A 114,207-nucleotide genomic window follows, 5' to 3' on the forward strand; every position below is an offset into this window, starting at 1 on the left:
GGCGGCCATCCAGAGCGCGCGCCACGTCATGTTGCTGCAGCCCGTGGCCGGCCAGCTGCCGCAAAAGCCGGAGCCGGTGGCGGCCGAGCCCGTGATCCGCAAGAAAGGCCGCAAATGAAGGTCTGCAGCAAGCTGGGCAGGCAGCCCGAAGGCGGAGGACGAGCATGATCATGCCGCGTGGGCAGCAGCTGCTGCTGCCCGTCAACCCGGTGTTCATCGGCGCCAGCCTGGTGGCTGCGCTGGCCTTCAACATGCTGCCGCTCGGGCGCGTGGCCTGGACGCCGGACGTGCTGGTGCTGCTGCTCGCGTTCTGGGGCGTTCACCAGCCCTTGCGCGTGGGCATGGGCCTGGCGTTTGCGCTGGGGCTGTGCATGGACGTGCAGCAATCGGCCCTGCTCGGCCAGCACGCGCTGGCCTACACCGTGCTGATGTATGGCACGCGCATGACGCACCGGCGCGTGCTTTGGTTCCGGCCGTGGTCGCAGGCGCTGCAGATGATCGGGCTGTTCGCGCTCGCCCACGCGGTGCAGGTGGTGATCGGCCTGTTCTCGGGGGGCGGGCTGCCGGGGCTCGGCGTGGTCGTGGCACCGCTGCTGGAGGCCCTGCTCTGGCCGCTGGCCAGCTGGGTGCTGTTGGCGCCGCAGCGGCGCGCGCCCGACCACAACGAGAACCGCCCCTGATGGGCTGGCTGCCATGACCGAATTGCGCAATGTCGAGGCCGATGCGCGGCGCTTCCGCGTGCGGATCGTCGTCGTCGGCGCCGTGGTGTTCCTCGCGTTCGCCCTGTTGCTGGCGCGCCTGGTCTTCCTGCAGGTCCTGCGGCACGAGGACCTGGCCGAGCAGGCCGAGAGCAACCGCACGGCCGTCGTGCCCATCGTGCCCAACCGTGGGCTCATCCTGGACCGCAACGGCGTGGTGCTGGCCACGAACTATGCCGCCTACACGCTGGAGATCACGCCCTCCAAGGTGGACAGCCTGGAGGAAACCATCGAGGCGCTGGCGCAGGTGGTGGACATCCAGCAGCGCGACCGGCGCCGCTTCAAGCGCCTCATGGACGAGTCGCGCGGCTTCGCCTCGCTGCCCATCCGCACGCGGCTGACGGACCAGGAGGTGGCCCGCTTCACCGCGCAGCGCTTCCGTTTCCCCGGCGTGGAGGTGAAGGCGCGGTTGTTCCGCAACTATCCGCTGGGCGAGACGGCCAGCCACGCCATCGGCTACATCGGGCGCATCAACCAGGCCGAGAAGGCGCGCATCCAGGACTCGGAGGACGAGGCCAACTACCGCGGCACCGAATACATCGGCAAGCTCGGCATTGAGCAGAGCTTCGAGGCGCAGCTCCACGGCATCACGGGCGTCGAGCAGATGGAGACGTCCGCCGGCGGGCGCGCCGTGCGCCGGCTCGACAGCTTCCCGGCCACGCCGGGGCAGACGGTGATGCTGACGCTGGACATCAAGCTGCAGAAGCTCATCGAGGAGCTGTACGGCGAGCGGCGCGGCGCGCTCGTGGCGCTCGATCCGCGCAATGGCCAGGTGCTGGCGCTGGTGAGCAAGCCCACGTTCGACCCCAACCTGTTCGTCGAGGGCATCGATGTCGAGAACTGGACGGCGCTCAACGAGTCGCTCGACAAGCCGCTGCTGAATCGGGCATTGCGCGGCACCTATCCTCCGGGCTCGACCTACAAGCCTTTCATGGGCCTGGGCGCGCTGGAAACCGGCAAGCGCACGCCCCAGTCCATCACGCAGGACAACGGTTCCTGGACCTTCGGCGGCCACACCTTCCGCAGCCATGGCGACCATGGCCTGGGCGCGGTGGACATGCACCGCAGCATCGTGCAGTCGAGCAACGTCTACTACTACCAGCTGGCCAACGACATGGGCGTGGATGCCATGCACGATTTCATGAAACCGCTGGGCTTTGGCCAGATCACGGGCATCGACCTCAACGGCGAGGTGCGTGGCGTGCTGCCCAGCCAGGCCTGGAAGCGCAATGCCTACCGCCGCCCCGAGCAGAAGAAGTGGTATGCGGGCGAAACCATTTCGCTGGGCATCGGCCAGGGCTACAACAACTTCACCATGCTGCAACTGGCGCAGGCCACGGCCACGCTGGCCAATGGCGGGGTGCAGCACCGCCCGCACCTGGGCATGGCCACGATCGACGCGGTGACGCGGGAGCCGCATCCGCTGGAGCCGGCGCCTGCCGTGGATCTGGGCTTCAAGCCCTCCAATGTCGAGGTGATCAAGCGCGCCATGGTGGCCGTCACACAGGGCGGCACCTCGACGCGCGTCTTCGCCGGAGCCCGCTACCTGTCGGGCGGCAAGACGGGCACGGCCCAGGCCGTGACCATCGGGCAGAAGGACAAGTACAACGCGGCCAAGATGGAAGAGCACCAGCGCGACCACGCGCTCTACATCGCCTTCGCGCCCGCCGATGCGCCGCGCATCGCCATCGCGGCCATCGTCGAGAACGCCGGCTTCGGCGCGGCCCATGCGGCACCCATCGTGCGGCGCGTGTTCGATTACTGGCTGCTGGGTGAATACCCCAGCGAGGAAGACATCGCAGCCGTGCGCAAGGGCCAGGCCGCCGCGCCCATCGGCAAGCCGCGCCCGGTGGACGAGGTGCCGCTGGCCCTGCCTTGAACCGTGGGCCTCGGGGGGCGGCTCAGTCGGATGCGCCGACGCCGGCCGCTGGCTGGACCTGGCTGAACACCAGGGCGGCGATCACCAGGCTGGCGCCCGTGAGGCCGGCCCAGCCCAGGCTTTCGCCGAGCAGGAACCAGGCGGTCAGCGCGGCGAATACCGGTTCCAGTCCGAAGATGATGGCGCTGCGCATGGCATCGACCCGCTGCTGTCCCCAGGCCTGCAGTGTCACCACAACCACGCTGGCCAGCAACCCCAGGTAGAGCAGCGCGGCCCAGGCCGGACTGCCCAGCGCACCCATGGACTGCATCCAGGACATGCCGCTGTCGCGTGTCAGCAGCAGCAGCGTGGAGGCCAGGCACATCATGGCGGCCTGCGCCGCCGCCATGCGCGTTGCGCGCAGCGGCGCCGCCTGGTTGCGGCGCGTGCATTCTTCCAGGGCGAGGATGTAGATGGCGTAGAACACCGTGCTGGCCAGCGTCAGCGTATCGCCGAGGTTCCAGGGCTCGTTCTCGTGGAACATCAGCGCCATGCCGGCGCAGGCCAGGGCGCAGGCAGCCCACAGCCGCCAGCCGTAACGCCGCCCGAGCGCCAGCATGGCGATCAGGGGCACCACCAGCACGTTGAGCCCGGTGACGAAGGCGTTGCGGTTGCTGCTGGTGCGTGCCAGCCCTTCGATCTGCAGCCAGAACGCCAGGAACAGCAGCAGCCCGAGCGCGCAGCCCCAGAGCCGTTCGCCACGGCGCATGCCCCACCACAGCGGGCCCAGCACCAGCAGGGCGATGGCGAAGCGCAGCCAGATGATCTGCAGGGCATCGAGCTGCACCGACAGCAGTTTCATGGCGGGAAACGTGGTCCCCCACACCATGGTGACCACCAGCAGGGCCAGCAGGCCGAAACGTTCAGGACGCATCAAAGAAAAAAGCCGACCGGTTTCCCGGTCAGCTTGGGTTGGCGATCCGGGGAGGGGATCAGTTGAAGATGTAACGGGCCTGGAGGTTCAGGCGCGTCATGTTGCCCTTGTCGCCGCCAAAGGTGACGCGGCGGCCGCCCAGCAGTTCGCCGCCGAGTTCGACGTTCTTGATGGGCGTGTAGTACAGGCCGGCGTGCCATTGGAACAGCTTGAGGTTGCCGTTGGCGCCGTAGGCGTTCACGTAGTCGTCACCCAGCGTGTTGCGCGAACGCACCCAGGCCATGGACAGGGTGCCGCGCAGCTTTTCGCTGAACACGTTGCCCAGGCCCAGCACCACGCCTTGGGCACGGTCCAGGCGCAGGCGGGTGCCATCGACCACGGGGTAGTTGGCGCCCACGAGGTAGGCGCCGTCGTTGTCGCCATCCACCAGGGTGTATTGCGCCATCAGGGTGGTGGTGCCGGTGATCTTGTAGGCGCCCGACAGGCCGAAGCCCATGCCACGCTTGCTCACGCCGCCCATGCGCTGCTCGTGCGACAGGGCGCGGACGCTCAGGCTGCCCCAGTCGTAGGCCTTGTCGATGCGGGCCACGAGGTTGGGCGAGTGCGCGCCGTCCGAGGGGTCTTCCACGGCGAACTGGAACTTCGCCAGGTTGGGGTTGTTGTAGGTGTAGCGCGCTTGCACGGGGCGGCGGAAGGTGGCGCCGGGCGGGCCGTTGAAGTCCACCGTCTCGGGCAGGTTGTCGATGTCCATGAAGGTCGACCAGGTCTGGCCGATCAGCCAGCCGGCGTACTCGCCGTAGGCGTGGCGCAGGCGCAGGCGGTTGCGGTTGCATTCGGAGCCGCAGTAGCCGTAGAAGTCGGCCTCGATCTTGGTGTTGAACGCGCCGTTGGCCAGCGGGGTGGAGGTCTCGAAGCCGAAGCGCGAGGTCTGGCCCGTCAGCACGGTCTTGCCATGGTCGCTGCTGCCCAGGGGCTGTTCGGCCAGGTTGGAGAAGTTGTCGCCGGGGGCCGTGCCCTTGAAGTCCTTGATGAGGTTGGCTTCGGCGAAGCCGTACACGCGGATCGAGGTCTCGCTGCCGGGCAGGCGGAAGCTTCCAGGGATGTCGCCCAGCACCACGGCGTCCTTCTGCTTGAGCTCCACGGCGTCGATGCGGTCGTTCCAGGCCGAGGCCGATGCGGCGGGGGCCTGGGCCTGCTGTGCCTTGAGCTGGGTGAGTTCGGCACGCAAGGCCTTGAGCTCGTTGCGCAGTTCTTCAAAATCCTTGGCGGACTGGGCCAGGGCGCCCGGGGGCAGGCTGCACAGGCCGGCGGCCAGCAGGGTCACGAATGCGGGGGTCAGTTTCATGGTCACTCCGTTGGTTTTTTGGGGGTGTTGCGGAAGATGGGCTCTGGATCTCAGGCGCCCATGCGGCCAATGAAGGCCCGGATACGGTCGTTGCCCGGGTTGTTGAAGAAAGACTCGGGGGGCGCGTCGTGCGCGATGCGGCCCTGGTCGAAGAACATCACGCGGTCCGCCACCTCGCGGGCGAAGCCCATTTCGTGCGTCACCACGATCATGGTCATGCCGCCGCGCGCCAGCTCGCGCATCACGTCCAGCACTTCCTGGACCATTTCGGGGTCCAGCGCCGAGGTGGGCTCGTCGAACAGCATCACCTTGGGCTGCATGGCCAGCGCCCGCGCGATGGCCACGCGCTGCTGCTGGCCGCCCGAGAGCTGCCAGGGGTATTTGTGCGCGTGCTCGTGCAGGCCCACGCGGCGCAGCAGCGCCATGGCCTGCTCGTTGGCCTCGGCGCGCGGCGTGTGGCGGATGCGCCGGGGCGCCAGCGTGATGTTGTCGAGCACGCTCAGGTGGCCGAACAGGTTGAACTGCTGGAACACCATGCCGACCTCGCTGCGCTGCAGTTGCAGCGTTTTCGGGTCGTCCGTGACGGGCACGCCGTCGATGGTGATGGTGCCGCTGTCGTGGGGTTCGAGCCGGTTGATGGCGCGCAGCAGCGTGCTCTTGCCCGAGCCGGAGGCGCCGATGATGACCGTGACCTCGCCGCTGTTGAACTGCGTCGAGACCTCGCGCAGCACCTGGTGCGTGCCGAACGACTTGCAGACCTGCTGGGCAACGATGTAGGGAATCTGGACGGCCTGCTTCATTGCGCGCGCCCCTCGACGTCCACGCGGTATTCGATGGCGTTGGAAATCTGCGTCACCAGCGTGGTCAGCAGCAGGTAGGTGATGGCCACGGTGGAGAGCGTGGCGATGGGCTGGAAGGTGGCCGACTGGATGCGGTTGCCCACGTTGGTCAGTTCCACCACGCCGATGGCATAGGCCAGGGAGGAGTCCTTGAGCAGCGCGACGAAGTTGCTCACCAGCGGCGGCAGCGAGATCTTGAAGGCCTGGGGGAAGACCACGTCGAAGAACACATGAGCACGGCCCAGGCCCAGGGCGCGCGCGGCTTCCGTCTGCCCGCGCGGCACGGCCAGCAGGCCGGCGCGGATGGCCTCGGCGTTGTAGGCGCCCACGTTCAGCGCCAGGGCCAGCACGGCGGCGGCGAAGTCGGGCAGGTTCAGCCCCGGCACGAGCACCGGCAGGGCGAAGTAGACGAACAGGATCTGCACCAGCAGCGGCGTACCGCGGATGACCCAGATGTAGAAGCTGGCCATCCAGCGCAGCCAGGCCCAGCGCGCCGTGCGCGCCAGGGCCGCGCAGGTGCCCAGCGCCAGCCCCAGGCTGCCGCTGATCAGGGTCAGCCACAGCGTGGTGCGGGCACCTTCGGAAAAGGCCTGCGCGTTCGGGCCGATGGGCTCGGGCAGGAAGGAAAGAATCTGGCCCAGGAGGGCCAGCGCGAGCACCATCAGGACCAGGGCACTGACCAGCGTGGCATTGCTGCGCTGCTGGCGGCTCCAGTGGTGCGGCCAAAGGGCGATGAGCATGAAAATCCGTCAGGGGTGGGCGAATGCCCGCGCTTTTAGTTGCAGCGCACGTCTTCGTTGAAGTACTTCTTGGACAGGGCGGCGTAGCTGCCGTCGGCCATGGTGTCGGCCAGGGCCTTGGACCAGCCCTCGGCGAGCGACTGGTTGCCCTTGGCCACGGCGGCGGCGATGCGCTCGATGAACAGCATCTCGCCGAGCTTGAAGCCGGCGTTGGGGTTCTTCTCGGCCACGGCCTTGGCCACGAAGCGGTCGGTCACCCAGACGTCGACACGGCGCGAATTGAGCGCGCTGCGCGCATCCACGTCGGTCGGGAAGTTCTTCATCTCCTTGATGGAAGAGACCTTCTTCACGTTCTCCAGGTAGCTGGTGCCGGTCTGCACCGCGACGACCTTGCCCGTCAGGTCCTTGGCGGAGCGGATGGCCGGGTCCATGGCGATGATCATGCCGCCCGAGCAGTAGTGCGGCTGGGTGAAGGTGACGGCCTTGGCGCGCTCTTCGGTGATGCCGTGCGAGGCGATCACGAGGTCCCAGCGGTCCTGGCGCAGGCCGGTGAGCAGGGCGTCGAAGCCCAGCGTCTTCCACTGGATGGTCACGCCCATCTTCTTGGCCACGAGTTCGGCCAGGTCCACCTCGAAGCCGGTCAGGGTGGTGCCGTTGAAGAAGTTGAAGGGCGCGAACTGGCCTTCGGTGGCGATGAGGATCTTGCCGTCTTTCTTGATTTCGTCGAACGTGCGGGCCTGGGCGGCAAACACGGCGCACAGCGCCACGGCGGAGGCAACAACCTTGAGCAACTTCATTGCGTGTCCTGTCAGGGGTGGTTCAGGTACAAAAAATCCGGCCTGCGGATAGCGCAGCCGGAGCCAGGAAACATGCATGCCCGCATGGGGTAGCCAGGCGGGCATGTCATCAAACTGACGCAATTATAGGCGGGGGCTATTTGCATATGCCTATTGCGGAGAACCCTATGGATGTCCTGCGCGGATCGCCGCGCCGTGCGTGTCTGCGGTCGCGGGCGGCCCGCCGCGTTGTAAATGCACCCACGGGCTGTGGCTGTGCACATTTGCCGCCCGATCCGCGCGGAGCGTCCGAGGCGGGTCAGCGCAGGAAGGCGTCGTAGCCGGTCTTGAGGATCAGGGCGCCGACAACAAAGATGAAGATCCAGCGCACGAAGCCGGCGCCGTGCTTGAGCGCCATGTGCGTGCCCAGCAGGCTGCCCGCCACGTTGGCCACGGCCAGGGGCAAGGCGAAATGCCACCAGACATGGCCCTTGGCGGTGAACAGGATGAGGGCCGCGATGTTCGTGGCGACATTCAGCAGCTTGGCCGACGCGGAGGCGTTGAGAAAGTCGTAGCCCAGCAGGCGCACGAACAGGAAAACGAAGAAGCTGCCCGTGCCCGGGCCGAAGAAGCCGTCATAGAAGCCCACGGTCAGGCCGATCAGGCTGGCCGCCAGCCACTCGGCCTTTTCCGCGAAGCGCGGCACGTGGTGGCGCCCGAGGTCTTTCTTGGCCAGCGTGTAGAGCAGCACCGCGAGCAGCACGGCGGGCAGCAGGCGGCGCAGGAAATCGGGAGAGATCACGGTCACCGCCCAGGCGCCCGCGAAGGCGCCCGCGAAGCCGGCCAGCGCGGCCGGCAGCATGGCGCGCCAGCGGATTTGCACGCGGCGGCTGTATTGCCAGGTGGCCATGGAGGTGCCCCAGACCGAGGCGCTCTTGTTGGTGCCCAGCAGCGTGGCGGGCGGTGCGCTGGGGAAGGTGGCGAACAGCGCGGGCAACAGGATCAGCCCCCCGCCGCCCACGATCGCATCGACAAACCCCGCCAGCAGCGAGGCCAGCGTCACCACAATCCATTCCATCGCTGGATTGTCGCACCCGAGGTGCTATCGCTTTGCAAGCGTAGTGCTTACCCCGGAGCTTGGCAGGGGGCATTGCGGGAAGAGCGGGCGAAAAAAAACGCCGGCAGTGCCGGCGCTCTGAAAAACAGCGCACCTCATCGGGTGCTTGAGCAATGTGGTTGTGGCTGTAGGTTGTCTCCTCGGCCCCCCGTTCGGCGCACCGGGGTGCGCTTTCGAGTGGTGGTACTTTAGCGGCACAAGCCCCGATGGTGCATAGGGGATTTCCCGCCCCGGGAAAACGCGGCCGGCGCTCAGGCCGCGCTGGCTTCCTTGATCCAGGCGGCCGCCTTCTCGGCCATCATCAGCGTGGGCGCGTTGGTGTTGCCGCTGGTGATCAGCGGCATGGCGCCCGCGTCCACCACGCGCAGCCCGGCAATGCCGCGCACGCACAGGCGTGCATCCAGCACGGCCATCGGATCGTCGTCGCGGCCCATCTTGGTGGTGCCCACGGGGTGGAAGATGGTGGTGGCGATGTCGCCGGCCAGGCGCGCCAGTTCCTCGTCGGTCTGGTACTGCGCGCCGGGCTTGAACTCTTCGGGCTTGTAGCGTGCCAGCGCGGGTTGCGAGACGATGCGGCGCGTCACGCGCAGGCTGTCGGCGGCCACCTGGCGGTCCTCGGCGGTGCTCAGGTAATTGGGCGTGATGGCGGGTGCCTCGTCGAAGCGCGCGCTCTTGATCCGCACCGTGCCCCGGCTGGTCGGGTTGAGGTTGCAGACGCTGGCCGTGAACGCCGGGAAGTCGTGCAGCGGTTCGCCGAAGGCGTCGAGCGAGAGCGGTTGCACGTGGTATTCGATGTTGGGCCAGGGCTGGTCGGCGCTGCTGCGCGTGAAGGCGCCGAGCTGCGAGGGCGCCATGCTCATCGGGCCGCTGCGCTTGAGCGCGTATTCCAGGCCGATCGCGGCCTTGCCCATGAGCGAGCTGGCCAGGGTGTTGAGCGTCTTGACGCCCTGTACCTTGTAGACCGAGCGGATCTGCAGGTGGTCCTGCAGGTTGGCGCCCACGCCAGGCAGATCGTGCACCACGTCGATGCCGTGCTGGCGCAGGAGCTGTGCCGGGCCGATGCCCGAGAGCTGCAGCAGCTGCGGCGAATTGACGGCGCCCGCGCACAGCACCACCTCGCGCGTGGCGTGGGCGGTGACCATCTCGTGCCCGTCCCACACCTGCACGCCGGTGCAGCGCTGGCTGCCGTCGGCCTGCGGCTCGACGATGAGCTTGGCGGCGTGCGCGCTGGTCCACATCTCGAAGTTGGGGCGGCCGTAGCAGGTGGGGCGCAGGAAGGCCTTGGCTGTGTTCCAGCGCCAGCCGTTCTTCTGGTTCACCTCGAAGTAGCCCACGCCCTCGTTGTTGCCGCCGTTGAAATCGTCGGTGGCCGGAATGCCGGCCTGCTGTGCGGCATGGGAGAAGGCGTCGAGCACGTCCCAGCGCAGGCGCTGCTTCTCCACGCGCCACTCGCCGGAGCTGCCCGTGGCCTTGCTGCCGTGCAGGCGCTTGAAGTTCTCGTCCGCGCCGTTCGGCAGGTCCAGGCGCCAGTGGTCCTCGTGGCGGCGGAAGTCGGGCAGCACGTTGTCCCAGCGCCAGGCGTCATTGCCCGTGAGCTGGGCCCACTGGTCGTAGTCGCGCGCCTGGCCGCGCATGTAGATCATGCCGTTGATGCTGCTGCAGCCGCCCAGCGTCTTGCCGCGCGGATAGCGCAGCTGGCGGCCGTTGAGGCCGGCGTCGGGCTCGGTGTTGTAGAGCCAGTCGGTGCGCGGGTTGCCGATGCAGTAGAGGTAGCCCACGGGGATGTGGATCCAGTGGTAGTCGTCCTTGCGACCCGCTTCGATGAGCAGCACGCGCCGCTTGCTGTTGGCGCTGAGGCGGTTGCACAGCAGGGCGCCGGCCGTGCCGCCGCCGATGATGATGTAGTCGAAAGTGGTGTCGCTCATGGTGTCTCTGGGTTGGAATCGGCAGCCGTCTGCGCGGCCTGTGGCGCCTATTGTGCGGTGCGGGCGGTGGGGAGCGTTGTCATGGCGCGTCATTTGCTATCAAATAAATAGCGCATAGCGCAAACCAGCATTGAGCTGTGTGACATTTTTAATGATACTCTGCCCCGCGGGCATGCAACCCTCTCTCCTGCCGCACGTGGACGGCAGGGCAGCCGCTACCATGTGCGGTTTGCAGCCGCCGGCCCCTTCCGCACCGATACCTGCCCGCCATGTCCGACAGTTCGCCCCGCATCGACCGCGCCGACACGCCCGAAGGGCCGTGCGCCCTGCCGCGCGGGCGCTGGGGCGCGGCCGAGCTGGGCACGCGGGCGCAATGGCGGGCGCTCGCCAGCCAGCTCGCCGACCTGCCACCGGATGCGCGCCTGGGCTGGGACCTGCGCGGTCTGCAGTGGCTCGACCATGTGGGCGCGCAGTTGCTGTGGAACCACTGGGGCCAGGCCTGGCCCCAGCGCCTGGCGCTGAGCGACGGCCAGCGCGCCATGCTCGAACGCATCGCATCCCTCACCACCCCGGCGCCGTCCACCGAGCCCTGGCGCCTGGCCGACCAGGTGGACCGCCTGGGCGTGCTGGTGCTGCACGGCGTGGACCATGCCCGTCACCTGCTGCTGCTGGTGGGACAACTGCTGCTCGACAGTGTCCGCCTCGTGCGCGCGCCGCGCCGCGCGCCCTGGCGCGATGTCTCGGGCCACCTCTACCGCATGGGCGCCACGGCGCTGCCCATCACGGCGCTGGTGGGCTTCCTCATCGGCGTGGTGCTGGCCTACCTCATGTCGCTGCAGCTGCGCCAGTTCGGCGCCGAGGCCTTCATCGTCAACATCCTGGGCATCTCGCTGATCCGTGAACTCGGACCCATGCTCGGCGCCATCCTCGTGGCCGGGCGCTCGGGCTCGGCCATCACGGCGCAGATCGGCGTGATGCGCGTGACCGAGGAGCTCGACGCCATGCGCGTCATGGGCATCCCGCACGGCTTCCGCCTAGTGCTGCCGCGCGCGCTGGCGCTGGCGCTGGCCATGCCGCTCATCAGCGTCTGGACCACCCTGGCCGCGCTGGCGGGCGGCATGCTCGCGGCCGACCTGGCCATGGGCATCTCGCCGGCCTATTTCTTCCACGCGCTGCCCGCCGCCGTGGGCTTTGGCAACCTCACGCTGGCGTTGTCCAAGTCGGTGGTGTTCGGCACGCTGATCGCGCTCATCGGCTGCCACTGGGGCCTGCGCGTCAAGCCCAACACCCAGAGCCTGGGCGAGGGCACGACGGCCTCGGTGGTGACCTCGATCACCATGGTCATCATCGTCGACGCGCTGTTCGCCGTCGCCTTCAAGAACGTCGGGTTTTCATGACAGCCGAGACAACGCCCGCACCGGAAGTCGTGCGCATCGAGGGCCTGTGGTCCGTCTTCGGCAAGGGCAGCGAGTCCTTCGCCGTGCACCAGGACCTGGACCTCACGGTGCGCAAGGGCGAGATGCTCGCGCTCGTGGGGGGCTCGGGCACGGGCAAGACGGTGCTGCTGCGCCAGATGCTGGGCCTGATGCACCCGGCGCGCGGCAGCGTCACGGTGCTGGGCCGGCCGGCCGAGCTGATGGGCGGCGAGGGCGCGGCCAGCCGCGTGGGCATGCTGTTCCAGCACGGCGCGCTGTTCTCGGCCTTCAACGTGCTCGACAACATCGCCTTCGCGCTCAGCGAGCTGGGAACGCTGCCGCCCGACCTGGTGCGCGACGCCGCCATGGTCAAGCTGCGCATGGTGGGCCTCAAGCCCGAGCACGCCACGCGCATGCCCGCCGACCTCTCGGGCGGCATGATCAAGCGCGTGGCGCTGGCGCGCGCGCTCATCATGGACCCGCCGCTCTTGCTGCTCGACGAGCCGACCGCAGGCCTCGACCCCAACGGCGCCGACGAATTCTGCGCCCTGGTGCACGAACTGCATGCCGCTCTGGGCCTGACCATGGTGATGGTCACGCACGACCTCGACACCCTTTTCGCCCTGGCCACGCGCGTGGCCGTGCTGGCCGACAAGAAGGTCATCGTCACCGACGTGCCCGCCCGCGTGGCGCAATTCGACCACCCCTTCGTGCATGATTTCTTCCAGGGAGAGCGTGGCCGCCGTGCCATGGCCGACCTGCCCACCGCCGCCGAGGAACACTGATGGAAAACAAGTCGCATGCCTTTGCCGCGGGCATTTTCGTGCTGGTCGTCACCGCCCTGGTGATCGGCCTGGGCGTCTGGCTCACGCGCGACCGGGGCAACTACAACACCTACGAGCTCTCCAGCCGCGAGGGCGTCAGCGGCCTGCAGCCCCAGGCTGCGGTGCGCTACAAGGGCGTGTCGGTGGGCAAGGTCACGCACATCGGCTTCGACAGCCAGGCCAATGGCAATGTGCTGATCCGCATCGCCGTGAGCGTGGACGCGCCCCTCTCCCCCACCACCTTCGCGGTGCTGGGTTACCAGGGCGTGACCGGCCTGGCCTATGTGCTGCTCGACGACGCCGGCGAGAAGTACCCTCCCCTGCCGCCGGGCCCGAGCGGCCTGCCGCGCCTGCCGCTGCGCACCTCGCCCTTCAGCCAGCTCTCCGAACAGGGGCCGGCCATCCTGAACCAGGTGCAAGAGGCCACCAAGCGCATCAACCAACTGCTGGCCGAGGACAACCAGCGTCTGCTGAGCGAGGCCCTGGGCAACATCGGACAGGCGGCCGGCAGCGTCCACATCCTGAGCCAGCGGCTCGATGCCACCGTGCAGCAGCGCCTGGACCCGGCCCTGGCGGCGCTGCCGCCGCTGGCGCAGGACGCGCGCCAGACCCTGCAGACGCTGCAGCAGGCGGGCGCCCAGGTCGCGGCCACGGCGGCGGAATTTGGCCAGACGGCGCAGCGCCTCAACGCCCCGGGCGGCACCATCGAACAGGCCACGCGCAGCGCCCAGACCCTGGCCCAGGCGGTGGAGCGCTTCGGCACCAGCACCCTGCCGCGCATGGAGCGCGCCGCCGACGAAACCGCCCGCGCGGCGCGCCTGACGGGGCGTGCCGCCACCAGCCTCAACGACAACCCGCAGGGCCTGATCTACGGCCCGGGCCGGGGCCTGCCCGGGCCTGGCGAACCCGGTTTCACCCCTCCGCAGCCTGCGGGAGTTCAACCATGAATGCTATCAATAAAATAGCTAATAGCGCTTTATTTAAGGGCGTTGCAGCCGTCTTTGGCTTGATGGCCCTGGCGGGCTGCGCGGCCCTGCCCGAGCCGCCGGCGCGCCCGGTGCTGTACGACTTCGGCCCCGGCCAGCAGGCCCCGGCCGGCGCCCAGGCACCGCTGCCGCCGCTGGCGCTGGAAACCGTGGACCATGCCAGCCTGCCCGATGGCGTGTCCGCCGTGTACTACCGCCTGGCCTATGCCGATGCGCAGCAGCTGCGCCCCTACCAGGCGGCGCGCTGGAGCCAGCCGCCCCAGCAGCTCATGCGCGAGAGCCTGCAGGCCCGCCTGGGCCAGCGCCGCGCCATCATCGGCACCAGCGGCGCCATGGCCACGGCGCGCGCGCAGGGGCAGCCGCCGGCCGTGCTGCGCGTGGAGCTGGAGGAGTTCAGCCATGTCTTCGCCAGCCCGGCGCAGAGCGCGGGCCTGGTGCGCCTGCGCGCCACGCTGACGCGGCCGTCGGCCCAGGGCGAGAACCTGCTCGCGCAGCGCCTGTTCATCGCCCAGCAACCCGCCGCCAGCCAGGACGCCGCCGGCGGCACCCGCGCCATCGCCCAGGCCGCCGAGCAGGTGGCGCAGGACGTGGCGCAGTGGCTGGAGTCTTCCGGGTACTGACGCCCCTTTCGCGCGGAAGCCCTGGCGCGTGGCGTATGGCGCTCGAACCGGCGCTGCCCAGACCAGCGGCCGCCGTGCAAGGGCCGCCCCGCCGCACGGGCGGCGTCCCCCTTCCCGGCGCAGCCGAGAGAAGGGGGAAGGCGCGCAGCGCCACAGGGGGGGCCCTCTATTCGCGCATCAGCGCTTCGATCTCGTCGGGTTGCACCGGCACGCCGCGCGTCATCAGTTCGCAGCCGTGCGCCTGCACCACGGCGTCGTCCTCGATGCGGATGCCCAGGTGGTGGAAGGCCTCGGGCACGCCGGGCGCCGGGCGCACGTAGAGGCCCGGCTCGATGGTCAGCACCATGCCGGGGCGCAGGACGCGGCTCGGGCGGTCCTGGATGCGCTCGCCCGAGAGCGGGTCGCGGCGCTCGCTCACCTGCCCCACTTCGGACGGCTCCACGTAGCTGCCGCAGTCGTGCACATCCATGCCCAGCCAGTGGCCGGTGCGGTGCATGTAGAACGGGAAGTAGGCGCGCTGCGCGATCACGTCCTGCACGTTGCCCACCTTGTTCCGGTCGAGCAGGCCCAGGTCCAGCAGGCCTTGCGAGAGCACGGCCACGGTGGCGTCGTGCGGCTCGGTGAAGCGCGCGCCCGCCTTGGTGGCGGCCACGGCAGCCTCCTGGCTGGCCAGCACCAGGTCGTACAGCGCGCGCTGCGGGCCGGTGAAGCGCCCGTTGGCGGGGAAGGTGCGCGTGATGTCGCTGGCGTAGCCGTCGTATTCGCAGCCCGCGTCGATCAGCACCAGGTCGCCGCCCTGCACCGGTGCCCGGTCGGCGCGGTAGTGCAGCACGCAGGCATTGGCGCCCGCCGCGACGATGGAGTTGTAGGCCGGGGCCTGCGCGCCGTGCTCGCGGAATTCGTGCAGCAGCTCGGCGTCGAGGTGGTATTCGCGCACCTCCCGGCCCTCCCGCAGCATGCGCGCGCAGCGCTGCATGGCGCGCACATGGGCGCGCGCGCTGATCTGGGCGGCGTGGCGCATCAGCGCCAGCTCGTGCACGTCCTTCACCAGGCGCATCTCGTCGAGCAGCAGGCACAGGTCGGCCTGCCGTGTGGGGCACAGCGCGCCGTAGCGCGCGCGGGCGCGCACGGGGCCGAGCCAGCCTTCCACGCGCGCGGCCAGGCCGGCGTGCGTGGCGAACGGGTACCAGACGCAGGCGCGGTTCTCCAGCAGGCGCGGCAGGCGCTGGTCCAGCTCGGCGGCGGCGAAGGCCTCGTCCAGGCCCAGCGCGGCCACGGCGGCCTCGGGGCCGAGGCGGTAGCCGTCCCAGATCTCACGCTCGGGGTCCTTGGGGTTGCAGAACAGCGTGCCGTGGCCGTCGGCCGTCAGCACCAGGCAGGCATTCGGTTCGGTGAAGCCCGTGAGGTAGTAGAAGTAGCTGTCGTGGCGGTAGAGGAAGTCGCTGTCGCGGTTGCGCAGGTGCTCGGGCGCGGTGGGGATGATGGCGATGCCATCGGGGCCCAGCTGCGCGGCCAGGCGCGCGCGGCGTTCGGCGTAGAGGGAGGGCGGCACGTTCAGGGTCATGGCAAAGGGGCGGTTGCGTTGAGTTCGGCCAGGCGTTCGGGCGTGCCCACATCGGTCCAGCGGCCGGTGTAGAGCGCGGCGCTCACCCGGCCATTGTCCATGGCCCGGCGCAGCAGCGGCGCCAGGGGGGCCGCGATGCCCCGGGGGTTGCCGGGGGGAATGTCGCACCAGGGCGGCGCGAACAGTTCGGCGCGCAAGAGCGCGATGGTGCTGTAGGTGTGGCGCGGGCCGGGGTGCTCCGGCGGCAGGTTCAGCGCCAGGCCCTCGGGCGAGAGCCCGAAGTCGCCGCGCGGGTGGTGCGCGGGGTTGGGCACCAGCCACAGGTGGGCCAGCATGCCGCTGGCGGCGAAGGCCTGCGCGGCCGCCGCCTCGAAGCGGAAGTCGGGCGCGAACACATCGCCAGCGGCGAGCCAGAAGACATCGCCCAGCAGCGGTAGCGCGCGCGCGATGCCGCCCGCCGTTTCCAGCGCGCCGCCGAAGTCGCGGCCTTCGTGCGAGTATGAAATCAATAGCTGCTCACGCTTATCTGGTGCGCCTTGCGGGGCAAAAGCATCTGAAAACCGTGCGCTGATCTGTTCGCCCAGCCAGGCCGTGTTGATGACCGCGCGGTACACGCCGGCGGCCTGCAGGGCTTGCAAATGCCACTGCAGCAGCGGCTGGCCCCGCACCGCCAGCAGCGGCTTGGGCGTGTGGTCGGTCAGCGGCCGCATGCGCTCGCCCCGGCCTGCGGCCAGCAGCAGGGCGGGGGGCTGTTGCAACGGGGTTGGGGGCGAGGTCGGGCCGTTCATGGCGGCACTGTAGTGCATCGCCATGGGCCTTGAACCAGGGGGCGGACAGCGCCCGCCGGGGCGGGCCGTTAAAATCACGGGTTTTCCCTCCTCTCCCTGACCGGAACCGCCCCACATGGCCAATTCTCAACAGATGGCGAATGCGATCCGCGCACTCGCAATGGATGCCGTTCAACAAGCCAATTCCGGCCACCCCGGTGCCCCCATGGGCATGGCCGACATGGCCGTGGCGCTGTGGGGCCGGCACCTGCAGCACAACCCGGCCAACCCGCAGTGGGCCAACCGCGACCGCTTCGTGCTGTCCAACGGCCACGGTTCCATGCTGATCTACGCGCTGCTGCACCTCACGGGCTACGACCTGCCCCTGCAGGAGCTGAAGAACTTCCGCCAGCTGCACAGCAAGACCGCCGGCCACCCCGAGGTGGGCATCACCCCCGGCGTGGAGACCACCACCGGCCCGCTGGGCCAGGGCATCACCAATGCCGTGGGCATGGCGCTGGCCGAGAAGCTGCTGGCCGCCGAGTTCAACCGTGACGGCCACGCCATCGTGGACCACCACACCTACACCTTCCTGGGCGATGGCTGCCTGATGGAGGGCATCAGCCACGAGGCCGTGGCCCTGGCCGGCGCCTGGAAGCTGAACAAGCTGATCGCGCTGTACGACGACAACGGCATCAGCATCGACGGCCAGGTTCAGCCCTGGTTCATCGACAACACCGCGCTGCGTTTCGTGGCCTGCGGCTGGAACGTGATCGGCCCGGTGGACGGCCACGACGCCGAGAAGGTGGACGCCGCCATCGCCGAGGCCCGCAAGCAGGCCGAGCGCCCCTCGCTCATCATCTGCAAGACGCACATCGGCAAGGGCTCGCCCAACCGCGTCAACACCGCCAAGGCCCACGGCGAGCCGCTGGGCGCCGAGGAAATCGCGCTCACGCGCGAAGCCCTGGGCTGGAGCCACGCGCCCTTCGTGCTGCCCGACGAGGTCTATGCCGACTGGAACGCGCGCGCCACGGGCCTGGCTGCCGAGCAGGCCTGGAACGAGCGCTTCGCCGCCTACGCCGCCGCCTTCCCCGAGCTGGCCGCCGAATTCACGCGCCGCATGGCCGGCGACCTGCCCAAGCACTTCGCCCAGGTGGCCGTGGACACCGTGGTCGGCACCCACACCAAGGCCGAGACCGTGGCCAGCCGCAAGGCCAGCCAGATGGCGCTCGAAGCCTTCACCGCCGCGTTGCCCGAGCTGCTGGGCGGCTCGGCCGACCTCACGGGCTCGAACCTCACCAACACCAAGAGCACGCCCAACCTGCGCTTCGACATGCAGGGCAAGGTCGTGAAGAACGAGGCCGGCGTCGGTGGCCGCCACATCAACTACGGCGTGCGCGAGTTCGGCATGGCCGCCATCATGAATGGCGTGGCGCTGCACGGCGGTTTCATCCCCTACGGCGGCACCTTCCTCACCTTCAGCGACTACAGCCGCAACGCCATCCGCATGGCCGCGCTGATGAAGCAGCGCGTGATCCACGTCTTCACGCACGACTCCATCGGCCTGGGCGAGGACGGCCCCACGCACCAGTCGATCGAACACGCCGCGAGCCTGCGCCTGATCCCGGGCCTGGACGTCTGGCGCCCGGCCGACACGGCCGAGACCGCTGTGGCCTGGAGCGTGGCCCTGTCCAACCGCAACAAGCCCACGGCGCTGCTGCTGTCGCGCCAGAACCTGCCCTACGCGCCCAAGCGCGATCTGGGCGACATCTCGCGCGGTGCCTACGTGCTGTCCGAGCCCCAGGACGTGGGCCTGAAGAAGAAGGCCCAGGCCGTCATCATCGCCACCGGCTCCGAGGTGCAGCTCGCGCTGGCCGCGCAGAAGCAGCTGGCCGAGAAGAAGATCGCCGTGCGCGTGGTCTCCATGCCCAGCACCACGACCTTCGACCGCGAGGACGTGAAGTACAAGAAGTCCGTGCTGCCCGCAGGCACCCCGCGCATCGCCGTGGAAATGGGCGTGACCGATTTCTGGTGGAAATACGGCGTGTCGGCCGTCGTTGGCATCGACAGCTACGGTGAATCGGCCCCTGCGCCGGTGCTGTTCAAGCACTTCGGCTTCACGGCCGAGAACGTGGCTGCCACGGTGCGCGCCGTGCTCGCCGGCAAGAAGTGATCGGGTTGTTTTAACTTTTCAAGGAAGAGACTGACATGGCTATCAAGGTTGGTATCAATGGCTTCGGCCGCATCGGCCGCATGGTGTTCCGCGCCGCGGTGCAAAACTTCTCGGACATCGAGGTCGTGGGCATCAACGACCTGCTGGAACCCGATTACCTGGCCTACATGCTCAAGTACGACAGCGTGCACGGCCGCTTCAAGGGCGAAGTCTCGGTCGAGGGCAACACCCTGGTCGTGAACGGCAAGAAGATCCGCCTGACGCAAGAGCGCGATCCCGCCAACCTGAAGTGGAACGAAGTCGGCGCCGACGTGGTCATCGAAGCTACCGGCCTGTTCCTCGACAAGGCCAGCGCCGAGAAGCACCTGGCCGCCGGTGCCAAGAAGGTGCTGATGTCCGCGCCCTCCAAGGACGACACGCCCATGTTCGTGTTCGGCGTGAACCACGAGAAGTACGCTGGCCAGACCATCGTCTCCAACGCCTCGTGCACCACCAACTGCCTGGCCCCCGTGGCCAAGGTGCTGAACGACAACTGGGGCATCAAGCGCGGCCTGATGACCACCGTGCACGCCGCCACCGCCACGCAGAAGACCGTGGACGGCCCGAGCAACAAGGATTGGCGCGGCGGCCGCGGCATCCTGGAAAACATCATCCCCAGCTCCACCGGCGCCGCCAAGGCCGTGGGCGTGGTGATCCCCGAGCTGAACAAGAAGCTCACCGGCATGTCGTTCCGCGTGCCCACCTCCGACGTGTCGGTGGTGGACCTGACCGTCGAGCTGGAAAAGGAAGCCGACTACAAGGAAATCTGCGCCGCCATGAAGGCCGCCTCGCAAGGCGCCATGAAGGGCGTGCTGGGCTACACCGAAGACAAGGTCGTGGCCACCGATTTCCGTGGCGAGCCCTGCACCTCGGTGTTCGACGCCGAGGCCGGCATCGCGCTGGACAAGACCTTCATCAAGGTCGTGAGCTGGTACGACAACGAGTGGGGCTACTCGAACAAGTGCCTGGAAATGGTGCGCGTGATCTCCAAGTGATCTGAATCCCTCCGCTCAGGGACTGGCCGGCCGACCCGCAAGGGCGGCCGGTTTTTTTATGCCGCGATCCATGGAGCTTGCACCATCCACGGCCCATGAAGTGGGCGTGCCCCAGGCCAGCGGCCACCGCGCAAGAGCCGCCCCGCCGCGCTGGTGGCGTCCCCCGTCCGCATCGCGCAGCAACGCCAGAGAAGGGGGAAGACGCGCAGCGCCACAGGGGGTTGTTCCTCAGTAGTGCGGAGGGATCTCGTCGCGCAGGTTGCGCGGCGCGGCGCCGCCGGGCTCGGGCATCTGCTGGCGCAGGTGGGCGATCTCCTGCACCAGGCGGTCGATCTGCTGCTGCTGGCGGTACACGGTCAGGTTCAGCTGCTCAAGCAAGTCCTCCTGGTAGCTGACCTTGATCTCCAGCTCGGTCAGGCGCTCGTCGGCGGGGTTTGGGTGGTCCATGGAAAATTTTCAATGAAAAAGAGCTGCAAGCCTTGCTGTACAAGCGCTGGCAGCTCTTAAAAAAGGAGTGAAACCCCGGTGTGGCCGGGGCCCGGGCTCACTCCGCCGTGCGGATGGTTTCGCGGCCGTGGTCCTTGGCGCGGCCCAGGTCGTGGTCCAGCGCGCGCACCAGCTTGTCGGCGGCGCCGGTGAAGGCGTCGGCCAGCTTGTCGGCGTCGGCGGTCACGGTGACGGGCTGGCGGCCGGCGGGGCGGGCCTCCAGGCGGCAGCGCTTGTCGTTGTTGCCGGACTTGCCGGCGTCCTCGTCGGTGAGGAACACCTCGACGCGCGTGACCTGGTCACGGAAGCGCGCGAGGCGGGACACGGTTTCCTGCTGGATCCACTGGGCCAGCGATTCGCCGCCCTGGATCTTGTCGTCGGTGTGCACTTGAACTTGCATGGATTCTCCTTTGGCATGGTCCGGCGCGCTGGCCGGGGAAAAACAGGTCAACCGTCCCCCCATCATGCCTGCAATGGAAGGCGTGGCCTTGAGTCGCGTCAATTTCCGGGTGGACGGGCGGGCTACAGCTTGTCCAGCGCCACGGCCGGCAACCAGGGCGCGCCGGGCGGCAGGGCGCGGGCGTCCCGGATGCGCTCGCGCAGACGCTCGGCCGCCAGGTCGCCGGGCAGGCGCGCGAGCAGCGCTTGCAGGTGTGCGTCGGCCGCGTCCCAGGCGCGCGCATGGAAGGCCTGCAGCGCCGCCTGCGAGAGCCGGCAGGCCTCGGCGTCGTCGCAGGGCGTGTACACGCGCACGGGCTCGGTCTTGCCCTTGACGACCACGTCGTCGAGCGCGCGCAGAGCGATGCCGGCCGGCAGCCGCGCCGCAGTGGCACCCGAGAGCAGGATGCCGGTGCCGAAGGCCTTGTTGGCACCTTCCAGGCGCGCCGCCAGGTTCACCGCGTCGCCGATGGCGGTGTACGAGAAGCGCTGTTCCGAGCCCACGTTGCCCACCACCACGCGGCCCGTGTGCAGCCCGATGCGCATGTGGATGCCCGGCAGGCCGCGCGCGCGCAGGCCCGCCACCAGCGGCTCCATGGCCTGCTGCATGGCGATGGCGGCGCGCACCGCGTGCTCGGCGTGCCGGTCATCGGGCAGCGGTGCGCCCCAGAAGGCCATCACCGCGTCGCCGATGAACTTGTCCACCGTGCCGTCCGTGGCGTGGATGAGCGGGGTCATGGCGTTGAAATAGCCCGTGAGCACCTCCACGGTCTGCTCGGCGCTGAGCTGCTCGGACAGCGTGGTGAAGCTGGCCAGGTCGGTGAACATGAGCGTGACCTCGCGCGCCTCGCCGCCCAGGCGCAGCAGTTCGGGCTGGGCCACCAGGCGTGCCACCACCTCGGGCGGCACGTACTGGGCGAACATCGCGCGTGTCTGGCGCGCGCGCCGGCGGGCCGTGGCATAGGCCACCAGGGCCGTGGCGCCGTAGATGGCGAGCACGCCGGCCAGCGGCAGCAGCGGCGGCAGCCAGAGCCCGGCGCCGCTGAACAGCGCCCACGACAGCAGCAGCGTACCGCCCGAGAGCGCCGCCGCGAGCGCGGCCACGGCGCCGGGGTGCCAGAGCAGGCTGGCGGGCACCAGCAGCGCCAGCGCCAGCAGCACCAGCGCGGCGCTCCAGCCCTCGGGCACGGGACGCAGGCGGTCGCCCTGCAGGTGGTTGTCGAGCAGCGTCGCCTGCAGCTCCACGCCGGGGAACAGGCGTTCGCCGCCCAGGGCGGCAAAGGGTGAATTGAACAGGTCGGCCTGCGCATGCTGCAATTCACTGGCGGTGAGCGCCGAGCGGCCCACCAGCACGGTCTTGCCCCGGAAGAAGCCAGGGGGCAGCAGGCCGCTCTCCAGCGCCTGGTAGTACGAGCGCGTGTCGTAGGTGCCGCGCGGCCCCCGGTAGGCGATGAGCCCGGGCGGGCCCTCGGGCACCGGGCGGCCGCTCAGGCCCTCGGCCAGCACGGCGGCAAAGCGCCCGGGGCCGGATGGCATCTGGCGCACCACGAAGTCGTCGTCGGGCTGCACGCCGGCGTCGCCATGGCGGGCGCCCGCGTCCAGCAAGGGCTGCAGCGGCAGCACCTCGGTCCAGAGCGTGGCGCTGGCGCTGTCCACCTTCTCGCGGCTGGACGCCAGCACCACCGGGATGCCCGCCGCCACCGCGCGCGCCACGGCTTGGGCCAGGGCCGCGTCCTGCGCCGGGTCGGCAGCCGGATCGGCGAACACCATGTCCAGGCCGATGGCGGCGGCGCCGTCCTCGCGCAGCCGGTCGATCAGGCGCGCATGCAAGCCGCGCGGAAAGGGCCAGCCTTGCCCGAGCTGCTGGAAGCTCGGCTCGTCGATGGCCAGCACGGCCACAGGCGTTGGGCCGCGCCCCGGCGCGGCCAGCGTGGTCCACAGGTCGAAACTCTTGAATTCCAGCGCATGCCAGGGGCGGCTGTGCGCCGCCGCCCAGACCAGCAGCAGGGCCAAGAGCGCCGCGCCCAGCGGCTTAGAAACGGTAGCGCGCATCCAGCACGTAGCGGGTTTTCTGCAGCGCCGACTTCGGCGCCAGCAGGTTGAGCGCCGCCACGCCGATCACCCAGCGCTTGTCCTGCGACTCCCAGAAGCCCATGAGGTCCAGGCCCCAGCCCGGCGGACGGCGCGTGAGGTTTTCCTTGTCCTCGAAGCGTTCCGAGCGGTAGACCAGGCGGCCGCTGAGGTACACGCGCGCGCCGCTGGCCCAGGTGGCGCCGAGCACCGCGGTGTGGCGCGGGATGAAGGGAATCATGCGGCCCGTGACGAGCAGGCTGCCGTCGAGGTATTCGCTGCGGCCGTGCTGGTAGAGGTACTTGCCGTAGCCCGACCAGTTGCGGCTGAACATGTGGTTCACGCCGGCGCCCAGGCTGCTCAGCCGGCCGCCGTCGAAGCTGGGCGTGTCCTCCAGCACGTCGGAGGTGGACAGGTTGGCGAGCTGGGCGTTGCGCATCTCTTCCAGGAAGGGCAGGCTGGGCGTGCGCAGGTCCACGCCAATGGTGCCCGGGTTGGCGATGCGCATGTGGTCGGCGCGCAGGGTCAGGAAGGTGTCGTGGCCCAGTTCTTGGCCCCATTGCGCCACGGTGCGCTTGTGGCGGCCGCCGGCCTCGAGCAGGCGGTCTTCCACGGCGATGCCGGCGGTGTCCACGCGCGTCAGGGTGCCGGTGCTCAGTGGCCGCATCCAGTCTTGGTAGGCCAGGCGCAGGGTGCTGCCCGGGGCCGGCTGGAACACCATGCCCAGGCGCGGGCTGACCACGCGCTCGGTGTCGTTGCGGGTGGCGACATCGCCGCCGACGGCGTCCAGATTCACCAGCCCGATGGCGCTAATCCCCCGCACCCGGTGGCGGATCTGCTGGACGCCCAGCGCGCCGTCCAGCCGCACGGCCGGGTTCACTTGCCGCTGGCCGTCCAGCGTCAGGGCGGTGTAGCGCCGGTCGATGTCGTTGTTGGCCGCGAAGACCATGATGTCGGAGAGGTTCTGACCGTTCCCGAGTGGCCCCTCGATGATGCCGGTCGCCTCGGTTCTGCTGGCCTGCTTCTCCCGCACATGCTCCAGGGCCACGCTCCAGCGCGTGCCCGGTTCGGGGTCCACGGTGTGGCGTAGCTGCAGGTCGGAGAAGGCCTTGCGCGGCGCGCCTGACAGCCCCAGGATGCCGGATAGCGGGTCGAAGAAGAACAGCGTGGGGTAGTTCTCGAAGCGCATGCTTTCCAGGCTGCGCCCGGCCTTGAACCAGGTCTGCACGGTCGGACTCCAGCGGTAGGACAGGCCCAGCACACCCTGTTGTGCGGTGTTGTCCAGCGCGGTGCCGAAACGGTTGCTGGCACGCAGGCTCAGGTCGAAGTGGTTGGCGTAGGCGAACAGGCTCAGGCGCTCGCTGGGCTGCAGACCCAGGCCCAGCGTGAGCGCGTCGGCTCCGCCGTGGGCCGTGCCGGTGGGGTCCTGGAACGCGGGGATGTTCGCCACCCCGACATTGATCGGGAAGTCGCGCGCCGCCGCGTGCTGCGCCTTGAGGAACCACGACACTGGCACCTTGCTGTTGTCCATGCCGTTGAGCGTGACCGAGGGCGCCGTCATGCGGAAGAATTCCTGGTCGTACGTCAGGCCCACGGCGCCGTGGCTGCCGGGCTGCTGCAGCAGCGAGGAGTGGCGCTGGCTCGCGCCGAAGGCCATGGGATCGGTCAGGAAGCCCTGGAACAGTGCCGAGTTCTTGTTGAATTCGCCCGGGTAGCGGTCGGCCAGGAACAGGTGGCTGCCGCCCCAGTAGGGCGTGAAGCTCTGCTGCGCGAGTTCGAGCGCCCAGTCTTCCATGCCGAAGAAGGCCAGCGCGGCGCCCAGGTTGGCGCTGCCCTTCTGGTCGTTGGCGACCTGGTTGAGCGACTTGAGGTAGGGCATGCGCCGCAGGGCGGCACGCGCCGCATCCACGGCCGCGCCGGGCTCGAACCGGTCGGTGTGGATCTGCGCCAGCAGCATGTGGGGCAGTGGGTCTTTGTCGTCGAGCGCGGCCGCCTGTTCCAGCGTGGTGATGGCGTCCTGGTGGCGGCCGAGCTGGTAGTAGGCCACGGCGGTCCAGGTCTTGGCGCGGGCGTAGCGCGGCTCCATCACGCCGGCGCGCAGGAAAGCGTCGAGCCCGGCCTGGGGCAGACCCTGCTTGAGGCGCAGCAGCCCCTGCCCGGTGAGCGCCACGTAGTCGGCCGGGTTGTCGGCCAGCGCGATGGCGAACGCCGCCTCGGCCTCGACGAAGCTGTTGGCAAAGGTTTCCAGCGTGCCGCGCTCGCCCTGTGCGCCGGCCGCGTGCGGGTCGATCTGCAAGGCCTGCAGCAGATGGCGGCGCGCCGGGGCGGTGTCTTCGCGCTCGGTCTGCGCACTGCCCAGGCCCTGCCAGCCGCGGGCGTCCTGGGGCGCGTGCTGTGTGGCCTCGGTGTAGGCCGCCAGCGTGGCGGGCGCGTCGCCCTGGCGCCGCGCCAGCGCGGCGCGCGCCAGCGCCAGGTCGGCGCTGGGGGTGTCTGGCGCCGCCGCCAGCGTGGTGCGGGCGTCGTCCACGCGGTCGGTCAGCAGCTGCACGCGGGCCTGCTGCGCCAGCAGCGCGGGGTGCGCCGGCCAGCGCGCGAGCGCGCCGCGCAGCGTCTGCAGGGCGGCATCGCCCTCGCCTTCCATGAGCTGCAGGTCGGACTGCATCAGCCACGCGGCCAGCGGCGCCGTGCCGGCGGCCACTTGGCGCGCCAGCTGCGCGCGCGCGCCGGGCAGGTCGGCCGATTGCAGGGCGATGGCGGCCTCCAGCGCGGCCGTCCAGGGTGCCAGGGCGCTGGCCCGAACCTGGGCCAGCGCCGCGCGGGCGGCCTCGGGCTGGCGCGCGGCGAGCGCCGCCACGACCGGCTGCAGTGCATCGGGCGGGGCGTCGGCGCGCAGGTGCGGCAGCGGGTCGGCCTGCAGCGCGTTGACCCACTGCACGCGGTCGCGCGGCTGGGCCAGCAGCATCTTCACCGGAGCCTTGCCCACTTCCGCGTAGGCGGCCTCGTTCGGTCCCACGCTCACCTGCCCTTGCGCGTTGCCGAATTCCACCGTGCCCGAGAGCACGGTCAGCAGCGTGCGGCCGTCGGGCTCGACGCTGATGTCCCAGTCGGTGCCCCGGATCGCGGCGGTGGCGGCCGGGGTTTCGAGCTGCAGCGGGCTGCCCGGCGGGCGGCGCGTCTGCGTCCAGGCGCGGCCGGCATCGAGCCGCAGCGTGGTGGTGTTCTGCCCCGGCGCGGCCACGGCCTTGACCTGCAGCACGGTGTTCTGGTGCAGGCGCAGCTGGGTCTCGTCGGCGAAGACCAGGGCCATGCGCGCCGCCTCGCGCGTGCGCACGAAGTCACCTGCCGCCAGCGCTTGCGCCGGGCGGGCAGGTTGCCAGTCGGTGGCGCTGGCCGAGCGCTGGTCGCCCGCGCCCTGCAGGGTCAGGATCTCGGCGGCGGCGCCGGGCGGCAGGGCCGCCTGGGCTGTCAGCGGAAAGGCCAGGGCGACGAGGGCCGCCAGGGAGGTGCGTCGGAGAAGGGGGTGCATGGGCGCTTCCTTGCAGGTTCAAGTGCTGGGCTGGCGGAGACGGGCCGCGCAACCCGACATGGTGCCAGCCGCGCCGGGAATTGTGTGACGCCGCCGATACATCTGGTCGCGCATTCGTGCTGAAAGCCACAGCCCAGGGGCATTCCAGCCGTCCATGGGTGCATGCGTCACGCGCAGGTGCGAGCACTCGCGCGGCCCAGGTCAACGGCCACCGCGCAAGGGCCGCCCCGCAGCGAGGCGAGAGAAGGGGGAAGGCGCGCAGCGCCACAGGGGGTTGTTCCTTACTTCAGGCAGACCAGTCGCACCTGCTTGAGGTCGGTGAGGCCCTGCAGCGCCTTCTCGATGCCGTCCATCATCAGCGTGCGCATGCCCTCTTCCAGGCAGGCGCCGAGCAGATCCGAGACGCGCGAGCGCGACTGGATGTGGCGCTTGATGGCGTCGTCGGCCACCAGCAGCTCGTGCAGGCCCACGCGGCCCTTGTAGCCGCCGCCCTGGCATTTGTCGCAGCCCACGGGGCGGTACAGGCGCAACTGGCCCTGGTCGTCACCGAAGCGCTCGCGCCAGCTCTGCAGCACGGCCTGGCGCTGGCCCTGCGCGTCCTGCTGCCAGGCGGCGGTCTGGCGCAAGGGCTGGGTGTAGTCGTCCAGGCACTGCTGCAGCTCGTCGTCGGCGGGCACGTAGGCTTCGCGGCAGGCGCAGAGCTTCTTGGCCAGGCGCTGCGCCAGCACGCCCAGCAGGGCGTCGGCGAAGTTGAACGGGTCCATGCCCATGTCGAGCAGGCGCACGATGGATTCGGGCGCCGAATTGGTGTGCAGGGTGGAGAGCACCAGGTGGCCGGTGAGCGAGGCCTCGATGCCCATGCTCACGGTCTCCAGGTCGCGCGACTCGCCCACCATGATGATGTCCGGGTCCAGGCGCAGGAAGGCGCGCATCACCATGGCGAAGTCGATGCCGGCCTTCTTGTTCACCTGCACCTGGCGCAGCCCCTTCTGGGTGATTTCCACCGGGTCCTCGGCGGTCCAGATCTTGGTGTCGGGCGTGTTGAGCTGGCGCAGGATGGAGTGCAGCGTGGTCGTCTTGCCCGAGCCCGTGGGGCCGCAGACGTAGAACAGCCCGTAGGGCTTGGAAATGGTGGGCAGCAGCCGCTGCAGGTTGTGCGCGCTCAGGCCGAGCTGCTCCAGCGGCAGCGGCTCGCCGCCCTTGAGCAGGCGCAGCACCACGTCCTCCACGCCGCCCACCGAGGCCACGGTGGCCACGCGCAGCTCGATGTCGAGCGGGCCGAAGCGGCGGAACTGGATCTTGCCGTCCTGCGGCTTGCGGCGCTCGGAAATGTCGAGGTCGCACATGATCTTGATGCGCGTGACCAGGGGCGCGCGGTAGGCCGCCGGGATCTCGATGTAGGGCTGCAGGCTGCCGTCGATGCGGAAGCGGATGGCCGTCTTGCCCTTGCCCGGCTGGGGCTCGATGTGGATGTCCGAGGCGCCCTGCTGGTAGGCGTCGATCACGATCTTGTTGACCAGCTTGACGAGCTCGTTGTCGGTGGCGGCCGAGACCAGCGAGGCCTCGCTGCCGTCCTCCTCGGGCGCGGCATCGGCCAGGTCGGCCAGCATGCGGTCCACGCTCTCCTCGCCGCCCAGGCCGCCATAGATCTGGTCCACCGTCTGCGCGAAATCGTGCTGCGTGGCCACGAGGTACTGGATGTGGCGGACGCGCGGAAACACATGGCGCACCATGCGCGAGGCCTGCACGGCTTCCGGGTCCAGGCACATCACCTGCAGGCCGGCGGGCGTGTCCTCCAGCGGCAGCCAGCCCTGGGCCAGCACGAAATCGCGCTTGAGCACGCCGTGCAGCGCCTCGATGCGCAGGCGGTCGTTCTGGAAGCCCGCGTAGGAAACGCCGAAGAAGGCCGCCAGGCTGGCACCCAGGTCGGCGGGGCGCAGGCCCTGCTGGAGCAGCAGATCCTCGCCGCCGAGGCCCTGCTGGCGGGCCTGGTCGAGGCAGCGCGCCAGCGTGGGAAGGTCCACCAGGCCCTGCTCCACCAGCCATTGGTAGCGCGCGCCGCCGGGCAGGTGCGTCGTGGCCGGCGCGGGCGCTGGTTCGGCCGGGGCCTCCAGCGGCTGGCGGTGGCGCTTGAACGCGATGGCGAGGGTGTGGCACAGCTCCCGCACGCCCTGCTCGGCCAGCGGCCCGAAGGGCTGGCCGCCCTGCGTGTTGACGAGCTGCAGCACGCCGTAGAGCGTTCCATCGAGCAGTACCGGCGCGGTGAGCAACTGGTGCGTGCGGTAGCCCGAGCGCTGGTCCACCTCCTTCTGGAACTTCAGGCCCGGCGCGATGGCCTGCAGCGCGGCCGCATCGTGCGCGTCGGGCACGTTGACCAGTTCGCGCCGCAGGGCCACGTAGCCGGCCACGCTCGTGGCCTTGATCGGCAGCCGCAGGTTGCACAGGGTCTTGAGCCCCGTCTTGAAGCGCGACAGGATGTGGTGCCCGTCGTCGGACACGGTGTAGAGCGTCATCCGATCGGCCTGGAACAGCGCGCAGATGTCCGGCTCCAGGTCCACCATGATCTGCTCCGCGCGCTCGGTGCCGTGGATGCGGTTGCTCAGCGATTGCAGGTCGCGGAAGAAGGGGCCTTCGTCCAGGCCGGGGTTCGGGGTGCTTTGCATGTCAGTGTCGCGCCTTGATGCTGCTGCCGGGATGGTCAATAAATGTATCCAATCCCTGCAGCGCCAGGGCCGAAGCCGGGCGCCCCCGGCAGGCGGCGCCGTTGCGCAGTAGCATCCAAGACCGGAAAAACACCGCCCTACCCGCCCCCACTGCAAGGATAGCCATGCTGAATTTCGAGTTCCAGAACCCCACCCGCATCGTCTTCGGCCAAGGCAAGGTGGCCGACCTGGCGCGCCTCGTGCCCCCAGAGGCGCGCGTGCTCGTGCTCTATGGCGGCGCCAGCGCGCGCAAGACCGGCACGCTCGACGAGGTGCTGGCCGCGCTGACGGGCCGCACCGTGACCGAGTTCGGCGGCATCGAGCCCAACCCCACCTACGAGACGCTGATGCGCGCCGTGGAGCAGGTGCGCGCCGAGAAGATCGATTTCCTGCTCGCCGTGGGCGGCGGCTCGGTGATCGACGGCACCAAGTTCGTGGCCGCGGCCGCCGGCTTCGACGGCGAGCCCTGGGACATCCTGCTGCAGCGTGGCCGCAACGTGCAGCGCGCCGTGCCCATGGGCGCCGTGCTCACGCTGCCCGCCACCGGCTCGGAGATGAACAACGGCGGCGTGGTCACGCGCAAGGCCACGCAGGCCAAGCTGTCGTTCTCCAGCCCGCACTGCTTCCCGCTGTTCTCCATCCTCGACCCCACCAAGACCTACACCCTGCCGCGCGAGCAGATCGCCAACGGCATCGCCGACGCCTTCGTACATACCATGGAGCAGTACCTCACCTACCCCGTGCAAGCGCTGGCGCAGGACCGCTTCGCCGAAGGTCTGCTGCAGACGCTGGTGGAGATCGCTCCCGGCGCGCTGGCCGAGACGCCCGACTACGACAACCGCGCCAACCTCATGTGGACCGCCACGCTCGCGCTCAACGGCCTCATCGGCGCCGGCGTGCCGCAGGACTGGGCCACGCACATGATCGGCCATGAACTCACCGCGCTCTACGGCATCGACCATGCGCGCACGCTGGCCATCGTGCTGCCCTCGCTGATGGATTCGCAGCGCGAGGCCAAGCGCGAGAAGCTGTTGCAGTACGCCGAGCGCGTCTGGCGCATCACCGAGGGCAGCGAGGCCGAGCGCATCGACGCGGCCATCGAGCGCACGCGCGGCTTCTTCGAGAGCCTGGGCATCCGCACCCGCCTGTCGGGCTACGGCCTGGGCGCCGAGGCGGTGGACGCCGTGGTGGCGCAGCTCACCGCGCACGGCATGCTCAAGCTGGGCGAACGCCGCGCCATCACGCCCGAGGTCAGCCACGCCATCCTCACCGCCGCGCTCTGACGCGGCGCGCCGTTGTGGTGCGGCGGGCGTTCTGCTAAGGTGAAATCCGGTCCGGGGCGCCGCCCCGGCCGTTCTGCAGGAGACCGCCATGTACCAACGCATTCTCGTGCCGGTGGACGGCAGCCCGACTTCCCTCAAGGGGTTGGCCGAGGCCATCCGGCTGGCGCGGCTGACCGGTGGGCAGATCCGCCTGTTGCACATGGTGGACGCGCTCTCCGCCGCCATGGCCGTGGGGGCCTATGCCATCAGCGCCGACGTGATCGACCAGCTGCGCGCCGACGGCGAACAGATGCTGCAGCAGGCCCGTGCCCAGGCCGTGGCCGGTGGGGTGGCCGCCGATTCCGTGCTGGACGAAGGCGTGCGCGGCCGCCTGGCCGATTGGGTGGTGGAGCAGGCGCGCGCCTGGCCCGCGGACCTGGTGGTGCTGGGCACGCACGGCCGGCGCGGCGTGGGCCGCCTGCTGCTGGGCAGCGACGCCGAACAGGTGCTGCGCGCGGCCCCCGTGCCGGTGCTGCTGGTGCGCAATCCGGACGGCGACTGACCCTGGCGCGCCCGCCCGGGCCCGCCATGCTCCGGGGCGAAGCAGACACCATGTTCCAGGACCGCGCCGATGCCGCCCGCCGCCTCGCGCGGCGCCTCCAGGCCTTCCAGGGCCAGCACCCGCTGGTGCTGGCCATTCCGCGCGGCGCCGTGCCCATGGGGCGCGTGATCGCGCGGCAGCTCGGTGGCGAACTGGACGTGGTGCTGGCGCGCAAGCTGCACGCGCCCTTCCAGCCCGAGGTGGCCGTGGGCGCGGTCGATGAGAGCGGCTGGGTCTACGCCGCGCCGCACGCCGAGCGGCTGGGCGCCGATGCGCAGTATCTGGCCGAGGAAACACGCACCCAGCAGGAGGCCCTGCGCGAGCGCCGTGCGCGCTACACGCCGGTGCGCCCGCTCATCGATCCGGCCGGGCGCACCGTGATCGTGGTCGATGACGGCCTGGCCACCGGCGCCACCATGGTGGCGGCGCTGCACGGCCTGCGTGCGCGGCACCCGAAGCGGCTGGTCTGCGCCGTGCCCGTGGCCTCGCCCGAGGCGCTGGACCGGGTCCGGCCCCTGGCCGACGAGGTGGTGTGCCTGGAAGCGCCGGAGGACTTCGAGGCCGTGGGGCAGTACTACCGCGATTTCACGCAGGTCGAAGACGACGAGGTCATCCGCCTGTTGGCGGGCTGACCCGTGCGCGCTGCGTGTGGGGCGCCCGTGGTCAGCATGGGCGCGGCCCAGGCCAGCGACCGCCGCGCAAGGGCCGCCCCGCCGCGCTGAGCAAGGTCCCCCTTCCCGCATTGCGTAGCAAGGCGAGAGAAGGGGGAAGGCGCAAAGCGCCTCAGGGGGATGTCAGTGATGGTGCCCGTGCGCGCCATGCACATGGCGGTGCGCGATCTCCTCGGCCGATGCGGCACGCACCGCCGTCACCTTGCAGGAAAAGCGCAGCGCCTGGCCGGCCAGCGGGTGGTTGCCATCGAGGTGCACCTCGGGGCCCTTGATCTTCACCACGTTGAACACCTGGGGCTGGCCGTCGGCGCCCGCGCCCTGCAGTTGGCCGCCCACCTTCACGCCGGGCGGGAATTCGCTCTTGGGGATGGTGCGCACGAGGGATTCATCGCGCGCGCCGAAGGCGTCTTCCACGGCCAGGTCCAGCGTGGTGGCGAAGCCGGCGGCCTGGCCTTCGAGCGCGGCCTCCACCTTGGGGAAGATGTTCTCGTAGCCGCCGTGCAGGTAGGCCAGGTTGCCCGCGTCGAGCGGCTTGCCCTGGGGCGTGGTCACCTGGTAGCTGATGGTGACGGCGGTGTCTTTGCTGATGTTCATGCTGCGCTTTCTGTAGGAACCGGTTCGGGGGCAAAGACGGGATTTTCCCTCACGGCAGGCTTTCGGTCGCCTCGCCGGGATAGCGCGCGAAGCGCCGCTTCTGGCCGCCATGCACCGGCGCGCTGTCCGCCCAGGGCCAGCCGCCGAACTGCGTGCGCCGGTAGTCCTGCATCGCCTGCAGGATCTCCTGCTGCGTGTTCATGACGAACGGGCCGTATTGCGCCACCGGTTCGCCAATGGGGCGGCCCTGCAGCAGCAGGCATTCCACGGGCGTGTCGCCGGTGTTCTCCAGCATCCAGTCCTGGTCCGCCACCAATTCCAGGGCGGCGTGCTCGGCCACGGTCTGCGGGCCCACGCGCAGGCCCGCGCCCACGAGGTAGTACAGCATGCGCCGCGTGCCCTGGCCGCGCGCGGCGGGCAGCACCCAGCGGGCGCCCGGCTCCAGGTGCAGCGTCCAGATGGCCACGTCGGCGTCCGGCTGCGCGGCCCAGGATTCGGGCGGCGGCGCCAGCGGAGCGCCCGCGCCGGGCAGCGCGCCGGCCACCACGGTGACGGTGGTCAGGCGCCCGGCCTCGTCGCGGTGCGCCAGGCGCGGAATACGCTCGTTCCAGAACATGGTGAAGTGTGGCGCCGCCATCTTCTGGCGCGCGGGCAGGTTCAGCCACACCTGGAACAGCTCCAGCGGATTCGGGCCGTCGGTGCGCAGCAAGGGGAACATCTCGGAATGCTGGATGCCCCGCCCCGCCGTCACCCACTGCACATCGCCGCCGCCAAAGCGCGCGGCCGCGCCCAGCGAGTCGGCATGGTCGATCAGGCCCTTGCGCACCAGCGTCACCGTCTCGAACCCCCGGTGCGGATGCGCCGGAAAGCCCGGCACCGTCTCACCGTGGTACATGCTCCAGCCGTCCTGGCGGCTGAAGTCGCTGCCGATCTGCCGGCCTTCTAGCAGCTGGGTTGCCGGGCCGTAGGCGCCGTCGCCCGCCGGGTAGGCGTCGTCGTGGTGGGCGCAGAACAGGAAGGGGTCCAGCGTGGGCCACAACGGGCCAAGGGGCTGGGTGGTCAGGATGGGCGAGGAAGTGGTCATGGCAATGCTCCTGTGTGTATTGGAGCGGCATTGCGCCCGCACGAAAAGCCCCCGGCGCTGCAACACTGCGTTCCATCGGCGCGCCTGAAGCGGACTACGCCCCCCGCGTCACGCGGGCGGCCGCCCAGTCGCTGTGGCGGACTCACAGGCCCGCACATCTTGCAATCTGCGCCAACCGGGCCTTGACGGTGGGCTCACGATCGGGATCGCTCAGCAAGCCGGGTAGGGCATTGTGGAAGGCGGGCATTTGCAGCAGCGCGGCTGCCGAACGCGCGACATGCTGGCGCACGGGTGTGCTGGCGGCGGCCACTTCTTGTGCTGTGGCTGCACGGCCCTCCAATACTGTCATGATGTCTTCGAGGTCATGGCTCAGGTACACATCGTTCTCGCCACGGTCTTTGAATGCCTCGAACTTGGTGGCCAGAAAGTGCGGCGCTGACAGGTGCCGCACCACCAGCCCCGCAGCCAGCTCTGCCGACAAGGCCTCTTCAAAGCCCACCCGGTACCACGGGTTGGCAAAACCCATCACCTTTTCATCCAACGGCACCAGGTCCAGTTGCATGCGGCCCCAGAACCAACGGAACGGTGGTGTGTTGTCCGCCATGGTCTGGGTAAAGCCGCGCTGCATCAACTGTTCTGCCAAACGGTGGTACGCGCCCAAAGACGCCACCTCCACGATGGCGTCCACATCTTCGGTGGGGCGCACGTCCATCAAGCCCGCATCGTCCACCAGCAGGCCTGTGGCACAACCGCCCACAAACACCACCTGCTCGCACAGCGGCCCCATGGCACGCGCCATGCCCAGCAACAACTCCAGGTTGGGGTTAGCCATGCAAGGGACCCTTGGCTTTCTTCGGTGAATCGGGATCGATCAGCGCTTGCAGGCGCTCCAGCGCCATGCCCCGTTCGCGTGCCTTGCCCACGCGCAGGGCGTCAAACAGCGCCAGCAGCTCATACAGCCGGGCATCTTGCATGGCCGCAAAGGGCACGGCAGGATGCAGCGGCTCTATGCCCACCCCGCGCACCGCGCCATTGGGGTGCGGCCACACAAAATCGGTGCTGCCCGGCGCAAACACGCCGGCAAAGGCGGGCGCGCTGTGGCTGGTGGGCACCCCAACCACGAGCGGCAGCTTGACGGCAGGAAAGGCGTACTTGGCCCCATGCAAGGCAAACTCCGCCAGGTTGTGGGCATGGGGGCGCACCGGGTTGTCGGCTGCGGCCGTTCCATCCGGCAAGGCCGCGCGGCGTACCCGTTTGCGCGTGATGCGGTAGATGCCCATGGCCTCTTGCGCCGCCAAATCATTCAGCGCCTCAGGGCCGCCCGCTCCTGCAGCCGGGGGCAGTGGCTCGCGGTTGGGTAGCAACAGCCCCGCCAGCAACCCGCGCTTGACGCAGGCATGCGCCTCCGACACGCTGATGCCCAACTCCTGCGCCAGCCGCGCATACGTCCAGCGCTGATCACCCCAGGCCACGAGCTTGAGGGCGACCAGGAAGTCTTGGGGTTTGAGTTGCATGGTCATTCAATATTCGTAAATCGCGAATATTGAATATAAGGTGATTGGATGACAAAGGCAAGTATTTGGATGAAATTGGCCTCTAGCGCTTATTCATAAAGCGCCAGACGCTATTAAATCGGTAGCAAAAGCTCTACTATGCCGCTTGCGCTTCTTGCAGCTCTTTCAGCGTGCGCCCGTTGGCGTCTTTCCAGCTCAGCCGCCCGTTGGTGCAACCGCCCAGCACAATGTCGGACGCCGCAGAAGGGGCCGAGAACACATAGTCCTGGGTGAACTTCAGCACGTCGCCCTCGGTAGTCAGGACGCCGCTCTTGAGCAAGTCAGCCCGCAGTTCACTCGGGCCTGCCATCTTGGCAAAACTCGGCGTCACGGTGGCAGCAGCCTGCGAACCCTCACGCACTACAAAGCCCTGACTGGACTCGTAGCCCGTGGCCTGCACGCCCTTGCCCTTGCAGCTGAGCACCGGGCCGGCCTTGGCGGCAGGGGCCTTGGGTGCCTGCTCGAACGCATGCACCCCCAGCACCGGCAGCATGCCCAGCATGTGGCCCAAAAAGACTTCCATGTCGGCACGGTCCGCCTCGCTCAAGCTGGGCTCGGTGGGCTGGTTGGCGTTGTCCAGCGGCATGCGCTTGGCGGCGCGGGCCAGGGCAATCAGGCGCGACTCCAAAAACTGCACATGCGCCTTGTTCAGTTGCCCGGCCGTAGCGGTAGTAAAGCCGATGGCGCGGGTCCAAAAGTCCTTCTTGGCCTGGTGCTCTTGCAGGCGTGGAAGGATGGGATCCCCCTCGCCCACATAGACCATGTCGCCCTCGCCGTCTGGGCGCGGCCCCAGCAGCAAATACACCCCGGTCTGCGCCAGTTCGGGTCGGGCCTTGACCTGCGGAAGCAGCGCGCGCGGGAACAGCAGCGCTTTGCCGATCCAGTTGGACTTGTCGACGATGCGCAGGCCATCGGGGTCGCCGTCGGCGACGAAGATGCGGAGGGAGAAAGGGGTGGCATTCAAGACAATAAACTCCACTACTTCACTGGCGCGATTGCCTTCATCTTCAAAATTTCCGATAACCGAGGGCAAGTCAGCGCGGACGTAGTGATTATGATTTCTGGTGCGATCCCGAACTTTCCCTTAAGTCCGGCACGAACTCTTTTGAGCATTTTTTTCCCATGCCTCAGCTCTGGTGGTAATGGAATGGCCTTTCCCAACAATTTGAGAGTGTCCGGACAGTCTTTAGGATTGCTTCGGTACAAGGCAGACTTCACTTCATCGCGCTTCCTCGTGAATGAATGCTGTAGCTCGGTATGCTCCGTTAAGGCAATTTCATCCAGCCAAGAACGAATCAATGACAGATCAACTCCGATGAGGTTGCTGAGGTGTTCTGGATTCAAGAAGTAGGCTTCAACGTCACAGCCGCTAGTAATGAATGGAATCGCACCGCAAGACAGAATACTCGCCGAAACATTATCGGCTTCCGCTTGGGTCATGAAATCTCGATCCCGATGGATTATGACCTGAGTCAATGGTGCACTGTCTCGAATAAAGTCAGTTAAGAGCTTGGCTGCCTCGATGTTCGTCGAAGTCTTGTAGCTATAAATTAGGCACTTTGCAAGGTCGAATCCATTTGCCGAAAGTAATACTTCAAGCATCTTCCGATCACGGTCTTCAGTCAAAAACACCCTGTCGTAGGCTCCCCCCTTCAGCTTATCAAAAGTATCCAATGCACCCAGCTCAAGCAATATGGGGAGTTTGCTAAGCCCTACTCCCTGTTCGTGGACCTTCCCGTCCTTAAGCCAAATAAAATTGGCGTCGTCGTGCAACGAATCAACCATATACCGACTGTGTGTTGAAACGATGACCTGGGTTGATGTTGCATTGACGGCCTCTTGCAGGGCGGCAGCCAAAAGACCTTGGTTGTCGGGGTGCAAATGCGAGTCCGGCTCATCGAGCAGAAGCAGGCGCGGCTCAAACAATGTGACATATGAAAAGATTTGAAGAGCCTGCTGCACACCCGTTCCAGCCAACTCCAACGGGCAGCGCCGCCCAGTTGGCCCAGTGGTCGAAACATCAACATCAATATAGATGTCATTTACAGCATCGAAGGAAATCCAGATCTCGAACTTAGGAAACAGACTCCTCATACGTTCGGTAAGTTCAGATATCTTCCCTTTCTGCTTGATTAACCAGAGTACGTTGCGAAGATACAGATTAGCATCACCGCTCGCCACCCCTCTGCGAACAACACTCTCTGAATGATGTTGCTCGAACTGCGACACACCAGCCAAGCCTGGTACATAAATGCTGAATAACTGCTCACGACTTGTCACCATCTGCCCAAGACGAGGTGAACCAGATCGCTGACAACCGACGTTACCCTCGTTTCGTCCTCGATAGATACGTACCGTGTATTGATGAGGCTTCTCATCGTCAGGTGTCTCAGCGACAAGTCGCAAATGGCCAAAAAGGGACTGATTGGTATATGCCGACCCATGTCGGAGTGATTCAAACGATCTTGACGGGCAATACAACAGAGATTCCTGCGTAAAGGTGTCGCGACCAGCTTGCCTAGATGCGATGGAAGCAATCACAGAGAAGTGAACGCCTTGGAGGACACTACTCTTTCCCGCGTTATTTCCACCTACAAGAACATTAAGCCCTTGCAGGTCAATTTCCACCTTATCGACCTTTTTGAATTTTTCAAGCGTAAGCTTGGTGAGCTTCATTTAGGTTTATCCCTCTTCTATATTTTTAATCTAAAACCTGCCCTTCGTGAGGAAAGCAAGTGACTTTGAAAGAGTGGAAACGTCTGTGGATGCGTGGATATTGGCGTCCGCCATGTCGCAAACGTGCCAACCGGCGGCATTTAGCAGCGCGTCAATGCTGACTCTGGCTTTTTGCTCTGGCGTCATGGGATATCCCTGCGGAGCATTCTAGTGAACAAGCAAAAATGGCCTGCAGAGCCCATATGTTGTGCGCAAACAGCTACGTTTTTTATAGCAAGGGGCCTGATGTCACAGCCGCCAACTCCTACAACCCCTGCGGCACCGCCTCCGCCAGGAAGTCATACACCGCGCGGATGCGCGCGCTGGTGCGGATCTCGCGGTGCACCGTCAGCCAGATGGGCAGCGATGGCAGCGCGAGCTGGGGCAGCACCGGCTGCACCTCGGGGTCGGTGCGCGCCATGTAGTGCGCCACGAAGCCGATGCCCAGGCCCGCGCGCACCGCTTGCCAGTAGGCGATTAGGTCGTCGCTGCGGAACGCGAACTGCTCCCGCCCCACCGGGTGCCCCAGGGCGGCGAAGCCGCGCAGGATGTCCTCGTTGCGGTCGTTGCCCACCAGCTCGTGCGCCAGCAGGTCGGTGGGCTGGCGCGGCGTGCCCCGGCGGCGCAGGTAGTCGCGGTGCGCATACGCGCCCAGGGCCACGGTGCCGATGCGCCGCGCCACCAGGCTGGACTGGTTGGGCCGCACCATGCGCAGGGCGATGTCGGCCTCGCGGCGCAGCAGGTTGCTGACTTCGTTGCTCGCCACCAGCTCCACCTGTACCTCGGGCAGTTGCTGGCGCATGCGTGCCAGCAGCGGGGGCAGCAGCAGGCAGGCCACGGGCTGGCTGGCGCTGATGCGCACCGTGCCGCTGGCGCCCGCCTGCGCGCCCGAGACGCCACGTGCCAGCGCGTGTGCGCCGGCCTCCATGGCGCGCGCCGCCTCGGCCAGCCGCAGCGCCGTGGCCGTGGGCTGCAGGCCGCGGCCGGTGCGCTCGAACAGCACCGTGCCCAGTTGCGCCTCCAGCTCGGCGATGTGGCGGCCCATGGTGGGCTGGCTGGACTGCAGCGCGCGCGCCGCGCCCAGCAGGCTGCCATGCTCCAGCACGGCCAGGAAGGAGCGCACCAAATTCCAGTCGAACGGGGTATTCATGAATGAAATCCTGCTATGGATGTTCATGCAATTGTGTAACGGCACAAGGCTTCCCACAATCGACCCCATCACAGAGCACATGGAGATGGACATGGCCAAGACGGTATGGGTGCTGGGCGCCAACGGGCGCCTGGGGCGGGCGGTGGCGCAGGCCTTTGTGGCGGCGGGCTGGCGGGTGCGTGCGCCCTGGCGGCATGGCGCTGTGGCGCAGGCCCCGGCGCTGCCCGGCTTGCAATGGCTGGCGCCGGGCGCGGCCCTGCAGGCGGCGCTGGACGAGGGTGCCGACGCGGTGGTCCACGCCATGAACCCCGCGCGCTACACCGCCAGCGCCTGGCGCGCCGAGGCCCCGGCGCTGCTGCACCAGGCCATCGGCATGGCGCTGGCGCTGCGCGCGGTGCTGCTGTTCCCCGGCAATGTGTACAACTTCGGCGCGGGCATGCCCGCCGTGCTGGATGCCCACACGCCCCAGCGCCCCACCACGCCGTTGGGCCAGGTGCGCGTGGCGCTGGAGCAGCAGCTTGCCCAGGCTGTGGCCACCCAGGGGCTGCGCGCGGTTATCGTGCGCGCGGGCGACTTCTTTGGCGCGGGCCAGGGCACTTGGCTGGACTTGGTGATCGCGCGCAAGCTGCGCCAGGGCGTGATGGCTTGGCCCGGCCCGCTGGACGTGCCGCACACCTGGGCCTATCTGCCCGACCTGGCCCAGGCCTTCGTGCGCGTGGCCGCTGCGCCCGCCCCCGCGCCGGGGCAGTTGCCGTGCCTGCCCTTCGCCGGCCACACCGCCACCGGGCAGGACTGGCAGGCCGTGCTGGCCGAATGGGCGCAGGAGCAAGGCTGGCTGCGCGGCGGCGCCTTGCGCGTGCAGTCCCTGCCCTGGGGCTGGATGCGCCTGGCCAGCCCGGTGGTGCCCATGCTGCGCTCGTTGCAGGCCATGCGCTACCTCTGGCAGGTGCCGCATGCACTCGATGGCACGGCGCTGTCCCGGTATGCAGGCCCCGTGCCCCACACGCCGCTGCGCGAGGCGCTGCGTGCCAGCCTGGCCTTGCTGGACGGCGCCGCGCAGCCCTCCAGCACACCCATCACCCCGCCCATCGCCACAGGAGCCTGAGCATGCAGCGCCGCCCCTTTCTCCGCGTGCTTGGCGGTGCCGCCGTGCTCGCCGCGACGCCCGCGCTGCCGGGCTGCTCGTCCGCCCTGCCCGCCGAGGCGCTGGCCGCGTGGCAGCCGCCCGCGCCCGTGCCGCCCGGGGGCGATGTGCGCCGCTGGCTGCTGGCGCACGCCATCCTCGCGCCGCATTCGCACAACCTGCAATCGTGGCTGGTGGACTTGCACACGCCGGGCGAAATCTGGCTCTACTGCGACCACACCCGCCTGCTGCCCGAGACCGACCCGCACTCGCGCCAGATCCTCATGAGCCAGGGCACCTTCCTCGAACTGCTGCATCTGGCCGCGCTGCAGCAAGGCCTGCGTGCCGAGATGGAGCTGTTTCCGCACGGCGTGTTCGACCCGCGCACACCGCCCGCGCCGCCGCACACCCACCACGCCACGGCCCGCGTGCGGCTGCTGCCCGACGCCAGCGCGCGGCCCGACCCGCTGTTCGCGCAGATCTTCCGGCGCCACACCAACCGCTCGGCCTACGAGCAGCGCGCGCCCGAGCCACCAGCGGTGCAGGCCATCGCGGCGGCCTGCGCGGCACCCGGCCTGCGCGTGGACTTTGCCCTGCCTGGCAACGCACGCCTGCCCGAGCACCGCGCCATCGCGCGCGATGCTTGGCGCGTGGAGCTGGTCACGCCGCGCACCATGCTCGAATCGCTGAAGGTGCTGCGCGTGGGCCCGCGCGAGATCGCCGCGCACCGCGACGGCCTGAGCGTGAACGAACCGCTGCCGCGCCTGCTGGCAGCTTTAGGCCTGTTCGACCGCAGCCGCGCCCCCGGCCCCGACGACATGGCGGTGACCCAGCAGGTGCAGGACTTCAACGCCAAGATCGAGGCCACGCCCGCCTTCTTCGCGATGGTGACCGAGACCAACGACCGCGCCACCCAGGTGCGGGCCGGACGCGCCTACGCGCGTGCGCAGCTCGCCGCCACGGCGCACGGCCTGTCCATGCACCCGCTGCAGCAGGCCTTGCAGGAATACCCCGAGCAGGCGCTCCACCACGCCGCCATCCACGCGCTGCTGGGCGCGGGGGGCGGGCGCGGCACGGTGCAGATGTGGGCGCGCCTGGGCTACGCGCCGCCTGTGGGGCCCGCGCCGCGCCGGGGCGTGCAGGCGCATGTGCTGGGTTGAAGAAGCAGGCCCAGCGCCGTTGGTTTGAATGAAATTGGCCTCTAGAGCCCGTGGATAAAGCACTAGTAGCTATTGAAAAGCTAGCAAAAGCGGCTCAGCGCCCCACCACCGACCAGCCCGCCTGCTGGTTGTTCTTGTCGTTTTCGTATTCCCAGGCCGTGCCGCAACGATCGCACTGGTAGCGGGTGATGGTGACGGTGCCGGTCTCGCGCTCTTCCTTGCGGTTGCCGCGCTGCACCAGCTCGGCATGGCCGGGCGCGCGGCGCCAGTTGCGCTGGATGCCCTTGCAGGGCTCGCACAGTTCCATCGGGTTCAGTTCGCGCTGTCGGGCCAGTTCTTTGCTCATGGGAGGGGTGCCTTGGTGTGTGCAGGGGCGCTACTGTACGCCACACAGGCCGCCCAGGCGCTGGTGCAGTGCATCCCCGGGGTCCACGGGCCGCTGGTTCTTGGCCTGCAGGTAGTGGTGGGTGAAAACGTCGAGGTAGGCCTCCATCACCTGGGCGGCCCGCGCCTCGCCCGCCAGCGCCAAGCACAGCGCCGCCACCTCCAGCGTGCACAGGTGGGCCGCGTCGGCCGACTGGCGCAGCCGGTAGCGCGACGACTGTTCGGGCCGCAGGCTGAGCACCGGCAGGGCGTCCAGGTAGGGGCTCTTGCGGAACATGCGGCGCGCCTCGGCCCAGGTGGCGTCGAGGAGCACGAACAGCGGCTTGCGGTCGGGCGCTTCACCCGAGGGTGCCGGGGGCGCCACCTCGGCCACCACGCGCTGCGGTTCGGCATAGTCGCCTGGAAACACCAGGTACGGCTGCCACTGCGGATCGGCCAGCAGGGCGAGCAGGCCGGGGGGCACCTCGGTGCGCGTCCAGCCGAAGGCAAAGGTGTCGGCCACCACATCGGCCACCAGCCAGCCGGTGTTGCTGGGCTTGAGCGCTTCGGTGTCGGCCATCAGCAGGCAGACGCCCGCGCGCGTGGGCACCTGCGGCCGCAGGGCGCACAGGCAGTGGCTGGGCCGCAGGCGGCAGCCCGGGCAGCGCTCGCCGCTGGGGCCGCCCCGGGCCAGGAAGGGCTTGCTGCTGCGCGCCAGGCGCTCGGCGCGCAGGCGCGCCACGGCATGGGGCGGGGGGACGGGTGTCACGGCGGTCCCGCGTGCTCCAGCGCGAACAGCGGCACCTCGGCGCGCTGGCTCAGCCAGACGCCGCCGCCCACCTCGGTGAAGCCCTCGGCCAGCGTGCGGCGGTACATCTGCGCGCGGTGGCGGAACTGGCGCGCATCGGTGAGCGACTTGTCCACGATGTCCTGCTCCCAGTCCTCGCGCGTCACGGCCTCCAGGTACAGCGCGCCCTGGCACAGCCGGGCGAGGTTGCGCATGGCCGCCTGCGCGTCGGCCGCGTTCAGGTAGGGCAGCACGCCCTGGCAGATCACCAGGTCAAACGGCTCGCTGGAACGGTAGTCGAGCACCGAGCCGCGCTCCCAGCCAAAGCGCTCGCACAGGTAGGCGCTGTACTCCACGCCATGGAAGCTGGCGTGCGGAAAGTGCCGCGCCACCACATCGCGCCACAGCCCGATGCCGCAGCCCACGTCGAGCACGCGCCGCACCGGCACGCGCAGGTACTGCAGGTAGCTGCACACGAAGGCGCCCAGCCGCTCGATGTGCTGCGGGTCGGCCACGCTGGTCTTGGGGTCGAAGTAGAAGCGCTGGTAGTAGGCCTCGTCAAAGGCCACGGTGGGTGCGGGGTGGGCTGTGGGGTTGGGGTGCACGTCAGGTTCCGGAGGGGCAGGCTCCGAGTATCGCCGCGCCGGCAGAATGGCACCATGAAGCCCGCCCATTTCACCCCCGTTCCGCTCGACAAGGCCTACCGCCTGCTCAATCACGGCCCCACGGTGCTCGTCTCGGCCCGCCACGCGGGCGAGGACAACGTGATGGCCGCCGCCTGGGCCTGCGCGCTCGACTTCGCGCCGCCCAAGGTCACGGTGGTGCTCGACAAGGCCACGCGCACGCGCGCCCTGGTGGAGGCCAGCGGCCAGTTCGCCCTGCAATTGCCCACCCGTGCGCAGGCCGCCCTCACCCTGGCCCTGGGCACCGAGAGCGCCAACGACCACCCCGACAAGCTGCGGCGCCATGGCGTGGAGCGGTTCCAGGCCCCCGGCCACGAGGTGCCGCTGGTGCACGGCTGCGCTGCCTGGCTCGTCTGCCGCGTCATCGCCGAGCCGCACAACCAGCAGGCCTACGACCTGTTCATCGCCGAGGTGGTCGCCGCCTGGGCCGACGAGCGTGTGTTCCGGGGCGGCCACTGGGAATTCGACAGCGCGCCCGACGCGCTGCGCACGCTGCACTATGTGGCGGGCGGGCAGTTCTATGCCACGGGTGCATCGGTGCGGGGGTGAACCATCCCCGAGGGGCATCAGGGCGTCTGCAAATACCGCCCCGCCAGCTCCTTCCGCGCCGCTGCGTCCACCCCCAGCACCTCCTCCAGGTAGGGCGTGACCCCGCCGTACTGCGTGTCCACCAGGTGCAGCGCGGCATCGAGGAAGTCCTCCTGCACGCCCCACAGCACGCGCAGCACCTCCTGCGGTGCCGGGCCGGCCAGGCCGGCGGGCGGGCGATAGTAGGTGTTGGTGAGCAGGTAGTCGTGCATCACCACGTCGCGTGGCACGCCCAGGGCGAGCAGGATGAGCGCGGCGGCGAAGCCGGTGCGGTCCTTGCCGGCGGTGCAGTGGAAGACGAGCGGCGCGTCGCTCTCCAGCAGCAGGCGGAACAGCGCGGCGAAGCGCGGGGCGTTGGCGCCCACGAAATCGCGGTAGGTGTCCTGCATCAGGCCCACGGCGTCCTGCGCGGTGAGCTGGCGGCCCATGCGCAGCAGCTCCTGGGCGCGTTGCACCACGGTGGGCTCGATGGTGAGCGGGTGCTGGGCCAGGCCGGGCCACTGGTAGGCCAGCGCGGCGCGCTCGGCCTCGCCCCGGAAGTCCACGGCGCGCTGCACGCCCAGGGCCTGGAGCTGTGCCAGGTCCTGCGGCGTGAGCGCGGCCAGGTGGTCGGAGCGGAAGATGCGGCGCCAGCGCAGCGGCCGGCCGCCGTGGCCCCGGTAGCCGCCGAGGTCGCGGAAGTTGCTGGCGCCGGCCAGGCCCAGGGCGCGGGGTGGTTCTTGCATGGCGGCTCGGGGGTTGAGGGAAATCAAGGGTAGCGCAGGTAGTGGGTCCGAAGTGTCGCATGGGGGTCCTGCTTACCAGGGTGACCCCTAGCGGAGAAAGGCGACCCGGCCTCCATAATCTTGCGCACCTGTCGCCATCCCACACACCATGACCTACCTCACCCCCCTGGCGCGGAGCCTGCGCGCGGCCGCCCACGACGACGCGCAGGTGCGGGACGAAGTGGCGATGGAGAACCTGCGCCGCCTGCGGCTCGGGGCGCTGCTGGCGCTGCCGGTGTTTGGCGGGGCCAGCCTGTGGATGCTCCAGGGCGCGCTGGGCGGCGACGCCCTGGGGCCCTGGCAACGCGCCGTGGGCATGACGCACCTGTCGGCCATGGGCCTGGCGCTGCTGCTGGGCTGCCTGGGCCATGTGGCGCTGCAGCGCGCGCCCACGGGCCGGCTGGGCCGCGCGCTGCCGGTGCTGGCGGCACTGCTCATGCTGCTGCTGGGCATTGCGCTGACGGCGTTCTACCAGTGGGTCACGCCCAAGTTCACGCCGCTGGTGCTGACGGCGGTGGGGGTGGCCCTGGTGTTCTACCTGCGCCCGCCGGTCAGCGCGGCGCTGTTCGCGGTGGCGGCCTTGGCGGGCTTCGTGGCGCTGCCGCTTACCCAGCCCGACCCCGCCCTGCTGACCAGCGGCCGCGTGAGCGTGCTGGTCATTCCGCTCATGAGCCTGGTGTTCTCGGTGCTGTCATGGCGCAAGAACACGGTCAACATCCTGCTCAGCCGCTCGCTGGCGCAGGCCAACGCCACGCTGGCGGCCAAACAGGTGGAGCTGGAGCGCCTGGCCAGCCACGACGGTCTGACGGGCCTGTGCAACCGGGGCGAGTTCATGCGCCGGGCCGACCACGAGCTGCTGCGCGCGCTGCGCCACAAGTATTCCACCGCCTTCATCCTGCTCGACCTGGACCATTTCAAGCGTGTGAACGACCACTATGGCCACCCCACGGGCGACGCGGTGCTGCGCCATGTGTCGGCGCTGCTGGCCAGCGGGGTGCGCGCCTCGGACGTGGTGGCGCGCCTGGGGGGCGAGGAGTTCGTCGTGCTGCTGCCGCACACCGACCTCGAATCGGCCTTGCGCTGCGCCGAGAAGCTGCGCCTGCGCGTGCAGGCCCACCCGCTGATCACCGACGCCGGGCCGTTGCCCAGCACCGTGAGCATGGGCGTGGTGGAGGTGCCGCCGCGCTCGCGCGCCGACGTGGCCGCCGCCTATGCCGCGATCGACCGCGCGCTCTACCGCGCCAAGTCGGCCGGCCGCAACCGCGTGAAGGCCGGCACGCTGGATGAGGACTGCGGCCCCACCGAGCCGGCCCGCCTGGCGGCGTGAACCGAACGGCCATCCACCGGGTTGCCGTCACCCCGCGAAGCACGGCGGCGGCCATCGCTCACTGTGGGAGGGCCTTGGCGGCAGGGCGTCCGTAGCGTGCCGTGAGAGTGGCCTTGCCCAGGCTGTGAGCGTGGACCATGTACCCGGCCAGCGCGGCGGTGGCGTCGGCGGGCAGGTCCAGGCGCGGCACCTTGAGCGCATGCACGGTGAAGATGTAGCGATGCGGCGCGTCGCCCTCGGGCGGGCAGGTGCCGCCCCACGCGGCCACGCCGTAGTCGATGCGCACCTGGCTGGCGCCTGCGGGCAACAGGGCGTTGCCGGCGGCGCCTGCGCCGGGGGGCAGCGCGGTCACGCTGGCGGGGATGTTGACTACCGTCCAGTGCCACCAGCCCGAGCCCGTGGGCGCGTCGGGGTCGTAAACGGTGACGGCGTAGCTTTGCGTGCCGGCGGGCGCGCCGCTCCAGCGCAGGGCGGGCGATTGGTTGTCGCCGGCGCAGCCAAAGCCCTTGAACTCGAAGCGCTGGGGCAGTGTGCTGCCCTCGGAAAAGTCGGGGCTGCCGAGCGTGAAAGCCTGAGCCTGCGCGGCCGAGGCGGCGAAGGCGCTGGCGGCCAGTGCGAGGCCCAGGGTGGCGATGGTGGACAGAACGCCGTGGTGGTGGGAGTGCGGTTGTGGCATCAGGAAGGCTCCTTGCGGTGTGGTGAATGAAACAAGGCCTTGATGGTGCGCGGCGCGGCGCAAGGGCGCTGGCCCGGCCGCGTCAATGGTTGTGCGCGGCGCGTCAGCCGCGGGGTCAGGGGCGCAGCTGCGAGGGCGGGAAGCCGAAGCGTTCGCGGAACGCAGCGCTGAAGCGGCTGTGCGATTCATAGCCGCAGCGGGCCGCGATCTCGGACACCTGCAGCGTGGAGCTTTGCAGCAGCGCCAGGCCTGTTTCCAGCCGCACGTCGCGCAGGCACTGGCGCACGGTCTCGCCCTCTTGCGCCAGGCGGCGCTGCAGGGTGCTGGCACTGGTGGCAAAGGCGGCGGCGATGCGCTCCACCGTCCAGTCGGCCTGGGGGCTGGGGCCGACGAGGCGGCGTACGCGCTCGGCCCAGCCCAGCTCGCCGGGTGGGGCGAAGACGATGCCGGCCTCGGCCAGCACCAGCAGCACCTCCAGCGCGCGGTGCTCGCGCAGCGCCTGCGAGCTGTCCTCGTTCTCCAGCACTGCCACGGCGCGCATGTAGCTGTCTTCCAACGTGGCGTCCAACGCCAGGCCAGCGCAGCCCTGCACCGGGGGCACGGCCGCGAACTGGCCGAACTGGCGGTGGAACTGCTCCACCAGCTCGGGTGCGAAACACAGCAGCCGCGCCACATAGCGGCCCTGCGGCGCCGGGTCGTTGACGATTTCCCACTGGGCGCCGCGCGGCAGCACAAACACCCGCCCGCTGGGGTAGCGGTGGCCGCTGCCGGGCGTGAGCAGGTGCTTGGTGCCAGATACCACCCAGCCCACCGAATCCATGCGCACCGTGGCGGTGTGGATGCGGTGGTGCACTGTGGTCGCGATCTGCAGCGACAGCGCGGGGGGCGGCAAGGCCATGGCGTCAGAACCGGCGGGTGGGTCCGTTCACACCACCTCAATCATTCCAAGTGCTGGCCCAAAATTCCCGCCAGCTCGAACATGCCCGCGCTGTCCTTGCCGAACACGGCGCGCAGCTTGGCGTCGGCCACGATGGTCCGCTTGTCCTTGGGGTCCTGCAGGTTGTGGGCCTTGATGTACTCCCACATCTTCTTGACGGCCTCGGGGCGGGCCACGGGGTCGGTACCGATCACGGCGGCCAGCTCGGCGCTGGGCGCCTTGCCGGCGGCGGCCTTGCGCGGCGCCTTGGGCGCGGCGGTTTTCTTGGCGGCAGCGGGTTTTGCGGCTTTTTTGGCTGCGGCGCCCGTGGTCTTTGCGCCAGTAGCTCCTGTTTTGCTAGCAAATTTGCCGGCTGTCTTGCGCGGCGGGTACTTGCTGTCGCGCTGCTCGAACTCGAAGTTGACCTTGCCGGCTTCCTTGTCCCAGGCCAGGAAGGCCTTGAACGCGCGGCGCGTGCGCATGCTCACGAACTTGTCGAGCAGGTCGGTCTTGCCGGTGGCGAGCAGCTTTTCCATCTGCGCGCGTTCCACGGGCTGCTGCAGGATGACCTTGCCGCTCTTGAAGGTGCAGGAGGGCGTGGGCTGCGCCGCCGTGGGCACGGCCTTGCTGCAGACGTAGTTGCTGCCATGCTCGTGCACGGCCGAGCCGCAGATGGGGCAGGCCCCCAGGGAGGCGTCGGCGAATTCCACCAGCTCGCCGGTGTCCTCGGCGTTCTTGTCGTCGCCGAAGTCGAATTCGAGCTTGTAGTTGTTCGCCTCTTCGTCGAAGCTCAGCGTGATCTCGGCCGTGAACGGCCAGCCCGCCTTGGAGCGGAAGCCCTCCAGCGGGCCGATGCGCTTGTGCGCCAGCAGCTGCTCGGCTTCCTGGGTTTCAAACGTGCGGCCCGCGGGCGACTTGCCGAACGAGAAGCCGCAGCCCTGGCCGTTGCCGCCCGCGCCGGTGCAGGCGTAGCGGCGGTAGTTCTCCTTCACCACGCCACCGCAGTTGGGGCAAGGGGCGGAGAGCTGGGCGTAGTCGCCGGGGATGGTGTCGCGGTCGTATTCCTTGGCCTTCTTCACCATGCGCTCGGTCATGGCGGCGATTTCCTGCATGAAGGCTTCGCGGCTCAGAAGGCCCTTTTCCATTTGCGCGAGCTTGTATTCCCACTCGCCCGTGAGGTCGGCGCGGCACAGCTCCTCGACTTCCAGGCCGCGCAGCAGCGTCATGAGCTGGAAGGCCTTGGCCGTGGGGATGAGCTCGCGGCCCTCGCGCAGCATGTACTTTTCGGTCAGCAGGCCTTCGATGATGGCCGCGCGCGTGGCAGGCGTGCCCAGGCCCTTCTCCTGCATGGCCTCGCGCAGCTCGTCGTCGTCGATCTGCTTGCCGGCGCTTTCCATGGCGCCGAGCAGCGTGGCTTCGGAGTAGCGCGCGGGCGGCTTGGTCTTGAGGCCCTTGGGGTCGGCCTGTTCCGTGCGCACCACCTCGCCGGGCTTCACGGGCACCAGGTTCTGGCCCTTGTCGCCGGCCTGGCCGCCTTCCACCTCGTCGGCCGCTTCCTTGCCATAGATGGCGAGCCAGCCCGGCTTGACCAGCACCTTGCCCTCGGTCTTGAAACTGTGGCCGGCGGCCGTGCTGATGCGCGTGGTGACGGTGTATTCGGCGCTCGGGAAGAACACCGCCATGAAGCGGCGCACCACCAGGTCGTACAGCTTCTGCTCGGCTTCAGAGAGGCCGCTGGGCGCCTGCAGCGTGGGGATGATGGCGAAGTGGTCGCTCACCTTGCTGTTGTCGAAGATGCGCTTGGACGGGCGCACGTAGTTGCCGGCCAGCGCCGTGGCGGCGTGCGGCGCCAGGTGGCGCATGCCGCTGTCGGCCAGCATCTCGAAGGTCTGCTTGGCCACGGGCAGGTAGTCCTCGGGCAGCGCGCGCGAGTCGGTACGCGGGTAGGTCAGGGCCTTGTGGCGCTCGTACAGGCTTTGCGCCAGCGCCAGCGTGGTCTTGGCGCTGAAACCGAACTTGCCGTTGGCCTCGCGCTGCAGGCTGGTCAGGTCGAACAGCAGGGGCGAGGCCTGGGTGGTGGGCTTGCTCTCCTCGGTCACGGTGGCCGGCTGGCCGCGCACGGCGTCGGCGATCTGCTGGGCCTGCTGCGCGTTCCACACACGGTCGGCGCGCATTTCCGGGTCTTCGCCCTTCTTCCACTTCGGGTCAAACCACTTGCCGGGGTAGTCGCCCGCCTCGGCGCCGAAGCTGGCGTGGATTTCCCAGTAGTCGCGGCTGATGAACTTGCGGATCTTCTCCTCGCGCTCGACCACCAGCGAGAGCGTGGGCGTCTGCACCCGGCCCACGGTGGTGAGGAAGAAGCCGCCGTCGCGCGAGTTGAAGGCGGTCATGGCGCGCGTGCCGTTGATGCCCACCAGCCAGTCGGCTTCGCTGCGGCTGCGCGCGGCGCTGGCCAGGCCGGCCATCTGCTGCTCGCTGCGCAGGCTCTCGAAGCCGTCGCGGATGGCCTGCGGCGTCATGCTCTGCAGCCACAAGCGCTTGACCGGCTTGCCCAGGGGCTTGGCGCCGCCGGCGTACTGTTCGATCAGGCGGAAGATCAGCTCGCCCTCGCGGCCCGCGTCGCAGGCGTTGATGAGTTCGGAGACGTCCTTGCGCTTGGCCTGCTTGACCACGGCGTTCAGGCGCGTCTTGGTCTTGTCCACGGGCTTGAGGTCGAAGTACGGCGGGATCACCGGCAGGTGCGCGAAGCTCCACTTGCCGCGCTTGACGTCGAATTCCTCGGGTGCCTGGATCTCGACCAGGTGGCCCACGGCGCTGGTGACGATGTAGCGCTCGTTCTCGAAATGTTCCTCGTGCTTGTCGAACTTGCCCGCCACGGGCGTGAGGGCGCGCACGATGTCCTGCGCCACCGAGGGTTTTTCTGCAATTACCAGGGTCTTCGTCATTTTTTTGGGTCTCGCCATGCGGGCCGTGCCCGGAGGAGGCTCCGGGCGCTTCTACAATCCGTCCCACACGCGCGTGCACGCGCACGCGCATGTGTGCACTATCAAGTTAACAGAGTTTTGCCATGCCCCGCACCGCCCCCGTTGCCATCGCCGGCCGCCGCATCCAGACCCGCCGCTCGGGCGTGCACGGCCGGGGCGTGTTCGCCGTGCAGGATATCGCCGAGGGCGAGGTGCTGATCGAGTACACCGGCGAGGTCATCACCTGGCAGGAGGCGCAGGACCGCCATCCGCACGACCCTTCGCAGCCCAACCACACGTTCTACTTCCATGTGGACGAAGACCGCGTGATCGACGCCAAGTTCGGCGGCAACTCCGCGCGCTGGATCAACCACAGCTGCGATCCCAACTGCTTCGCCGACGAGCGCGATGGCCGCATCTTCATCACGGCGCTGCGCAACATCGCGGCGGGCGAAGAGCTGAATTACGACTACGGCCTCATCATCGACGAGCGCTACACCCCCAAGCTCAAGGCCGAGTACCCCTGCTGGTGCGGCGCCCAGAACTGCCGTGGCACCCTGCTGGCGCCCAAGCGCGGCTGGGCCGCTCCGCAGCCGAAGAAGGCGGGCAAGTCCGCCGGCAAGCGGGGCCGCGCGGCATGAGCACGCCGCTGCGCTGGCCCGCCGAGGCCCTGTGGGAAGCGGTGGCGCCGCTGCTGCCCGGTTTTACCGTCGAGGTACTGCCCAGCGTGGATTCCACCAACACCGAGCTCATGCGCCGCGCGCGCGCCGGCCGCGCGGAGCCGATCCTGCTCGTGGCCGAGCAGCAGACGGCGGGGCGCGGACGCCTGGGCCGCGCCTGGCAGAGCAGCGCGGGTGATTCGCTGACCTTCTCGCTCGGCCTGCCGCTGGCGCCACGGGATTGGTCCGGCCTGTCGCTCGCCGTGGGCGTGAGCGTGGCCGAGAGTCTGCAGCCCGTGCTGCCGCCCGAGGGCGGCGCCGTGCCGCGCGTGGGCCTGAAGTGGCCCAATGACCTGTGGCTGGGCGGCGCGGGCGGCGACCGCAAGCTCGGCGGCATCCTGGTGGAGACCGCCAGCTTTGTCGCGCCGCAGGGCCCCGGGCCCGGCCCGAACGCCGTGCCAGCCCGCTATGTGGTGGTGGGCATCGGCCTGAACGTGCGTCCCCAGCCGGGCGAGGGCATGTCGCTGCCGCCGGGCAGCCTGCAGGACGTGGAGGCCGGGCTCGACGCGCCCACCGCGCTGCTGCGCGTGGTGCCGCCGCTGGTGGACATGCTGCAGTCGTTCGCCGCCTACGGCTTCGCGCCCATGCAGCCGCGCTTCGCGCTGCGCGACGTGCTGCAGGGCCGCAGCGTGCAGCTGAGCGACGGCACCAGCGGCATGGCCCATGGCGTGGGCGAGGATGGCGCCCTGCTCGTGCATACTGCGGGCGGCATGCTGCCCGTCACCAGCTCCGACATCAGCGTGCGGCCCGTTCCCGCGACCACGCCCTGAACCCATTCCCCATGCTGCGCATCCTCGTGCTTGTCCTGCTGTTGGCCAATGCCGGCTACTACGCCTGGGCGCAGGGGCTGCTGCGCGACTGGGGACTGGCTCCGGCGCAGCAGGCCGAGCCCCAGCGCCTGGCCCAGCAGATCCAGCCCGAGGCGCTGCGCCTGCCGCGCGCCCGGAATGCCGCGCCCGCCGCCCCGGCATCGGTCGCGGCGCCGGCCCCTGCGCAGGCGCCAGCCTCGGCCGCCTCCGAGCCCGTGGCCGCGGCGGCCACGCCCGTGGCGACCGAATGCCTGCAGGCCGGGGTGTTCGACGAGGAGCAGGCCGACGCCGTGCGCCGTGCCGCCGCCGCGCTGCCGCAGGGCAGTTGGAGCCTGCAGCGCACCACCATCGCGGGGCGCTGGATGGTCTACATGGGCCGCTTCGCCGACGCCGATGCGCTGGCGCGCAAGCGCGCCGAGCTGCGCGAACTGGGCGTGTCGTTCGACAAGCCCAACAACCCCTCGCTGGAGCCCGGCCTGGCGCTGGGGCGTTTTTCCACCGAGGAAGCCGCCCAGCGCGGCCTGGGCAACCTGGTCGCCAAGGGCGTGCGCACCGCCCGCGTGGTGCAGGAGCGCCCCGACGCGCCGGGCTACCAGTTGCGCCTGCCCGCGGTGAACGACGGGCTGCGCGCCCAGCTCGATGCCCTGCGCCCGGCGCTGGGCAACAAGACGCTGCGCACCTGCGCCTGATCCGGCGCCCGCGCGCCGGCGCTCACGGCGCCGCCATGCCCGCGCGCGTGGCGAACTCCTTCAGCATTTTCAGGGCGCCCTGGAAGTCATAGTCCTCCACTGCCGCCGCGAACGGTTCGAACTGGCCGTCCAGCGCGGCGCGCAGGGCGGGCTCGTGCTCGCGCAGGGTCGTGCTGCTGGCGAAATCGTCGGCTTCGAGCTGGCGGGCCAGCTGGGCGCAGAGCGCTTGCAGCACATCCGGGGCCATGGGCGCGTGCGCGGGCGGCGCGGAGATCCGGGCCGGGATGCGGGCCTGGATGGCCGTGGTGATTTCCGCCAGGCGCGGAGCGATGCCCGCCAGGGCGTCCTGCAGCGCGGCCGGCGCGGCGCGGTGTTGCACGGCGTCCTCCAACTGCGCCGCGCGCATGCGCAGCTCCGAGGCGCCGATCTGCGCGGCCACGCCCTTGAGTGTGTGGGCCAGGCGCTCGGCGGTGGGCCAGTCGGCGGCGGACAGCGCGGCCTGCATGCGTGGCACGAAGTCGGCCTGACCCGCCGCGAACCGCGCCAGCAGGGAGCGGTACAGGCCCTCGCGGCCCATGGCGTGCTGCAGGCCGGCGGCCATGTCCAGGCCGGGAAGGGCCGGCAGGCGTGGGGTGCCGACGGCCGCTGGTGCCGGCGCCGTGGCGGGTGGCGCGCCGGCCGAACGCGGCCGGACCCAGCGGCGCAGCTTGCGCCACAGGTCTTCCGGGTCCAGCGGCTTGGCCACATGGTCGTCCATGCCGGCTTCCTGGCAGCGTTCGCGGTCGCCGGCCATGGTGTTGGCGGTCATGGCGAGGATCGGCAGCCCGGCGCACCGGGGCAGGGCGCGGATCGCGCGGGTGGCGGCGAGGCCGTCCATGACCGGCATCTGCATGTCCATGAGAACGATGTCGTAGCCGTCCGGATCGGCCTGCACCTTGTCCAGGGCGATGGCGCCGTTCTCCGCCAACTCGACCACGAAGCCGGCGTCCTGCAGCAGCTCGGTGGCCACTTCCTGGTTGAGATCGTTGTCCTCCACCAGCAGGATGCGCGCGCCCGCGATGGCGGAGAGGTCGGTGGCCGGCCTGGCGGACTCGGGCGCCCGCACGGGCTCGGCCGGAGCGCCGCCGAGCACGCGCATCAGCGTGTCGAACAGCAGCGAGGCCGTCACCGGCTTGATCAGCACCTCCTCGATGCCGACCCCGGCGGCGGAATGCATCACCTCGTCGCGCCCGTTGGCGGTGACCATGACCATGTGCGGCGGGCCGCCGGGCAGGACGCGCTGGATTTCCTGCGCGGTGGCCAGGCCGTCCATGCGGGGCATCTGCCAGTCGATGCACACGAGTTCATAGGGCTCGCCGGCCGCTGCGGCGCGGGCCACTTCGGCGATGGCCTCCGGGCCGCCGGGGGCCGAGGTCACGGTGAAGGTCATGCCCTGCAGCATGTCGCACAGCACCTCGCGGGCATGGGGGTTGTCGTCCACCACCAGGGCCCGACGGCCGCGCAGGTCGGGCGCGGGCATGAGCACGCGGGCCAGCCCCGCGCCGCGCCCCAGGCGCGCGGTGAACCAGAAGGTGGAGCCCTGGCCCAGCGTGCTCTCCACGCCCACCTCGCCGCCCATCATGCTGGCGAGCTGGCGCGAGATCGCCAGGCCCAGACCGGTGCCGCCGAACTTGCGCGTGGTCGAGGTATCGGCCTGCGCGAAGCTCTGGAACAGGCGGACGCGCTGCTCCTCGTCCAGGCCGATGCCGGTGTCGGTGACTGCGAAGTGCAGCAGCACGTCGTCCGGGGTGGCCTCGGCCACGCGGGCGTGGATGGAGACATGCCCCTGCGCCGTGAACTTGACGGCGTTGTTGGCGTAGTTGATGAGCACCTGGCCCAGGCGCAGCGGGTCGCCCACCAGGCTGCGCGGGACGTCGGCGTGGACGTCGATGACCAGCTCCAGCCCCTTCGCGGCGGCCTTCTCGGCGGTCAGGCTGGCCACGGTTTCGAGCACGCGGTCGAGTTCGAACTCGATGTGCTCGACCACCATCTTGCCGGCCTCGATCTTGGACAGGTCGAGGATGTCGTTGATGATGCCCAGCAGGTGCTGGCTGGAGCCCTGGATCTTCTGCAGGTAGTCGCGCTGGCGCGGCGTCAGCTCGGTCTTCATGGCCAGGTGCGACATGCCGATGATGGCGTTCATGGGCGTGCGGATCTCGTGGCTCATGTTGGCCAGGAAGTCGGACTTCATGCGCGCGGCGGCCTCGGCCAGGGTCTTGGCGCTGCTCATCTGGGTGATGGCGGCGCGCTCGACCGTGATGTCCTCGATGACCCATACCGAGCCCTTGGAGCGGTCGTCCACGTCCACCGCCTTGCCCATGAGGCGGGCCCAGAAGCGGCTGCCGTCGCGGCGCATCAGCTCCTGGTCGCGGCAGTGCACCTCGCCGCGCCAGATCTGGTCGTAGGCCTTGCCCGCCTCCTGGTTGGTGGCCTCGTCGGCGTACCAGATGGCGGTGGGCTTGCCGATCATCTCGCCCACGGGCCAGCCGAACATCTCGTGCAGCCTGCGGTTGCCGCGCACGATGCGGCGCTCCTTGAACAGGGCGATGCCCGAGTTGGCGGTGTCGAAGATGGCCTGCTGTTCCTCGTTGGCCTGGCGCAGCGCATCCGCGGCCGCGCGCTCGGCGGTGATGTCCTCGAAGATGACCACCAAGCCCTGGGACAGGTCCGAGGGATCGACGGCGCGGCTGGACGTGCGGACGCGGAAGAGGCTGCCGTCCTTGCGCCGGTAGTCCTGCTCGCGGACGTCGATCTCGCCGTCGGCCACCTTGGGGTAGACCTCCTGCCCGGTGGCCTCGAAGGCGGCGTCGCTGTCGTACCAGATGCGCGTCTTGTGCCCGATCTGCTCGCCTTCGCCGTAGCCGAACATCTCGTCCATGCGCTGGTTGCAGCGCACGATGGTGCGGTCCTTGAGCATCACGATGCCGACGGTGGCCGTGTTGAACAAGGCCTCCTGCTCGCGCAGCGTCGTGTTCAGCGCCGCCGTGCGGCTTTCCACGAGCTGTTCCAGGTGGACACGGTAGCGCTCCAGCTCGTCGCCCATGCGCTTCTTGTCGGTGATGTCCTCCTTGATGGCCAGGTAGTGCGTGATCTGGCCGTCGGGCTGGCGGATGGGCGCGATGTTGACGAGTTCCACGTACTCGCTGCCGTCCTTGCGCCGGTTGATGAGTTCGCCGCGCCAGGGCTCGCCCTGGGACAGCGTGTCCCACATGGCGCGGTAGGTTTCGGGCGGGGTCTTGCCGGACTGCAGGATGCGCGGGTTGCACCCCAGCGCCTCGGCGCGGCTGTAGCCCGTGATGCGCTCGAAGGCCGCGTTGACGTACTCGATGCGCGCGTCCAGCCCCGTGATGACCACGCTCTCGGGGCTTTGCGCGATGGCCAGCTGGAGCTTGTGGATTTCCGCCATCGCCGTCTTCTCGACGGTCACGTCCTTCCACATGCAGACCAGGTAGTCCTGGCCCTTCTGGCGGATGGCGCGCAGGCTGACCCGCGCATCGATCACCTGGCCGTCCTTGCGCCGGTAGCGGGTCTCGAACTGGGTGCCGCCGGCCGGCAGGTCGCGCGCCATGGCCAGCAGATCGGCACGGGTCAGGGTGGTCTGGATCTGGTCCAGCGCCATGCCGGTCAGTTCCTCGCGGCTGTAGCCCAGCAGGCGGCGGCTGGTGGCGTTGGCCTCGACGAAGCGCAGGTTGCCGGCGTCGAGCAGATCGATGGCGTCGGGCGCGTCGGCGATGACGGCATCGAGCAGGGCCTGGCGGTCACGCTCCATGGCATCGATGCGGCGCCGCTCGATGGCGGCCGAGAGGTGGTTGCCGATGGCATCGAGCAGCGCCTGCTCCTCGGGCAGGAAGGGTGTTTCCGTGCCGGGCGGCAGGCTTCCCGAATAGACGACCACCAGGCGGGCGGCCTGTCCGGCCACGCCGGTGAAGGGGGTGGATATCTCGGGCCCGGCGGCGAACCGGCCGAAGTGCCGTGCGCCCCATTCGATGCGCGCGACGGCGATCTCCGGGTAGCGCATGGCCGGGGCCAGGCGCGCGGCCACGGCGTCGAGCAGGCTGTCCATGTCGAGTTCGTCGCGCCCCACGAGCTTGGCGATGTCGTACAGGCAGTGCAGCTCCTTCATGCGGTTGCCGAGGTTCTGCTGGGCGGTGCGGTGCGCGAGACTGGTCTCGCGGAAGCTCAGCACGGCGCGCGCGAACTGGCGCAGGGCGCCGGGCTTGTGGCCCGCCAGGGTGCGCACGGCGGGCAGGGAGGCGGGTTCCAGGTCGCCCTGCACCAGGGCGTCGAGCGCGGAGGCCACGGTCGAGAGGCGGCGTGCCAGCCGGTGGATCAGCAGCGCCCAGAAGAGCATGGCGGCGGCCACCAGCACGGCGCCGATCGTGGCGTTCTGGCGCGCGTGCTGCCCGAAGGCGCGCTCCTGCGCGTCGCCCTGGCGCACCGAGCCGTCGGCGACGATGCGGGCCATTTCGCTCACATGCTCGGACAGGGACAGGTGGAGGCGGCCGGCCTGGTAGGCCAAGCTGGGGGCGGTGGCCGGGTCGGTGGCGGCCAGGTGGGCCACCTGGACGGCGATCTGGTGGTAGGCCTGCAGGTCTTCCTGCGCCATGCGCAGGTGCCGTTCATCGCTGTCGATCTTCAGGCCCGGCAGGCGTTCTTCCAGCGCGGTCAGGTGCTCCACGATGCGTGTGTGGACGCGGTAGGCCTCCTCGGCACCGATCGGTCCCGCGCTGGCTTTCTCCAGCGTGTCGGCCACCAGGCGCTGCAGGGAGGTGGCCTCCTGGTTGAAGTCCGTGGTGGCGGCGATCTTGCGCATGTCCTGCGCCTGCTGCGTGCTGGTGGTGCGCAGGTCGTGGCGCAGCTTGTGGAAGGAGGCCAGGCTCAGTCCGGCCGCCAGCACGGCGGCGAGCGCCACGGGGAGGAAGAAAACCAGCGTCCAGGCGGGTATGCGCCGGCGGAAAAACTTCATGGCAAGCCTGGCTGCGTCGGTGGGGCTGTGGGGGTGCGGACGCCTGCCTGGGCTGGGTCCGCCGGACGCCCGTAAGGGCAGTTTTGATGATGGCCGATTCGTCCCTGGAGCGCAAGGCCCGGCCTCGTGCACTTGCCCGATGCTTGCGCCGGATCATGGCGGGCGGGTGCTCCGCGTGGATCAGACCGCTTCGGTTTCCGCCTCGCGGGCCGGGAAGCGCACCGTGAAGCAGGCGCCGGGCGGTTGCTGGCCTGGGTGTGCGTCCTCCACCGTGACTTCGGCGCTGTGCTGGCGCGCGATCTCGCGCACGATGGGCAGGCCCAGGCCGGAGCCGTCGGCATCGGTGCCCAGGGCGCGGTAGAAGGGCAGGAAGATCAGTTCGCGCTCGCCCTCGGGCACGCCGGGGCCGGAGTCTTCCACCTGCAGCAGCAGGATGCGGCCGAAGGTGTCGGCCAGCACGCGCGCGGTGATGACACCGGGCTTGTCGGCGCTCGACGGCGTGTAATTGATGGCGTTGTCCACCAGGTTGCGCACCAGCTCCTTGAGCAGCGTGGGGTTGCCGTCGAGCCAGACGCCGGGCGAGCCGGGCTCGGCGCCGTCGTAGCCCAGGTCGATGTGTTTGTCGAGCGCGCGCGGCACCGAGTCGCGCACCACCTCCACGGTCAGGCGCGCCAGGTCGCAGGGGATCAGCGCCATCTGGGCGCCGCTGCTTTCCGCGCGCGCCAGGGCCAGCAGCTGGTTGACGGTGTGCGTGGCGCGGATGCTGGAGCGCCCGATCTGCTGTAGCGAGCGCTTGAGTTCCTCGGTGCTGGTGCCCTCGCGCTGCGCCAGGTCGGCCTGCATGCGCAGGCCCGCCAGCGGGGTCTTGAGCTGGTGCGCGGCGTCGGCGAGGAAGCGCTTCTGCGTGGCGAGCGAGTCGTTCAGGCGCTGCAGCAGGTCGTTCACCGAGTCCACCAGCGGCGCCACCTCCAGCGGCACGGTGTGGTGGTCCAGTGGCGAAAGGTCGCCGGGGTCGCGCGCGCGGATGCGCTCTTCGAGCTGGTTGAGCGGCTGGATGCCGCGCGCCAGCGCCAGCCACACCAGCAGCACGGCCAGCGGCAGGATGACGAACTGCGGCACCATCACGCCCTTGATGATCTCGGTGGCCAGCACGCTGCGCTTCTCGCGCGTCTCGGCCACCTGCACCAGGGCCAGCGGCGCATCGGGCAGCGGCAGGCGCACCCAGATGTAGGCCATGCGGATCTCCAGGCCGCGCAGCTCGGCGTCGCGCAGGCGCACCTCGCCGATGGTGGGCAGCTCGTCCTCGGGCGGCAGCGGCAGCTCGCGCTCGCCCGAGAGCAGGTCGCCGCGCGGCCCGGTGACCTGGTAGTACACGGTGTCGGAATCGTCGGCGCGCAGGATTTCGCTGGCGGGCTGCGGCAGGTTGAAGTGCGGCTTGCCTTTTTGCACCGTGACGAGTTGCGCCAGCGCGTGGGCGTTGTATTCGAGCGCGCGGTCGAAGGGCTTGTTGGCGATGCCCTGCGCCACCAGCCAGGTCAGCGCCAGGCTCACGGGCCACAGCAGCAGCAGCGGGGTGAGCATCCAGTCCAGGATCTCGCCGAACAGGGAGCGCTGCTCGCGCTGGAAGATCTTCAAGATCGCGGCCCTGGTTTTGAATGAAAAGCGACCCTAGCGCAATGTGGATAAGCGCTATCAGCTATTAAATCAGGAGTAATTGGTGCTGCTCCATCTGTGGCGTATGCAACGGGCGCGGCCCAGGCCAGCGGCCCCCGCGCAAGGGCCGCCCCGCCGCGCTGGGGGCGTCCCCCTGCCCGCAGCGCGCAGCGCTGCGAGAGCGGGGGGAAGCGGCGCAGCCGCTCAGGGGGGTGTTCCATCTCAACCCGGGATCTTTTCCAGGCAGTAACCCAGGCCGCGCACCGTGGCGATGCGGATCGGGCCCTTTTCGATCTTCTTGCGCAGGCGGTGGATGTAGACCTCGATGGCGTTGTTGCTCACCTCCTCGCCCCATTCGCACAGGCGCTCGACGAGCTGGTCCTTGCTCACCAGGCGGCCGGCGCGCTGCAGCAGCACCTCCAGCAGGCCCAGCTCGCGCGCCGACAGCTCGATCATCTTGCCGTCGATGGTGGCCACGCGGCCGGCCTGGTCGTACACCAGCGGGCCGTGCTTGATGGCGCTGCTGGTGCCGCCCATGCCGCGGCGGGTGAGGGCGCGCACGCGCGCCTCCAACTCCTGCAGCGAGAAGGGCTTGGCCATGTAGTCGTCGGCGCCGAAATCCAGGCCCTTGACGCGCTCTTCCACGCTGTCGGCGGCGGTGAGGATCAGCACCGGCAGCGCCGAGCCGCGCGAGCGCAGGCGCTTGAGCACCTCCAGCCCGTGCATGCGTGGCAGGCCCAGGTCGAGGATCAGCAGGTCGAATTCGTTGTTGGTCATCAGCGCGGCATCGGCCTCGCTGCCACTGGCCACATGGTCGACCACGGCGCCCGAGCTGCGCAGGGTGCGCAGCAGGCCATCGGCCAGCACTTGGTCGTCTTCGGCGATGAGGATGCGCATGGTGTCTCCTGTTGTGGGTTCGATTTTAGGAGTTCGGGGCCGCTCCGCGTCAGGCCGGGTTGTTGCCGCCCGCGTAGGCCTCCAGGCCGATGGCGACCACGGCGGCTACCTCGTCGCCGACCTCGGCGCGGAATTCGGCCTCGGCCTGCGCCACGGCGCCCTGGAAGGCCTGCAGCCAGGCCAGCCCCGTGGGCGTGAAGCGCACGCGGCGCGCCCGTGCGTCATGCGGGTCGGGACCGCGCTCCACCAGGCCCCAGGCCTCGCACTGGTCCACGAGGGCGCCCATGGCCTGCTTGGTCATGCCCGCGCGCTCGGCCAGGTCGCCCAGCCGGTCGCCGTGCAGCGAGAGGTGGCGCGTGATGTGCACATGCGCCGCGCTCACCTGGTCGCGCGCCGCGAGGTTGGACAGCGCCAGCGGCACCTCCACGTTGCGCGCCATGAGCTGCAGCACGCGCGCGTCGAAGCGCCGCAGCGCGTGGCCGATGAGCCGGCCCAGGTGGGTCTGGCGCCAGCCGTCGTGCCGCGCGGTGTCGCCAGGGAGTGGGGAGCGGGGAGTCATGGTTTGATGGTAAGGCAAACTGACCAAATAATCGATGCGAGCCCGGAAATGACCGGATAGACTACTGTTCAAGCATCCAGCCTGTAATTAATTGCAGAGGGATGCGCCAAGGCACCCCACCGATATTCCAAGGAGTTTTCCATGAACGCACCCCTGAGCCGCAGCATGCCCCCCGACAGCGAAAAGGCCAAGGCCCTGCAGGCCGCGCTGGCGCAGATCGAGAAGCAGTTTGGCAAGGGCACCATCATGCGCCTGGGCGAGGGCGAGGTGATCGAGGACATCCAGGTCGTCTCCACCGGCTCGCTGGGCCTGGACATCGCCCTGGGCGTGGGCGGCCTGCCGCGCGGCCGCGTGATCGAGATCTACGGGCCGGAAAGCTCGGGCAAGACCACGCTGACGCTGCAGGTGGTGGCCGAGATGCAGAAGCAGGGCGGCACCTGCGCCTTCGTCGATGCCGAGCACGCGCTCGATATCCAGTACGCGCAAAAGCTCGGCGTAAACCTGCAGGACCTGCTGATTTCCCAGCCCGATACCGGCGAGCAGGCGCTGGAAATCGTCGACAGCCTGGTGCGCTCGGGCGCCGTGGACCTGATCGTGGTGGACTCGGTGGCCGCGCTCACGCCCAAGGCCGAAATCGAGGGCGAGATGGGCGACGCCCTGCCCGGCCTGCAGGCCCGCCTGATGAGCCAGGCGCTGCGCAAGCTCACCGCCACCATCAAGAAGACCAACTGCATGGTCATCTTCATCAACCAGATCCGCATGAAGATCGGCGTGATGTTCGGCAGCCCCGAAACCACCACGGGCGGCAACGCGCTCAAGTTCTACGCCTCGGTGCGCCTCGATATCCGCCGCACCGGCACCATCAAGAAGGGCGAGGAAGCCATCGGCAACGAGACCAAGGTCAAGGTGGTGAAGAACAAGGTCTCGCCCCCGTTCAAGACGGCCGAGTTCGACATCCTGTTCGGCGAGGGCATCTCGCGCGAGGGCGAGATCATCGACATGGGCGTGAATGCCCGCATCGTCGAGAAGAGCGGCGCCTGGTACGCCTACAACGGCGAGAAGATCGGCCAGGGCCGCGACAACGCGCGCGAATTCCTGCGCGAGAACCCGCAGCTGGCCCACGAGATCGAGAACAAGGTGCGCGAGGGCCTGGGCATCGCGCTGCTGCCCGCCGCCCTGGCGCAGGAGAGCGCCACGTTCGACGTCGCCGACGGCGTGGTGGCCGCGCCCACCGGCCGTGGCCGCAAGGCCGCCGAGCCCAAGCTGGACTGAAGACCGCCTGAGCCGCCATGGCCCCGCCACCGCTGTCCTTGAAGGGCCGGGCCCTGCGCTGCCTGGCGGGCCGCGAGCATTCGCGCGCCGAGCTGCTGCGCAAGCTGGCGCCCTACGAGGAAGCGCCGGGGCAGCTCGAACGCGTGCTCGACGAGCTGCAGGCCAAGGGCTTCATCAGCGAGGAGCGGGTGGCCGCGTCGCTGTTGCACCGCCGTGCGGCGCGCTTGGGCGATCGGCGCATCCGACAGGAACTGCAGGCCAAGGGGCTCGACGCCCCCACGGTGGCACAGGCGCTGGAGCAGTTGCGCGGCACCGAGCGCGAGCGCGCGCAGGGGGTGTGGCAGCGCAAGTTCGGTGCGCCGCCGCAGGACGCCAAGGAGCACGCGCGCCAAGTGCGTTTTCTGCTGGCGCGTGGGTTCTCGGCCGAGGTGGTGCGCCGCGTGGTGCAGGGCGGCGAGGGCGAAGACGCGCAGACCGGGATTTAAGGCTTTTCAGCCTCCGGCGCCCAAGGAATAAGCGCTGCAAGCTATTGAATCAATAGCAGTTAAAGGCCCAGCATGAGGCGCAGGTTCTGCACCGCCGCGCCGCTGGCGCCCTTGCCCAGGTTGTCCAGCCGCGCGATCAGCACGGCCTGGCGGTGTTCCTCGTTGGCGAACACGCGCAGCTCCAGTTGGTTGGTGTTGGCCAGTGTGTCGGCGGCCAGCTTCAGGTCGTCCGTCGGCGGCAGCACCTTCACCCACTGCTCGGGCGTGTTGGTGCGCGCGTAGTGGGCGGCCAGGGCATCGTGCAGCGCGGCCGCCTTGGGTTGGCCGGGCAGCAGGTCCAGGTGCAGCGGCAGTTGCACCAGCATGCCCTGCGGGAAGTTGCCCACGGCGGGGATGAACAGCGGACGGCGCGTCATGCCGGTGTAGTGCAGGATCTCCGGGATGTGCTTGTGCGCCAGGCCCAGTGCATAGGCCTCGTAGGGCGGCGCCTTGCCGGCCTCGTAGGCCTCGATCATCGGCCGGCCGCCACCGGAATAGCCCGACACGGAGGGCAGCGACACGGCGAAATCCTTGGGCAGCAAACCCGCATCGACCAGCGGGCGCAGCAGGGCGATGGCGCCGGTGGCGTAGCAGCCGGGGTTGGCCACGCGCGTGGCGGTGCGCACGGCATCGAGCTGCCCCGCGCACAGTTCGGGGAAGCCGAACACCCAGCCCGGCGCGGTGCGGTGCGCGGTGCTGGCGTCGATCACCTTGATGCCGCGGCCCGTGGCCTTTTCGATGTCGTCCACCAGCGCCACGGTCTCGCGCGCGGCATCGTCGTGCAGGCACAGCACCACGAGGTCGGCCTCGGCCACGAGGGCGCGCTTGGCGGCAGGGTCCTTGCGCAGCTCGGGGGCGATGCTCAGCAGCTCGACCCCGGCCATGCCCTGCAGGCGTTCACGGATCTGCAGGCCCGTGGTGCCGGCCTCGCCGTCGATGAATACTTTGGACATGTTTTGCTCCTGCAAGGTGTCACGCGGGCGGCGTAAGCTTGGAAAAAGGTATGGTGCGTCGCAACATGATACAGTTGAAGGCTGCCATGTCCCACGCCCGCCGCCAGACATTCCAACCATGGTAGCCGGGTGAAATCCCTTTCCTGAGAGAGACCTCATGAAGATTCACGAATACCAAGGCAAGGAAATCTTGCGCAATTTCGGCGTGCCCGTACCCCGCGGCATTCCCGCCTTCACGGTTCAAGAAGCCGTGGAAGCTGCACAAAAGCTTGGCGGCCCGGTCTGGGTGGTCAAGGCCCAGATCCACGCCGGTGGCCGTGGCAAGGGTGGCGGCGTGAAGGTGGCCAAGAGCATCGATCAAGTCAAGGAACTGGCTGGCCAGATCCTGGGCATGCAGCTCAAGACGCACCAGACCGGCCCCGAAGGCCAGAAGGTCCGCCGCCTGTACATCGAAGACGGCGCCGACATCAAGAACGAACTCTACGTGTCCCTGGTGACCGACCGCGCCACGCAGAAGGTGGCCCTGATCGCTTCGAGCGAAGGCGGCATGGACATCGAGGAAGTGGCGCACTCCACGCCCGAGAAGATCATCACCGAGATGATCGATCCCCTGACCGGCATCACCGCCGAGCAGAGCAAGAAGGTGGCCGCAGCCATCGGCCTGACCGGCGCTTCCATCGACCAGGCCGTGGACATCTTCGCCAAGATCTACAAGTGCTACATGGAAACCGACGCGTCGCTGGTGGAAATCAACCCGCTGAACTGCGACTCCAAGGGCAACCTCATCGCCCTGGACGCCAAGTTCAACTTTGACGCCAACGCCCTGTTCCGCCATCCCGAGATCGTGGCCTTCCGCGACCTGGACGAAGAAGATCCGGCCGAAGTGGAAGCCTCCAAGTTCGACCTGGCCTACATCAGCCTGGATGGCAACATCGGCTGCCTGGTGAACGGCGCCGGCCTGGCCATGGCCACCATGGACACCATCAAGCTGTTCGGCGGCGAGCCGGCCAACTTCCTCGACGTGGGCGGCGGCGCCACGGCTGAGAAGGTGACCGAGGCCTTCAAGATCATGCTCAAGAACAAGAACGTCAAGGGCATCCTGGTCAACATCTTCGGCGGCATCATGAAGTGCGACACCATCGCCACCGGCGTGATCACCGCCTGCAAGGCCGTGAACCTGTCTGTGCCGCTGGTCGTGCGCATGAAGGGCACCAACGAAGAGCTGGGCAAGAAGCTGCTGGCCGAATCCGGTCTGCCCATCATCGCGGCCGACACCATGGCCGAAGCCGCGACCAAGATCGTCGCTGCCGTTAAGTAATGACCTTGGGGACAGATCTTTAGCTCTGTCCCCAACTGACTAGGACGAGAAACATGTCGATCTACATCAACAAAGACACCAAGGTCATCACCCAGGGCATCACGGGCAAGACCGGCCAGTTCCATACGGAAAAGTGCCAGGAATACGCGAACGGCAAGAACTGCTTCGTGGCCGGCGTGAACCCCAAGAAGGCCGGTGAGTCGATCTTCAACATCCCGATCTACGCCTCCGTCAAGGAAGCCGCCACGCAGACCGGCGCCACCGTGTCCGTGATCTACGTGCCCCCGGCAGGCGCAGCCGCCGCCATCTGGGAAGCCGTGGAAGCCGACTTGGACATGGCCATCTGCATCACTGAAGGCATCCCGGTGCGCGACATGCTCGAAGTGCGCAACAAGATGAAGGCCAAGGAAGCCGCCGGCGGCAAGAAGACGCTGCTGCTGGGTCCCAACTGCCCCGGCATCATCACGCCCGACGAGATCAAGATCGGCATCATGCCCGGCCACATCCACCGCAAGGGCCGCATTGGCGTGGTCTCGCGTTCGGGCACGCTGACCTATGAAGCCGTGGCCATGCTGACCGAAGTCGGCCTGGGCCAATCCACCGCCGTGGGCATCGGTGGCGACCCGATCAACGGTCTGAAGCACATCGACGTGATGAAGGCCTTCAACGAAGACCCCGACACCGACGCCGTGATCATGATCGGCGAAATCGGCGGTCCCGATGAAGCCGAAGCCGCACAGTGGTGCAAGGCCAACATGAAGAAGCCTATCGTCGGCTTCATCGCTGGCGTGACCGCCCCTCCCGGCAAGCGCATGGGCCACGCCGGCGCGCTGATCTCCGGCGGCGCCGACACGGCCGATGCCAAGCTCGCCATCATGGAAGAGTGCGGTTTCGTCGTGACGCGCAACCCCTCGGAACTGGGCAAGCTGCTCAAGGCACAGCTCTGATCCGGGCTTCGGGCGCTTTGCGTCCAGCCGCCAAAAAAGCGCCTGTGGCACCTGCTGCAGGCGCTTTTTGCCATTCTGGGTGACAAAAATGGCAGTTCCCGGTTGGACGTTCGCTGGAGACGCCGTGCTCGCGTCGCGCGGCCGTGAAACACGTGGTTGCATCGTTCGGCGCAAATCTTGCTAGCATTTTTGACCAAATCTGAATTCAGAGGCACAGAGAGTGGGCAGTCACGCAGGGGGAGGAAAACCAGTGCAATGGCACAAGCAAGGGGCATGGAGCCTTTTGCTGGTGCTCGCCATGGTTGCTCTGTACCTCGCGACCGATGTGGTGCAGGGCCTGGAGCGGCGCCTCTATGATGGGGTGGCGGCCAGTGGCTCGCGCCAGGCCTTGCCTGAAGTCGTGATCGTTGCCATCGACGAGCACAGCCTGGCCAGCCTGGGTCCCTGGCCTTGGCCACGGGATGTGCATGCCCAGCTGATTGATCGGCTGGCTGCGGCGGGCGCCAAGACCATTGTCCACACCACCCTGTTTGACGGCCCGCAAACCGACCGGGGATTGGTTTATCTGCGGCAGATCCGCTCCATGCTGGGCGCTGCGCCGCCCGAAGCCGCGGCCTTGTCGGGGCTGATCGGACGCACGCTGGATGAAGCAGAAAGCGCCCTCGATGCCGACGGCCGCCTGGCGGCCAGTATCCAGCGCGCTGGCAATGTGTTCCTGGCCAGCCGTCAGGCGGTAGCGGGTGCGGGGTCGGCGGCGGCACGCGTGCCTTCTTTCGTGCACCGCAGTGCCTTGGCCGATCCGGGTGAGCATGCCTTGCCAGCCGGCCCGGGCGTTTACCCGCTGGCCGCCCTGGGGCAGGCGGCGGCCGGCGTGGGCCATCTGCAGGGGCTGGCCGACGGCGATGGCGCAATGCGCCGGGTGCCCCTGCTGCTGCGCTCGGATGGCGCGGGCTTGCCAGCGCTGGCGCTGTTGGCGGCGGCGCACAGCCTGCATGTCGGCAAGGCGGAGGTCCAGCCGGCGGGGGAGCATGCCCTGCGTTTGGGCGGGCTGCTGGTGGCCATGAATTCCAAGGCCGTGCTGCGCCCGCACCATTACCCTGCCCCGGCCACGATGCTGTCGTTCCACGATGTGCTCAGTGGCAAGGTGGCCGCGGCGCGGCTGCAGAACCGTATCGTGCTCATCGGGGCCACGGCGGCCGGCGTGCAGCCGCCCGTGCATGTGACTGGAGGGCAGGAGGCCCAGCCTCCGGTGCAGTGGCTGGCGCAGCAGGTTTCCAGTATCCGCCAGGGGCATGGCTATACCGAACCGGCATGGGGCATGCCAGTGATGTGGCTGCTGCTGGTGGGTGTTGCGCTGTATCTGGTCTTGGGTTTGCCGCGCATGGCGCCACGCGTGGGCGTGGGTGTCACTTTGGCCTTGGCGTGTGCATTGGCGGCACTGCAATGGCTGTGGCTACAAGAGGTGTCGCAATGGTTGCATCTGGGGCTTCCCGTGCTGGCGCTCATGGCCGGGTGGCTGGTGCATGCAGCAAGCGCGCCTCGGCACGATGCAGAAGCCTTGCCGGAGGGGGAGCGCAGCGCACACGAGGCGGACCGCATGATGGGACTGGCGCTGCAGGGCCAGGGCCAGCTCGACATGGCCTATGAACGCTTGCGCCGCATTCCCATGGAGCCGCAGGTGCAAGACAACCTGATGCACCTGGCGCAGGATTTCGAGCGCAAGCACCAGTACGACAGGGCGCGCATGGTGTACGAACATATCCTGCGCCACGACCCGGAAAACAAGGAGGCGCGCTCCCGCCGCAAGCGGGCGCGCCAGTTGTCCGAGGTGGCCGCGCAGGCGGGTGCCACGGCGGCGGCGGAGGCCGCAGCGGTGCCCAGTGGCACGCAGCCTGTGCTGCTGGGGCGTTACCAGATCGAAAAGGAGCTGGGGCGTGGCGCCATGGGCGTGGTTTATCAGGGGCGGGATCCGAAGATCGGCCGTGTGGTGGCCATCAAGGCGCTGGCCCTGGGGCAGGAGTTCGATGGCAGCGCCTTGGTGGATGCGCGGGCGCGGTTTTTCCGCGAGGCCGAGTCAGCTGGCCGCCTGCAGCATCAGAACATCGTCACCATCTACGACGCGGGCGATGAGAACGGCCTGGCATGGATCGCCATGGAATTGCTCAAGGGTCAGGACCTCACGGGTGCCGCCACGCCGGACCATCTGCTGCCGGTGGAGCAAGTGGTGTCTATCGTGGCGCGCGTGGCCGATGCGCTGGACTATGCCCACCAACAGAATGTGGTGCACCGCGACATCAAGCCGGCCAACATCATGTTCGATGCCTCCGCCGATGCGGTGAAGGTGTCCGATTTCGGCATTGCACGCATCACCGACAGCAGCAAGACGCGCACCGGTCTCGTGCTGGGGACTCCCAGCTTCATGGCCCCGGAGCAACTGGCCGGGCACAGGGTCGATGGTCGCTGCGACCTCTATGCCCTGGGCGTGACGCTGTTCCAGTTGCTGACGGGGAGCCTGCCGTTGCGCGGAGCTTCGATGAGCGAGCTGATGCACAACATCGCCCACATGCAGGCGCCCGATGTGCGGCAACTGCGGCCGGAGCTTTCACCGGAGCTGGCCCGTATCGTGGCGCAGGCGCTGCGCAAGAATCCGCAAGACCGTTACCAGACCGGGCGCCAGTTTGCCGCCGATCTGCGCAGTGCGGGGAGCGTCCTCCAAGGGGGGGTGGATGAGTCCTATTCTGCATTGGCGCTGGACTATGATGCGCACAGCGATATCAAAGAGCACCAGAAAATGGCGGATTTCCAAGAAACTGTGATGCAAGACCCTGCGCCCCCTGTTTCCGTGACTCGCCAGGGCGCGCAATGACATCGGTGAAATTGGCATACGAGTTTTGCGCGCGCACCGACCCAGGTCGCGTGCGTGTGAACAACGAGGACGCTGTCTGCGTTGACCCGCAGGCGCGGCTGGCGCTGCTGGCCGACGGCATGGGGGGCTACAACGCCGGCGAAGTGGCCAGCGGCATGGCCACTACGTTCATCCGCACGGAACTGGCGCGGTGGTTGGCCGAGGCGGGGCAGCATCTCAAGGCCTTCGATCTGCGGCGCGGCATCGAGATCTGCGTGGACAACGCCAACCAGGCCATTCTGGGCGCGGCCGAGGCCAACCCCCAGTATTCCGGCATGGGAACGACCTTGGTGGTCGGTGTATTCCAGGGCAGCCGGTTGATGCTGGGGCATATCGGCGATTCACGTTGCTACCGCCTGCGCGCAGGTGTGCTGGAGCAGATCACGCGCGACCATTCCTGGCTGCAGGAGCAGATCGATGCAGGCCTGATCACTCCGCAGCAAGCCGCCATGTCGTCGAGCCGCAACCTGGTGACACGGGCGCTGGGCGTCGAAGACAATGTGCTCGTCGAGATCAACGAATTCAAGGTCGAGCCGCAGGACCTGTACCTCATGTGCTCGGATGGCCTGAGCGAGATGGTGTGCCATGAGGACCTCACGGCCCTTGCGGCTGCCAATGTGCCGCTGGAAGAAAAGGCGCGGCGCCTCATCGATGCAGCCAATGCCAACGGTGGCCGCGACAACATCAGCGTGGTGCTGGTGCAGGCGGGGCAGACGGGGAGCAGGCGCGGCTTCATGTCGAGGCTGCTGCGGACGGCATAGCTTTCATTTATTTACATGCATAACAAGAGCAGGAGTTGGTCATGCCCAAAATGATCGTTTCGATCGACGGTGTCGTCATCAAGGAGGTGCAGCTCACCAAGGAGCGCACCACGCTAGGACGCCGTCCCTACAACGACATCGTGATCGACAACCTGGCCGTCAGCGGCGAGCATGCGGTGATCCACATGAACGAACAGGAGAGCGATGTCGAGGTGGAGGACCTGGGCAGCACCAACGGCACCTATGTCAATGGCAAGGCGGTCAAGCGCCAGGTCCTGCGCAACGGCGATACCGTCGAGGTGGGCAAGTACAAGATCCGCTTCCTCAATGATGCCGAGGCCGAGAACTACGAGAAGACCATGATCTTCAAGCCGGGCATGGTTCCGCCACCCATTGCTCCTCGGCCGGCCCCTGCGGCCCCAGCGCCCGCGGCATCCGCACAGGCGGCTCCGACGGCAGCCATACGCGTGTTGTCCGGTGCGGCAGCAGGGCGCGAGGTGGCGTTGACCAAGGTGGTCACCACCATCGGCAAGCCGGGCGTGGCCGTGGCCTCCATCACCCGGCGCCACCATGGCTATGTGCTGGCCCATGTGGAAGGCCCGGACACCCCCTTGTACAACGGCGCGCACATTGGCATGGAGCCCGTGCCACTGCACAACGGCGACCGGCTGGAGCTTGCCGGCACCATCATGCAATTCATTCAGGGCTGACGGCGCGGGTTTCCCTCCACTGATATTGGCACTGCCCAAGGTTTGCCATGCGCAATCAGGGCCATGTGAACTTGCTGGGCAGGGCCGCAGGCGGGTTCCGTCGGCGCTGGCGCCGCATGGCCGTGGTGTTGCTGCCCATGCTGCTGGGAGTGCTGCACGCCACGGGCGCAGTGCCTATCCCCGTGCTGGAGCGTCTGGATCAACTGATTTATGACGCCCGGCTGCGTGCCACCATGCCGCGTACGTTGGACGAGCGCATTGTCATCGTCGATATCGACGAGCACAGCCTGGAGCAGATTGGCCACTGGCCTTGGGGGCGGGACAAAATGGCGCGGTTTGCCCAGGAGCTTCTGCAGCGCCAGCAAGCGGCCGTGGTTGGATTCGACGTGGTCTTTGCCGAGCCCGATGGCAGTTCCGGGCTGGCCCATTTGCGGCGCCTTGCGCAAGGGGCTTTGCAGGGACAAGGTGGATTTTCCGCGCAGATCGAACAACTGGCCCCGGAGCTTGATTTCGACGCGCGGTTCGCACGGACGCTGAAGGGCCGGGATGTCGTGCTCGGCTACTACTTCACCAGTGACCGTGACGGGCGCGCACGCGGGACCTTGCCTGCGCCAGTGCTGGATGCGGCCTCTTTGCAGGGCAGGACCTTGCGCGCAACCTCCTGGAATGGCCATGGCAGCAACATTGCCGTGTTGGCCGAGGCTGCTCCCGTGGCGGGCTTCTTCAATGCCATGAACGATGAGGATGGCGTGGTGCGTTCTCTGCCATTGCTGGCTGAATACCAGGGGCAGTACTACGAATCGCTGGCGCTGGCGGTCTTCCGCGTTCTGCTGGGCTTGCCCGAGGTGCGCCCGGGGTTTGCTCCGGGGGGCGAAAACACGCCAGTGGCCTCCTTGCAAGGCATTGAATTACACCAGGATGGGCGTGCCCAGGTGCTCCCCGTGGACAGCGCGCTGGCGGTTCTGGTTCCCTATCGGGGGCCTGGAGGCCCTCGGGGCGGATCGTTCCGTTATATCTCGGCATCCGATGTGCTCGAAGGCAAGCTCCCGGAGGCGGCTCTCCAGGGGCTGATCGTGTTGGTCGGCTCCACCACGCCGGGCCTGCAGGATCTGCGTGCCACGCCGGTGGGCGGCGCCTACCCTGGTGTGGAAACGCATGCGAATGTGATCGCCAGTTTCTTGGATGGCAGGAGCACGGTGCGTCCCGACTATGCCATCGGGTTCGATGTATTGCAGATCACCTGCACGGGATTGCTGCTGGCCCTGGCCTTGCCGCTGCTTGGCGCGGGGCCGGCCGTGGCACTGAGCGCGGGCGCCCTGGCCAGCTTGTCGGCACTGAATCTGTGGCTGTACCAGGCGCACGGTCTGGCCATGCCGCTGGCCGCTGCACTGGCGTTGGTGCTGCTGGCCTATGTGCTGAACATGAGCTACGGCTATTTCGTGGAGAGCCGGGCCAAGCGGGGGCTGGCGCAGCTTTTTGGCACCTATGTTCCCCCCGAACTGGTTGATGAGATGGTTCTGGAGCCTGAGCGCTACAGCATGCGGGCCGCCAGCGAGCAGCTGACGGTCATGTTCTGCGACATGCGCGGTTTCACCGCCATGTCCGAACGCATGGAGCCGGTGCAGTTGCAGGCCCTGCTCAACGATATTTTCACCCGGTTGACGCAGGTAATCCGCAGCCGGCGCGGCACCATCGACAAGTACATGGGCGACTGTGTGATGGCCTTCTGGGGCGCCCCGGTGAGCACGCCGGAGCATGCCAGCCTTGCGGTGCAGGCTGCGCTGGGCATGGTGCAAGCAGTGCAGCAGCTCAATGCGGAGCACCGTGCGCACGGTTTGCCCGCAATCGGGGTGGGTATCGGCCTCAACACTGGTGCCATGTGCGTGGGCGACATGGGTTCTGATATCCGGCGCAGCTATACCGTGATCGGCGATGCCGTGAACCTGGGCTCGCGCCTGGAAGGGCTTTGCAAAGTCTATGGCGTGGAGATTGTGGTCAGCGAAACAACGCAGACACAGGCTCCTGGATTCGTGTGGCAGGAGCTCGACCGCGTATGTGTCAAGGGCAAGGAGCAGGCCGTGGCCATTTTCCGGCCCTTGGGGGAGTTGGGTTTCCTGGACGCAGCGCAACAACAGGGACTCGATACATGGCATCGATGGCTGGCGGCATTCCGCTCCCAAGACTGGGCGCGCTGTGACGAACTTTGGCCTGCATTGCAGACCCAACCACCAGGCGGTAATCTGCTGGATCTGTATGCCGAGCGCCTGCAGGTCCAGCGGGTGTTACCCTACGATCCTCACTGGGATGGGGCCACCCATTTCGATACCAAGTAAAGGTCGCTGCAACCATGAAAGTCCGCGTGCTGGGTTGTTCCGGGGCCATAGCCCGGGATTGCCGCACCACTTCGTTCCTGATCGATGGACGCATCCTTATCGATGCCGGCACGGGCGCGGGCGATCTCACTCTCGATGAGATGCAGGCGATCGACCATGTATTGCTGACGCATTCCCACCTGGACCACATCGCTGCGCTGCCCTTGATGCTGGATGCCGTTTCGTCCCGTAGGCTGCAGCCCGTGCAGGTCCATGCCTTGCCCGAAACCATCGCCGCGCTCCAGGCCCATGTTTTCAACAACATCATCTGGCCCGATTTCAGCCGTATCCCGAGCAGCGCGGCCCCATTTGTTCGCTATAGCGCAGTAGCCGTGGGCCAGTTGCTGCGCATCGCTGGCGTAGCCATCGAGGTTTTGCCTGCCGAGCACACCGTCCCTGCCGTGGGCTATGCCGTGCAGGGAGAAGCGGGATGGTGGGTATACAGCGGTGACACGGGCCGCAACCCAGCATTCTGGCGGCGCGTGAACCAGATTCCCATGGCCGTGCTGGTGATAGAAACCGCCTTCAGTAACCGCGAAAGCGCCCTGGCTGAGCGTGCCCTGCACCTGGCGCCCCACATCCTGGCGCAGGAGCTTGCGCAATTGAACCCGGCGCGCCCCTGTCCCATCTACATCACCCACACCAAGCCGTCGGAAACCGCGCTCATCATGGAAGAGATTCGGAGGTTCGATGCCTGCACGCCCCATGGATTTGATGCGCCGCATGACATTCGGTGGTTGCAGGCGGGGGATGTCCTCAGTATTTAGCAAAAATGTTGTTGACGGATCGATGGCCCGACAAAAATGTCGACAGAAGGCGGCCTGACGAACCTAACTTGTTACGCTCCGCCCTGATGGACTGCGGCGAGAGTTACATGAAATACATTCAGTGACGCGTTGACGTATGGCATGAAAAATGCTTCATCATGCCTGCATGTGCAATTTTCCTAGGAGTTTTCTTATGAAGCGTACCGTACAACAAGGTTTCACCTTGATCGAGTTGATGATCGTTGTGGCGATCATCGGCATCTTGGCTGCCATTGCGCTGCCGGCTTATCAGGACTACACCATCCGCACGCAAGTGTCGGAGGGGATGAGTCTGATGGGTGGTGCCAAGAATGGTGTGGGCGATTATTGGGCAGATAAGGGTGTCTTCCCGGGCAGTAACGCTTCAGCAGGCGTCGCCAGTTCGACTTCTATCATTGGTTCTTATGTTTCGAGCGTCGCTGTGGGCGCTGGCGGTGTCATCACTGCAACTTACGGCCGGAAAGCCAATACCAAGATCAATGCTGGCACCTGCACCCTCACCCCGATCGACAATGGCGGCAGCTTGACCTGGAATGGTACTTGCTCCTTTGATGCCAAGTGGCGGCCAAACGCATTCCGTTAATTCGGGTAGTGCGAACACGGACACATATGGGTCCAAAAAAACCCGGCCGAGCCGGGTTTTTTTTTTGAAAATGCCACATGTACTCTGGATGATTATTTAGGAGTTTAATTATGAGGCATGCGAAATTTAAGCGGCAATCACCGGATAGTGCATCGGGTTTCACGTTGATTGAGTTAATGATTGTGGTTGCAATCATTGGTATTCTTGCTGCTATTGCATTGTCGGCATACCAGGATTACACCATTCGTGCGCAAGTGGCGGAGAGTGCGGTACTCATGTCACGAGCGAAAGAAAGTACGTATCAATTCTGGACGGCACGTGGCGCATTTCCCGGGTCGAATGCTTCCGCAGGCATTGCTGCAGCAAGCTCGATAAAAGGGTCGTACGTTAGTACGGTTTCTATAGGAGCAGGGGGTATTATCACGGCAACCTTTGGTGGTAAGGCGAATGTTAATATCAGTGGTCAAAACTGTTCGCTAACACCGATTAATAATGATGGCAGTTTGACTTGGCGAGGGCAATGCACTTTTGCAAATAAATGGCGCTCTTTGGCATTTCGTGATTGAAAAGGGCATTGATTTGATGAATTCTTTGCGCTCTGAGCCTCGGAATAGTGAGTCTGGACTCTTTCTTTTTGTGGCTGCTGTAATTGTATTTCCAGGGGTATATTGGATTTACTCTTTGGCTCAGGGCTTGACTTGGCAATTCGATGATTTAATTAATCTGAAGGGATTGTCGGATGTAAGTAGTCGGACCGGGCTAGTTAATTTTGTTTTTGGTGGAATTGCAGGTCCATTGGGGCGCCCAGTTTCGCTTATCACCTTTGTCGCTAATTATGCGGATTGGCCCGGTAATCCCTGGGGGATCGTGCAGTTGACATTGGTGCTTCATGCCATCAATAGCGCTTTGGTATTTCTTCTTGCTCGTCGCATTTTACTAAGCAGCCATCACTTGGTGAACGGCTCGGTTCTTGCGGAGAGGTTGGCGGCGCTAGTGGCGGTGCTTTGGCTTATTCTGCCTATTCATGCAAGCAGTGCACTTATGCCTGTACAGCGCATGACGCATGTATCAGCCTTTTTCGTGCTGTTGGCTCTTTATGGATACATGGTGCTGCGTCAGCACCAAGGTGGTAGCGTTCCTACGCTAGCGGGAATGGCAAACATTGCCATATGGCTAATAGTAACGGGCTTGGCAGCAGCCTTTGCTAAAGAAAATGGCGTAACAGTTATCACATTCGTTTTTCTGCTGGAGGTTTTTTGTTTTTCTAGTGGCTGGAGGGGGCGCCAAATGGGGGGGGCTGGCTGGCTGTGGAGAATTTGGCTGATGCTGGCGGGCAGCGCAGTGGCTTTAGCGATGGTATGGTATGCCGCGGCCAACTGGAATGTAATAACTGAAAATTTTAAACTGTATCGAGGATATGCTTGGAATGAGCATATTGCCACGCAGTTTGTGATCACAATAGAGTATTTTCGACAGATTGTTTTGCCGCGCAGTGCGCTTTTGGGACCATTTCACGATAATCATACTCTGTATGATTGGAGTATGGCGGCTCCTTATTGGGCTATTGTGGCCTGGTGTGTTTTTCTATCGTCTGCATTTTGGCTTGCGCGCAAAGCATTAACGCCATCGACGAGGACTCTTGGTTGGACTGGGATTGCGGCTGTCCTGTGGTTTTTTTCAGCTCACCAAGTTGAATCCACAATTATTCCATTGGAGCTTTATTTTGAGCATCGGAATTATTTGGCAGGCTTAGGGATATGTTTTTGGCTGGTGCTGCTTTTTAACCACGGGGTGCAAGTGGCTAGAAAAAAGGTCGTCCCTTATGTTCTTGCTGTATTGTATCTTTCGTATCTGATTTTTTCTCTACAGCAGGTTACTTCTCTCTGGGGACAGCCAATCTTGGCGCATGATCTTTGGCAAAAAAATCATCCCTCTTCGATTCGCGCAGCACAATCTGTCATACAGGATGCCGTCAGTTTGGGTTTCCATGATGCCGCGTTTTCATTTGCAGACGAATTCATAGAAAAGTTTGATGCAGTGGATGTTGCAATCCAAATGATGCCTTTGCGATGCAGGTATCGCAGTGAAAGTGAGCAAAAAGAAAGTTTTGATACTTTGCTGCAGCAAGTTGAAAAAATGCGTACGCCCGGGGGAATTCCGACTGGGTTGGCGGCCTTTGGAGAGGCTGTACGTGATGGTGCTTGTGCAGGTGTTGATGAGGCCCAGTATCATTATTTTCTGCAACGACTTCTTCTGCGTCCACAAGTTCAGCACGCTACACGGGTCCGTCATCATGTTTATTATGAATTGGCATTGATGGCGAAAAATAAGAAAAACATGAGTGGATATATTGATTATTTACAGCTAACTTTTTGGGACTTTCCGACAATCTCTGTTGCTCAAATAGTGGCGGCGACCTTGTTCCAAGAGCAGCGTATTGATGAGGCAATAGATTGGATTGATAGGGTGATTGAGCATGCGCCTAATCGATCACTTCGTATGTCGTGGAGCATGACGTTGAGAAGCATGCGCGATGCACTTTTGGGTATCCAGCAATCATTGATTGAAGCTAGACCACCTCAAGAGATAGAATTTTAAAATACTGACGACAAATTAGTGATGCGTATATCAATCGTCTTGCCTGCGAAGAATGAGGAGGCGGCCATTGGCGGCACAGTAGATGCGGCATTGCGGGCTATTTCGCAATATAAACCAGAAATTGAGGTTATCGTAATTGACGATGGTTCAACTGATGGGACCGCTGCGGCAGCAGAAATGGCTGGGGCTCGTGTAATTTATCATCCGTATGGAAAAGGTAATGGTGCGGCGATAAAAACCGGAGCAAGAGTGGCAAATGGTCAAATCGTCGTATTTATGGATGCTGATGGGCAACATGATCCATCCGATATTCCTCGTCTGCTAGAGAAAATAGAGCAGGGTTACGATATGGTTGTGGGTGCACGACAGAAAGGCTCGCAGGCCAGTATTGGGCGCGGATTGGCCAATGCGCTGTATAACCGGCTTGCATCTTGGATGGTGGGCCATCAGGTGGAGGACCTTACTTCTGGTTTCCGGGCGGTACGCGCTGATAAATTCTCTGAGTTTCTATATCTTTTGCCTAATGGCTTTTCTTATCCAACCACAAGCACCATGGCGTTTTTTAGGGCCGGGTACTCGGTTTCATATGTGCCCATACATGCAGCTCGGCGCATAGGGAAAAGTCATATAAAATTGTTTCGTGATGGTGCAAGATTTTTGATTATCATATTTAAGATTGGAACACTTTTTTCTCCATTGAAAATATTTGCCCCAGTGGCCTTGTTGATGTTCCTGCTGGCTAGCGGCTGGTATGGCTGGACATACGTCCATGAGGGGCGATTTACCAATATGAGTGCATTATTGTATACAGGAGGGGTAATGGTTTTCTTGCTGGGTTTGATATCTGAGCAAATTACCTCTCTAATGTATCAGCGCATAGAGAAATAGTATGCCTAGCGAGGAATTATCATCCGAGCGTGCAATTAATCCAGCATCGGAGGTTGGGGGGAGGATTTTTCCTGTCCCTCTACATGTTGGTCGCCCAAATATTGGAAATCGCGAAGCTTTTCTTGCGTATGTAGGACAGATTCTTGATAACCAATGGCTCACTAACAATGGACCAATGGTGCAAAGGCTTGAAGAACGCATTGCCAAACAGTTGGGTGTCAAGCATTGTGTGGCCATGTGTAATGGGACCATTGCACTGGAGATCGCTATTCGTGCGCTTGGCCTCTCAGGGGAGGTCATCGTGCCTTCTTGGACATTTGTAGCCACAGCGCATGCGTTGTACTGGCAGGGGATTACCCCTGTGTTTGCCGATATTGACCCGGCAACGCATAACCTTGACCCTGAAGCGGTACGCCGGATGATCACGCCTCGCACCAGTGGAATTATCGGTGTGCATCTATGGGGGCGTGCGGCGCCGGTGGACGCGCTGCAGTCAATTGCAAGCGAACATGGACTGAAGTTGATGTTTGACGCTGCCCATGCCTTTGGCAGTTCTTTTAAGGGTCAGAGCATTGGCAGCTTCGGTGCCTGCGAGGTGTTTAGTTTTCACGCTACTAAAGCTTTCAACACAATGGAAGGCGGCGCAGTCACTACCAATGATGATGAGTTGGCCGAGGCTATGCGTTTGATGCGCAATTTTGGCTTCAGGGGCTACGACAACGTCGTGCACCCTGGGACCAATGGCAAGATGATAGAAATGTGCGCTGCCATGGGTTTGGCCAATCTGGATAGTTTCGATGCTATTGTAGAGAGCAATAGAAATAACCATTCCGCTTACCACGAAGCACTGGCAGGTATTCCAGGTATCAGCCTTTTAAGCTTCGATCCCAGCGAACGCAATAGTCATCACTATATTGTATTGGAGGTAGACGCTGGTTGTTTGGTCGGCCGCGACGCCATTATTGATGCCTTGCATAAAGAAAATGTATTGGCGCGTAAATATTTTTGGCCGGGTTGTCACCGGATGCAACCCTACCGCGACTTGTTTCCGCATGCGGGACTGGTGTTGCCGCATACCTGCGAATTGGCCGAGCGGGTGGTCGTGCTGCCAAATGGTACGACGCTTAAGCACGGCGCAATCGAAACGATTGCTGCCATATGTCGTTCCCTTGTCAGTATTTGATTTTAAGTTGATTGATAGGGTGGTGCGATGAAGGTCGCGATCATGCAGCCGTATTTTTTGCCATACATTGGTTATTTTCAATTAATTCGGGCTGCAGATGTTTTTGTGGTTTATGACAATATTAAATTTACCAAGAGGGGTTGGATTAATCGCAATCGATACTTGCTTAATGGGCGCGATGAGTTGTTTTCATTGCCGTTAGAAAAAGCTTCCGATGCGCTCGATGTTCGTGATCGTTGTCTGGCCCCTGTTTTTGATCGAATCAAGTTTCTGAATCGATTCTCTGAGGCGTATAGGGCGGCGCCTTATTTTAACGATGTGATGCCATTATTGCGACGAATTGTTGGTTTTGGTGATTTCAATCTTTTTAATTTCATTCATGCATCGTTGCGTGAGATCTGTGGTCATTTATCTATCGGTACGCCTTTGATCGTCTCTTCAGCGCTTGATGTTAATCATGATTTGAAGGGTCAGGATCGTGTATTAGCGATTTGCAGGCATTTGGGCGCGGATACCTATATCAATGCTAGCGGTGGACGTGATTTGTATTCGAAGGAAATATTTAATGCTGAAGGTATGGAATTGAAATTTTTGCGGTCACATCCATGTGAATATCCTCAATTTCATCTGCCATTTGTTCCGTCATTGTCGATATTAGATGTGATGATGTTCAATTCTTTGACTTCAATATCCGATGATTTCCTTTTTCGTTGTGAATTGGTTTAATATCGTCCCAGATGGAAAAAGCAACACACAACTGGCACAAGCTCGGCCGCATTTTTAACCCACAGGACGTCACGGATCGGCTCTGGCTAAAGGAGTTTGCTCAAGCTCCGGCAACACTGGTGCTGGATGACAGGGTGCGCGTGTACTTTTCCTGCCGTCCATCAGCTGATGCTGATGGACAATACACAAGCCGCTCTGCCTGGGTAGATCTCGACCGCCGCGACCTTACACGTGTCTTGGCTATTGCCGAGCAGCCCATCTTGCCACTGGGCGATACCGGAACCTTCGACGAATTCGGTACTTACCCGGTGTCTGTTGTGCGCGACGGGGCACGGGTGGTCGCTTGCTATGCTGGCTGGACACGATGCCAATCTGTCCCCTTCAACACCGCGATTGGCTTAGCCCACAGCGACGATGGCGGTCAAAATTTCAGGAAAGCCGGACCAGGGCCAATCCTTAGTTTTTCACCTGATGAGCCGTTCGTGCTAAGTGGGCCAAAGTTGCGTCGCTGGGGTTCGAGCTGGCACCTGTTCTATATCGCTGGACGAAAGTGGCTTCTTGACGGCTCGCGCCCGGAGCCTGTTTATCGTATCCGGATGGCAACGTCTGATGACGGGAGGACATGGGTCAAGGCAAACCGCGATCTGATTCCCGTACGTTTGGGAGACAGCGAAGCACAGGCGAGCCCGGACGTATTTCGGGGGCGCGAGCGCTTCCATATGTTCTTCTGCTACCGTCATGGTACGGACTATCGCAACCACAACCGTGGTTACCGAATTGGTTACGCTCATTCAATAGACCTGCTGCACTGGACACGCGAAGACGAATATGCAGGTCTAGACGTTTCCATCGAGGGTTGGGATTCGGAGATGGTCAGTTATCCGCATGTGTTCGAATTGGACGGTACTATCTACATGCTCTATCTAGGTAATCAGGTCGGCCGTTGGGGCTTCGGGCTTGCCCGTCTTGATGGCACCCTAGACTGACGCTCAATTCGAGATAGCGAGGCGACTTTGAATTGGAAGAAACTTGGTAAGATTTTTGACCCTGGGCAATATGCGCTGCCAGGGAATTGCTCCTGTTTCGCGCAATCGCCACAGGCGCTGATTTATGACGACTTTGTGCGCATCTATTTTTCTTCGCGCGAGCGTGAGCCCTCGGGCATGTATATAAGTCAGGTCGCTTGGGCGGATTTTGATAAGTCGTTCCAGACTGTTCTTAGAATATCCCCAGAGTTGGGGTTGACGCGCGGCCAATTAGGCTGCTTCGACGAGCACGGAGTTTTTCCGATCAGCCCGCTACGCCATGACGGACGGATCCTCGCTTACACAACTGGCTGGAGCCGACGCGTCTCAGTTGCGGTTGAAACTGGCATTGGTTTGGTCGAGAGCAAAGATGGTGGTGCGACTTTTGAGCGGCTAGGAAATGGCCCAGTGCTTTCCGCTTCGTTACATGAGCCCTTTCTTGTTGGGGACGGTTTTACGCGCGTGCACAAAGGAGTGTTCCACATGTGGTATATCTATGGTACTGCATGGCATAAGTTCACGCCCGAATCGACACCGGATCGCACGTACAAGATTGGCCATGCGACATCCGTCGATGGAATATCGTGGCAAAAAGAAGAAGCGCATCAGATTATTTCTGATCGCATCGGTCCAGATGAATGCCAAGCCTTGCCAAGTGTGTTGAAAATCGGCACGCGTTGGCATATGGTTTTTTGTTATCGACAGTCGTTCGATTTTCGTAGCAACAACGCGCGCGGCTATCGACTTGGTCACGCTTGGTCGGACGATATGTTGCACTGGGTACGCGACGATGAAGGCTTAGGCATTGACGTTTCCGCCACGGGGTGGGATTCGGAAATGATGTGTTATCCGCATTTATTCGAATGCGATGGTCGCGTTTATCTGCTTTACAACGGGAACTCTTTTGGTCGAGATGGTTTTGGGCTTGCTGTGCTGGAATGACGTCACAGATTTGGACGTTAACTGAAGGGTGTGCAAGTGAGGCGGAGATTCTGGCTCATCTTGTGCGCTGTGATGCGCGCTTCATGCCACCGCTATCGATTCGAGTCGATTTAAGCGAGTATGCACATCGACTGCATGGACGGGCTCGTTGCTTTGAAGCATGGGCACACAATGCATTAGTCGGCCTGCTCGCAGTCTATCTTAATGATAGAGATGGTACGGCCTTCATTAGTAATGTCAGCGTTGATGCTGATTTTCTCGGGCGGGGTATTGCAACTGAACTACTCGCACAGGCAATCAAGCATGCGGCCACAATGGGGCTTGCAAGGGTTCGCTTATATGTTAGTGCGGCAAATACTTCGACGCGGCATCTATACGAGAATAATGGCTTTTGTATTTGTGCGACTGATGGCGAGCAGCTATTAATGCAGTTGGATTTACCGGAAATGAGGAGGTAATTATGTCGCGCGATTACAACGCCGAAGGGCGTGATGTCACTGAGCACAGATATGCCTACGGTTTTGATTTTGATGTTATGCATCATTATATGGTGCAATCCTTCAAACCTTTTTTCCGCCATGGAAGCCTGCTGGAGTTGGGTAGTTACAGAGGAGATTTTACCAGCAGGTTGATTCTTTATTTTGATGATGTTACCTGTGTGGAGGCTTCGGGCGAAGCTTTAGCAATTGCCAGAGAGCGCCTTGCTGATAAGGTATTATTCATTGATGGGCGGTTTGAAACCGTGATGCTGCCGCGGCGTTATGAAAATATTATTCTCACCCATGTATTAGAGCATCTTGATGATCCGATTGCTGTGCTGCGACGGATCAACGAAGAGTGGCTGGCCGAAGGTGGTCGTCTGTTCTTGGTCTGTCCAAACGCCAACGCACCATCACGCCAAATCGCGGTGAAGATGGGGCTGATTGAGCACAACGCTGCCGTGACGCCAGCCGAGGCAGAGCATGGCCATCGCATCACCTACTCCCTCGACACTTTAGAACGAGATGCCACGCGTGCAGGTCTGCGTGTGATTCATCGCAGTGGAATCTTCTTCAAGGCGCTGGCGAACTTCCAGTGGGATCGACTGCTGCAGACCGACATTATCTCGCAGCAGTATCTAGATGGTTGCTACATGCTCGGTCAGCAATACCCGGATCTCTGTTCCAGCATCTTTCTGCTCTGTGAATCCGGTGCTGAAATGCGCTGAGATGCCATGCTAAAAACACGGGCATTCAATGCAACCGTCTGGAGTGCGATCGATGTTTTTTCCCGACAAGGATTGCAGTTCGTAATATCAATAACTCTCGCCAGATTACTCGCACCAGCGGACTACGGCTTGTTCGGTATCGTTCTGCTTCTTGTTGGGGTGGCTGCAGTTTTTGCAGATGGAGGATTCTCTGCAGCACTGATACAACGGCAAGATGTTGATCGCGTCGATGAATCGACAGTCTTTTGGTTTAACTGTGCCGCTGGAGCACTCGTGGCATTGCTCCTATGTGCAGCAGCACCAGCTATCGCCGTATTCTATGAGCAGCCACAATTAACTTTACTGATCCAGTTGATGGCTCTAAATGTGCTTTTTGGTGCATTTGGTTCAATCCATGTGAGTTTGTTGACAAAATACTTGAATTTTCGAGTTCAAATTCTTGTCGGATTTTTTGCGGTACTGATTTCTGGGCTAATCGCTGCATGGATGGCTCGACATGGTTATGGTGTTTGGGCTTTGGTAGCCCAAGCTATCACGATGAATGCGGTTAATACGATCTTGCTTTGGATGGCAAGTCGATGGCGTCCATTATTAACATTTAGTGCTGCATCAATCCGTAAGTTATTTGCGTTCGGTAGCTATTATTTTGCATCGACTCTGATAGATAGTTTATATACACGTCTCTATACGATTCCTGTAGGGAAAATTCATGGGATGAGCGTGCTGGGGTATTATATAAATGCTGATAGCATCCAGCAAATGCCTAGTGGGGTTTTGATTAGGGTGTTTTCGCGCGTTGCTTTTCCAATGTTTGCCGCTACGGCACACGACGTCTCAAAAATCAAGCGTGGTATGCAGATGGCAATTCGTGCGATGATGCTAATCAATGTTCCAGTGATGCTTGGAATCGCAGTGCTGGCTGAACCAATAATGAGTGCTATTTTTGGAAGGCAGTGGTTGCCATCGGTTCCTATTCTGCGTGTGCTTTGCCTCGCAGGAGTCTTGGCTCCGATACATGCACTAAATTTAAATTGCCTAATGGCCATGGGGCACTCTCGGTTGGTTTTTCGAAATGAACTCATCAAAAAAGTTCTTGGACTGATTTTGCTCGGAATTGGCTCATTCTTCGGTGTAATGGGCGTTGCTTGGTCAATTGTCGTACTCAGTATTTTTGGTTTGGCGTTGAACGTAAGATACGCGCACCTGTTCGGGTATGGTCTTGAGGCGCAAGTCCGGGAGTTTCTGCCGACACTGGCGGTAGGGGCAGTCATGGCGGGTTTGGTCGGTTGGCTCGCGATGATGTGGCAGGCTCCTGACCTGCTTAAAATTACCGGTTTGACGGTGTTGGGTGCTGTCGTATTCTTAAGCTTAGCAGTACTTGTGCGACTGGATGCACTGCGGGATGTGATCGTGCTGTTTCGCAATAGTCGAGATGCTCAAGAGAAAGATCGTCCTTTATGAATACTGTGGCAAATAAGCAGCCCGAGGTGTCTGTAGCCCTGCTTGCCTGGAATCATGCGCACTATATCGAGCGTTGCATCAAGAGTGCTCTTGAGCAAGCAAATGATGTTCGAATCGAGATATTGGTTGGCGATGATGCATCCACGGATGGCACCACGGAGATTGTTGCCGCCTATGCCCGGATGCATCCTGAATTAATTCAACATATTCGACGCGGCGAGCGGATAGGTGGTTCGGCGAATTATATTGATATATTGGCGCGCGCGCGTGCGAAATTTATTGCTCATCTGGATGGCGATGATTTCTGGTTTCCTGGCAAGCTCAGGCGCCAAGTTTCATATATGCATGAAAATGCTGATTGTGCTGCTGTTTATACGAACGCAGTCGCAATTTCCGAGCAGGGTGATCAGATCGGTGTGTTCAATGATTTCCGTGATTCCATAATCGGAGTGCCTGATTTATTGCGCAGTGGTAATTTTCTTTGCAACAGCTCGATGTTGTTTCGTAGCCATTTGCGCACGGCAATATTTGCGATAAAAAGGCCTGTGCTGGATTTTCAAATTCATCTCCTGCATGCGGCTACTGGCCATTTGGCGCAAATTCCCGAAATCCTTGTTGGTTATCGAGTAAATTCGTCAGGGTCGATAGTAGCCCATGCGAATGACTTCGTGCGCGAGCTGTATTGGCAAGCTATCCAGAGTGTGCCGCGTGAACTGGTAAGCGACAGCGACTATGCCCACGGCATTGCAGACTTTTTGCGCCGCGTCTTCTTCCGCGCGGTTCGCACGCGCGACCTTGTCTTGCTGCGCCGATGGGCCAGTGCGGTATATGCGGCATCACCCTATGGACGACTACGCACGACAGCCCTTGTACTAGGCAATATCACCCGGTCGGCCGTCAAAATGACAGCTCCCAAATTGGCCGAGTTTGCGGGGCGCGAACACTTCCCTGTGTTGTACCGTCACTGAGATTTGGACCAATGGCACTCCACTTGCACAAACTCGTTCCCTATGTCCTCGCTGGCTGGTTTCCGGGTGGCCGTAGACAGTGCGTTATTTGCGGAAATCGTGTATGGAGGTTCATGCCATATCGGCAAGGGGCACGTGGGGTTGTACCCTTGATGAAGGTACTTGATGTAGTTGGCAGTGATGTGGATCATTTTGAGTGTCCACGATGCGGAGCTCATGACCGTGAGCGCCATTTGCTCCTGTATTTACGGGCATCTGGGATTTTTGCGCAGCTACCAGAGTGGTCGGTTCTGCACTTTGCACCTGAAAAACGCTTGTCTCGGCGGATAGCTGAGCAAAAACCACTTCAGCATATTCGCTGCGATTTATACCCCACAACGGAGGACATCCTGCGAGTGGACATGCAGGCTATGCCTTTCGAATCAAACACCTTCGACTTGCTGCTTGCCAACCATGTTCTTGAACATGTAAGTGCGCTAGATCGAGCGCTGACGGAGATTCATCGTGTGCTAAAGCCGGGTGGCCATGCGATCCTGCAGACTCCCTACAGCCTAAGGCTGCATTGCTCATGGGAAGACCTGGGTATCGATACATCACAGGCACGTTTGCAGGCATATGGGCAGGAAGACCATGTGCGCCTTTTTGGGAGGGACATATTCGAACGCATTGCTGGGTTTGGTCTGGAACCCCACGTACATTGCCATCAGACGTTGTTGGCCGGTTATGATGCCGATGTGTTTGGCATCAACCCATTGGAGCCGTTCTTCCTCTTTCGGAAATTCTGATGGGCTGGTGCAAGCTAGCGCAGTTCGGGTATTCCATGGCGAAACAGCATTATCAGTTTTCGCGGCACGCAGACAAATTTCTTCCAATAAACAAACGGTTGGATTATCCGCCTGCGTTGCACCGTAAGACGCTGTATGCGCCAAGCTACGCCATTTTGCCGCAGTTGTACGAACACATTGACATATACCTGCCGCCATAATATTGCATCGTGCTTGAGTAGGGCCAGGATCAGGCCTTCGGCAGCAAGTAGGCAGCAATGCAGCAGCAGCAGCAGCCAAACCAGCGGGCCGGGAGTGCAGATCAGCAGGATGGCCGTTTTGTTGCGCTCGCTGAGGGCTCGGCGGCGGTAGGTGGTCTGCAGCTTTCCTGAGTTGACCCGGTTACCTCCGAAGCTGGCGCCTTGGTGGTGGCGGTAGCCGCTGCTTGCAGTCACTATCACAGGGTGGCCACACAGGCGTGCCACGCAGCACAGGTACATGTCCTCGGCGAGGGAGCCCATCCATTCTGGGAATCCGCCCAGTGTGTTCCACAATGCACGAGGCATGAACATGCAGGCACCAATGACCATGCCCACATCTTTACGAGAGGGCTCCAGGTTTGGCACAGGGTTGTAGAACGGGTCGAGTAGGCAGCCGCGATCCACTAGATGGCCGGTCTTCCAGTCGTACTGCGGCAGCGAAATGATGCCTGCTACCGGTAGCCCGTTTGAGGCACTGAGTAGAGTGGCAAGAGCGTCGGGGAATAAGGCGGCATCGTTGTTCAATAGCAGGACGTAGTCACCACGCGCATGTGCCACCATGCGGTTGTTGGCTACACAAAAACCCGCATTTTTATCGGCGGCTAAAAGCTCGACACAGGGATAATGCTGCCGGATCCACTCCACCGAACCATCGCTAGAGGCGTCGTCGTGGATGATGATTTCGATAGCAATGTTTGCTTGTTGGTTTAGCAATGATTCGATGCAATCGCCCAACACCTGCACGCCGTTGTAGTTTGCGATACAGATAGAAATAGCTGGGGCTGTAGGTCGGTTTAGTGTGGGATAGTAGCGAACCATCGACTGTCCTCTAGCCCTATAACTGCTTGGCAGCGACTCTTTTCCACTCTATGACAGGAGTGGGCGCAAACGGCTTGATATTCGTCGAGTTGCACTGGATGTCAACGCATGGGCACCCCATTCGATAAGGTATAGATGAAGAAGTGCCTGAGAGGGACGGCAAGGCACCCTGCGGGGCGCGAGGGCGCTCCGCATCCCTTGGGGGTTTGCCTGCTGTTGCGCCGGGAGTAGAGGCAGGTGCCAAATGGATGACGGTGCCCCTCTACTGGCAGAGGGAGTGAATCATCCACGCCACGTAGGAGTGCGTGGCCGATCTGTGGCCAATCTATAGGCAATGCGGTCCGTTCTTTGTCAGTTGCAACGATGGGTATGCCGTGCGCCCTCAAGGCGGTCGGCCGTGCGTGTCCGACAAAATCACCGGCACCGATTGGCAGGACAGGATCAATCATTGTCAGGTCGTCCCAGTAGCCGTCGATAGACCCGCACATAACGAGTTGCACAATCATCCCACGTGCCCAGCCCTTGCTTTACCCTGGTTTGCGCTGCTTTGCCGATGCGCAGATTGATTTGAGGGTCCTCCAGCGCAGCCAGTGCCTTGGCATACTCCTGCTGGCTATCACACAGTACACCAGTCTGCATATTGGAAATGATGTCGGCATGTGCGGGAAGTTGGGACGCGATGATCGGGAGCCCAGCAGCCATGGCCTCCAGCATCACTTGGGGACGGCCTTCGGCGTGGTGGCTGAGTGTGACCAGGCCCTGTGCACGGGGAAACCACTCTTTGGCCAGTTGCTCGGGAGTAACGGGGCCGTGATAACGCACCCAATCGGGCAGTGCGATAGTTTCTTGCATGGGACCAAACAGATGTAACTGACGGATTTCGTTGTTAAACAGTGGCTGGGACCATGCAAACAACGGCCCCAGCTTGTCGGTGGTCAGGCGTGTTACAGCCAGCCAGCAAGGAGGAGCCATTTGGGAGCCAACAGGACGCTGGATGGCATACCAAGATGGATCGATTCCGAATGGGACGCTGGTGATGCTGGCGCAATCGCCAAACATTTCCTCCAGTGGCTGTTGCATCCAACTGGCATTAGGGCAAATAGCAGCGCGGCGGCCGCGCAGGCTGCGACGCAGCGCCTGCTTCATCATCGGCAATCGCAGCAACTGCATGTCATTGCCTAGTACCGTAATCAGCGCAGGCTTGCCATCATCTGGAAGTGGTAAGGCGCACTGCAACCAATTGATGTGGTAAACGTCGAAATCGCCGCAGCGTCGATAGACAGAGCGCAGCATGCGCAATAGTTTGAAGGCGGCAGGAAATCCTGTTATCGGTCGGGTGCGCAACCAGTGCGATATACCACCACGCTGCATGAGCTTGCTCAGCCATTCGGTTTCCTGTGTTGTGGCAACTAGTTGAACATTGGATGCGACCTCACCGGGAGGCGCCCATTGGCTTAGCTGAAGATCCGGCCGGCGTGCCAATGCATTGCCAATATTTGCGATGAACGTACCACGCCAATCTGTGGCATCACGAGGAAACGTGGTGCTCACAAAAAGCGAACGGATGGGAGATGTTGGAGAAAAAGAGGGCAAGGTATTGAAAATGGGGTTGAACGGGCTGCCCTTACTACAGCTTAATACCGGTTATCCGGCAATGACAGTTCGTCGATGCCAATCTAAACGCCCCCGGGTGTCAATAATCAAAGAAGCATGTTCTAACAGCACATCGTAGTCGAATGCATCGTGATCGGTGGCCAGCACGAGACAGTCATAGCTGGCGATGATTTCGGGTGTTAGAGACTCAGACTGCAGATCGAAGTGGTAGTTGCGTTTGCGTGGGAAGGTAGGTACATGCGGATCGCTGTAGGCTATTATGGCACCCTTGGCCTGTAGCAGGTCCATGATCTCCACGGCAGGGGATTCGCGTGTGTCATCGATATTTTTTTTGTAGGCCAGTCCCAACACTAAGATGCGGCTGTCCTTAACGGCCCGGCCTCTGTCATTCAGGGCGTCCGTGACTTTGCCTACCACCCATTGAGGCATGAAGTGGTTAATCTCACCCGCCAGCTCAATAAAGCGGGTATTGATGCCATATTCTCGCGCTTTCCAGGTCAGGTAGAAAGGGTCGATCGGAATACAATGTCCGCCAAGGCCAGGGCCGGGCCGGTAGGGTATAAAACCGAAGGGTTTGGTTGCAGCAGCATCAATCACTTCGTGAATATTAATACCCATCTTGTCTGCGACGATCTTCATCTCGTTTACCAAGCCGATGTTCACGCTGCGGTGGATATTTTCGAGTAACTTGGTCATCTCGGCGGCTTTGGTGCTACTGACAGGAACCATGGTCTGAATCGCGTGCTGGTAGAGCGCAATGCCCAAGGCGAGACAATATGGTGTGCAGCCGCCAATCACCTTAGGGATGTTTTTGGTGCCGAAATGTGGGTTTCCTGGATCTTCGCGCTCAGGAGAGAAAACAAGCGCGCAACTTATGCCTGGTTCTAGGCCCTGTGCACGCAGGCGCGGTGCCAGGATTTCATCTGTGGTGCCTGGCCAAGTGGTGCTTTCCAAGCTTACCAACTGACCTTCCCGCATATAGGGCAGAGCACTATCGATGGTATTGATAATGAAGCTGAGATCAGGCTCACGGTGTGCATTCAGCGGCGTAGGAACGCAAATGATGAGCGCATCTACAAGACGCGTCTGCGCGAAATCGGTTGTTGCCTTGAACCCCGATTTGATAGCAGTCTGGATGACATCGGGGGTGATGCGTTCTATATAGCTTAATCCAGCATTGAGTTTCTCAACCTTGGCTGGGTCGATGTCAAAGCCAATGACCGAAAGACCCGCTTCACAGAACCGCAGAGCCAATGGGAGACCCACATAGCCCAGACCATAAATGCCAATGGTGACACGCTTGTTGTCTATACCCTGCTGCAGAGCGGCAAGAGGTGAAATGTTGGCAGAGGTAGCGGGCATGGTGGCGGCAGGAGGGATGGCTCAAAAGGAGATAGTGCATAGGTAGCATGCCAGGAGATCTGCTGTCAGCCGGTCGGCACGCAAAGAACACAGTGGGTGGGTAAATTGCTGGCCTATGATCATGCCACTTTTGTGGGTGACATATCTATGCCTTTCACCGCGCTGCCCCTGGCGCTGGCGGTTGCCATTCCGTTCCTTTTTCCATATACCCAACCTCCAACCACCAACTTCTGGCCAGTTGTGGCTGCATGGTTTTGTGGGGTGGGCAGTATGTTGGCGTGGCTGCAGTGGTCACGTCTGGAAAAACCTAAGGTGCACGTACAGACCATGCCCATCGAATTGGCCATGGTCTGCAGCACCGGCCTCCTCCTCGCCGCCCTCCTTGCCAGCGCCATCGGCCTGCTGCAGTATTTCGACTTGGCGGCGGGCCTGGACCCTTGGGTACATGCGTCCCGGCCTGGTCAGGCCATGGGCAATCTGCGCCAGCGCAATCAGCAGGCCACTTTGCTGAGCATGGGCGTCTGGGCCTTGCTGTGGGTGGTGGCGCAGACCCAGGCGCACGCCCTCGCGGGCGAGCGCCGGCAGATTCCAGGGGCAGAGGCTTGCCAGGACGGGCTTCAGTGGTCCATGGTGCTGGTGGGGCTGCTGACGGCATGGGCGCTGGCCCTCCTGGCCGTGGGCAGCGCGGCCACGGCATCGCGCACGGGGTTGGCGCAATGGCTGGTGATGCTGGTGTTGCTGGCGTGGTGGCGTGCCTCGCTGGGTCGGGCGATTCTGGTGCTTGCGTTGGCCGGGCTGGCCATCTATGGCGTGGCGGGCTGGCTGCTGCCGGAGCTTCTGCGCCAGTGGACCGGTTTCCAGGCCGACGGGCTGTTCGCGCGCTTTGGCGATGCGCCTGGCTGCACCAGCCGGCGGGTGCTCTGGTCCAACGTGCTCTACCTGATCGCGCAGAAGCCTTGGCTGGGCTGGGGTTGGGGCGAACTCGATTACGCCCACTACATCACCCTGTTTCCGGGCCCGCGCTTCTGCGTTCTGCTCGACAACGCGCACAACCTGCCCCTGCACTTGGCCGTGGAACTGGGCGTGCCGGTGGCCGCCCTGGTGTGCGTCGCTGTCCTGGCCTGGGTGTGGCGCGCGCGCCCCTGGAGGGAGCAGGACCCGGCGCGCCAGTTGGCCTGGGGCATTCTGGCCCTGGTGGGTCTGCACAGCATGCTCGAATTTCCGCTGTGGTATGGCCCATTCCAATTGATCACGGCATTGGCCGTGTGCATACTGTGGCGCAGGTCCGCTACGGCGGCGCAAGGTGGCGCTGGGCGTCTGCCGTGGGCTGCCAAGGTGTCGCTGGCCGCTCTGGTGCTTGCCGCCCTGGCGTATGCCAGTTGGGACTACCGCCGCGTGAGCCAGGTCTTCCGGCCGGTGCAGGAGCGCCCCCCCGAACTGCGTGAAGACACGCTGCAGAAGGTGGCGGGAACCTGGTTGTTCGCCGACGCGGTGGATTTCGCGGTGCTGACCACGACACCGGTCAACCCGGCCACGGCAGCGCGCGTGCATGCGCTGGCCACGGCCCTGTTGCATTACTCGCCCGAGCCGCGCGTGATCGAGCCGTTGGTCAAAAGCGCCACGTTGCTGGGCCTGGACGACGAGGCCGCCTTCCATCTGCGCCGCTACCGGGCCGCCTACCCTGCGGACTACGCGCGCTGGAGCGCGCGCAACCGCGCCGCGAGTGGGCCGGAGTGACGGTCAGGCCTGTGGAGGCGCCGCCACGTAGCTCCCCGACTTGCCCCCATGCTTTTCCTGCACGCGCACGTCGTGGATGGACATGCCGCGGTCCACGGCCTTGCACATGTCGTAGATGGTGAGCAGAGCCACCTGCACGGCGGTGAGGGCCTCCATCTCCACCCCGGTCGGCCCTACGGTTTCGACGGTCGCGGCACAAAATATGCCGCTGGCGCCCGGATGGCGAGCGTTGGCAGCTTCAAATTCAATAGCAACACGGGTCAAGGCCAGCGGATGGCACAGGGGAATCAGGTCGCTGGTCTTCTTGGCGGCCTGGATGCCGGCGATGCGGGCGATGCCCAGCACGTCGCCCTTCTTGGCGGTGCCGGCCTCGATCAGCGCCAGCGTGGCCGGCAGCATCTCGATGCGGCCGGTGGCCACGGCGATGCGGTGCGTCGCGGCCTTGGCGGCCACGTCCACCATGTGGGCCTGGCCCTGGGCGTCGAAGTGGGTGAGTGCGGACATGGGGTGGTAACCGGGTGAAGCGGATGGGAAACTTTGGCGGGACGGGGCATCATACGTGCATGTGGAACCGCAGCAGCACCCCATCAGGCCTTTCGGACTCTGGCAGCACGATCGTTCAAAAAAATAAGCAAAAATGGCCTCCAGGGCATGCGGTGAAAGCGCTAGCAGCTTCTTTTTTAATAGCAACTTCCTGGGCCCTGACGCCATCTGCGGCCGCGCAGGTGAGCCTGCCCACGCTGGGGGATGGCGGCGACATCACCACCAGCGCCGAGCGGCGCCTGGGCGACGGCATCATCCGCCAGCTCTACCGCGACCCGGATTACATCGACGACCCCATGCTCATGGAGTATGTGCAGTCACTCTGGCAGGCGCTGTTGGCGGCCGCGCGTGAGCGCGGCGAACTCTCGCCCGAGCTGGACGAGCGCTTCGCCTGGGAGGTGCTGCTCGGGCGCGACCGCACGGTCAACGCCTTCGCCCTTCCCGGCGGCTACCTGGGTGTGCACCTGGGGTTGATCGGCGTGGTGGGCAACCGCGACGAGCTCGCCTCGGTGCTGGCGCATGAGCTGAGCCACGTCACGCAGCGCCATATCTCGCGCCTGATTGCCCAGCAGGGCCGGCAGACGCCGTTGATGATCGGCGCCATGATCCTGGGCGCGCTGGCGGCCAGCAAGAGCCCCGACGCGGCGCAGGCGCTGGCCATCGGCGGGCAGGCCCTGGTGGTGCAGAACCAGCTCAACTTCTCGCGCGACATGGAGCGCGAGGCCGACCGTGTCGGCCATGGCCTCATGGCCCCCGCCGGCTTCGCGCCGCAGGGCTTCGTGGGCATGTTCGAAAAGCTCCAGCAGGCCAACCGCATCAACGACAACGGCTCCTGGCCCTACCTGCGCAGCCACCCGCTGACCACCCAGCGCATGGCCGACATGCAGATGCGCCAGCTGCCGGGCAGCGCCAGGGCGCCCGCGCCCACGCTGGAGCACGCCATGCTGTCGGCGCGCGCGCGCGTGCTCGGGCGCCCGGGCGTGGATCTGCTGCGCCAGTGGGTGGCCGAGCCCCAGGGCACGGCCTTCGCCGCGCTGGTGCCGGAGCGCCAGGCGGGGGGGCTCTACGCTGCCGTGCTGGCGGCCAGCCAGCTACGCGATGAAGCGGCCGTGCGCGCCCTGCTGCCGCGCCTGCGCGAGGCGGCCGGAAAAGAGGCGGCCGCGCAGCGCCAGGCACGGCTGCTGGCCGCCGAGGTGGCGCTGGCGGCGGGCGATGCCGCCACGGCGCTGCGCGAGCTGCCGTCGGGCGAAGGGCGGCCCGAACTCTTGCTGCGCACCCAGGTCCGGTTGCGCCTGGGTTCCGCGGCCGAAATGGCCGGGCCGTTGCAGACCTGGGTCGCGCTGCACCCGCGCGACGCCGGCGCGTGGCAGCTGCTGGCCGGCGTGTGGCAGGCCCAGGGGCAGCCGCTGCGCGCGGTGCGCGCCGAGGCAGAGGCGCACGCGGCGCGCTACGACTACGCCGCCGCAGTGGACCGCTTCAAGGCCGGGCAGGACCTGGCGCGGGGCAGCCGCGCGCCGGCCGACCATGTGGAGGCATCGATCATCGACACGCGCCTGCGCGCCGTGGAGTCACTGCTTCGGGAACAGGCCGCCGAGCGCTGATTCGATCAGCAGGCCCAGCGCCGAGTAGATCAGCGAGCCCAGCAGCGCCGCGCCAAAGCCGTTCACATGGAAGCCGTCGAGCACCCCGGCGGCGGCCCAGAACATGAGCGCGTTGATGATGAACAGGAACAGCCCCACGGTGACGATGGTGACCGGCAGCGTCAGCACCACCAGCACGGGGCGCAGCACCACGTTGAACAGCCCGATGACCAGGGCGGCGATCAGCGCGGAAGTGAAGCTCTGCACCTGAACGCCGCTGTAGAGGTAGGCCACGAACAGCAGCGCGGCGGCGCTGAGCAGCCATTTGGCGAGGAGTTTCATGGCGCCAGCATAGCGCAGCACCCCCGCAGGCGCAAAAACGGGGACCGTGGTCCCCGTCGAGGTGTTGCTAGGCCCGGCCGCCGGCCGGGCGCGGTGTCAGCGGGCCGAGGGCTCGGGCTCGGTGACCGTGGCCGCATGGCGCGCGGCGAGCCATTTGCCGATGCCCAGCACCATCAGCGCGCCGGCGATGCCGGCACCGTACTTGATCCAATCGTTGGCCTGGTCGATCTTGAGCATCCAGGGCAGGGTGTCGGGGTTGGCCACGGCCGGGTCGGAGACGAACATCGTGCCAGCGATCCAGCCCAGCAGCATGCCGCCGAAGGTGATGATGGCGGGGAAGCGGTCCATCAGCTTGATGACCAGCTGGCTGCCCCAGACGATGATCGGAATGCTCACCAGCAGGCCGAAGATCACCAGCGGCATCTCGTGGTGGTCGGCCGCGCCCTGGGCGGCGCCAGCGATGGCGATCACGTTGTCGATGCTCATCACCAGGTCGGCCACGATGATGGTCTTGATGGCGGCCAGCAGCTTGTCGCTGGCGTTGATGTTGCCGTGGTCGTCGTCCGGGTCGGGTGCCAGGAGCTTCACGCCGATCCATACCAGCAGGGCGGCGCCGACGAGCTTGAGGAAGGGGATGGCCAGCAGCGTGAGCGCGAAGTAGATCAGCACCACGCGCAGCAGGATGGCGCCGGCCGTGCCCCACAGGATGCCCTGGGTGCGCTGCTGCGCGGGCAGCTTGCGGCAGGCCAGGGCGATGACGACGGCGTTGTCGCCGCCGAGCAGGATGTCGATCATGATGATCTGACCGACAGCGACCCAGAATTCTGGGGTCATGAATTGTTCCATGGAGTCCTCTTGGTTTCCGTAGCTAGGCTTCGCGCCCGGTTGGCCGCAGGCACGCAGGGCATGCCCGAGCGGACATGGCGTGTGCCTTCGACCAGACCCGGCGCAGGTTCGGATCGAAGGTCTTGCTCGGCGGCGCCATGGAACGCACCGCCCGACAGGCCGGGAACGCACGAGACGCTCCGTATTGACGACCTGGCGATACCCGGATTGCAGAAAACGGGCGGGAGCTACTCCCCTTCGGAACGGGATTAGACCATCGCCGGCTTTCGCCTGGCAAGCTGTGGGTATTACGCATGCCGCTCGCCCGGGTGGCGCGGCGGCGCCGCTATCATGGCCGGCCCATGGCCGCCCTCCACATCGCCGACATCGAAGCCGCCATCAACCACTGGCGCGCCCGGGCGCCCCGCTCGGAAGGCCCCGCCCTGGCGCCGCCCCTGCGGGCCCTGGCCGAGGTGTATGCACGGATGGCGTACTTTCGGCAGGACGAGATCGACGAATCGGCGCTGGCGGGCGATGCCCTGGTGGCCTGGCTGGACTGGTATGCCACCACGCCCGACACGCCCTGCATCGCCATCTGCTCCACCAGCCAGGGTGATGACTTGTGCAAGGGCTGCGGGCGCAGCTTTGACGAAGTCCAGCACTGGCCGGCCTACAGTCCGGCGCAAAAGCGTGCCGTCTGGCGGCGCATCACCCGGCAGGGCACGGCCTGGCGCTTTAACCGCTATGCCGAGCGGGCCCAGGAGGGAATGAGTGAAAATGGCCTCTAGCCATTGTCAATCAAGCGGCAAAAGCTATGAAAAAAGGAGCGAATGATGCGCCGTCTCACCCAGGCTCCGAACATGGCCCTGGCCACCCTCTGGGCCGACCTGCTGTGCGAGGGCGGCATGCCGGCGTCGGTGCAGCGCCAGTACCTCGGTGCCGCTGCCGGGCATTTGCCACCCGATGAATGCCTGCCCGAGATCTGGCTGCGCCACGATGAGCACCTGGAGCGCGCCCGGGCGTTGCTGGACGATCTGCGCAACCTGCCCCAGCGCCGCTGGCGCTGCGCATGTGGTGAGCTGGTTGAAGGGGGCTTCGAGCAGTGCTGGATGTGCGGCGCGCTGATGCCGCGCTGACGGCGCGCGGCTATTTCCAGCGCACGGGTTCCAGGTGCACGCTGCCCAGGTTGCTGCTGAGCGTGAGGGCGCCCTCCTGCACCGTGGCCTGCAGCTGCATGCTGCGCTCGGCCAGTTGCGCCAGGGCCTGCGAGGCTTCGGTGGGGATGCGCCAGACCTGCAGCTTGTCGAGCCGCGAGAGTTTGGTCTCGATGCCCTTCCACCAGATCTCTGACGCGTGGTTGAAGCAATAGACGATGACCGCATCGGCCTTGCTGCAGGCCTTGGTGAGCGGCTTGTCCTCGGGCTGCCCCACCTCGATCCATACCCGCTTGCGCCCGGTGAAGTCGGTCAGCGAGGCGTCCGGGTCGTCCGGGTCCGACAGCCCGGCGCCAAAGGCGAGCTGGCCATCGCCGTTGCACAGGTCATTGAGCTGGTGCGCCTGCATGGCCAGCGCCGCCAGCCGGACCATCATGCGCTCGTCGGTCTCGCTCGGGTGGCGTGCCAGCGTAAGCGCGTGGTCGGCATAGTAGCCGTGGTCGATGTCGGCGATCTGCAGATTCGCCTTGAAGATGGTGGACTTGATGGCCATGGGCTGTCAGGTTGAAATTGATAGCTGCCAGCGCTTATGGGCTAAGCGCTGGAGGCCAAAAAGGCTTGAAGAAGCGGTCAGACCCGGCGCGCCAGCTCGGCGGCCTTGCCGACGTAGCTGGCGGGCGTCATGGCCAGCAGGCGGGTTTTCTCGGCCTCCGGGATGTCGAGCGAGCGGATCAGGCCGTGCAGCGCCTCGGCGGTCACCGTCTTGCCGCGCGTGACTTCCTTGAGCTTCTCGTAGGCGCCCTGCACGCCGTAGCGGCGCATCACGGTCTGGATGGGCTCGGCCAGCACTTCCCAGGAGGCGTCGAGGTCCTGCGCCAGGGCTTCCTCGTTGAGTTCGAGCTTGTTCAGGCCGGTCAGCAGCGAGGTGTAGGCCAGCGTGGCATAACCCAGGGCCACGCCGATGTTGCGCAGCACCGTGCTGTCGGTCAGGTCGCGCTGCCAGCGGCTCACCGGGAGCTTTTCCGAGAGGTGGCGCAGGAGCGCGTTGGACAGGCCCAGGTTGCCCTCGGCGTTCTCGAAGTCGATCGGGTTGACCTTGTGCGGCATGGTCGAGGAGCCGATCTCGCCCGCCTTCAGGCGCTGCTTGAAGTAGCCCAGGCTCACATAGCCCCAGATGTCGCGCGAGAGGTCGACCAGGATGGTGTTGGCGCGCGCCACGGCGTCGAACAGTTCGGCCATGTAGTCGTGCGGCTCGATCTGGATGCTGTAGGGCTGGAAGGTCAGGCCCAGGCCCTCGGGTTCGTGCGTTTCCACGACCTTGCGGCTGAAGGCTTCCCAGTCGAACTCGGGCCAGGCGGACAGGTGGGCGTTGTAGTTGCCCACGGCGCCGTTCATCTTGCCCATGATCTTCACGGCGGCGATGCGGTCGCAGGCGGCCTGCAGGCGCATGAGCACGTTGGCCATTTCCTTGCCCACGGTGGTGGGGCTGGCCGTCTGGCCGTGCGTGCGGCTGAGCATGGGCACGGCGGCGTACAGGTGGGCCATCTCGCGCAGCTTGAGCACGATGCGGTCCAGGCTGGGCAGCACCACCTGGTCGCGGCCGGCGCGCAGCTGCAGCGCGTGGCTGGTGTTGTTGATGTCCTCGCTGGTGCAGGCGAAGTGCACGAACTCAGCGGCCTTCTCCAGCTCGGGGCGCGCCTCGAACTTGCTCTTGATCCAGTATTCCACGGCCTTCACGTCGTGGTTGGTGGTCTTCTCGATCTCCTTGATCGCGGCCGAATCGGCTTCCGAGAAGTTCTTCACCAGGCCCAGCAGGTAGGCACGCGCGCCCACGCTCAGCGGCTTGAACTCGGCGAAGCCGGCGTCCGACAGGGCGATGAACCAGGTCACCTCCACTTGCACGCGGCGGTGCATGTAGCCGTGCTCGCTCATGATGGGGCGCAGCGGGGCCAGTTTGGAGGCATAACGGCCGTCGAGCGGCGAAAGGGCGGTGATGGTGGACAGGCTCATGGCGCAATATTGTAGGTGTCGCACGTGTCAGGCGTGCGTGGGCGGGTGTCGATAGAATCGGCAGCCCGGCGCACCCCCGGCGCCCGAGCCACGGAAGCAGAACCATGAAACTGATCGGATCCACCACCAGCCCCTATGTGCGCAAAGTGCGCATCGTGATGGCGGAAAAGAAGCTCGACTACCAGTTCCTGCTGGACAACGTCTGGTCTGCCGACACCAAGATCGCCGCCTCCAATCCCCTGGGCAAGGTGCCCTGCCTGGTCATGGAAGGGGGCGAGGCGGTGTTCGACTCGCGCGTGATCGTGGAATACCTCGACACCCTCTCGCCCGTGGGCAAGCTCATTCCATCCACCGGCCGCGAGCGCGCCGAGGTCAAGACCTGGGAGGCACTGGCCGACGGCCTGCTCGACGCCGCGATCCTGGTGCGCCTGGAGAACACCTTCGAGGGCCGTGCGCCCGCCCAGCGCAGCACTGCCTGGATCGACCGCCAGCTGCAGAAGGTTGACGCCAGCCTCAAGGCCATGGCCCAGGGGCTGGGCGACAAGGCGTTCTGCAGCGGCATCCACCTGAGCCTGTCCGACATCGCCGTGGGCTGCGCCCTGGGCTGGCTGGAGTTCCGTTTCCCCGAGATCGGCTGGCGCGCCGAGCACCCCAATCTGGCCCGGCTCATGGACAAGCTGGCGCTGCGCCCGAGCTTCGCCGACACCGTGCCGCGCTGAGGGCGCGCGGGCACAAAAAAACCGGCTTGAAAGCCGGTTTTTTTGTGCCTGGCGAGCGCGCCGGGCGGGAAGAAAATGGTTGCGAAGCGTCCCGAAACGAAGAAGAGAGGGAGGGAGGAGAAGCGCTTCAGGGTTTCAATCGGCCTCGGAGACCGAAAGGCTTCGCAACATCAAACGGGGCAGGCGTGTCGAGCGCCCTGGTGTTCCATAGAGTGGGGTGGAAATGCAAAAGTTCCAGCCCCCGTGGTGCAAAAAAATGAAAAAAACGTGCGCTCACCGGGCCTGCGCCTGCGGTGCGCGCAGGGCCAGCTGTTCCTCGATGGCGCGGACCAGGGCGCGGCTGTCGGGCGCGGTCAGGCTGGTGTAGCTGTCCACCACCCGGCCGTCGCGGCCCACCAGGTACTTGTGGAAGTTCCAGCGCGGCGGCCCGCCGGCCTGCTGCGCCAGCTGCTGGTAGAACGCATTGGCTTGGGGGCCTTTCACACTGCTCTTGGAGAACATGGGAAAGCGCACGCCATAGGTGTTCTCGCAGAACGCCGCGATCTGCTGGTTGCTGCCGGTTTCCTGGGAGAAATCATTGGACGGGAAACCCAGCACCACCAGGCCCTTGCCCTGGTACTTGGCGTGCAGCGCCTCCAGCCCTTCGTACTGCCCCGTGAAGCCGCAGTAGCTGGCGGTGTTGACCACCAGCAGCACCTTGCCGCTGTACTGGCACAGCGACTGGGGCTTCTCGTCCTGCAGCCGGGGAAAGGTGTGCTGCAGCGTGGCAGGGCAGGCATTGGCGGCCGGGGCCTGCGGCGCCTGGGCGGCGGCGGTGGCGGGCAGCAGCGGGGCGCAGGCCAGCAGGGCCGGCAGCAGGGACAGGAGGGGCGCTTTCATGGTGGGCATGGCGCGAGCCGGGACGGGAGGCCGCCAGTGGAGCACAGTTCCCTGGCGGGCGTGCTGGTCCGGCCGGTTTCCCGTGTCGCCCGCAGGGGTTCCGCCCGCGCCGGGCGTCAGACCATGGCGACGAGCCGCGCCACCTGGAGCTGGATGCGCACATCCTTGTGCGCCACCGGGCCGGTGATCTTCCAGGCGGGCTGCGCGGTGTCGCGCGGGATCATCTCGCCCGTGGGCATGCCCGCGCGGTTGGTCACCACGGCCACGCGCGGCGTGGCGGCGGTGGTGCCGCGGCGCAGCACGATGGCGACTTCCTGGCTGGCCAGGCGCACGAAGGCGCCGGGCGGGTAGATGCCCAGGGCCTTGACCAGCGCCGCGCCGGCTTCGTCCACCTGCTGCTCCTCGTCGTAGTAGCTGGCCTGCATGGCGGCCGTCACCGGCATGGGCCAGCGCGCGGCGCGTGGCGCCAGCCGCGCGGCGAACACGTCGGCGCGCTGGATCAGGCGCGCGATCTGCTGGGCGGGGGTTTTCTGGTCGAGCTTGCCAGGCATGCGGTGGTGGTGGCAGCGCACGGCTTCGAGCCACACCGGGTCGGCCACGCCCAGGTGGCGCAGCAGGGTTTCGGAGCGCGCGGCGTGGCTTTCCACGGCGGCGATCTGCGTGGCCGAGAGCGGCTGCATCTGCTGCGCCAGCTGGTCCTGCAGCTCGGTCATGGCGACGTTCATGCTCAGGGCGGCACGGCCCAGCTGCTGCACGCGCGCCTCGGGCCAGCGCAGCACCTCGCGCGCGGTCACCATGCAGACGCAGGACACCAGCATGGCGTGGGTGGCGCTGTACATGCGGGTTTCCTGGGCCGAGAGGAAGATGAGCGCCAGCACCGTGGCGTCGGGGGTCTGGGTGCTCATGCGCGCCAGCTCGTCGTGCAGGGCCTGGAAGCGGCTGCCGAAGTCGGCCGGCTGCGGGGAGCGCAGCAGCTGCGTGGCGCGGTTCTGCAAGGCGGGCCAGTCGGCCGGAGCCTTGTCGTCGCGCTCGCGCTCGGTCTGCGTGCCGGCGCTGATCTTGATGGAGGAGATCTGGCCCAGGGGCTTTTCAGACATCAGCATCCGCTGCAGCTCGGCCAGGTAGGCGCGGTGGCTCTCGCCCGACTCGTCGGTGTCGACGTAGAGCGACACGCCGCGCGAGAGCAGCCCCTTGAGCTCCTCGCGGTTGCGGATCACGAAGCCTTTTTGCGCCAGTAGCGAACCGTCGGCGTTGCGCAGCACGAACGGCAGCGGGTGGCCGAAGTGGATGGAGTCGAGGCTCAGGGGCACGAGGTTCATGGTCGGTGCCCATTATCCCGCGCCCCCGGGCGGGGCATAAGCGCGCAAACCCGGGGGGAAAGGCCCCTATTTCACGGGACGACGGGCTTGGCTTTGGCCGGTGGCGCGGGGTGCCGGAGCAGGCGCCGCAGCATGCGGCCAAACCACTGGCCCAGGTCGTCGACCGCGGTGAACACCGCCGGGATGACCAGCAGGCTCAGGAAGGTCGAGGTGATGAGCCCGCCGATCACCGCCACCGACATGGGCGAGCGGAAGCTCGGGTCGGCCGCGCCGATGCCGATGGCGATGGGCAGCATGCCCGCGCCCATGGCCAGCGTGGTCATGATGATGGGGCGCGCGCGCTTGTGGCAGGCGTCCATCAGCGCGTCGAAGCGCGACAGGCCGTGCTCGCGCCGCGCCAGGATGGCGTACTCCACCAGCAGGATGGAGTTCTTGGTGGCGATGCCCATGAGCATGATGAGCCCGATGAGCGAGGGCATGGAGAAGCTCTTCTGCGCGATCAGCAGGCCCACGAAGGCGCCGCCCAGCGACAGCGGCAGCGCCGCCAGGATGGTCACCGGGTGCAGGAAGTCCTTGAACAGCAGCACCAGCACGATGTAGATGCACAGCACGCCGGTGAGCATGGCCAGACCGAAGCTGGCAAAGAGTTCGCCCATCACCTCGGCATCGCCCACCGTCACCTGGCGCACGCCGGGTGGCAGGTTGCGCAGCGAAGGCAACTGCTGCACCTCCTGCGTCACGTCGCCCAGCGGGCGGCCCGACAGCTCGATCTCCAGGTTGACGTTGCGCGCGCGGTCGTAGCGGTCCACCACGGCCGGGCCGCCGCTGAATTCGAGCTGGGCCACCTGGCCCAGCAGCACCGGCCCCTTGCTGCCCGGAACGGCCAGGCGTTCGAGCAGCGACAGGTCCTGGCGCGCGCCGTCCTGGAGCTTGACCACGATGGGCACCTGGCGCGAGGCTAGGTTGAGCTTGGGCAGGGCCACGTCGTAGTCACCCAGGGTGGCGATGCGCAGCGTCTCGGCGATGGCTTGTGATGTCACGCCCAGGTCGGCGGCGCGCGCGAAGTCCGGGCGCACGGCGATCTCCGAGCGCACCAGACTGGCCGTGGAGGCGATGCTGCCCAGGCCGGGAATGGTGCGCAGGTCCTTCTCGACGGCCAGCGCGGCGCTGGTGAGCGCCTGCGGGTCATCGCCCGTGAGCACCAGGATGTATTTCTCGCCCGAGCCGCCCAGGCCGACCTTGTAGCGCACGCCGGGCTGGCTCTCCAGCGCGGCGCGGATGGCCTGCTCGATGCCCTGCTTGCGCGGGCGCACGCCGCGCGGGTCGAGCTGGATGGTCAGCGTGGCCTTGCGCGTTTCGGTGTTGCCGCCGCCCATGAACGGATCGGCGCCGGCCGAGCCGCCGCCGATGGTGGTGTAGACACTCTTCACATGCGCCACGCCCATGATGCGCTGGCGCGCGTCCTCGGAGGCGGCGCGCGTCTGCGCCAGTGTGGCGCCGGGCGGCAGCTCCAGGTACACCTGGGTTTGCGAGTTGTCGTCCGGCGGGATGAAGCCCGTGGGCAGCAGCGGGATGAGCGCCAGCGAGCCGATGAAGAAGGCGATGGTGGCCACGAAGGTCGCCCAGCGGTGGCGCACGCACCAGGCGGCCCAGCGCAGGTAGATGCCCATCCAGCGCGGCTCGCGGTGCGTTCCCACGATGGGCTTGAGGATGTAGGCCGCCATCATGGGCGTGAGCAGGCGCGCCACCACCAGGCTGGCGAACACGGCGAGCGAGGCCGTCCAGCCGAACTGCTTGAAGAACTTGCCGGCGATGCCGCTCATGAAGGCCGTGGGCAGGAACACCGCGATCAGCGTGAAGGTGGTGGCGATCACCGCCAGGCCGATTTCATCGGCCGCCTCCATGGCCGCCTGGTAGGGCGTCTTGCCCATGCGCAGGTGGCGCACGATGTTCTCCACCTCCACGATCGCGTCGTCCACCAGGATGCCCACCACCAGCGACAGCGCCAGCAGCGTGATGACGTTGATGGAAAAGCCCAGCAAATACATGCCAATGAAGGCCGGAATGACCGACAGCGGCAGCGCCACGGCCGAGACGAAGGTGGCGCGCCAGTCGCGCAGGAACAGCCACACCACCAGCACGGCCAGCAGCGCGCCCTCGTACAGCAGGTGCATGGAGCCGTCGTATTCCTCCTGCACCGGTGCCACGAAGTTGAAGGCCTCGGTGATCTCCAGGCCCGGGTGCTGGGCGCGCAGCTCGGCCAGCGCGGCCTGCACCGCGGCGCCGACCTCGACCTCGCTCGCGCCCTTGCTGCGCGCGACCTCGAAGCCCACCACGGGCTTGCCGTCGAGCAGCGCCATGGCGCGCGGCTCGGCGAAGGTGTCGGACACCGTGGCCACCTGGTCCAGGCGCACGCGGCGGCCGTCGGGCAGCGCCAGCGTCAGCGCCGCCAGTTCCTGCGCCGACTGCACGGTGGCCAGCGTGCGCACGGGCTGCTCGCTGCCACCCAGGTCGGTGCGGCCGCCAGCGCTCTCCTGCTGCACCTGGCGCAGCTGGCGCGAGATGTCGGCCGCCGTGGCCGACAGGGCCTGCAGCTTGACCGGGTCCAGCGCTACATGCACCTGCCGTTCCACGCCGCCCACGCGGTTGACCGCGCCCACGCCGCGCACGGTGAGCAGCTTCTTGGCCACGTCGTTGTCGACGAACCAGGAGAGGGCCTCGTCGTCCATGCGGCTCGACGCGATGGTGAAGGCCAGCACGGGCTGCGCGGCCAGATCCATCTTGGTGACGATGGGGTCGCGCACGTCGCCGGGCAGGTCGCCGCGCACGCGGGCCACGGCCGAGCGCACATCGTCCAGCGCCTCCTGCGTGGGCTTTTCCAGGCGGAACTCGGCCGTGACCGTGGCGCCGCCGTCCTGCACCTTGGTGTAGATGTGCTTGAGGCCCTGCAGCGTGGCGATGCTGTTCTCGATCTTGCGCGCCACGTCGTTCTCCAGCTGCGCCGGCGCGGCGCCGGGCAGCGCCACGGTGACCGAGATGGTGGGCAGATCGATGTCGGGGAAGTTCTGCACCTTCATGGCGTTGAACGACAGCAGGCCGCCGAAGCACAGCAGTACGAACAGCATCAGCGCCGGGATCGGGTTCTTGATCGACCAGGTGGATACATTCATCATCGAATGCTCCTTAATTGATAGCTTGTGGCGCTTGTTGGGTAAGCGCTAGAGCCGTTTTTTGCTTGAAATCCGCTTGCGAGGACGTGCTGGCCGCCGCGGCAGGCGCCACGCGCACCAGGTCGCCGTCGTTGAGGAAGCCCGCGCCGCGCACGGCCACGGACGTGTCGGCGGCGATGCCCGAGAGCACCTCCACGCGGTCGGCCTGGCGCCGCCCGGTCTGCACCTTGCGCTGCTGCACGCGCTGGTCGGCACCCACCGCGAAGACATAGGCGAAGCCGTCGCGCACCACCAGCGCCTCCTGCGGCACGGTCAGCGCGTCGCTGCTGCCGAGCTGGAACTCGCCGCGCGCGAACATGCCGGCGCGCAGCTCGGGGTGCGCGGGTAGGTCCACGTAGACCAGGGCGTTGCGCGTCTGCGGGTCCACCGTGGGCGCCACCATGCGCACCGTGCCTTCCACCGTGGCGCCGCTGGCGGCGGTGACGCGCGCCTTGGCGCCGGGGCGCAGCGGGCGCAGCTCGGAGGCCAGCACCTCGGCGCGCCATTCGAGGCGGCCCTTGCGCACCATGCGGAACAGTTCTGTGCCCGCGCCCACCACCGCGCCCACGGTGGCCGTGCGCGCCGAGATCACGCCGCTGTCGGGCGCCAGCACCTGCGTGTGCTTGAGGCGCAGCTGCTGGGCGTGCAGCAGGGCCTGGGCCGCCTCGACGCGGGCCTGGGCAGTTTTCTCGGCCGTGGTGAGCTGCTGGATCTGTTGCTGGCTCAAGGCGCCCGTGGCCTGCAGCGTGCGCGCGCGCTCGGCGTTGGCCGCCGCGTCAAAGGCGTTGGCCTGCGCTTCGAGCAGGCTGGCGCGGGCCTGGGCCACGTCGGCCTGCACCGTCTCGGCGGCGAAGGTGGCCAGCACCTGCCCGGCGCGCACCACGTCGCCCACGTTGGCGCGCACCTCGGTCAGGCGCAGGCCGTTGCTTTCGGCGCCGATGCTGGCCTCCTGCCAGGCCATCACGTTGCCGTTGGCGGCCAGGTGCAGGGGCATGGGGGTGCGCTGGGGCTGGGCCGTGGTCACCGTCAGGGCCGGGCGCGCCTGGCCGGCGGCAGGGGTGTCGGCCGCGCGCGTGGCGCCGGAGAACAGCAGGGTGCCCGTGCCGGCCACGAGACAGGCGGCGATCAGGGCAAGGGCGATGGGGGTCGTCTTGAAGGCTTGCATGGAAGACATCCGTTCGTTTCGGTCCAGGAAAGGGTCAGCGGGAGGCGTCGGGTGCGGGTGCTTCCCACCCGCCGCCGGCGGCGCGGTACAGCGCCACCCAGGCGGCGGTGCGCTCGTGCTGCAGCGCGGTCAGCGCGTTCTGCGCGGCCAGGGCGGTGCGGCGCGCGTCCTCCAGCTCCACCAGGCTGGCCATGCCGGCGCGCCAGCGCGCCTCGGTGGCGGCGAAGGAGGCTCGGTAGCCCTCGGCGGCGGTGCGCGCGCTGTCGTTGCGTTCGGTGCTGCTCTGCAGGCGCACCAAGGCCTGCTCGACCTCGCTCACGGCCAGGCGCACGCGGGCGCGGTACAGCGCCGCTGCTTCGTCGTAGCGGGCACGCGCGGCCTCCTCCTGGGCGGCGCGGCGGCCGCCGTCGAAGATCGGCAGGCTGAGCGCCAGCGGTCCGATGGACCAGGTGGTCAGGTTGGTGCCCGTGCCGCCGGTATGCACCCGCGCCGCGCCGATGGCTCCGCTCAGGCCCAGGCGTGGGTAGCGCTGGGCCTGCGCCTGGCCCACGTCGGCGCTGGCGGCGGCCACTTCGCGCTCGGCGTTGTATACGTCGGGCCGCTGCGCCAGCACCTGCGCCGGCAGGCTGGCGATGGTGAACAGCGCCCCAGGCGCGGGGTGCACGGGGCTGGCGGCCAGTTGCGGGCGCAGCGCCGCTTCGGCGCGACCGGTGAGCGCCACCAGGGTCTTGAGTTCCACCGCGCACTGCATGCGTTGCTGCGAGGCGCGCGCCACGGCCTCGGCGGCGCTGGCCCGCGCCAGCGCGTGCGTGGCGGGGGCGGTGAAGCCCGAGCGCTCGCTGAGTTCTGACAGGCGGGCCGTTTCAGCGCGCGACTGCGCATCGCGCTCGGCGATCTCCTGCTGCTGCAGGCAGGTGCGCAGGCTGCTGTACTGCAGCGCCACTTCGGCGGCCACGCTCACGCGGGCCTCGTGCCACAGGGCCTGCGCGCCGGCCAGGCGTTCGCGGGCGGCCGTGTCGGCCGCCGCGTTGCCACCCCACAGGTCGATCTCCCACTGCGCCTGCAGGCCGGCCTGGGCGGTGCTGGCCACGGCGCCAATCTGCTCGTTGAAGCCCCGGCTGGCGCTGGCCTGGCCGTCGAGGCTGGGCAGCAGCGCGGCGCGGCTGGCCACCTGCGCGGCCCGGGCCTGGACCAGGCGCGAGCGCGCCTGCGCGATGCCGGGACTGTGCTCCTGCGCCTGCTGGATCAGGTCCACCAGCAGCGGGTCGCCCCACTGCGTCCACCATTGCGCCAGGCTGCCGAGCGAGCCCTGGTGGGGCAGCGGCGCCTGCCAGGCCACGGGCGTGGGGGGCGGCACCTGGGGCGGCGGCGCCGTGGTGGCGCAGGCGGCCAGCACCAGCGGCAGGCAGGCCGCGAGCAGGCGGGAGGGATGCGTGTCGGTCGTCATGCGGTGGCTTTCTTCTTGCGGGTCGCGGGCCGGGCGGCCGCGCGGCGGAGGGTTTCGCTCTGCACCATGGCCAGGGCGTAGCCGGTCAGCCGCCGGGTCCAGGCGTCGATGGCGGCGGGGTGGGCCAGTTGGGGGGCGACGGCTTCGAGCGTGTCGCGCTGGGTCCACATTTGCATCACCAGGCTGGCGATGGAGAAAGCCAGGCCGTGCACCTCGGCATCCATGCGCCGCACGCCCAGGTGCCGGCACAGCAGCCGGGCCAGCGCCAGGTGCGGCGCACGGCATTCGCGTTCGATCACCTCGGGCCAGACATGGGTGGGTTCGAGCAGTTCGCGCATGTGCAGGCGCAGCGACTGGCGCACCAGGTCGTCGTGCTTGAGCGGTTCGAGGAAGCCCTCGAAATAGCGCCGCAGGGCTTCTTCAATGCCCAGGCCTGGCTCCGTGAAGTGCGGAATCAGCGCCTGGCTGCTGCCCAGCAGTTCATGGAACGTGGCCGTGTAGAGCCCGGCCTTGTCGCCGAAATGGTAGGCAATGGCCGCCACGTTGGTGCCGGCCGCCTCGGCGATGGCGCGCACCGGGGTCTGGGCGTAGCCGCGCTCGGAAAACAGCTGCAGCGCCGCCAGCAGCAGGCGCGCGCGCGTGTCAGCGCCGTCGCTGCGCGGACTGCGCTGGGAGATGGATGCGGTCTGGTGGGCCATGGGCCCGGATTAAACCACCTTAATTCAAACATGTGTTTGAATTAATAAAAATTTCATGAAACAAACTGCACGCCGGGGGACGGTGCAGGCGTCCTCGGCGGCAGTGAAGTTTCTCAGGGGGCAGGCGTGTCGAACACCGCCTGCCACAGCGCCAGCACCGCCGCGCGCTCGGCCTGCAGTTCGGACAGGGGCACCTGGGTCGGCGTCTCGTCCAGCCGCGCGCGGTGCTGCACGCGGCGCAGTTCCCGGTAGGCCGAGGCGGCCGCCTGGCCCACGCCCGGGGGCAGCAGACCCGCCGTCTCGGCGCGCTGCAGCAGGGCGATGTTGCCCACGTTGTCCACCAGCCCGGGGTGGGCGGCCGACTGCGAGAGCACGAGGAACTGCACCGCGAACTCGGCATCGACCATGCCGCCCGTGCTGTGCTTGATGTCGAATTGCCCCGTGGGCGCCGGGTGCGCCGAGCGCACGCGCTCGCGCATGGCCTGGATCTCCTGGCGCAGCGCGGCCGGGTCGCGCTCGGCGGTGATCACGGCCTGGCGCACGGCGTCGAAGCGTTCGCGCAGTGTCGGGGCGCTGCCGTCGGCGCCGGGCAGGTCCTCGCTGCCCAGCACGAAGCGCGCGCGCGTCATGGCCTGGTGTTCCCAGGTCCAGGCGGTGTTGCTGCCGCGCTGCTGCTGGTAGTTGGCGTAGGCCTCGAAGCTGGTGACCAGCAGACCGGAGTTGCCGTTGGGGCGCAGCGCGGTGTCGATCTCGAACAGGTCGCCCTCGCCCGTCTTGACGGTGAGCCAGTTGATGAGCTTGCGCACGAAGGCGGCGTAGATCTCGGGGGCGCGCTCGTCGTCGTCGTCGAAGACGAACACGATGTCGAGGTCGCTGCCGTAGCCCAGCTCCTTGCCGCCGAGCTTGCCGTAGCCGATGATGCCGAACTGCGGCGTCTCGCGGTGGCGGTTCTTCAGGCGGGCCCAGCACCACTGCGCCGTCATGCGCAGCACGCTGTCGGCCAGCAGGGACAGGTCGTCGGCCACCTGCTCCACGGTGATGCGGCCCTCCACGTCGCGCGCCAGGGTGCGGAAGATCTCGGCGTGGTGGGCGCGGCGCAGCAGGTTCAGCAGGGCCTCGTCGTCATCCTCCTGGGTCGAGCGCAGCGAGGCCAGGCGCAGCCGCAGGTCGCGCTCGAAGTCGGCCACGACGAAGCGCTCGGACAGCAGCGAGCTGCCCGCCAGTTCGTCGATCACGCCCGGGTGCTGCAGCAGGTAGCGCGCGGGCCAGCGCGCCGCGCCCAGCAGGTGCAGCAGTTGTTCGTGCACGGCCGGGCGCTCCAGCAGCAGGGCGAGGTAGCTTTCGCGGCGCAGCAGGGGTTCGAGCCAATTGATGAGGCGCACGGCGGCCTCTTCGCCCATCCGGCCCTCGCGCAGCCACAGCGCGGTGCGCTGCACCAGGCGGAACAGGCGCGTGCGGGCCTCGTCGCGCAGGGCCGCCACGCGGGGGTGGTTGCGCCATTCGGCCACGCGCTCGCGCAGCAGCGGCGGCAGCTGTTCCAGCAGGGCTTCGAGTTCGGGCGGCACGGCGGTGTTCGCCTGGGCGCCGTTGCAGCCGTTGCATTTCTTGGGCTCGTCGCCGCCGAGCAGGGTGTCGAATTCCTGCGCCACGAGCTCACGGTGCGCGTCGAGCTCGTGCAGGAAGGCGCTGCAGTCGGCGTAGCCCAGGGTGTGGGCGATCCAGGCCAGGTCGTCGTCGCGCGTGGGCAGGATGTGCGTCTGCTGGTCGTCCAGGTACTGGATGCGGTGCTCCACGCGGCGCAGGAAGGTGTAGGCGCGCGCCAGCGCATCGGCCGTCTCGCGCGGCATGAGTCCGGCGCTGGCCAGGCGCGGCAGGGCGTCGAGCGTGGGGCGGCGGCGCAGCTCGGGGAACTGCCCGCCGCGCACCACCTGCAGCAATTGCACGGTGAACTCGATCTCGCGGATGCCGCCGCGCGAGAGCTTGACGTCGTTGGCGCGCTCGGGGTGGCCGGCGCTGCGCTTGGCGGCGTGGTCGCGGATCTGGCGGTGCAGCGCGCGCAGCGCGTCGAACACGCTGTAGTCGAGGTAGCGGCGGAACACGAAAGGCAGCACCACGCCGCGCAGCGCCTGCACGGCCGGGCTGCCGATGCAGGAGCGGGGCGCGACCACGCGGCTCTTGAGCCAGGCAAAGCGCTCCCACTCGCGGCCCTGCACCTGCAGGTAGTCTTCCAGCGCGGCGAGCGAGACGGCTGGCGGGCCGGAGTTGCCGTTGGGGCGCAGCGCCAGGTCCATGCGGAAAACGCAGCCGTGCTCGGTGGTGTCGCCGACGGCGCTGTAGATGATCTTGACGGCGCGCGCGAAGTATTCGTGGTTGGAGATGCGCCCGCGCCCGTCGGGCGTGCCGAGGGTTTCGCCCTCGTGCTCGTACACATAGATGAGGTCGATGTCGCTCGACACATTGAGCTCGCGCGCGCCGAGCTTGCCCATGCCGATGACCCACAGCTCGACCGGCTGACCGTCCGGGCCGCAGGGGGCGCCGTGGCGCGTGTCGAGTTCCTCGCGGGCGAGCCGGCAGGCGCGGTCCAGGGCCAGCTCGGCCAGCTCGGTCACGGCCCGGGTGATGGTGCCCAGGGGCGCCTGGGCCTCGCAGTCCAGGCGCATCAGGCGCTCCATCACCATCTGGCGCAGGATGCGCAGGGCGGTGGGGGTGTCGTGGCCACGCGCGCGCAGGGCCTCCAGCGTGGCTTCCATGCTGGTGCGCTCGGGCGCGCCAGGGGGGAGCAGGGCCAGGTCGGCGCCATAGCGGCGGTGCAGGCGCTGGAAGAAGCGCGAATGGGCTGCCAGGCCGGAGCTGTCGGGGGTACTGTCGGTCAATTCAGTTTGCATGGCCTGCGCGGCGCGGCCAAAGCCGCAGATAAAAGGACACCGGTTGCACTGAACCCGCGCCATGGCAGCGGGTCATAATTCCTGCCTCATCTCCAGCCCGCCATGACCGATCCCGTGCCCCATCCATCGCGCCTGCTGAAAATCGTGGCAGCGTTCGCGCGGTGGTCGTTGGGCCTGCTGCTGGCCATCGGTCTGCTGCTGACGGCGGCCTGGGGGGCTCTTCACGGCTGGATTGTGCCGCGAATCGGCGATTACCGTGCGCAGCTGGAAACGCAGGCCGGACGGGCGCTGGGGGTACCCGTGCGGCTGGGCACCATCTCGGCGCGCACCGAGGGGCTGATCCCCACCATCGAGCTGGGCGACGTGGCCCTGCTCGACGCCGACGGCCGCGCGGCCCTGCGCCTGCCGCGCGTGGTGGTGGCGGTGTCGCCGCGTTCGCTCTGGAACTTCGGCTTCGAGCAGCTCTACATCGAACGGCCGGAACTCGACATCCGCCGCACGCAGGACGGCCGCATCCTCGTGGCCGGGCTGGATTTCTCCGGCGCCCGCCCGGACGACGGCAGCGCCGCCGACTGGGTCTTCGCGCAACCCGAATTGCTGATCCGCGAGGGGCGGCTGCGCTGGACCGACGAACTGCGCGGCGCGCCTCCGCTGGCGCTGGAGGCGGTCGACGTACTGCTGCGCAACGGCAACTGGCGCCACAGCCTGCGCATCGACGCCACGCCGCCGCCCGAATGGGGTGACCGCTTCACCCTGGCCGGCAAATTCCGCCAGCCGCTGCTGACCACGCACAGCGGACGCTGGCAGGACTGGAGCGGGCAGCTGTTCGCGCATTTCTCGCGGGTCGATGTCTCGCGCCTGCGCCACCATGCCGACATGGGCATCACGGTGGCGCGGGGCCATGGCGCGGTGCGGGCCTGGGTCGATGTCGAGCGCGGGCGGCTGGCCGGCGGCACGGCCGACGTGGCGTTGGCCGATGTCAGCGCCACGCTGGGCGAAGCCTTGCAAGCGCTGGAGCTGCCCCTGGTGCAGGGGCGCGTGGGCGGCCGCAGTTCCCTGGGGCAGCTGGAGTTCTCCACGCAGAACCTGCAGTTCGTGACCGATGACGGCCTGCGCTGGCCCGGCGGCAATCTGCGGCTCAAGCACACGGCGGCCCGCAAGGCCGCGCCGGCCCAGGGCGAGTTCCAGGCCGACCGGCTGGACCTGGCGGCCCTGGCGCGCATCGCCGATCGCGTGCCGCTGGGCGCGGCCGTGCACCACGCCCTGCGCACCTATGTGCCGCAAGGTCTGGTGGAGTCGGTCCGTGCCAGCTGGCAGGGACCTCTGACGGAGCTCCAGTCCTACCAGGCCCAGGGCCGGGTGACGGGCTTGTCCCTGGCCGGCGCGCCCCGGCCGCCAAGAGCAGGCCAGGGGGAGGAGCCCGCGATCGGCCTGCGCGGTGCCACGGTGGACTTCGACCTGACGCACAAGGGCGGCAGCGCCACCGTGGGCATGGACCAGGGGGCGCTGGTGCTGCCCGGCGTGTTCGAGGACCCGGTGCTCCCGCTGGACCAGTTCAGCAGCACGGTGCGCTGGCAGCTCGACGGCGAGCGCATCGACGTGCAGGTGAGCGACACCCGCTTCGCCAACGCCGATGCCCAGGGCGAGGCGCGCGCGACCTGGCACACCAGCGACTCGGAGCGCTCGGGCAGCCGCTCGCGCTTCCCCGGGGTGCTGGACCTCAGCGGCACCCTCACGCGCGCCGATGGCACGCGCGTGCACCGCTACCTGCCCCTGACCATTCCGCAGGATGCGCGCCACTATGTGCGCGACTCCGTGGTGGCGGGCAAGGCCAGTTCGGTCCACTTCCGGGTCAAGGGCGATCTGCACGACATGCCCTTCGACAACCCGAAGCTGGGTGAATTCCGCATCGCAGCCAAGGTCCATGACGTGACCTATGCCTTCGTCCCGCGCCGCCTGCAGCCGGCCGGCGAGCTGCCCTGGCCCGCGCTCACCAAGCTCTCGGGCGAGCTGGTGTTCGAGCGTTCATCCATGCAGGTGAAGGGGGCGAGCGGCCGCTTCTCCGGCAGCCAGGGCTTGCAGGCCACCAAGGTCGAGGCGCAGATTCCCGATCTTTCCAACACCGTGGTGGCGGTGAGCGCCGATGCGCGCGGGCCGCTGCCGGAGCTGCTGGCCCTCATGTCCTCGTCGCCCCTGGCCGCCATGACGGGCCACGCGCTCGACCAGGCCAGCGGCACTGGCAACGCGGACCTGCGCCTGCGCCTGAGCCTGCCCATCAGCGAAATCCACCAGTCCCGCGTGCAGGGCAGCCTGTCCCTGGCGGGCAACGAGGTGCGTATCCGGCCCGACACGCCGGCCCTGTCGCGGGTCCGGGGCACGGTGCAGTTCAGCGAGACCGGCTTCTCGCTCTCGGGCGTGCAGGCGCGCGCGCTCGGCGGCGACGTGCGGCTGGAAGGCGGCATGCGCGCCCTGCCGGCCGGTGCCCCGCCCTCCGAGGCCCTGCTGCAGCTGCGGGCCCAGGGCACGGCCACGGCCGAAGGGCTGCGCCAGGCGCACGAACTGGGGCTGCTGGCGAACCTGGTGCGCAAGGCCAGCGGCAGCGCGCCCTACGCCTTCACGCTGGCGTTGCGCCGGGGCGTGCCCGAACTGCAGGTCAGCAGCAGCCTGCAGGGCCTGGCCCTGGCGTTGCCCGCGCCCCTGGGCAAGAGCGCCGAGAGCAGCATGCCGGTGCGTTTCGAGAACCAGCTCACGCGCGAGGCGCTGGCGCCGGAGCCGGCCGCCACCCGCGCGGCGTTGCCGCTGCAGGACCGGCTGGTGCTGGAGGTCGGCGGCGTGGGCGCGGTCAGCTATGTGCGTGATCTGGGCGGCCCCCAGCCCCAGGTGCTGCGCGGCAGCATCGCGCTCGGGCTGGCCCCCGGCGAATCCGCGCCCCAGCCCGAGCGCGGCGTGGCCGCCAACATCCAGGTGGGGGAGGTCGATGTCGACGAATGGGAGTCCCTGCTGCTGGGACCGGCCTCCGGGGCGTCGGTGGCCGAGGCTGGGGTGATACAGGACTATTTCCCCACCGTGCTCGCGGTGCGCGCGCGCGCGCTCACCGTGCGGGGCCGCACGCTGCACGATGTGCTGGCGGGCGGTGCGCGCGAGGGCCTGCTCTGGCGCGCCAACCTCGATGCGCGGGAACTCAACGGTTTCGTCGAATACCGCCAGCCGGGTGCGCAGGATGGCGGGGCGGGGCGCCTGCATGCCCGGCTCTCGCGCCTGACGGTGCCGCAGAGCGCGGCCACGCAGGTGGAGGCGCTGCTGGACGAGCAGCCCGGCAACCTGCCGGCGCTGGACATCGTGGTGGACGATTTCGAGCTGCGCGGGCGCAAGCTCGGACGCCTGGAGATCGAGGCGCAGAACCGGGGCGGCGAGGGTGCGCTGCGCGAGTGGCGCCTGGGCAAGTTCAACATGGTCACGCCCGAGGCCGTGCTCACCGCCAGCGGCAACTGGGCGTCCCTGCATGCTTCCGCCGGAGCACCGGGCCGTGGCGCGGAGCGCCCGGCGCAGCGCCGCACCGTGCTCAACTTCCGTCTCGACATCCAGGATTCGGGCAAGCTGCTGGGCCGTTTCGGCATGGCCGACGTGATCCGCCGGGGCAAGGGCCGCATGGAGGGCCAGGTGGCCTGGCGTGGCGCGCCCATCAGCCCGGACTACCCCTCGATGACGGGCCAGATCAACCTCAACATCGAGGCCGGCCAATTCCTCAAGGCCGAGCCGGGCCTGGCCAAGCTGCTGGGGGTGCTGAGCCTGCAGTCGCTGCCCCGGCGGCTGACGCTGGATTTCCGCGATGTCTTCAGCGAGGGCTTCGCCTTCGATTTCGTGCGCGGCGACGTGCGCATCGACCAGGGCGCGGCCTTCACCAACAACCTGCAGATGAAGGGCGTGAACGCCGCCGTGCTGATGGAAGGCAGCGCCGACATCGAGCGCGAAACCCAGGACCTGCACGTGGTCGTGGTGCCCGAGATCAACGCCATGACGGCCTCCTTGGTGGCCACGGCGATCAACCCGGTGATCGGCCTGGGCAGCTTCCTGGCGCAGGTGTTCCTGCGCGGGCCGCTGATCGAGGCGGCCACGCAGGAGTTTCGCATCGACGGCACCTGGTCCGATCCGCGCGTGACCCGGCTGGCGCGCCGTGCGCGCGGCCCCGAGGCGGTGCCGGAGACCGCCAGTCCGCCGGCCAGCGGGGCCCAGCCCGCGCCGGCGCGCGCACCATCGTCCACGGGAGAGCCCTCATGAAAGTCGCCGCTCTGCAAATGGTCTCGACCCCCCGGCGCGAGGACAACCTCGCCACCGCGCGTGGCCTGCTGGAGCAGGCGGCGGCACAGGGCGTGGAAATGGCCGTGCTGCCCGAATACTTTGGCGCCATGGGCGCGCGCGACACCGACAAGCTGGCGCTGAGCGAGCAGCCGGGCGAAGGCGTGGTGCAGTCGTTCCTGGCGCAGGCCGCGCGCGAACTGGGCTTGTGGATCGTTGGCGG

General features: G+C 66.3%; 96 protein-coding genes (2 of these 96 running past the window's edge). 48 read left to right on the plus strand and 48 right to left on the minus strand.

Features of this window, described 5'->3' with window-relative positions; translation table 11 throughout:
• The 3 genes in view from mreC to mrdA are tightly spaced (at most 46 nt apart) and all read left to right on the plus strand, a layout consistent with a single transcriptional unit that may run on beyond the window.
• A protein-coding gene (mreC, locus tag D8S75_RS01780) for a rod shape-determining protein MreC (protein WP_119964210.1) crosses the window boundary here: on the plus strand, positions 1-118 show its end. 806 nt of this gene lie to the left of the window's left edge; only the last 118 of its 924 coding nucleotides appear in the window; its start codon lies off the left edge, out of view; it ends in the stop codon at positions 116-118.
• A gap of 46 nt (positions 119-164) precedes the next feature.
• Positions 165-680: a rod shape-determining protein MreD gene (mreD, locus tag D8S75_RS01785; protein ID WP_119964211.1), complete on the plus strand. Its 516-nt coding sequence runs from the start codon at positions 165-167 to the stop codon at positions 678-680.
• A gap of 13 nt (positions 681-693) precedes the next feature.
• On the plus strand, positions 694-2,637 hold the full coding sequence (gene mrdA / locus D8S75_RS01790) for a penicillin-binding protein 2 (protein WP_119964212.1): 1,944 nt from the start codon (positions 694-696) through the stop codon (positions 2,635-2,637).
• A gap of 22 nt (positions 2,638-2,659) precedes the next feature.
• Here mrdA and D8S75_RS01795 read toward each other — a convergent pair whose 3' ends face one another.
• From D8S75_RS01795 to D8S75_RS01825, 7 genes are all read right to left on the minus strand, one after another.
• Positions 2,660-3,550 (minus strand): DMT family transporter, encoded by an 891-nt coding sequence (locus D8S75_RS01795; protein WP_119964213.1) that lies wholly within the window; start codon positions 3,548-3,550, stop codon positions 2,660-2,662.
• Between the two features lie 58 nt (positions 3,551-3,608).
• Positions 3,609-4,895 (minus strand): DcaP family trimeric outer membrane transporter, encoded by a 1,287-nt coding sequence (locus D8S75_RS01800; RefSeq protein ID WP_119964214.1) that lies wholly within the window; start codon positions 4,893-4,895, stop codon positions 3,609-3,611.
• A gap of 50 nt (positions 4,896-4,945) precedes the next feature.
• Complete coding sequence (locus tag D8S75_RS01805; protein WP_119964215.1) at positions 4,946-5,695, minus strand: amino acid ABC transporter ATP-binding protein; 750 nt, start codon at positions 5,693-5,695, stop codon at positions 4,946-4,948.
• Entirely contained in the window at positions 5,692-6,474 is a 783-nt protein-coding gene (locus D8S75_RS01810) for an amino acid ABC transporter permease (RefSeq protein WP_119964216.1), read from the minus strand. The genes D8S75_RS01805 and D8S75_RS01810 overlap by 4 nt, the downstream gene beginning before the upstream one ends.
• A 35-nt stretch (positions 6,475-6,509) precedes the next feature.
• A complete protein-coding gene (locus tag D8S75_RS01815) occupies positions 6,510-7,271 on the minus strand; it encodes an ABC transporter substrate-binding protein (RefSeq protein WP_119964217.1) in 762 nt (253 codons plus the stop codon).
• Between the two features lie 298 nt (positions 7,272-7,569).
• Positions 7,570-8,328 carry a sulfite exporter TauE/SafE family protein gene (locus D8S75_RS01820; protein WP_119964218.1) on the minus strand — a complete coding sequence of 253 codons (759 nt, stop codon included), beginning with the start codon at positions 8,326-8,328 and terminating at the stop codon, positions 7,570-7,572.
• A 290-nt stretch (positions 8,329-8,618) separates the two neighbouring features.
• On the minus strand, positions 8,619-10,292 hold the full coding sequence (locus tag D8S75_RS01825; protein WP_119964219.1) for a GMC family oxidoreductase: 1,674 nt from the start codon (positions 10,290-10,292) through the stop codon (positions 8,619-8,621).
• Positions 10,293-10,561: 269 nt separating this feature from the next.
• On the opposite strand from D8S75_RS01825, the gene D8S75_RS01830 reads away from it, so the two are divergent.
• Genes D8S75_RS01830 through D8S75_RS01845 form a run of 4 tightly spaced genes read left to right on the plus strand, consistent with a single transcriptional unit; the run spans position 10,562 to position 14,137 of the window.
• Positions 10,562-11,689: an MlaE family ABC transporter permease gene (locus tag D8S75_RS01830; protein ID WP_119964220.1), complete on the plus strand. Its 1,128-nt coding sequence runs from the start codon at positions 10,562-10,564 to the stop codon at positions 11,687-11,689.
• On the plus strand, positions 11,686-12,492 hold the full coding sequence (locus tag D8S75_RS01835; protein ID WP_119964221.1) for an ABC transporter ATP-binding protein: 807 nt from the start codon (positions 11,686-11,688) through the stop codon (positions 12,490-12,492). Before D8S75_RS01830 ends, D8S75_RS01835 begins: the two co-directional genes overlap by 4 nt.
• On the plus strand, positions 12,492-13,478 hold the full coding sequence (locus D8S75_RS01840) for an MlaD family protein (protein WP_119964222.1): 987 nt from the start codon (positions 12,492-12,494) through the stop codon (positions 13,476-13,478). Before D8S75_RS01835 ends, D8S75_RS01840 begins: the two co-directional genes overlap by 1 nt.
• On the plus strand, positions 13,475-14,137 hold the full coding sequence (locus D8S75_RS01845) for an ABC-type transport auxiliary lipoprotein family protein (protein ID WP_119964223.1): 663 nt from the start codon (positions 13,475-13,477) through the stop codon (positions 14,135-14,137). The genes D8S75_RS01840 and D8S75_RS01845 overlap by 4 nt, the downstream gene beginning before the upstream one ends.
• Before the next feature lie 166 nt (positions 14,138-14,303).
• Here the strand turns inward: D8S75_RS01845 and D8S75_RS01850 are convergent, their stop codons facing one another.
• Positions 14,304-15,701 carry an aminopeptidase P N-terminal domain-containing protein gene (locus D8S75_RS01850; protein WP_119964224.1) on the minus strand — a complete coding sequence of 466 codons (1,398 nt, stop codon included), beginning with the start codon at positions 15,699-15,701 and terminating at the stop codon, positions 14,304-14,306.
• Positions 15,698-16,507: a nucleotidyltransferase family protein gene (locus D8S75_RS01855; RefSeq protein ID WP_119964381.1), complete on the minus strand. Its 810-nt coding sequence runs from the start codon at positions 16,505-16,507 to the stop codon at positions 15,698-15,700. Before D8S75_RS01855 ends, D8S75_RS01850 begins: the two co-directional genes overlap by 4 nt.
• Before the next feature lie 97 nt (positions 16,508-16,604).
• Between D8S75_RS01855 and tkt the strand changes: the two genes are divergently transcribed.
• Both tkt and gap read left to right on the plus strand, forming a co-directional pair.
• Positions 16,605-18,641, plus strand: a complete 2,037-nt coding sequence (gene tkt, locus D8S75_RS01860) for a transketolase (protein ID WP_119964225.1) — start codon at positions 16,605-16,607, stop codon at positions 18,639-18,641.
• A gap of 35 nt (positions 18,642-18,676) precedes the next feature.
• Complete coding sequence (gap, locus tag D8S75_RS01865) at positions 18,677-19,675, plus strand: type I glyceraldehyde-3-phosphate dehydrogenase (protein WP_119964226.1); 999 nt, start codon at positions 18,677-18,679, stop codon at positions 19,673-19,675.
• Positions 19,676-19,903: 228 nt separating this feature from the next.
• On the opposite strand, the gene D8S75_RS01870 is transcribed toward gap, so the two are convergent.
• The 5 genes from D8S75_RS01870 to D8S75_RS01890 form a co-directional block, all read right to left on the minus strand.
• The gene (locus D8S75_RS01870; protein ID WP_119964227.1) at positions 19,904-20,122 is read right to left on the minus strand and encodes a SlyX family protein; all 219 of its coding nucleotides are present in this window, start codon (positions 20,120-20,122) and stop codon (positions 19,904-19,906) included.
• Positions 20,123-20,219: 97 nt separating this feature from the next.
• Positions 20,220-20,561, minus strand: coding sequence for an HPF/RaiA family ribosome-associated protein (locus D8S75_RS01875; RefSeq protein WP_119964228.1), 342 nt, complete (start codon positions 20,559-20,561; stop codon positions 20,220-20,222).
• 122 nt (positions 20,562-20,683) lie between these two features.
• Positions 20,684-22,651 carry an adenylate/guanylate cyclase domain-containing protein gene (locus D8S75_RS01880; RefSeq protein ID WP_119964229.1) on the minus strand — a complete coding sequence of 656 codons (1,968 nt, stop codon included), beginning with the start codon at positions 22,649-22,651 and terminating at the stop codon, positions 20,684-20,686.
• A complete protein-coding gene (locus tag D8S75_RS01885; protein ID WP_119964230.1) occupies positions 22,632-26,195 on the minus strand; it encodes a TonB-dependent receptor domain-containing protein in 3,564 nt (1,187 codons plus the stop codon). The genes D8S75_RS01880 and D8S75_RS01885 overlap by 20 nt, the downstream gene beginning before the upstream one ends.
• 281 nt (positions 26,196-26,476) lie before the next feature.
• Positions 26,477-28,858 (minus strand): GspE/PulE family protein, encoded by a 2,382-nt coding sequence (locus D8S75_RS01890; protein ID WP_119964231.1) that lies wholly within the window; start codon positions 28,856-28,858, stop codon positions 26,477-26,479.
• Between the two features lie 164 nt (positions 28,859-29,022).
• Between D8S75_RS01890 and D8S75_RS01895 the strand changes: the two genes are divergently transcribed.
• The 3 genes from D8S75_RS01895 to D8S75_RS01905 all read left to right on the plus strand — a co-directional run bounded on the left by D8S75_RS01895 (position 29,023) and on the right by D8S75_RS01905 (position 31,392).
• The gene (locus tag D8S75_RS01895; protein ID WP_119964232.1) at positions 29,023-30,180 is read left to right on the plus strand and encodes an iron-containing alcohol dehydrogenase; all 1,158 of its coding nucleotides are present in this window, start codon (positions 29,023-29,025) and stop codon (positions 30,178-30,180) included.
• Positions 30,181-30,268: 88 nt separating this feature from the next.
• A complete protein-coding gene (locus D8S75_RS01900; RefSeq protein WP_119964233.1) occupies positions 30,269-30,721 on the plus strand; it encodes a universal stress protein in 453 nt (150 codons plus the stop codon).
• A 50-nt stretch (positions 30,722-30,771) separates the two neighbouring features.
• Complete coding sequence (locus D8S75_RS01905) at positions 30,772-31,392, plus strand: phosphoribosyltransferase (protein ID WP_119964382.1); 621 nt, start codon at positions 30,772-30,774, stop codon at positions 31,390-31,392.
• A gap of 162 nt (positions 31,393-31,554) precedes the next feature.
• Here the strand turns inward: D8S75_RS01905 and D8S75_RS01910 are convergent, their stop codons facing one another.
• The 7 genes from D8S75_RS01910 to D8S75_RS01945 all read right to left on the minus strand — a co-directional run bounded on the left by D8S75_RS01910 (position 31,555) and on the right by D8S75_RS01945 (position 38,527).
• Positions 31,555-32,025, minus strand: coding sequence for an FKBP-type peptidyl-prolyl cis-trans isomerase (locus D8S75_RS01910; protein WP_119964234.1), 471 nt, complete (start codon positions 32,023-32,025; stop codon positions 31,555-31,557).
• Positions 32,026-32,074: 49 nt separating this feature from the next.
• Complete coding sequence (locus D8S75_RS01915; protein WP_119964235.1) at positions 32,075-33,109, minus strand: pirin family protein; 1,035 nt, start codon at positions 33,107-33,109, stop codon at positions 32,075-32,077.
• A 142-nt stretch (positions 33,110-33,251) separates the two neighbouring features.
• Positions 33,252-33,941: a hypothetical protein gene (locus D8S75_RS01920; RefSeq protein WP_119964236.1), complete on the minus strand. Its 690-nt coding sequence runs from the start codon at positions 33,939-33,941 to the stop codon at positions 33,252-33,254.
• Positions 33,934-34,623, minus strand: coding sequence for a hypothetical protein (locus D8S75_RS01925; RefSeq protein ID WP_157982576.1), 690 nt, complete (start codon positions 34,621-34,623; stop codon positions 33,934-33,936). Before D8S75_RS01925 ends, D8S75_RS01920 begins: the two co-directional genes overlap by 8 nt.
• A gap of 136 nt (positions 34,624-34,759) precedes the next feature.
• A complete protein-coding gene (locus D8S75_RS01930; RefSeq protein ID WP_119964238.1) occupies positions 34,760-35,626 on the minus strand; it encodes a GIY-YIG nuclease family protein in 867 nt (288 codons plus the stop codon).
• Between the two features lie 14 nt (positions 35,627-35,640).
• On the minus strand, positions 35,641-37,338 hold the full coding sequence (locus tag D8S75_RS01935; RefSeq protein ID WP_119964239.1) for an AAA family ATPase: 1,698 nt from the start codon (positions 37,336-37,338) through the stop codon (positions 35,641-35,643).
• Positions 37,339-37,642: 304 nt separating this feature from the next.
• Positions 37,643-38,527, minus strand: coding sequence for a LysR family transcriptional regulator (locus D8S75_RS01945; RefSeq protein WP_119964240.1), 885 nt, complete (start codon positions 38,525-38,527; stop codon positions 37,643-37,645).
• Positions 38,528-38,618: 91 nt separating this feature from the next.
• Between D8S75_RS01945 and D8S75_RS01950 the strand changes: the two genes are divergently transcribed.
• Together D8S75_RS01950 and D8S75_RS01955 are read left to right on the plus strand one after the other, a co-directional pair.
• Positions 38,619-39,632 carry an NAD-dependent epimerase/dehydratase family protein gene (locus tag D8S75_RS01950; RefSeq protein ID WP_232828824.1) on the plus strand — a complete coding sequence of 338 codons (1,014 nt, stop codon included), beginning with the start codon at positions 38,619-38,621 and terminating at the stop codon, positions 39,630-39,632.
• Positions 39,633-39,634: 2 nt separating this feature from the next.
• Entirely contained in the window at positions 39,635-40,810 is a 1,176-nt protein-coding gene (locus D8S75_RS01955; protein WP_119964241.1) for an Acg family FMN-binding oxidoreductase, read from the plus strand.
• 94 nt (positions 40,811-40,904) lie between these two features.
• On the opposite strand, the gene D8S75_RS01960 is transcribed toward D8S75_RS01955, so the two are convergent.
• Genes D8S75_RS01960 through D8S75_RS01970 form a run of 3 tightly spaced genes read right to left on the minus strand, consistent with a single transcriptional unit; the run spans position 40,905 to position 42,565 of the window.
• Positions 40,905-41,156 carry a hypothetical protein gene (locus D8S75_RS01960; protein ID WP_119964242.1) on the minus strand — a complete coding sequence of 84 codons (252 nt, stop codon included), beginning with the start codon at positions 41,154-41,156 and terminating at the stop codon, positions 40,905-40,907.
• A gap of 30 nt (positions 41,157-41,186) precedes the next feature.
• Positions 41,187-41,942, minus strand: a complete 756-nt coding sequence (locus D8S75_RS01965) for a tRNA-uridine aminocarboxypropyltransferase (RefSeq protein WP_119964243.1) — start codon at positions 41,940-41,942, stop codon at positions 41,187-41,189.
• Complete coding sequence (locus tag D8S75_RS01970; RefSeq protein ID WP_232828825.1) at positions 41,939-42,565, minus strand: class I SAM-dependent methyltransferase; 627 nt, start codon at positions 42,563-42,565, stop codon at positions 41,939-41,941. The genes D8S75_RS01965 and D8S75_RS01970 overlap by 4 nt, the downstream gene beginning before the upstream one ends.
• A gap of 54 nt (positions 42,566-42,619) precedes the next feature.
• Between D8S75_RS01970 and D8S75_RS01975 the strand changes: the two genes are divergently transcribed.
• Positions 42,620-43,192 carry a flavin reductase family protein gene (locus D8S75_RS01975; RefSeq protein ID WP_119964245.1) on the plus strand — a complete coding sequence of 191 codons (573 nt, stop codon included), beginning with the start codon at positions 42,620-42,622 and terminating at the stop codon, positions 43,190-43,192.
• Between the two features lie 17 nt (positions 43,193-43,209).
• Here D8S75_RS01975 and D8S75_RS01980 read toward each other — a convergent pair whose 3' ends face one another.
• Positions 43,210-43,956: a tyrosine-protein phosphatase gene (locus tag D8S75_RS01980; RefSeq protein ID WP_119964246.1), complete on the minus strand. Its 747-nt coding sequence runs from the start codon at positions 43,954-43,956 to the stop codon at positions 43,210-43,212.
• A 148-nt stretch (positions 43,957-44,104) separates the two neighbouring features.
• On the opposite strand from D8S75_RS01980, the gene D8S75_RS01985 reads away from it, so the two are divergent.
• Complete coding sequence (locus D8S75_RS01985) at positions 44,105-45,322, plus strand: GGDEF domain-containing protein (RefSeq protein ID WP_119964247.1); 1,218 nt, start codon at positions 44,105-44,107, stop codon at positions 45,320-45,322.
• 58 nt (positions 45,323-45,380) lie between these two features.
• Here the strand turns inward: D8S75_RS01985 and D8S75_RS01990 are convergent, their stop codons facing one another.
• From D8S75_RS01990 to D8S75_RS02000, 3 genes are all read right to left on the minus strand, one after another.
• The gene (locus tag D8S75_RS01990) at positions 45,381-45,998 is read right to left on the minus strand and encodes a YbhB/YbcL family Raf kinase inhibitor-like protein (protein ID WP_119964248.1); all 618 of its coding nucleotides are present in this window, start codon (positions 45,996-45,998) and stop codon (positions 45,381-45,383) included.
• Between the two features lie 115 nt (positions 45,999-46,113).
• Positions 46,114-46,896, minus strand: a complete 783-nt coding sequence (locus D8S75_RS01995) for a helix-turn-helix transcriptional regulator (RefSeq protein WP_119964249.1) — start codon at positions 46,894-46,896, stop codon at positions 46,114-46,116.
• 41 nt (positions 46,897-46,937) lie between these two features.
• Complete coding sequence (locus D8S75_RS02000) at positions 46,938-49,859, minus strand: DNA topoisomerase III (RefSeq protein ID WP_119964250.1); 2,922 nt, start codon at positions 49,857-49,859, stop codon at positions 46,938-46,940.
• 122 nt (positions 49,860-49,981) lie between these two features.
• On the opposite strand from D8S75_RS02000, the gene D8S75_RS02005 reads away from it, so the two are divergent.
• The 3 genes from D8S75_RS02005 to D8S75_RS02015 are packed head-to-tail and all read left to right on the plus strand — an operon-like array spanning position 49,982 to position 52,094.
• The gene (locus D8S75_RS02005; protein WP_119964251.1) at positions 49,982-50,518 is read left to right on the plus strand and encodes an SET domain-containing protein; all 537 of its coding nucleotides are present in this window, start codon (positions 49,982-49,984) and stop codon (positions 50,516-50,518) included.
• On the plus strand, positions 50,515-51,366 hold the full coding sequence (locus D8S75_RS02010; protein WP_119964252.1) for a biotin--[acetyl-CoA-carboxylase] ligase: 852 nt from the start codon (positions 50,515-50,517) through the stop codon (positions 51,364-51,366). Before D8S75_RS02005 ends, D8S75_RS02010 begins: the two co-directional genes overlap by 4 nt.
• Positions 51,367-51,377: 11 nt before the next feature.
• Positions 51,378-52,094 carry an SPOR domain-containing protein gene (locus D8S75_RS02015; protein ID WP_119964253.1) on the plus strand — a complete coding sequence of 239 codons (717 nt, stop codon included), beginning with the start codon at positions 51,378-51,380 and terminating at the stop codon, positions 52,092-52,094.
• Positions 52,095-52,116: 22 nt separating this feature from the next.
• Here D8S75_RS02015 and D8S75_RS02020 read toward each other — a convergent pair whose 3' ends face one another.
• From D8S75_RS02020 to D8S75_RS02040, 4 genes are all read right to left on the minus strand, one after another.
• Positions 52,117-57,099, minus strand: coding sequence for a PAS domain S-box protein (locus D8S75_RS02020; protein WP_119964254.1), 4,983 nt, complete (start codon positions 57,097-57,099; stop codon positions 52,117-52,119).
• A 180-nt stretch (positions 57,100-57,279) separates the two neighbouring features.
• Positions 57,280-58,734, minus strand: a complete 1,455-nt coding sequence (locus tag D8S75_RS02025) for a sensor histidine kinase (RefSeq protein ID WP_119964255.1) — start codon at positions 58,732-58,734, stop codon at positions 57,280-57,282.
• A 240-nt stretch (positions 58,735-58,974) separates the two neighbouring features.
• Positions 58,975-59,649 carry a response regulator gene (locus D8S75_RS02035; RefSeq protein ID WP_119964256.1) on the minus strand — a complete coding sequence of 225 codons (675 nt, stop codon included), beginning with the start codon at positions 59,647-59,649 and terminating at the stop codon, positions 58,975-58,977.
• 49 nt (positions 59,650-59,698) lie between these two features.
• On the minus strand, positions 59,699-60,208 hold the full coding sequence (locus D8S75_RS02040; protein ID WP_119964257.1) for a MarR family winged helix-turn-helix transcriptional regulator: 510 nt from the start codon (positions 60,206-60,208) through the stop codon (positions 59,699-59,701).
• A 165-nt stretch (positions 60,209-60,373) separates the two neighbouring features.
• Here D8S75_RS02040 and recA point away from each other — a divergent pair, with 165 nt between their 5' ends.
• A complete protein-coding gene (recA, locus tag D8S75_RS02045) occupies positions 60,374-61,480 on the plus strand; it encodes a recombinase RecA (RefSeq protein WP_198673127.1) in 1,107 nt (368 codons plus the stop codon).
• 17 nt (positions 61,481-61,497) lie between these two features.
• A complete protein-coding gene (gene recX, locus D8S75_RS02050) occupies positions 61,498-61,965 on the plus strand; it encodes a recombination regulator RecX (protein ID WP_119964259.1) in 468 nt (155 codons plus the stop codon).
• Positions 61,966-62,024: 59 nt separating this feature from the next.
• Here the strand turns inward: recX and argC are convergent, their stop codons facing one another.
• Positions 62,025-62,957: an N-acetyl-gamma-glutamyl-phosphate reductase gene (argC, locus tag D8S75_RS02055; RefSeq protein WP_119964260.1), complete on the minus strand. Its 933-nt coding sequence runs from the start codon at positions 62,955-62,957 to the stop codon at positions 62,025-62,027.
• Between the two features lie 157 nt (positions 62,958-63,114).
• Here argC and sucC point away from each other — a divergent pair, with 157 nt between their 5' ends.
• The 20 genes from sucC to D8S75_RS02150 all read left to right on the plus strand — a co-directional run bounded on the left by sucC (position 63,115) and on the right by D8S75_RS02150 (position 85,142).
• Positions 63,115-64,275: an ADP-forming succinate--CoA ligase subunit beta gene (sucC, locus tag D8S75_RS02060; protein WP_119964261.1), complete on the plus strand. Its 1,161-nt coding sequence runs from the start codon at positions 63,115-63,117 to the stop codon at positions 64,273-64,275.
• A 53-nt stretch (positions 64,276-64,328) separates the two neighbouring features.
• A complete protein-coding gene (sucD, locus tag D8S75_RS02065; RefSeq protein ID WP_119964262.1) occupies positions 64,329-65,222 on the plus strand; it encodes a succinate--CoA ligase subunit alpha in 894 nt (297 codons plus the stop codon).
• 298 nt (positions 65,223-65,520) lie between these two features.
• On the plus strand, positions 65,521-68,088 hold the full coding sequence (locus tag D8S75_RS02070) for a CHASE2 domain-containing serine/threonine-protein kinase (protein ID WP_119964384.1): 2,568 nt from the start codon (positions 65,521-65,523) through the stop codon (positions 68,086-68,088).
• Between the two features lie 11 nt (positions 68,089-68,099).
• Entirely contained in the window at positions 68,100-68,888 is a 789-nt protein-coding gene (locus tag D8S75_RS02075; RefSeq protein ID WP_198673128.1) for a Stp1/IreP family PP2C-type Ser/Thr phosphatase, read from the plus strand.
• Between the two features lie 41 nt (positions 68,889-68,929).
• Positions 68,930-69,598 (plus strand): FHA domain-containing protein, encoded by a 669-nt coding sequence (locus D8S75_RS02080; RefSeq protein ID WP_119964264.1) that lies wholly within the window; start codon positions 68,930-68,932, stop codon positions 69,596-69,598.
• Positions 69,599-69,645: 47 nt separating this feature from the next.
• On the plus strand, positions 69,646-71,931 hold the full coding sequence (locus D8S75_RS02085; RefSeq protein ID WP_232828826.1) for a CHASE2 domain-containing protein: 2,286 nt from the start codon (positions 69,646-69,648) through the stop codon (positions 71,929-71,931).
• Between the two features lie 14 nt (positions 71,932-71,945).
• Positions 71,946-72,737 (plus strand): 3',5'-cyclic-nucleotide phosphodiesterase, encoded by a 792-nt coding sequence (locus D8S75_RS02090; protein ID WP_119964265.1) that lies wholly within the window; start codon positions 71,946-71,948, stop codon positions 72,735-72,737.
• Positions 72,738-72,930: 193 nt separating this feature from the next.
• Positions 72,931-73,359 (plus strand): pilin, encoded by a 429-nt coding sequence (locus tag D8S75_RS02095; RefSeq protein WP_119964266.1) that lies wholly within the window; start codon positions 72,931-72,933, stop codon positions 73,357-73,359.
• Between the two features lie 110 nt (positions 73,360-73,469).
• Entirely contained in the window at positions 73,470-73,925 is a 456-nt protein-coding gene (locus tag D8S75_RS02100) for a pilin (RefSeq protein ID WP_119964267.1), read from the plus strand.
• Complete coding sequence (locus D8S75_RS17355) at positions 73,918-75,957, plus strand: hypothetical protein (RefSeq protein ID WP_157982577.1); 2,040 nt, start codon at positions 73,918-73,920, stop codon at positions 75,955-75,957. Before D8S75_RS02100 ends, D8S75_RS17355 begins: the two co-directional genes overlap by 8 nt.
• Positions 75,958-75,978: 21 nt before the next feature.
• Positions 75,979-76,845, plus strand: a complete 867-nt coding sequence (locus D8S75_RS02105) for a glycosyltransferase family 2 protein (RefSeq protein ID WP_119964268.1) — start codon at positions 75,979-75,981, stop codon at positions 76,843-76,845.
• 1 nt (position 76,846) lies between these two features.
• Entirely contained in the window at positions 76,847-78,028 is a 1,182-nt protein-coding gene (locus D8S75_RS02110) for a DegT/DnrJ/EryC1/StrS family aminotransferase (RefSeq protein ID WP_119964269.1), read from the plus strand.
• A gap of 27 nt (positions 78,029-78,055) precedes the next feature.
• Positions 78,056-78,754, plus strand: coding sequence for a WbqC family protein (locus D8S75_RS02115; RefSeq protein ID WP_119964270.1), 699 nt, complete (start codon positions 78,056-78,058; stop codon positions 78,752-78,754).
• Between the two features lie 11 nt (positions 78,755-78,765).
• Positions 78,766-79,740, plus strand: coding sequence for a glycosylase (locus D8S75_RS02120; protein ID WP_119964271.1), 975 nt, complete (start codon positions 78,766-78,768; stop codon positions 79,738-79,740).
• A gap of 27 nt (positions 79,741-79,767) precedes the next feature.
• Positions 79,768-80,721, plus strand: a complete 954-nt coding sequence (locus tag D8S75_RS02125; protein WP_119964272.1) for a glycoside hydrolase family protein — start codon at positions 79,768-79,770, stop codon at positions 80,719-80,721.
• Positions 80,718-81,179 carry a GNAT family N-acetyltransferase gene (locus tag D8S75_RS02130; RefSeq protein WP_157982578.1) on the plus strand — a complete coding sequence of 154 codons (462 nt, stop codon included), beginning with the start codon at positions 80,718-80,720 and terminating at the stop codon, positions 81,177-81,179. The genes D8S75_RS02125 and D8S75_RS02130 overlap by 4 nt, the downstream gene beginning before the upstream one ends.
• 2 nt (positions 81,180-81,181) lie before the next feature.
• Entirely contained in the window at positions 81,182-81,928 is a 747-nt protein-coding gene (locus tag D8S75_RS02135) for a class I SAM-dependent methyltransferase (protein WP_119964274.1), read from the plus strand.
• Between the two features lie 6 nt (positions 81,929-81,934).
• The gene (locus D8S75_RS02140; protein ID WP_119964275.1) at positions 81,935-83,389 is read left to right on the plus strand and encodes a lipopolysaccharide biosynthesis protein; all 1,455 of its coding nucleotides are present in this window, start codon (positions 81,935-81,937) and stop codon (positions 83,387-83,389) included.
• A complete protein-coding gene (locus D8S75_RS02145; RefSeq protein ID WP_119964276.1) occupies positions 83,386-84,357 on the plus strand; it encodes a glycosyltransferase in 972 nt (323 codons plus the stop codon). The genes D8S75_RS02140 and D8S75_RS02145 overlap by 4 nt, the downstream gene beginning before the upstream one ends.
• Before the next feature lie 152 nt (positions 84,358-84,509).
• Positions 84,510-85,142, plus strand: coding sequence for a class I SAM-dependent methyltransferase (locus D8S75_RS02150; RefSeq protein ID WP_157982579.1), 633 nt, complete (start codon positions 84,510-84,512; stop codon positions 85,140-85,142).
• A 14-nt stretch (positions 85,143-85,156) separates the two neighbouring features.
• On the opposite strand, the gene D8S75_RS02155 is transcribed toward D8S75_RS02150, so the two are convergent.
• From D8S75_RS02155 to D8S75_RS02165, 3 genes are all read right to left on the minus strand, one after another.
• On the minus strand, positions 85,157-86,200 hold the full coding sequence (locus D8S75_RS02155) for a glycosyltransferase family 2 protein (RefSeq protein WP_119964277.1): 1,044 nt from the start codon (positions 86,198-86,200) through the stop codon (positions 85,157-85,159).
• Positions 86,201-86,641: 441 nt separating this feature from the next.
• Positions 86,642-87,751 carry a glycosyltransferase family 4 protein gene (locus D8S75_RS02160; RefSeq protein WP_198673121.1) on the minus strand — a complete coding sequence of 370 codons (1,110 nt, stop codon included), beginning with the start codon at positions 87,749-87,751 and terminating at the stop codon, positions 86,642-86,644.
• Between the two features lie 93 nt (positions 87,752-87,844).
• Positions 87,845-89,176 (minus strand): nucleotide sugar dehydrogenase, encoded by a 1,332-nt coding sequence (locus D8S75_RS02165; protein WP_119964278.1) that lies wholly within the window; start codon positions 89,174-89,176, stop codon positions 87,845-87,847.
• A gap of 327 nt (positions 89,177-89,503) precedes the next feature.
• On the opposite strand from D8S75_RS02165, the gene D8S75_RS02170 reads away from it, so the two are divergent.
• On the plus strand, positions 89,504-90,913 hold the full coding sequence (locus D8S75_RS02170; RefSeq protein ID WP_306419003.1) for a Wzy polymerase domain-containing protein: 1,410 nt from the start codon (positions 89,504-89,506) through the stop codon (positions 90,911-90,913).
• A gap of 3 nt (positions 90,914-90,916) precedes the next feature.
• Here the strand turns inward: D8S75_RS02170 and moaC are convergent, their stop codons facing one another.
• Positions 90,917-91,417, minus strand: coding sequence for a cyclic pyranopterin monophosphate synthase MoaC (gene moaC / locus D8S75_RS02175; RefSeq protein ID WP_119964280.1), 501 nt, complete (start codon positions 91,415-91,417; stop codon positions 90,917-90,919).
• A gap of 59 nt (positions 91,418-91,476) precedes the next feature.
• Here moaC and D8S75_RS02180 point away from each other — a divergent pair, with 59 nt between their 5' ends.
• Complete coding sequence (locus tag D8S75_RS02180) at positions 91,477-93,057, plus strand: M48 family metalloprotease (RefSeq protein ID WP_119964281.1); 1,581 nt, start codon at positions 91,477-91,479, stop codon at positions 93,055-93,057.
• Here the strand turns inward: D8S75_RS02180 and D8S75_RS02185 are convergent.
• On the minus strand, positions 93,025-93,378 hold the full coding sequence (locus tag D8S75_RS02185; protein WP_119964388.1) for a phage holin family protein: 354 nt from the start codon (positions 93,376-93,378) through the stop codon (positions 93,025-93,027). The genes D8S75_RS02180 and D8S75_RS02185 overlap by 33 nt on opposite strands.
• Positions 93,379-93,474: 96 nt before the next feature.
• Positions 93,475-94,224 (minus strand): TerC family protein, encoded by a 750-nt coding sequence (locus tag D8S75_RS02190; RefSeq protein ID WP_119964282.1) that lies wholly within the window; start codon positions 94,222-94,224, stop codon positions 93,475-93,477.
• Positions 94,225-94,565: 341 nt separating this feature from the next.
• Between D8S75_RS02190 and D8S75_RS02195 the strand changes: the two genes are divergently transcribed.
• A complete protein-coding gene (locus D8S75_RS02195) occupies positions 94,566-94,991 on the plus strand; it encodes a DUF3717 domain-containing protein (RefSeq protein WP_119964389.1) in 426 nt (141 codons plus the stop codon).
• 45 nt (positions 94,992-95,036) lie between these two features.
• Positions 95,037-95,339 (plus strand): putative signal transducing protein, encoded by a 303-nt coding sequence (locus D8S75_RS02200; RefSeq protein WP_119964390.1) that lies wholly within the window; start codon positions 95,037-95,039, stop codon positions 95,337-95,339.
• A gap of 10 nt (positions 95,340-95,349) precedes the next feature.
• On the opposite strand, the gene D8S75_RS02205 is transcribed toward D8S75_RS02200, so the two are convergent.
• Positions 95,350-95,910 carry a YaeQ family protein gene (locus D8S75_RS02205; protein ID WP_119964283.1) on the minus strand — a complete coding sequence of 187 codons (561 nt, stop codon included), beginning with the start codon at positions 95,908-95,910 and terminating at the stop codon, positions 95,350-95,352.
• A 77-nt stretch (positions 95,911-95,987) separates the two neighbouring features.
• Positions 95,988-97,367, minus strand: a complete 1,380-nt coding sequence (purB, locus tag D8S75_RS02210) for an adenylosuccinate lyase (protein ID WP_119964284.1) — start codon at positions 97,365-97,367, stop codon at positions 95,988-95,990.
• A gap of 104 nt (positions 97,368-97,471) precedes the next feature.
• Between purB and D8S75_RS02215 the strand changes: the two genes are divergently transcribed.
• Positions 97,472-98,086, plus strand: coding sequence for a glutathione S-transferase N-terminal domain-containing protein (locus tag D8S75_RS02215; protein WP_119964285.1), 615 nt, complete (start codon positions 97,472-97,474; stop codon positions 98,084-98,086).
• A gap of 273 nt (positions 98,087-98,359) precedes the next feature.
• Here D8S75_RS02215 and D8S75_RS02220 read toward each other — a convergent pair whose 3' ends face one another.
• From D8S75_RS02220 to glnE, 7 genes are all read right to left on the minus strand, one after another.
• Positions 98,360-98,965, minus strand: coding sequence for a glutathione peroxidase (locus D8S75_RS02220; protein ID WP_370807232.1), 606 nt, complete (start codon positions 98,963-98,965; stop codon positions 98,360-98,362).
• Between the two features lie 116 nt (positions 98,966-99,081).
• Positions 99,082-100,284 carry an HD-GYP domain-containing protein gene (locus tag D8S75_RS02225; RefSeq protein ID WP_119964287.1) on the minus strand — a complete coding sequence of 401 codons (1,203 nt, stop codon included), beginning with the start codon at positions 100,282-100,284 and terminating at the stop codon, positions 99,082-99,084.
• A 71-nt stretch (positions 100,285-100,355) separates the two neighbouring features.
• Positions 100,356-103,454 carry an efflux RND transporter permease subunit gene (locus D8S75_RS02230; RefSeq protein ID WP_119964391.1) on the minus strand — a complete coding sequence of 1,033 codons (3,099 nt, stop codon included), beginning with the start codon at positions 103,452-103,454 and terminating at the stop codon, positions 100,356-100,358.
• Between the two features lie 13 nt (positions 103,455-103,467).
• Complete coding sequence (locus D8S75_RS02235) at positions 103,468-104,667, minus strand: efflux RND transporter periplasmic adaptor subunit (protein ID WP_119964288.1); 1,200 nt, start codon at positions 104,665-104,667, stop codon at positions 103,468-103,470.
• A 25-nt stretch (positions 104,668-104,692) separates the two neighbouring features.
• Positions 104,693-106,105: an efflux transporter outer membrane subunit gene (locus D8S75_RS02240; RefSeq protein WP_119964289.1), complete on the minus strand. Its 1,413-nt coding sequence runs from the start codon at positions 106,103-106,105 to the stop codon at positions 104,693-104,695.
• Positions 106,102-106,803 carry a TetR/AcrR family transcriptional regulator gene (locus D8S75_RS02245; RefSeq protein ID WP_119964290.1) on the minus strand — a complete coding sequence of 234 codons (702 nt, stop codon included), beginning with the start codon at positions 106,801-106,803 and terminating at the stop codon, positions 106,102-106,104. Before D8S75_RS02245 ends, D8S75_RS02240 begins: the two co-directional genes overlap by 4 nt.
• 113 nt (positions 106,804-106,916) lie before the next feature.
• Positions 106,917-109,688: a bifunctional [glutamate--ammonia ligase]-adenylyl-L-tyrosine phosphorylase/[glutamate--ammonia-ligase] adenylyltransferase gene (glnE, locus tag D8S75_RS02250; protein ID WP_119964392.1), complete on the minus strand. Its 2,772-nt coding sequence runs from the start codon at positions 109,686-109,688 to the stop codon at positions 106,917-106,919.
• A gap of 102 nt (positions 109,689-109,790) precedes the next feature.
• Here glnE and D8S75_RS02255 point away from each other — a divergent pair, with 102 nt between their 5' ends.
• A complete protein-coding gene (locus D8S75_RS02255; RefSeq protein WP_119964291.1) occupies positions 109,791-113,966 on the plus strand; it encodes a YhdP family protein in 4,176 nt (1,391 codons plus the stop codon).
• A protein-coding gene (locus D8S75_RS02260; RefSeq protein WP_119964292.1) for a carbon-nitrogen hydrolase family protein crosses the window boundary here: on the plus strand, positions 113,963-114,207 show its 5' portion. 571 nt of this gene lie beyond the right edge of the window; the window shows 245 of its 816 coding nt (coding positions 1-245); the start codon lies at positions 113,963-113,965; its stop codon lies beyond the right edge, outside the window. Before D8S75_RS02255 ends, D8S75_RS02260 begins: the two co-directional genes overlap by 4 nt.

The organism is Simplicispira lacusdiani (assembly GCF_003604195.1).
GTDB lineage: Bacteria > Pseudomonadota > Gammaproteobacteria > Burkholderiales > Burkholderiaceae_C > Simplicispira > Simplicispira lacusdiani.

Excerpts from the sequence above, each read along its gene's own strand:
- D8S75_RS02190 (WP_119964282.1), bottom strand. The coding sequence starts at position 94,224 with ATGGAACAATTCATGACCCCAGAATTCTGGGTCGCTGTCGGTCAGATC.
- D8S75_RS02240 (WP_119964289.1), bottom strand. The coding sequence starts at position 106,105 with ATGACGACCGACACGCATCCCTCCCGCCTGCTCGCGGCCTGCCTGCCG.
- D8S75_RS02020 (WP_119964254.1), bottom strand. The coding sequence starts at position 57,099 with ATGAAGTTTTTCCGCCGGCGCATACCCGCCTGGACGCTGGTTTTCTTC.
- D8S75_RS02205 (WP_119964283.1), bottom strand. The coding sequence starts at position 95,910 with ATGGCCATCAAGTCCACCATCTTCAAGGCGAATCTGCAGATCGCCGAC.
- D8S75_RS02165 (WP_119964278.1), bottom strand. The coding sequence starts at position 89,176 with ATGCCCGCTACCTCTGCCAACATTTCACCTCTTGCCGCTCTGCAGCAG.
- D8S75_RS02000 (WP_119964250.1), bottom strand. The coding sequence starts at position 49,859 with ATGACGAAGACCCTGGTAATTGCAGAAAAACCCTCGGTGGCGCAGGAC.
- D8S75_RS01805 (WP_119964215.1), bottom strand. The coding sequence starts at position 5,695 with ATGAAGCAGGCCGTCCAGATTCCCTACATCGTTGCCCAGCAGGTCTGC.
- recA (WP_198673127.1), top strand. The coding sequence starts at position 60,374 with ATGCCCCCCGACAGCGAAAAGGCCAAGGCCCTGCAGGCCGCGCTGGCG.
- D8S75_RS02070 (WP_119964384.1), top strand. The coding sequence starts at position 65,521 with ATGGTTGCTCTGTACCTCGCGACCGATGTGGTGCAGGGCCTGGAGCGG.
- D8S75_RS02105 (WP_119964268.1), top strand. The coding sequence starts at position 75,979 with ATGCGTATATCAATCGTCTTGCCTGCGAAGAATGAGGAGGCGGCCATT.
- D8S75_RS01990 (WP_119964248.1), bottom strand. The coding sequence starts at position 45,998 with ATGCCACAACCGCACTCCCACCACCACGGCGTTCTGTCCACCATCGCC.
- D8S75_RS01920 (WP_119964236.1), bottom strand. The coding sequence starts at position 33,941 with ATGGCTAACCCCAACCTGGAGTTGTTGCTGGGCATGGCGCGTGCCATG.
- D8S75_RS02155 (WP_119964277.1), bottom strand. The coding sequence starts at position 86,200 with ATGGTTCGCTACTATCCCACACTAAACCGACCTACAGCCCCAGCTATT.
- D8S75_RS02220 (WP_370807232.1), bottom strand. The coding sequence starts at position 98,965 with ATGAAAGCGCCCCTCCTGTCCCTGCTGCCGGCCCTGCTGGCCTGCGCC.
- D8S75_RS01835 (WP_119964221.1), top strand. The coding sequence starts at position 11,686 with ATGACAGCCGAGACAACGCCCGCACCGGAAGTCGTGCGCATCGAGGGC.
- D8S75_RS01825 (WP_119964219.1), bottom strand. The coding sequence starts at position 10,292 with ATGAGCGACACCACTTTCGACTACATCATCATCGGCGGCGGCACGGCC.
- D8S75_RS02195 (WP_119964389.1), top strand. The coding sequence starts at position 94,566 with ATGGCCGCCCTCCACATCGCCGACATCGAAGCCGCCATCAACCACTGG.
- D8S75_RS01840 (WP_119964222.1), top strand. The coding sequence starts at position 12,492 with ATGGAAAACAAGTCGCATGCCTTTGCCGCGGGCATTTTCGTGCTGGTC.
- recX (WP_119964259.1), top strand. The coding sequence starts at position 61,498 with ATGGCCCCGCCACCGCTGTCCTTGAAGGGCCGGGCCCTGCGCTGCCTG.
- D8S75_RS01945 (WP_119964240.1), bottom strand. The coding sequence starts at position 38,527 with ATGAATACCCCGTTCGACTGGAATTTGGTGCGCTCCTTCCTGGCCGTG.
- D8S75_RS02095 (WP_119964266.1), top strand. The coding sequence starts at position 72,931 with ATGAAGCGTACCGTACAACAAGGTTTCACCTTGATCGAGTTGATGATC.
- D8S75_RS01925 (WP_157982576.1), bottom strand. The coding sequence starts at position 34,623 with ATGCAACTCAAACCCCAAGACTTCCTGGTCGCCCTCAAGCTCGTGGCC.
- D8S75_RS01950 (WP_232828824.1), top strand. The coding sequence starts at position 38,619 with ATGGCCAAGACGGTATGGGTGCTGGGCGCCAACGGGCGCCTGGGGCGG.
- D8S75_RS01885 (WP_119964230.1), bottom strand. The coding sequence starts at position 26,195 with ATGCACCCCCTTCTCCGACGCACCTCCCTGGCGGCCCTCGTCGCCCTG.
- mrdA (WP_119964212.1), top strand. The coding sequence starts at position 694 with ATGACCGAATTGCGCAATGTCGAGGCCGATGCGCGGCGCTTCCGCGTG.
- D8S75_RS02010 (WP_119964252.1), top strand. The coding sequence starts at position 50,515 with ATGAGCACGCCGCTGCGCTGGCCCGCCGAGGCCCTGTGGGAAGCGGTG.
- D8S75_RS01855 (WP_119964381.1), bottom strand. The coding sequence starts at position 16,507 with ATGCACTACAGTGCCGCCATGAACGGCCCGACCTCGCCCCCAACCCCG.
- D8S75_RS02115 (WP_119964270.1), top strand. The coding sequence starts at position 78,056 with ATGAAGGTCGCGATCATGCAGCCGTATTTTTTGCCATACATTGGTTAT.
- D8S75_RS02230 (WP_119964391.1), bottom strand. The coding sequence starts at position 103,454 with ATGAATGTATCCACCTGGTCGATCAAGAACCCGATCCCGGCGCTGATG.
- D8S75_RS02035 (WP_119964256.1), bottom strand. The coding sequence starts at position 59,649 with ATGCGCATCCTCATCGCCGAAGACGACCAAGTGCTGGCCGATGGCCTG.
- mreD (WP_119964211.1), top strand. The coding sequence starts at position 165 with ATGATCATGCCGCGTGGGCAGCAGCTGCTGCTGCCCGTCAACCCGGTG.
- D8S75_RS02005 (WP_119964251.1), top strand. The coding sequence starts at position 49,982 with ATGCCCCGCACCGCCCCCGTTGCCATCGCCGGCCGCCGCATCCAGACC.
- D8S75_RS01895 (WP_119964232.1), top strand. The coding sequence starts at position 29,023 with ATGCTGAATTTCGAGTTCCAGAACCCCACCCGCATCGTCTTCGGCCAA.
- D8S75_RS01955 (WP_119964241.1), top strand. The coding sequence starts at position 39,635 with ATGCAGCGCCGCCCCTTTCTCCGCGTGCTTGGCGGTGCCGCCGTGCTC.
- D8S75_RS01875 (WP_119964228.1), bottom strand. The coding sequence starts at position 20,561 with ATGCAAGTTCAAGTGCACACCGACGACAAGATCCAGGGCGGCGAATCG.
- D8S75_RS01870 (WP_119964227.1), bottom strand. The coding sequence starts at position 20,122 with ATGGACCACCCAAACCCCGCCGACGAGCGCCTGACCGAGCTGGAGATC.
- D8S75_RS02015 (WP_119964253.1), top strand. The coding sequence starts at position 51,378 with ATGCTGCGCATCCTCGTGCTTGTCCTGCTGTTGGCCAATGCCGGCTAC.
- D8S75_RS02215 (WP_119964285.1), top strand. The coding sequence starts at position 97,472 with ATGAAACTGATCGGATCCACCACCAGCCCCTATGTGCGCAAAGTGCGC.
- D8S75_RS01810 (WP_119964216.1), bottom strand. The coding sequence starts at position 6,474 with ATGCTCATCGCCCTTTGGCCGCACCACTGGAGCCGCCAGCAGCGCAGC.
- D8S75_RS01900 (WP_119964233.1), top strand. The coding sequence starts at position 30,269 with ATGTACCAACGCATTCTCGTGCCGGTGGACGGCAGCCCGACTTCCCTC.
- D8S75_RS01980 (WP_119964246.1), bottom strand. The coding sequence starts at position 43,956 with ATGCAAGAACCACCCCGCGCCCTGGGCCTGGCCGGCGCCAGCAACTTC.
- D8S75_RS02040 (WP_119964257.1), bottom strand. The coding sequence starts at position 60,208 with ATGACTCCCCGCTCCCCACTCCCTGGCGACACCGCGCGGCACGACGGC.
- D8S75_RS02150 (WP_157982579.1), top strand. The coding sequence starts at position 84,510 with ATGAAGGTACTTGATGTAGTTGGCAGTGATGTGGATCATTTTGAGTGT.
- D8S75_RS02090 (WP_119964265.1), top strand. The coding sequence starts at position 71,946 with ATGAAAGTCCGCGTGCTGGGTTGTTCCGGGGCCATAGCCCGGGATTGC.
- D8S75_RS02110 (WP_119964269.1), top strand. The coding sequence starts at position 76,847 with ATGCCTAGCGAGGAATTATCATCCGAGCGTGCAATTAATCCAGCATCG.
- D8S75_RS02085 (WP_232828826.1), top strand. The coding sequence starts at position 69,646 with ATGCGCAATCAGGGCCATGTGAACTTGCTGGGCAGGGCCGCAGGCGGG.
- D8S75_RS01995 (WP_119964249.1), bottom strand. The coding sequence starts at position 46,896 with ATGGCCTTGCCGCCCCCCGCGCTGTCGCTGCAGATCGCGACCACAGTG.
- moaC (WP_119964280.1), bottom strand. The coding sequence starts at position 91,417 with ATGTCCGCACTCACCCACTTCGACGCCCAGGGCCAGGCCCACATGGTG.
- D8S75_RS01915 (WP_119964235.1), bottom strand. The coding sequence starts at position 33,109 with ATGACCACTTCCTCGCCCATCCTGACCACCCAGCCCCTTGGCCCGTTG.
- D8S75_RS02180 (WP_119964281.1), top strand. The coding sequence starts at position 91,477 with ATGTGGAACCGCAGCAGCACCCCATCAGGCCTTTCGGACTCTGGCAGC.
- D8S75_RS01795 (WP_119964213.1), bottom strand. The coding sequence starts at position 3,550 with ATGCGTCCTGAACGTTTCGGCCTGCTGGCCCTGCTGGTGGTCACCATG.
- D8S75_RS02120 (WP_119964271.1), top strand. The coding sequence starts at position 78,766 with ATGGAAAAAGCAACACACAACTGGCACAAGCTCGGCCGCATTTTTAAC.
- D8S75_RS02100 (WP_119964267.1), top strand. The coding sequence starts at position 73,470 with ATGAGGCATGCGAAATTTAAGCGGCAATCACCGGATAGTGCATCGGGT.
- D8S75_RS01960 (WP_119964242.1), bottom strand. The coding sequence starts at position 41,156 with ATGAGCAAAGAACTGGCCCGACAGCGCGAACTGAACCCGATGGAACTG.
- D8S75_RS01800 (WP_119964214.1), bottom strand. The coding sequence starts at position 4,895 with ATGAAACTGACCCCCGCATTCGTGACCCTGCTGGCCGCCGGCCTGTGC.
- D8S75_RS01815 (WP_119964217.1), bottom strand. The coding sequence starts at position 7,271 with ATGAAGTTGCTCAAGGTTGTTGCCTCCGCCGTGGCGCTGTGCGCCGTG.
- D8S75_RS01985 (WP_119964247.1), top strand. The coding sequence starts at position 44,105 with ATGACCTACCTCACCCCCCTGGCGCGGAGCCTGCGCGCGGCCGCCCAC.
- D8S75_RS01880 (WP_119964229.1), bottom strand. The coding sequence starts at position 22,651 with ATGCGCGCTACCGTTTCTAAGCCGCTGGGCGCGGCGCTCTTGGCCCTG.
- D8S75_RS02080 (WP_119964264.1), top strand. The coding sequence starts at position 68,930 with ATGCCCAAAATGATCGTTTCGATCGACGGTGTCGTCATCAAGGAGGTG.
- D8S75_RS01890 (WP_119964231.1), bottom strand. The coding sequence starts at position 28,858 with ATGCAAAGCACCCCGAACCCCGGCCTGGACGAAGGCCCCTTCTTCCGC.
- sucC (WP_119964261.1), top strand. The coding sequence starts at position 63,115 with ATGAAGATTCACGAATACCAAGGCAAGGAAATCTTGCGCAATTTCGGC.
- D8S75_RS02200 (WP_119964390.1), top strand. The coding sequence starts at position 95,037 with ATGCGCCGTCTCACCCAGGCTCCGAACATGGCCCTGGCCACCCTCTGG.
- D8S75_RS02145 (WP_119964276.1), top strand. The coding sequence starts at position 83,386 with ATGAATACTGTGGCAAATAAGCAGCCCGAGGTGTCTGTAGCCCTGCTT.
- gap (WP_119964226.1), top strand. The coding sequence starts at position 18,677 with ATGGCTATCAAGGTTGGTATCAATGGCTTCGGCCGCATCGGCCGCATG.
- D8S75_RS02135 (WP_119964274.1), top strand. The coding sequence starts at position 81,182 with ATGTCGCGCGATTACAACGCCGAAGGGCGTGATGTCACTGAGCACAGA.
- argC (WP_119964260.1), bottom strand. The coding sequence starts at position 62,957 with ATGTCCAAAGTATTCATCGACGGCGAGGCCGGCACCACGGGCCTGCAG.
- sucD (WP_119964262.1), top strand. The coding sequence starts at position 64,329 with ATGTCGATCTACATCAACAAAGACACCAAGGTCATCACCCAGGGCATC.
- D8S75_RS01935 (WP_119964239.1), bottom strand. The coding sequence starts at position 37,338 with ATGAAGCTCACCAAGCTTACGCTTGAAAAATTCAAAAAGGTCGATAAG.
- D8S75_RS01830 (WP_119964220.1), top strand. The coding sequence starts at position 10,562 with ATGTCCGACAGTTCGCCCCGCATCGACCGCGCCGACACGCCCGAAGGG.
- D8S75_RS02255 (WP_119964291.1), top strand. The coding sequence starts at position 109,791 with ATGACCGATCCCGTGCCCCATCCATCGCGCCTGCTGAAAATCGTGGCA.
- purB (WP_119964284.1), bottom strand. The coding sequence starts at position 97,367 with ATGAGCCTGTCCACCATCACCGCCCTTTCGCCGCTCGACGGCCGTTAT.
- tkt (WP_119964225.1), top strand. The coding sequence starts at position 16,605 with ATGGCCAATTCTCAACAGATGGCGAATGCGATCCGCGCACTCGCAATG.
- D8S75_RS01905 (WP_119964382.1), top strand. The coding sequence starts at position 30,772 with ATGTTCCAGGACCGCGCCGATGCCGCCCGCCGCCTCGCGCGGCGCCTC.
- D8S75_RS02235 (WP_119964288.1), bottom strand. The coding sequence starts at position 104,667 with ATGTCTTCCATGCAAGCCTTCAAGACGACCCCCATCGCCCTTGCCCTG.
- D8S75_RS02185 (WP_119964388.1), bottom strand. The coding sequence starts at position 93,378 with ATGAAACTCCTCGCCAAATGGCTGCTCAGCGCCGCCGCGCTGCTGTTC.
- D8S75_RS01850 (WP_119964224.1), bottom strand. The coding sequence starts at position 15,701 with ATGACCCTGAACGTGCCGCCCTCCCTCTACGCCGAACGCCGCGCGCGC.
- D8S75_RS01820 (WP_119964218.1), bottom strand. The coding sequence starts at position 8,328 with ATGGAATGGATTGTGGTGACGCTGGCCTCGCTGCTGGCGGGGTTTGTC.
- D8S75_RS02170 (WP_306419003.1), top strand. The coding sequence starts at position 89,504 with ATGCCCATCGAATTGGCCATGGTCTGCAGCACCGGCCTCCTCCTCGCC.
- D8S75_RS02130 (WP_157982578.1), top strand. The coding sequence starts at position 80,718 with ATGACGTCACAGATTTGGACGTTAACTGAAGGGTGTGCAAGTGAGGCG.
- D8S75_RS01845 (WP_119964223.1), top strand. The coding sequence starts at position 13,475 with ATGAATGCTATCAATAAAATAGCTAATAGCGCTTTATTTAAGGGCGTT.
- D8S75_RS02225 (WP_119964287.1), bottom strand. The coding sequence starts at position 100,284 with ATGAACCTCGTGCCCCTGAGCCTCGACTCCATCCACTTCGGCCACCCG.
- D8S75_RS02140 (WP_119964275.1), top strand. The coding sequence starts at position 81,935 with ATGCTAAAAACACGGGCATTCAATGCAACCGTCTGGAGTGCGATCGAT.
- D8S75_RS01975 (WP_119964245.1), top strand. The coding sequence starts at position 42,620 with ATGAAGCCCGCCCATTTCACCCCCGTTCCGCTCGACAAGGCCTACCGC.
- glnE (WP_119964392.1), bottom strand. The coding sequence starts at position 109,688 with ATGCAAACTGAATTGACCGACAGTACCCCCGACAGCTCCGGCCTGGCA.
- D8S75_RS02245 (WP_119964290.1), bottom strand. The coding sequence starts at position 106,803 with ATGGCCCACCAGACCGCATCCATCTCCCAGCGCAGTCCGCGCAGCGAC.
- D8S75_RS01910 (WP_119964234.1), bottom strand. The coding sequence starts at position 32,025 with ATGAACATCAGCAAAGACACCGCCGTCACCATCAGCTACCAGGTGACC.